This is a genomic window from Shimia haliotis (assembly GCF_900114415.1).
In the GTDB taxonomy this organism is placed as follows: domain Bacteria; phylum Pseudomonadota; class Alphaproteobacteria; order Rhodobacterales; family Rhodobacteraceae; genus Shimia; species Shimia haliotis.
In genome coordinates, this window is record NZ_FOSZ01000004.1 from 1 (window position 1) to 115343 (window position 115343).

The window sequence follows — 115343 nt, forward strand, 5'->3', positions numbered from 1 at the left end:
CCGCAAGCGCTTTTTCCAACTTTTTCCCACTTTTTTCGAAAAACACAAAAAATCAAACAATATCAAAGAACTACATCAGCACAATTCCCCCAAATACAAAACCAAACACTAGAAATTCCCGTTAACTTTTGGCGCAAACATCGAAAGGGGGCGTTTTCCACAGAGATACCCACATGCTGAGGCGATTCAGGACCGGAATCAGGGAGAATCCGGCGGATCCAGGGAATGATTACGGAAGAGGCACGAACAAAAAGGGGGGGCCTTGGCCACTGTCGGTATTGCGTCGGTATTTTGTCGGTATCGCGTCGGTACAATTAACCGACGCGCGACCCTGCCCGTCTGCGCGGAACGAACCGCCACGCCACCAATCCGAACACGACTACGACATAGAGGAGTGGCTCGTACTGGAAACCTCGGGATTGCATCAGATAGTGGATCACGCCGAGCAAGGCCGCCGGATACGTCAGTTTGTGCAGCTTGCGCCATCGCGGGCCCAGTTTGCGGACGGATCGATTGTTGGAGGTCGCGGCCAGAGGCAGGAGCATCAAGAGCCCCGCCATACCAACGGTCACATAGGGGCGCTTTAGAATGTCGGCCCAGATCTGCGCGAGGATTTGCACATCCAGCACCAGCCAGACCACGAAGTGCAGCAAGATGTAGAAGAATGCGACAACCCCGATCACCCGTCGTAGTGGCAGGAGCGAAACCCCGGTCAAAGACCGAAGCGGGGTGATGATCAGGCCAAGCACAATCAGTTGCAGACCGACCTTGCCCAGCGCGTGTTCCATCGCCTTGACCGGATCAATGCCGAGGCCTCCTGTTAGACCATTATATAGGAGCCACGCGGGATAGAGAGCCGCCACCATATAGAGCGCCCATTTCGGGATGCGGCGGATGACAGAATTGAAGTGTTCTTTCATAACGTCAGTGAGCCTGATCTTCGGGCCTGCCGCACTCCCTGCCGCGCTGTACGGGTGGGCAAGGCGCCGTTCCATAGGAACAGAAGACGCAACAGTCTCCTGCGAGGGGTTTCAGGAGTGCCTCACAGTTCGGACACTCCATAAAGTACTGACAGGCATTCTCGGGCATATTATGCGCCGACTCGTGACCACAGTCAGGGCAGGTCACATTTGATATGAGAACCACCTGCTCCATGGTCAGAAGTTCTTGGCGAGGTCCATGCCTTCGTACAGGCCCGCGACCTCGTCTTCATATCCGTTGAACATCAGGGTCGGGATGCGCTTGGTAAAAAGACCACCACCGATGGGCCGCTCGGAGGCCTGTGACCAGCGCGGGTGGCTGACCTCGGGGTTCACATTGGAATAAAACCCATACTCGGACGCGATCGCCTTGTTCCAGCTGGTGGGCGGTTCTTTGTCGGTCAACGTGATGCGCACGATGGATTTGATGGACTTGAAGCCATACTTCCACGGCACCACCAAACGCAGCGGCGCGCCGTTCTGTTTCGGGATGTCTTTGCCATAGATACCTGTGGCCATGATGGTCAGCGGGTGGTTGGCCTCATCCAGACGCAGGCCTTCGACATAGGGCCAATCAAGGAAGGGGCGTTGCTGCCCGATCATTTCCTCGGGGCGATATAGAGTTTCAAAGGCCACGTATTTGGCAGAGGACTGCACGCCGGCAAGATCAAGAAGGTCTTTGAGCTCAAATCCGTTCCACGGCACAACCATCGACCAAGCCTCAACACAGCGGAAGCGGTAGATGCGTTCTTCGATGGTCATTTTGGATATGATGTCGTCGAAGGCATAGTCGCCGGGGTTGTCGACCATACCGTCAATTGTGACCGTCCATGGCTTGGTGGTCAGGCGGTGGGCGTGTTTGGCGGGATCGCCCTTGTCTGTGCCGAACTCATAGAAGTTGTTGTACTGAGTGATGACGTCATATTCCGACGGCGTCAGATCTGCAGCGGCTTGGGCTTTGGGGGCGATGGCGGCAAGGCCAAGACCCGCCATGCCGGCCATGATCTGACGGCGGTTGAGGTATGCGCCGCGCGGGGTCACGTCGTCATGGGTAAGTGTGTTTGTCCAGCGGTATGCCATCGGTGTCTCCCTTGTCCTTGGATCAGACATATATCGAGAGGGTTTGATCGCGCCAGACACAGGGGGTCACGATGGTGTGGGTGGATTGTAACAGAGAGACCTAGGCGTAAAGGGCTGCGCCCGACCCAATGTGGGCGCTTTCCCAACCGGACGTCTTGGCAAGCGCCTTGCCAAGGTCGAAAACCTTGATTTGACTTGAGCCGCGGACTTGTCCGAGCCAGACGTGTTTACTTTGCGCTTGGCCTCGGGAAAACCTCGTTCATTGGCACCGAACGCCCGTTGGGTTGAACCAGCCGCACGTGGCGGCGGCGCAGTTTGCGCGGTTCGGATACGCCCACCGAATGGGCGATGGTTTCGACCTCTTTGACCAATGCTTTGGCATAGCGGGCAACGCGGGTGTATTTTCGCTCCACCACCAGACCTTTCTGAAAGCGCGGATCGTGAGTGGTGATGCCTGTGGGACAGGTGTTCTTGTTGCATTTGAGCGCCTGAATGCAGCCCAGGGCGAACATGAAGCCACGCGCGGAGGTCACAAAGTCCGCCCCTGCCGCCAGCGCCCAAGCGATGTCACCGGGGTTCACCAGTTTGCCCGATGCCACAAGACGAATGCGGTTGTTGAGACCAAATTCTTCCCGAAGATCCGCAACCAAGGGCAGCGCCTCACGCACAGGCATGCCGACAAGATCAATCAATGGCATGGGCGCGGCGCCAGTACCGCCCTCGCCGCCGTCGATGGTGATAAAATCCGGCGCATCATCTGGGCGCTTCGCAATGACGTCGAAGAACTCGCGGATTGATTCTTCTGAACCCACCACCGTTTTGATGCCGACGGGCTTACCGGTGACGTCACGAATGTGTGCGATCAAATCGAGCAGATGGTCGTAGGTGTCGATCTCGCGGTGACGGTTGGGGGAAATGCCGTCCTGCCCCACCTTGAGGCCGCGAATGGCAGCGATTTCTTCTGTGACCTTCTCGCCCGGAAGAATGCCGCCTTTGCCCGGTTTCGCGCCTTGGGCCATTTTGATTTCGAACATGCGCACAGTGTCATGCGCGGCGACGTCGCGGAGTTTGTCGTCCGACAGATTGCCGGCCTCGTCGCGCACCCCGAATTTCGCAGTCCCGATTTGATAGACGAGGTCGCAGCCCCCTTCGAGGTGGAAGGGCGAGAGGCCGCCTTCGCCGGTATTGAGCCAAACGCCGGCCTCTTTCGCCCCGCGCGACAGGGATTGTACTGCGGGTTTGGAGATTGCGCCGTAGCTCATGCCCGAGATGTTGAAGATTGACGGTGCAAGAAATGGGGTGCGGGCTGTGCTCCCGATCAGGAGCGGTTCGGTGCTGGCGTACTGGTCATCGAGCGGCGGGAACGGGTCGTTCACGAAAATCGGTGTTCCGGGCACGGCAAGATTTCGGGTGGAGCCAAAGGCCACGGTGTTGCCTTTGCCCTCGCCTGCGCGGCCAACCCATTCGCGTTGCGCGCGGTTGAACGGGAGTTCTTCGCGGTCCATGGCGAAGAAATACTGTCGGAAGAATTCCCCGAGTTCGGAAAACAGGTGACGGAAGCGGCCGATGACGGGGTAGTTTCGTCGAATGGCATCGCCGGTCTGACTGCGGTCAATGATAAACAGAACGACGGCGACGGCGATCAGCAAGCCAAAGACCAGCACGAACAAAAGCCCAAGGAAGTTCACAATATCAAAGGCTGTTTCCATTGTGGTTTCCATAACTTGGCTCCTTTGGTGGCTGCGATCCCAGAGTGCGGCGCAATGCCGGGTCGTGCAATGCAAAAAGGCCCGTCGGTGATAACGGGCCTTTCACGTTTTCTATAGCGATACGTTAGAGAGAGCCTTTGCGTTCGAATACCACTTTACCGTCCACGATGGTCTTGGTGACTTCGGTGTCATAAATATCCATCGGATCGATCTCGAACAGATTGCTTTCAAGCACGATCATGTCTGCTTTCTTGCCGACTTCCAGTGACCCGACCCAAGCATCATTGCCCTCGGCCACGGCGGCATTGATGGTGTAGAGCTTCAGCATATCCTCAAGCGCCACCAGCTTACCGGGCCAAGTCTCCTGGTCTTCCCAAAAGTAGCCGCCTTCGAAATAGGGCACCACTTCGCCCGTCACGGCCACTTTGATCGAGGACAGCGGGTTATACTGTCCCACCGGTGCATCCGAGCCACCGGCCGCACGAATGCCGGCGTCAATGACCTCGGCGAGAGGCATGAAGCTTTCATAGACCTCTTTGGTCACAGCCGGCTTATTGAGATACACCATCGAGTCGTTGTTCTGGCGCCAGAGCATGGTCATGTTGACAGTGGCGTCTGCAGCTTTGATCCGCGCATAATCCTCGGGTTTGATCGAGTAGTTGTGGATCAAGAAGGGCAGGTTGTTAACCTCAGCGCCCCGCACATCGCGGCTATGTTCCAGCATATCCAGCGCCTGGCCAACCGCACGCTCGCCGATTGTGTGCATATGCATCTGGTAACCCATCGCCTCCAGCGCCGGGAACCACTCCTTCAACTTGGCTTCTTCGTAAAACAGCTCGCCGTTGTGGTTGTGGCCAATGTAGTTCTCCTCGGTTGCCGCTGTCTGGGCTTCGAACACGCCGTCCATCCAAAGTTTGATCTGGTCCACCTGAATCCATTCATCTCCCGTGGAATACCAGTCCCGATACTCGGACAAATCACCGCTGTAGCCTGGGTCTAAATACATGGCGAAGTTAAAGCGTACTGTGGCATCGCCGGACGCGATGACTTCATTTACGTGATCAAGTTTGTCTTGCGTACCCCAAGCATCCACCACGGTGGTGATCCCTTTAGAATTCACCGCTTGCATAAAGGCACGGTAAGCCTTGCCGTAGTCCCCGGCATCATAGGTCGGGAGCACGTCATCAAACAGGAACATAGCGTATTCGCGGAAAGTGCCTTGAATCTCACCGTCCTCGGTATGAAGAATCCAGCCGTTTTCCGGATCAGGCGTGTCTTTAGTGATACCTGCCAGCTCCAGCGCTTTGGAGTTGACCCAAGCGTTGTGGCCATCTTCGGCCACACCATAGAAAGGGCGATCCGGCAGAATGCTGTCGATGAACTCGAGCGACGGTGACGCATTCTCGAACGCGCCCAGTGCCCAGCCAACACCGATCAGCCACTCGCCCTCCGGCAACTCCGCATCACAGGCTTTGATAACCGCCGCCACATCTTCAGGCGTGCCTTTGCCTGCAAGGTCACACTTCAGCGCAAGCGCTTCGCCTACCCAATCAGAATGGATATGCACATCGTGAAAGCCAGGCATCAGCATTTGCCCGTTCAGGTCAACAACCTTGGCCTCTGGCGCGGCGGCGCGTGCGTCGGCTTCGGCGCCGACAAAGGTGATGATGTCACCGTCAACAACAACTGCCTCGGCCGTCGGCGCGGCATCATTCGCTGTCCAGATGGAACCGTTAAAATAGAGGGTTTGTTCGGCCAGTGCCGCAGAGGAAGAAAGGGCCAGCACAGAGGCGGCGGTGAAGAGCTTGGCTTTGCTCAAAGACATATTTGGTCTCCGTTTCTTTGCGAGGGGCCGAGTATTTGACATGAGAATAGCGCAGGCGCTCAGGAACGGTGCCTCAAGGGCACAGTCAGACGCAGTTCTCAAAAGATCAAAAAACTCGGAGAGCGTTGAACTTCACTGAAAGCGAAGATTTCCAGCGCTCTGAAAAGAAGATATGGGCTCGCTTGTGCCGCAACAATCAACAAAAACGCATAGCGGAAAGACCTCAGGTTATTGAGACTGCGCCAAATACCGCGCAAGCTAACATTCAAGCGCGGCACTCAGCGCAACCGAGCCTGGTCCACTAAAATACTCATCACTATGACCTTGACGCACAGGGAAAGTTTCGGAAGGAGACGCGCGACGAGATCGTGCTTCACCTGAACAAACTGCCTGGGTTTACCAACAGGAAATGGGGCAGTCCGAGAACTGCCCCGAAGAGAAGATCAGTTGAGTTCCATCACGATGCGACCATCAATTTTGCCGCCGATCATCCGTTCAAAGATCGAGTTCACGTTGTCGAGCGGCTCGGAGGTGTAACGCGCAACGGCAATAGCGTTAATCCAGTCCGGTTCGCGTGGCCCACGTTTGCATCGCAGCGCTCTCAGGGGCGCAGGTTTCCAATGATAGCGCCTTGATCTGGTTTTGCTTGCTCCGCCCAAATCGGGTTGCGTCGCCCAACGTGAGACACAAGTTCGGGTCAGCGGCTGGAGAAATAGCCCCGGAATCGGAAAATACAAAGGTTTGCTCCGTGGACGCATTGCATTCGGCCAGCTCCATCGCAGCACCCTGCTCTATTGCAGAGGCTTCGGCACAGACATCGAACTTGGGCATATCGAGAGCGCCCGCTTCAAACCTTTCCGTCTCAAAAATCTGGTCAACCAGAAGCTCGCCCAGCGGGCTATAGCAGGTATGACCCTGAAGCCCATTTTCAGGGTTAGCAGACGCACCCTTGCCGCCTGAGATATCGATTATCCGCTCTGGATGTTGTCGAGCATGTCTACGAGGTAAATTTCCACTTCCTCTGCAGAAGCTGAAACTACGGGCAGAACGCATGCCATGACCGCGGCAGGGAAAAAATGCCTGTTCATAAAAGAACCTTTCCGTTGGAATTTGGGCTACAACTCAAACACCGAACCCGCACAACCTCAATGCTCCAAGCAAGAGCTCAGTAAGATTGGTTAGTAAAACGTTTCCCATTGTGGTTTCCGTCGTGCAAACCTCGAAATCTTTTTGTCCTACAAAAAAGGGCGGAGTCGCCTCCGCCCTCGCTTCTTACTTCGTCGAATTTATCAATGTACGACAGCATCATCCGGTTTTGGATTGTCGCTGCTGCCGACCCGATCGCCGATCAAGAGCCCTTCCGCGCCCGTTGTGACCGGAACGGTGTCGCCATCCTTGATGTCACCGGCAAGCAAGGCCTCGGCCAGCGGGTTTTGCAAGGCGCGCTGGATGACACGCTTCAGCGGGCGGGCACCAAAGACCGGATCGTAGCCTTCGTCCGCCAGCCATTTCTGTGCCCCCTCGTCCAGCTCCAGACCGATCTTGCGTCCCGCGAGGCGCTTCTTGAGGCGCCCCAACTGAATTTCGACGATGCCGTCCATATCGGCCCGAGCGAGGCGGTCAAAGATGATGGTTTCGTCCAGACGGTTCAGGAACTCGGGACGGAAATGAGCGCGTACGGCGTCCATAACATCGCGACGGGCATCGCTTGCGTCCGCGCCCTCGGGCAGTTGGCTGAGCGCCTGCGCGCCGAGGTTCGACGTCAGAATGATCAACGTTTGCTTGAAGTCCACGGTGCGGCCCTGACCGTCAGTCAGCACGCCATCATCAAGCACTTGCAAGAGCACGTTGAACACATCCGGATGTGCCTTTTCGACCTCGTCAAACAGCACCACCTGATAGGGACGGCGACGCACGGCCTCGGTCAAGACCCCGCCTTCGTCATAGCCCACATAACCGGGAGGCGCGCCAATCAGACGGGCAACCGCGTGTTTCTCCATGAACTCGGACATGTCGATGCGAACCATGGCGTTGTCATCGTCAAACAGGAACTCGGCGACGGCTTTCGTCAACTCGGTTTTACCTACACCTGTTGGCCCCAAGAAGAGGAACGACCCCAGAGGGCGGTTCTCGTCATTGAGCCCAGCGCGCGCACGGCGCACCGCGTTGCTGAGAGCGGTCACGGCGGAATGCTGACCAATCACGCGACGGTGCAGGTCGTCTTCCATGCGCAGGAGTTTCTCGCGCTCGCCTTCGAGCATTTTGGACGTCGGAATACCGGTCCAACGCTCGACCACTTGCGCGATCTGTTCTGGGCGCACCGCTTCTTCAATCGTCATCTCGCCTTCGGCATTCTCGGCCTCTTCAAGCTTTTTCTCCAGATCCGGGATCACGCCGTAAGAGAGTTCGCCCGCGCGGGCGAGGTTGCCTTCACGTTTGGCGATGTCGAGATCAGCGCGCGCCTGATCAAGCGCTTCCTTGATGTCGCGTGCAGAAGCCAGCTTGTCCCGACCGGCCTGCCATTTGGCCGTCATCTCGGCGGATTTGTCCTGAAGGTCGGCCAGATCCTTTTGCAGAGTTTCCAGACGGTCCTTTGAGGCCGCATCATCCTCAAGCTTCAACGCCTCTTCCTCGATCTGCAATTGCAGGATCTGGCGGTCAAGCGCGTCAAGCTCTTCGGGTTTGCTGTCCACCTCCATACGCAAACGCGAGGCTGCCTCATCCACAAGGTCGATGGCCTTATCCGGCAGGAATCGGTCGGTGATATAGCGGTGACTGAGCGTGGAAGCCGCGACCAGTGCGCTGTCAGAGATTCTCACGCCATGGTGCAGCTCGTATTTCTCTTTGATACCGCGCAGGATGGAGATCGTGTCCTCCACCGTCGGTTCCTCAACCACGACAGGCTGGAACCGGCGTGCAAGGGCCGCGTCTTTCTCAACGTATTTGCGGTATTCATCGAGCGTGGTCGCGCCGATACAGTGCAGCTCCCCGCGGGCAAGCGCCGGCTTGATCAGGTTGGCAGCGTCCATCGCGCCTTCGGATTTACCGGCACCAACCAGCGTGTGCATCTCGTCGATGAAAAGGATGATTTCGCCTGCCGCCTCGGTGACTTCGGTCAGAACGGCCTTGAGGCGCTCTTCGAACTCACCACGGTATTTCGCACCCGCAATCAGCGCGCCCATGTCGAGTGCCAGAAGCTTTTTGTTGCGCAGGGATTCTGGCACATCGCCATTCACGATGCGCAACGCCATGCCTTCGGCAATCGCGGTTTTACCGACGCCCGGCTCACCGATCAGAACAGGGTTGTTCTTGGTGCGGCGGCTGAGCACCTGCATCGCACGGCGGATTTCGTCGTCACGACCAATGATCGGATCGATTTTACCCTCGGCGGCGCGTTCGGTGAGATCCTGTGCGTACTTCTTGAGTGCGTCATATCCGTCCTCGGCAGAGGCACTGTCGGCGGTGCGGCCCTTGCGGATGTCGTTGATCGCGGAGTTCAACGTCTGGGCAGACACATCGCCTGCAATTAGCGCGTCTTTGGCTTTGGACTTCACCATCACCAGCGCCATCAAAATACGTTCAACAGGCACAAAGCTATCGCCAGCTTTCTTGGCAATCGCTTCGGCCTCGCCCAGCACTTTGCCTGTGGTGCCATCAAGATATGGCTGACCAGTGTCGCCGGACACTTTGGGCAGTTTGTCGATGGCGGCATCCACAGCTTCGCGGACACGCGTCGCGTTCCCGCCGGCGCGGTTGATCAGATTGGCGGCGAGCCCCTGCTCGTCATCCATCAGTGCTTTAAGAAGGTGTTCAGGGGTCAGCCGCTGGTGGCTTTCCCGCATTGCGATTGTCTGCGCCGCCTGAACGAAACCGCGCGACCGCTCCGTGAACTTGCTCAAGTCCATGGTGTTCTCCTTTTTCCAAGCGCCCCGTTGTAGGGAACGCCCGCTCTGCGGCACGTCCCGAATTTGGGCCTCACAAGAGATGTGGGGCACTTGTTGTTGGGTTTCAAGAAGTTGCCTAGATGTTTGCGCCCACAATAAGGCGGCGCCTGCGGAACAAGCGTCTTTGGGGGGAATGAATGGCGTAAAGAAACCTTAACTCATGTCCATTTTCGCCCCATTTCAAAGGCAAGTTAACCAGTGACGCAGTATAAAAAGGGGGCCACACTATGCATGTGACCGATATTCAGATCACCAATCCGACCTATCGCCAGACCCTTGGAGAGCTGACAGCCGTTGTGTCGCTTAGCAGCGATGCGCGTGATGTGCAGCTTTTGTGCAATGTTCCGGCGCGGGCCGAGCGCCGTGAAGGCGAAGGACGTCTGGCCTTGATCCACGAAGCCCTGCGCCAGATCAGCCGCATGCCGGAGATTCGCACTGGCCGCGAAGAACTGTCGTTCGCTCCGGGATTGGTTCCCGCGCAAGCCTGAGCCTTGCGAGGTTAGGGACTGGACAGTTGCAGCCAGCGGGTTGAGACTGTCCGTATGAGCAAACTGACAGATATCCGCGCACGCAGCACTTGGCGCGACATCCTTGAAGGCCAGCCGCAGCATATGGGGCTGGCTTTGTTGTTGGCGGCAGGCGCTTTTGCGTGGTTGTCCTCAGATGATACAGCGCCACGCGTTCTGTTCCTGACCGCGACCGAATGGGCAAAGCTGTCTATTCTTCTTGCCATTTTTCATCAGGTGGTCGTCGCGGTTGTTTTTCGCCTGCAACTGCACCGCGGACTTTTGACGCGCATGTTTGGCGCACGCGATCTGGAAATCTGGACCAAAATTTTTCTGCCATTTCTAGTGGCACGGCCAATCACGATCATTTTGACAGGGTGGGCAGATGACACGTCCCTGAACGAACCGAGAGGGTTGGAATGGGTGATTGGGCTCGCGCTTGTTGCTTTGGCCGGATGGGTGATGCACTCGGTGTCCAAACACTTCACCATTCGCCGCGCGGTGGGTGGAGACCATTTTCGCGACGAGATTGCCGAATTGCCAATGGTGCGCGAAGGGGCGTTTCGGTTCACCAGCAATGCCATGTATGGGCTGGCATTTTTCGGGATGTGGGGCATTGCCCTGCTGTTTGACAGCTGGAATGCACTGGTGGTCGCGTTTTTCCAACATTGCTACATCTGGGTGCATTGGTATTGCACTGAACAGCCGGACATGGAGTGGCTCTACGGAGATCGCTGAGGGTTGCAGGGGGGGCTGCGTGGCAGTATTGAACCGACACTTTGCCCCACAGCCCGTATCGGAGTTTCCCCATGACCGCAGATGACCGCCTGATCGTTGCCCTTGATGTGCCCAACGCGCTTGATGGGCTAAAACTGGCCGAAACCCTTGGCGATTCCGTTTCGTTTTACAAAATCGGTTTGGGCATGCTGACCGGCGGCGGCCTGGCGTTGGCAAATGAACTCAAGGATGAGCATGGCAAAAAAATCTTCCTTGATATGAAGCTTTTTGACATTGGCGCAACGGTCGAGGCAGCGGTGCGCGGGTTGGCCCAGTTTGATCTGGATTTCCTGACGGTTCATGGCGATCCCCATGTGGTGCGGGCCGCCAAAGAAGGTGCCGCGGGCAGCAATCTGAAAATTCTGGGCGTGACAATTCTGACCTCTTTGGATCGTAGCGATCTGGACGGGTGTTTGATCAAGGACGGTGACGTCAAGGATCTGGTGATTGAGCGCGCAGGCAATGCGTTTGAAGCAGGAGCAGACGGTGTCATCGCGTCGCCGCAGGAAGCGGCGTTGATCCGTGCGTTGCCTGAAAGCGAGGGACGGCTGATTGTGACGCCAGGTGTGCGCCCTGCGGGTGCGGAACTGGGTGATCAGAAGCGCGTCGCGACGCCGGCAAATGCCGTGGCCGACGGGGTGGACCATATTGTCGTCGGGCGCCCTGTCTGGCGGGCGCAAGACCCGCGAGCAGCGGCACAGGCAATTGTCGCGGAGATGTCTTCGGTTCAGGCGAACCGGTAATTTCGCCCACGCATACCCTGCCCCATGAAACGGCGTGGCTGCTTCTGTTTGGGATGCTATACTGACCAGAGAGCTGCCGACGGAACGCCCATGCCTGCCCTCTGCCGAGATTGCCTTACGACTTTGCAAGCCGGACCCCGCTGTGGGGTCTGTGGCAGCATGCGTGTGACCAGCCATTCCGAACTGTTCAGCCTGTCTATCGCCCACATGGACTGCGACGCGTTTTATGCCAGTGTCGAGAAGCGCGACAATCCGGCCTTGATCGACAAACCGGTGATTATTGGCGGAGGCAAACGGGGCGTGGTGTCCACGGCCTGTTATGTGGCGCGCATCCGTGGCGTTCGCTCTGCGATGCCGATGTTTCAGGCGTTGAAGCTCTGCCCCGATGCCGTGGTGATCAAGCCGCGCATGTCGGTCTATGTCGAGGTCAGTCGTGAAATTCGCAAGATGATGGACGAGATGACGCCGGTGATAGAGCCGTTGTCGCTCGATGAAGCTTTCATGGACCTGACAGGCACTGAGAAGCTTCACGGCGTCCCGCCCGCGGTGATGCTTGCGCGGTTGGTGAAGAGAATGAAAGACGAGTTGGGTATCACCGGCTCGATTGGCCTGTCCCACAACAAGTTTCTCGCCAAGGTGGCCAGCGATCTGGACAAGCCGCGCGGGTTTTCTGTGATTGGAGAGGCGGAGACTTCGGAGTTTCTGCGAGACAAGCCCGTGCGTCTGATCTGGGGGATTGGGCCTGTGGCACAGGAGAGTCTGGAACGTGCGGGTATACGGACCTTTACCGATTTGCTGCGATGGGAGCAGGACGACCTGATCGCGCGGTTTGGCAATATGGGATATCGGCTGTGGCATCTGGCGCGCGGGATGGACCGGCGAAGAGTGTCGGCACATGCTCCGATGAAAAGCATCAGCAACGAGACCACCTTTTACGAGGATACTGCGAGCGCGGAAGTGCTGGATGGCCATATTTGGCGCTTGGCAGAGAAAGTGGCAGATCGCGCAAAGGCAAAAGATTTGGCCGGACGCGTTGTGACGCTCAAGCTCAAGCGCGCCAATCATAGCACCATCAGTCGACGGGTGAGCCTGCGCGATGCAACGCAGATGGCGGACACATTGTACCGCACGGCGCGCGGATTGTTTGACCAAGTTGGCGACGAGGGACCATATCGGCTGATTGGTGTTGGTCTGGCGGATTTGGTATCTGCGGATCAGGCTGATTTGTCTGGCGACTTGTTGGACCCAAAAGCCGGACAGCGGGCCAAAGCGGAACGCGCAACAGATGAGATTCGCAAACGTTTTGGGTCTGACGCCATTCTCAAAGGGCGGGCGATGCGGTGAGACTTGCGCGACCATACCTTTAGCGGCAAACTCAACCTATACTCATAGCGTTTGTGTCACAGTAACATCTTAGGAGAAACCCTTGCGGAGCGATGCACGCCGATTGCTGTCTGAACTGAAGGCAACGCTCGACAACCTGGAAATCACCGATCCAAACTCTGTTCCGCCGCTGGAAGAGTTGGGAGTGAATGTCGATTTGCTGCCGATCATTGCGCAAAAAGGCGCGTTGCGACGAGAATTTGCAGATCTTCTAAGACGCGATAATCACCCGTTTTGAAGGATTTAGTCGCTGACGCACTTTTTGACGCCGTCGAAAACTAAGGCTGGAATCTGAGGCTCTAAAGTCACAGCACTCTGGCAAAATTACTTTCATGAAAGGTGGCGGAATAACATTTGCGGTCGCCGGCTTCGTGGGATTCGTCGCCACAACGCTTGCCGCGCCGATTGCGGTTCCGATGATTGCCATCGGGGCGGGTTCATTAGGGGCTGGCCTTCATTTGGGAGGGCAAATGGACAAACGCGCGAGCGAAGCAAACTCGCTTGCGAATTATTATGATGAACTTCGCAAGTTGATCACTTAACATTGTAATACGGGACCGAGTGACTAGGTTTAAACGGTGGAAAGCTTGATTGAAAACCTTATACAGACAGACGGGAGCTCCGGTGTGGCTATGCTGCACGGACTGAACTTGATCGGCGCGGTTGTCGGCGTGACAATTGGGGTCATTGTAAAGGCTGACCTTGCCAAACTCACGCGGCACATGTCTGCGAAGTCGCTGTTTTCCACACTGCCTTTGGCGATGATCAGCGCTCAACGCCGCCATTTGGCTGGATCAGAAAAAGTCGAATCTTCCGAATAAGGGCTACTCGGCCGCCAGCGGCTCTGCTTGCGGGCGCCCGATGTTGACGAGTTGCGCAACCACGGCAGTAAGGCGAGATTGGATTGCGTCAAATCCCGCGTGCGGTCTGATCGTTGTTTCATCCATATAGAGAGACCGGTCTATTTCCACCTGAATGGCGTGTTGCCCGCGGGCCGGACGGCCATAGGTCTGTGTCACATACGCACCGGCAAAGGGTGTATTACGCGCAACAACAAAGCCCTCTTTTTCAAAGACAGCCGCAACTGCATCCATGATTTCCGGGTGTGACGCCGCGCCAAAACGGTCGCCCAGCACGATCTCTGGACGCCTGGCACCAGGCCGCAATCCAGTTTCAACGGCCTCTCGCGGCATCGAATGACAGTCGACCAGAATCGCTTTGCCAAAAGTCGCACGCGACTCGTTCAACAGCCCTTGCAAGGCGGCGTGATATGGTCGCCAGTATGTATCGATGCGGTGGTGGGCCTGAGCGCGGGTCATTTTGCCGTAGTAAATCGGACGGCCGTTGGCGACGACGCGCGGAATCACGCCAAGCCCCGACGCCACGCGTGGATTGTGCCCGACCTTGCGCACCCCTTCGATCAGAGCGGGGTCCAATTCATCCTTGGAGCGGTTCAAATCCAGAAAAGCCCGCGGGGCATGAGCCACCAAAAGTGGGGCGCCTTGTTGCGGAACACTTTTAAACAGCTGATCTACAAAGGCATCTTCGGAAGACCGGATGCTTTGACTATCAAGCAAGGAGGCCTCAACGAACCAATCGGGATATTGGCTCCCGCTGTGAGGGGACGCAAACACCACCGCAGAATCACGCGTCTTGGGCGAATGAATTGTGAACGGTGGCCGAGTCATTGTGTCTCCTGTTACAAAAAATATAGGCCGAAAAATATATAGGCCGAAAGCCCTTGATCCCCCCGCCGACTCCTTTTATAGACCCGCTACCGGCGCGGGCTTTCCGCGCCCCCTTTTGTTCGGGGGCATGGAAATTGTGTCGGGTGGGGCGATTAGCTCAGCGGTAGAGCACTTCGTTGACATCGAAGGGGTCACTGGTTCGATCCCAGTATCGCCCACCATGAATTCACCGCTTTGACCTAGGTCGAAGCATCCGTAACCCAGAGGCGCACGCCGCGCCGCGACATGAGGAGAAGGACTATGAAAGTCAAGAACTCGCTTCGTTCGCTTAAGAACCGGCACCGCGACTGCCGCATTGTGCGCCGCAAGGGCCGTGTTTACGTGATCAACAAGACCCAGCGTCGCTTTAAAGCACGCCAGGGCTGATGTTGTGGGCCTGAGGGCCCACCATTGATCACTGCGCTGAAAGACCGCCCCTTTGGGCGGTTTTTTTGTGCCTGCGCCGCGGGCAAGGCATCACACCCGAAAGACTCGCGATTGCGATCAGGGTTGAACGGGCCAAGTCGCTTCTCCGTGAGGTGTTCGGGCAATCTAGGACCACGACGCCCAAATGGACCAAGCACGAAACCAAGAGAGTCCGAAACCCACAGGCCGAGTTTAGAAAGCCGTTGGGAAAAAAATTGCACAGATCACATTCTCATTGACTTGCCTCCTGGGGTGACGCACTTGTGCGAGCACGATGGTTCCCAAGCGCCGAGCGTAACGGGATGAAAAGGGAATACGGTGCCGCGATTTCGCGAATTCCGTGACTGCCCCCGCAACTGTAGGCGGTGAGCGACGCTGAAATACCACTGGTCCAATAGGGCTGGGAAGGTCAGCATAGCTGAGATCCGCAAGTCAGGAGACCTGCCTTCGTTTTGTTTTGACCAACCCAGGACGGGGCGTCTTGGAAGGAGGCTAGATGGCACACGACTTGTGTACCGACACACTGAATACATTCGATCTAGGCTTGCTCGCAAGCGCGGGGCACCATGTCCAGCGCGCCTGATCACTTCGTCCTTATCTGCAGCACCTGCGAAGGGCCTGAAGGTGCGGCGCGGTTGCGATCGGACCTTTTGCCAGAGCTGCCCGATTGTTTTGGCATTCGCGCGGTGGATTGCCTTGCCGGATGCGAGCAGCCAATTGCCGTCGGGTTTCAAGCGCAGGGCAAGGCGTCTTATGTGTTCGGCCCGATTGAAGGACGCGCCGACAGCGAAGCCTTGGTAAAATTTGCCCATCAGTTTTCAGCCAGCCAAAGTGGCTGGACCTCCGCTACAGACAGGCCATCGGCCCTCTTTCACAAGACTCTCGCCCGCCTGCCCGCATTGCCGGATCAACAGCCATGACCTCTGTTTTGTCAGTGCAAAATGTCGGGGTGCGCGCCAGCAATGGCAGCCCAATGGTGCAGGACGTGTCTTTCGATCTCCCGAAAGGCGCAACGCTGGCAATTGCCGGCCCGAATGGTGCCGGCAAAACCACTTTGCTCACGGTGTTGGCTGGCCTTCAGGAGTTTGCGCAGGGTGACGTTCTTTTTGACGGAAAGAGCTTGCGCGACATGTCCATGCAACAGCGCGCGCGTAAGATCGCTGTTGTCAGTCAACAATCAGCGCCAGATGCTCGTTTGACGCTGCGAGATTATGTTGCCATGGGCCAAATGCCGGTTTGGGCGGACGCCTCGGCAAAAGAGCATTCGGTGGCGCTCCAGAGTATTTTACAGCTGACGGCCCTGTCCGAACTTGCCGACCGCCCGCTTGGGCAGTTGTCGGGTGGAGAGCGTCAGAGAGCGCATATCGCCCGCGCTTTGGCACAGAAACCTGAAGTTCTGTTTCTGGACGAGCCGACAAACCACCTTGATCCGGATGCCAAAGGCCGCATGCTTTCACTGGTTGCCAGCTTGGGTGTCTCGGTGATCATGGTGGTTCATGATCTTGTTATGATTCCGGAATTTGCCAGCCATGTGGCCTTGATGAAGAACACACGGCTAACCGGTTTTGGCACCGTTAAAGACGTGCTGACACCCGAGACTGTGCGCACAACTTTTGGCGTCGACTATCTGCTGCTGTCCCACGAAGGGCGCGAGATACCTGCGCTTGATATCCGAAAAACTGAAGTCCCTCATACATGAAAGGCAAACCCACAATGAAACACCTGATGACTGTATCGCTTATGCTCGGTCTTGCCAGCGCGGCAACGGCCGAAGTCACTGTCGACAACTGCGGTACGACGCTCAGCTTTGAAGCAACGCCAGAACGAATTGTCGTGCACGACATGAACATGACCGAAATGGCGTTCGCGTTGGGTCTGCAAGACAAAATCGTCGGCCTGACCGGCATCACGGGTTGGTACAAAACCAGCCCGACATTTGATGCCGAGCGCGGTGACATTCCTGAGCTGGCGCCCAAATATCCCTCCATCGAAAATCTGGTTGCCGCATCGCCCGACCTGTTCTTCGCAGGCTGGTATTATGGCATGAAGCCCGGCGGCGACGTGACACCGGATACGTTGGCTCCATTCGGGATCAAAACGATGATCCTGACAGAAAGCTGCGTGCATCTGGACAAAAACCGCCCCACAGCAAGCATGGACCTTTTGTTTGATGATGTGCTGCGGCTTGGACAGGTGATGGATGTTGAAGCAAAGGCCGCGGGTCTGGTGGCTGACTGGCAAACCCAACTCGCCGACATCAAGGCCAGAACCACAGATCAAGCCCGCCCGCGTGTTTTCCTGTTGGATGGTCCGGCAGATGCCCCATTTACTGCGGGCAAATTTGCCATTCCTGACGCGATGATCGCAGCGGCTGGCGGTATGAACGTCACTCACGAGATGGACACCAGCTGGGGCCGAAGCGCGTGGGAAACCATCGCTGCCGCCAATCCCGAGTTTCTTGTGCTGCTGGACTATCAAACCGGAAACGGCGCGGCGGATACCTTCCAATTTCTGAAAGATCATCCGGTCATGGCCCACACCGACGCGGTTAAAAACGAGCGTTGGATCGGCCTTCGGTACGAGGAACTGACCCCCGGTCCGGCAAATATCGAAGCCATCGAAAAAATGGCGCGCGCTATGCACCCTGATCTCTTCTGAGATGAACGGTTTTGGCCTCAGGATCGTGGTGGGCGTGGTTGGATTAATCTCCCTCATCTTGCTGTCGGTGCTTCACGGCACCACCAGCATACCCGTGTCCGAGGCCATCTCAGCGATCCTGTCGGGAATTGGAATAGGCTCTACCGAGCCAACACCAATGGGAAGGATCATATTTGATCTACGCCTTCCGCGTGCTCTTTTCTCCGCAATTATCGGCGCGGGTCTCGGGGTTGTGGGCGTGGTGTTACAAACCACCACACGCAACGATCTGGCCGATCCTTTTTTGTTCGGACTGTCATCCGGAGCCGCGGCGGGCGCGGTTTTGGTGATCACTGTCACAGGTGATGTTTTGGGCATTTGGACTTTGCCTCTGGCCGCGTTCTGCGGGGGCATTGTGGCCTCAGGCATTGTGCTGGCACTTGTGCATAGACTGCGCACAAGCGCTCCGGAAAAGCTGGTTCTGGCCGGTCTGGCTGTGTCTTTCCTTTTTGCAGCAATCACAAACTATCTGATTTTCTCCGGCGACAGCCGCGCGGCGCATTCAGTGATTTTCTGGATGTTAGGCGGTCTTGGCCTTGCCCGCTGGGAAACCCTGCCACTGGTCCTGATCGGGCTTGCGATCATCCTTGCCTATGCTTTTCACAAGCGCCGCTGGCTGGATGCCCTGCTTGCGGGCGATGTGACCGCCCAAAGTCTTGGTGTGCCGGTGCAACGGTTGAGAATGACCATGTTTTTGGTGGCTGCTCTGGCGACGGCCACCTTTGTTTCTGTGGCAGGTGTAATTGGATTTGTCGGGCTGATGGTGCCGCATTTGGCACGAGGGGTGGCCGGCCCATTGCATTGGCGACTGGTGCCGACCGCTGCGTTGATCGGGGCCACCTTGCTTACGGCGTCCGACATCCTTTCACGGCGACTTCTTGCACCACAAGAGCTGCCTGTAGGCATAGTCACGACCTCATTGGGAGCTTTGTTCGTGTTTGTCCTACTTCTCGGGAAACGCGCGCATTAACGGCCGTAGACCTGACCGCCGACCTGTTTACTGATGGCGCGCTCAATCGAGACAAATCCACTTTCGGTGATGAAACCCGGTTTGACCTCAAAATCTGTTGGTACGCGCACATTGCCAAATCCTGCCCGCGTCGCGGTGCGGCGGTTGGCATTGTAGCGAAAGCAGCGGTTTGACGTTTCGGTCCAGCAAGTGCGCCCGTCGATCAGTGGGATAAGCCGTTCCTGTTGCGCCTCGATCGTTGCGGGCATCGCCAACAGAGCAATTAGAAAAATCAGAGGCCTGCGGAACATGCGGTAACTCCTTGAGTTGGAACACGTGCACACTAACGCAGCCGACCCCTCCCCGTCCAAACACAAAAAGACCCGCCCAAGGCTGGGCGGGTCAAGTCGCGGCCTAGTCATGCACCATGCCGCGCAACGGAGAGGTAACTCAGTCGTATTTGCGTTGGTCTTCAATCACGATGCCGTCCTTGGGCAAGCTTCCCGGAGCGACAATCTCAACGATGCCTTTAAGTTTCAGCGCATCTGCCACGGACGCGCCATAGGCGTCGGCGGTGTCGGCTGTGGACTCGATCTGCACGGTCATCACATCCATTTCGCCTGAGCGAGTGGCAATCACGCGGGCCTTGGTGACTTCGTCATGTTTGGCCACCAGCGCAGCAACCTGCTCGGGGCGGACAAACATGCCTTTGATCTTGGCGGTCTGATCGGCACGGCCCATCCAACCTTTGATGCGCATGTTGGTCCGCCCGCAAGGGCTTTGCCCGGGAAGGACGGCGGAGAGGTCGCCGGTGGCAAAACGGATGAGCGGATAATCGGGATTTAGTGTGGTCACAACCACTTCGCCCACCTCGCCCGGAGCCACGGGTGTGCCGGTGCCGGGGGTGACGATTTCCACGATCACGCCTTCGTCGATGATCATGCCTTCCATGGCATCTGATTCATAAGCGATGGAGCCAAGATCTGCAGTGCCATAGCCCTGCAGACACTTGATGCCGCGATCAGCGTATTCCTGACGCAGGGAAGGGAACAGAGCGCCGCCGCCAACGGTGGCTTTGGTAATGGCCAACTTCTCGCCCATCTCTTCGGCCTTATCGAGGATGATCTTGAGATAATCCGGCGTACCTGCGTAAGCGGTGGTGCCAATGTCAGCAGCAGCTCGGACCTGCATTTCAGTCTGGCCAACACCGGCTGGCAGCACTTTGGCGCCAACAGCGCGCGCGCCGCTTTCAAACATCATGCCCGCGGGGGTCAGGTGGTAGGAAAAGCAGTTCTGCACAATGTCGTCGGCGCCAATGCCAACAGCGTTCAGCACGCGGCCAAAGCGGAACCAGTCAGATGTGTGTCCACCAGGTTCATAGATCGGGCCGGGGGACTGGAAAACATGCACAAGGTTGGGGTTGCTGAGATCAGCAAAGCCACCCAATGGGCCATTGGCCTTTTGCGCAGCCCCCAGTTCGGATTTGCGCAACACCGGCAAAGCAGCAAGCGCATCCATTGAGTTTATCGACGCTGGGTCAACATCAGCAAGGGCAGCCCCATACCCCGACAGGGTCTTGGCGCGGGTGATCTGGCGCGGCAGGGCGTCTGCCAGATCGGCGGCGCGCTGATCGGCGCTGCGGGTTTCCAACTCGTCAAAAAAGCGGCTCATAATGCCATCCTTTGTGTGTCACAGACCGGTTTCACGCGGCAAATGGAGGACGTACCGCGCCTGTGAACACCGCGCGGAACAAAGAAATTCAATTGCCCAGAGAGGGCGAGGTGGGCGCAAAATACGCGCCCGTTAGGGTTAGCTCAGCCAACGCTTGCGGCGGCGATAGGACCGCACGTCGCGAAACGATTTACGGCCGTCATCGGACATGCCGAGATAGAATTCTTTCACGTCAGGGTTTTCGCGCAGTTCGGCAGCGGGGCCGTCCATCACAACGCGACCGGATTCCAGAATGTAGCCATAATGCGCAAAGCGCAGAGCAACATTGGTGTTCTGTTCAGCCAGAAGGAAGGTCGCGCCCTCTTTCTCGTTGAGGTCTTTGACGATGCCAAAGATTTCTTCCACAAGCTGCGGGGCAAGACCCATGGAGGGTTCATCAAGCAAAATGCACTCTGGCTTGCTCATCAAAGCGCGGCCAATGGCAACCATCTGCTGCTCACCACCCGAGGTATAACCCGCCTGCGATTTGCGACGTTCTTTCAAACGCGGGAAGTAGTTGTAGACCATTTCCAGATCCGCTGCGATGTCACCACCGCGCGTATAGGCACCGGTCAGAAGGTTTTCTTCCACGGTCAGGTGTTCAAAACAGTGACGGCCTTCCATCACCTGAATAACACCCTTTTTTACCAGCGATGCAGGATCCAACTCGGCGATGGGTTCGCCGCGATAGTTGATGGAGCCTTTGGTGACCTCGCCGCGCTCGGAGTGCAACAGGTTGGAAATCGCCTTGAGTGTCGTGGTTTTGCCCGCGCCGTTGCCACCCAACAATGCGGTGATACCGCCTTTGGGCACGCTCAGGCTCACGCCTTTGAGCACGAGGATCACGTGGTTGTAGATCACTTCGATGTTGTTGACCTCAAGAAGTGTCTCTTCGGTGCGACCAGCGTCAAGCATTTGCGTTGTCTTTCATCTCGTGTGGAAGTGTGCCCCGGCCGGCCAAACCGGCCGGGACGATCCTGTCAAAGCGCCTTAGTTGCAGCGCTCTGCGATGTTGTTTTCAGACGCGTAAGAACCGGAGTCTTCTGCGATCAGCGCGCCGATCACTTCCATGTCGGTTTCCGCGAACTCGGAGATCAGCGACCAAGTCTGGTTAGCTGCGTCCCACTGGGTCACACCAACGAGGCCGGGGCCGCCGTGGTTTTCACAGGACACGGAGAAGGACGGACCAAAGTTCGGCATGCCGAGGCCGGCCATTTTCTCTTCGGTGATTTCCAGAGCTTCCATACCGTCACGCATCTGAGCTGCGGTGATGTCTGCTGTGCCGTGGATTTCCTGAGCGGTTTTCGCCGCTTCGGCTGCGAGCATCGCTGCGTACATACCGCGGTTGTAGAGAACGTTACCGATCTGGTCGCCAGCGCCAGCAGCTTTGCCGGTGTCGACAACGTACTTCTGGATGTCAGCAAAGATCGGGAAGTCACGACCAACGTTGTGGAACGTCAGTGCTTTGTAGCCGTTTGCTTTGTCGCCTGCGGACAGAACGTCATGTTCCGCACCGGACCACCAGATGCCGATGAAGTTTTCCATCGGGAAACGGATGTTCGCGGCTTCCTGAATGGCAACCTGGTTCATCACGCCCCAGCCCCACATCAGAACGGTGTCAGGCTTTTCGCGACGGATCTGCAGCCACTGGGACTTCTGCTCCTGACCGGGGTGGTCAACAGGCAGCAGGCTCAGTTCAAAGCCGTGCTTTTTCTGCAGTTCTTCGAGCGTACGGATCGGCTCTTTGCCGTATGCGGAGTTGTGGTAAACCAGAGCGATTTTGTGGCCGTTCAGGTCGCCACCGTTTTCCGCCAGCAGGTAATTTACCGCGCCGGACGCACCGTTCCAGTAGGTACCCGGGTAGTTAAAGGTATGGCTGAAGACTTTGCCGTTTGCAGCAGAAGTCCGGCCGTAACCCATGGTGTGCATCGGGATGCCGTCCGCGGTGGTTTTGGGGATCAGCTGATAGGTGATGCCGGTGGAGAGCGGTTGATACACCAGAGCGCCTTCGCCCTTGGTGGATTCGTAGCACTCAACGCCTTTTTCGGTGTTGTAGCCGGTTTCACATTCCAGCAGGCGAGTCGGAACGCCGCCGATGCCGCCGTCACGCTCGTTCAGCAGCGTGAAGTAATCCGCATAGCCATCCGCGAAGGGGATGCCGCCAGCGGCGTAAGGGCCGGTACGGTAGCTCAGCGACGGGAACACGAGGTCCGCCATTGCCGGAGCGGCTGCCATTACGGCGGTCACGGCCATGGTTGCTAGTTTCATCTTCATCGGGTTTCCTCCCTTGGTTTTGTCCGATGTTGGTTGCCGAGGCCTCCCCGCCCCGGAATGGTTGGTTCTGGCCCCGCCTTAGTGCGGGAAGGGCCACAACCGCAGTTTCTGCTTCGTCACGCGCCACAGTTGCGCAAGGCCGTGTGGTTCCAGAATGAGGAACAACACGATCAGGCCACCCACGATCACCAACTGCAAGTGTGCAACGATGTCTGTGGGCCAGCCTAGCATGTCCACGCCGACAACCTTCAGCACCACTGGGAGCAGTACGAGGAAAGCGGCACCGGCGAAGGAGCCGAAAATCGAGCCCAGACCACCGATGATGATCATGAAGAGCACGAGGAACGATTTGTTGATGCCAAAGGCTTCGCCAACTTCAACAGCACCGAGGTAGAGCGCGAAGAACAGCGCGCCGGAGATGCCGATAAAGAAACCGGATGCGCCAAAGGCGGTCATTTTGGCCTTCATCGGGTTCACACCGATGATTTCAGCCGCGATGTCCATGTCGCGGATGGCCATCCACTTACGACCAGCCATACCACGGGTCATGTTGCGGGCGATCAGGGCGCTCAGCACCAGAAACACGAGGCAGAAGAGATAGGTTGCCCATGCTTCGGTGTTGGGGCCGGTCACAGGGATGCTGAACACGGTGCGCTCGGGTGCGTTGATCTGACCGGATGCGGAGTAGTTGTAGAACCACGGCACACGGTTGAAGAGCCACACGAGGAAGAACTGCGCCGCCAGCGTTGCTACCGCGAGGTAGAACCCTTTGATGCGCAGACTTGGTAGCCCAAAGAGCACGCAGACAAATGCTGTGATCCCGCCGGAAAGTATGACGTGGAAGAAGATGTTCACTTCGGGGAAGGCGGTCATCAGCTTGTAGCAAGCATATGCGCCCACAGCCATGAAACCACCGGTGCCGAGAGACACCTGCCCGCAGTAACCCACGAGAATGTTGAGGCCGATCGCAGCGATCGAGTAGATCAGGAACGGCAGGAAGATTGCGTTTGCCCAGTAATCGTTGATCACAAAAGGCACGACGCAGAAGGCAAATGCCAGAGCGACGTAGTAGCCGCGACGGTCGATTTTGATCGGGAACGTCTGGTTGTCAGAGGCGTAGGACGTTTTGAAATCGCCAGCTTCACGATAGAACATCAGGCGGTCTCCTCGTTGTATTCTTTTTCAAGGTGGGACCGGTCCGCCCGGTTCCGAGATTTTGCATAGCCGGTGCGCTCGCTTGTGCGCACCAGATGGAAGTAGGCCCAGATGCCCGCCGCTGCGCCAAGTGCCGCGAGAACTGCCGCTATGGTCATTTGACGACCATTGGCGGGGTCAGCAGTCAGAGCGAGAAACCCGAAGGCCCAGAACCCTGACCATGCGATCACATTAAGAATGGCAACCAGCTTGGGCATCCGCGTCAGACCCTCTCGATGATCTTTTCGCCGAACAGACCCTGAGGCCGGAAGACGAGGAAGAGGAGAGCGAGCACGTAGGCGAACCAGTTCTCAGTCGCGCCGCCCACAAGCGGGCCAACCCAGAATTCGAACAGTTTTTCACCCACACCGATGATCAGACCGCCAACAATGGCGCCCGGGATCGAGGTGAAGCCGCCCAGCATCAGAACCGGAAGGGCCTTCAGCGCGATGAGCGAGAGTGAGAACTGAACGCCGGATTTGGCGCCCCACATGATACCTGCGACCAAAGCGACGAACCCTGCAAGCGACCAGACCAGAACCCAGATGAAGTTGAGCGAGATACCCACCGACAGAGCGGCCTGGTGGTCGTCTGCCACGGCGCGCATGGCGCGGCCCTGTTTGGTATACTGGCTGAAGGCAATCAGCGCCGCCACAAGGATACCCGCCACGATGGTCGCGGTGATGTCGAGGTTGTCGATGAAGAAGCCATAGCCAAAGGCGTTGAAGGTGAATTCATCAATCGCGAGGTTGATCCCCTGCGGCAAGCAGGTGTTCGCAGTCATGCAGAAATCGAGTTTTTTGATTTCGGAGTTCCACATCAGGTCGGCAAAGCCTTCGAGGAAATATGCCAGGCCGATGGTCGCCATGAAGAGGATGATCGGCTCTTGCCCAACCAGATGGCGGAACACAAAGCGTTGCACCGCCCAGGCCAGCAGGATCATCACGATCACTGTAAAGATCAACGCAAACACCGAAGGAACATTCCACCCGAAAGTGTGCACATGTGTGCCAAAAATGGCATTGATCAGATGGGCAAAGGGCACCTGGCCGTTCTGGATGCCCACAAGGGTCATCGCTGCAAACAGCGCCATAACACCTTGCGCAAAGTTAAAGATGCCGGAGGCCTTGTAGATCAGGACGAAGCCCAGCGCGACAAGCGCATAGAGCACGCCCGCCATCAGGCCGTTGAGGAAGACCTCCATCGCAAATGCGAGTTGTTCAGGCATGGCGCACGCCTCCGGTTTTCAGTGTCATTTCAGTCAGTTGATTAGTCATGTGCCACCCCCAGATAGGCGTCGATGACGGCCTGGTTGTTGCGCACTTCGTCCGGCGTGCCGTCGCCGATCTTTTTGCCGTAGTCCATCACAACAACCCGATCGGAAAGGTCCATAACAACGCCCATGTCGTGTTCGATCAAGGCGATGGTGGTGCCGAATTCGTCGTTCATATCGAGGATAAAGCGGGACATGTCCTCCTTTTCCTCAACATTCATACCGGCCATTGGTTCGTCCAGCAGAAGAATCGACGGCTCCGCCGCCAGCGCGCGGGCGAGCTCGACACGCTTCTTCAGGCCATAGGGCAGACGGCCAACCGGCGTTTTGCGGATCGCCTGAATTTCGAGGAAGTCGATGATCTTCTCGACAAACTCGCGGTTTTCCACTTCTTCCTGCTGGGCCTTGCCCATCCAGATCGCCTGACTCAGCAAGCCAGCGTTCATCTGGCGCATGCGTCCGGTCATGACGTTGTCCAGAACGGTCATGCCTTCAAACAATGCGATGTTCTGGAAGGTCCGTGCGATACCCTGCTGTGCCACCTCGTAGGGTTTCATAGGCGGACGCTTGGCACCTTTATACCAAACTTCACCTTCCTGCGGCACATAGAAGCCGGAGATGACGTTCAGCATCGAAGACTTACCGGCACCGTTCGGGCCGATGATCGCGCGGATCTCACCTTCGCGGATGTCGAACGAAATATCCGTGATCGCCTTCACACCGCCAAAGCGCAGTGTGATGTTTTTCATTTCCATCACGGTCGGGCCAATTGTGCGACCGTCCTCGGTGACGTAGCTTTCCTGCGTGCTCATTCTGCGGCTACCTTTGCTGCGGTTGAGACGACTGCGGCGTCGCGCAGTTCAAGGGTGGCCTTGATCGAGCCTTTGCGGCCGTCTTCATAGGTCACTTCGGTTTCGGTCGAGACCGTGGTGGAGCCGTCATAAAGCGCATCCACGAGGTCCTTGAACTTGTCGGCCACAATCACACGGCGCACCTTGCGGGTCCGGGTCATTTCGCCGTCATCCGCGTCCAGTTCCTTGTGCAGCACAAGGAAGCGGTGGATTTGGCAACCGGCCAGCATCGGGTCAGCGGCAACCGATTTGTTCACGGTTTCCACATGGCTCTGAATGCTGTCGAGAACCTTCGGGTGACCCGCGAGTTCTTGATAGGACGCGTACGCGATGTTGTTGCGTTCCGCCCAGTTGCCCACCGCCGTCAAGTCGATGTTGATAAAGGCGACACAGTTCTCTTTTCCGTTGCCAAACAGCACGGCCTCAAGAATGTCAGGATAGAACTTGAGTTTGTTCTCGACATATTTCGGCGCGAACATAGAACCGTCCGCCATTTTGCCAACGTCTTTGGCGCGGTCGATGATGCGTAGATGGCCGGAACCCTCTTCAAAGAAGCCCGCGTCACCCGTTGCCACCCAGCCTTCAGCGTCTTTAGTCGAGGCGGTGGATTCAGGATTGTTGTAGTATTCCACAAAGGTGCCCGGCGAGCGGTAAAAGATTTCGCCATTGTCGGCAATTTTGATTTCCACGTCGGGGCTTGGCACGCCCACGGTGTCCGCGCGCACCTCACCGTCCGGCTGGGCGGTGATGAATACGGTGGCTTCGGTTTGACCATAAAGCTGTTTCAGGTTGATGCCGAGGGAGCGGTAGAATTCGAAAATCTCCGGCCCGATCGCTTCACCAGCGGTATAGCCAACACGCACGCGGCCAAAGCCAAGCGTGTCTTTCAGCGGGCCATAAACAAAGAATTCGCCCAGCTTGTACTTCAGCTTGTCCATCCCGCCGACAGGCTTGCCGTCCAGAATGTTGGGGCCAACCTTTTTGGCGAGATCCATGAAGTAGCGGAACATGCGGCGCTTGAGCGGGCCGGCGTCTTCCATGCGGATCATCACGTTGGTGAGCTGTGTTTCAAACACGCGCGGCGGGGCAAAGTAGTAGGTCGGCCCAATTTCGCGCAGGTCGGTCATCATTGTGTCCGGCGATTCCGGGCAGTTCACACAGAAACCGGTCCAGTAGGCCTGACCGATCGAGAAGATGAAGTCACCCACCCAAGCCATCGGCAGATAGGCGAGGATTTCTTCGCCTGCGCCGAGGTTGTCGAACTCGGACGAATTCTTGGCGCTTTCAATCACGTTGCGGTTGGAAAGAACCACGCCTTTCGGCTTGCCGGTGGTACCCGAGGTGTAGAGCATCACGCAGGTGCTGTCATAAGTCAGCTTGGCGCGGCGTTCCTGCAGATCGGTGATCCATTCGTCATAGGCGGCACGGCCCTGATTCTGGATGTGACTGAACTCATGCAGCGCGTGGTGGTCGTATTTACGCAGGCCACGCGGATCGATGTAGATCATGTGTTTGAACTGATGCAGGTGTTCCTGAATCTCAATGATCTTGTCGACCTGCTCCTGGTCTTCGACGATGGCGTATTTCGCGCCGCAGTGGCCAAGGATGTACTCCATCTCTTCGGCGGCACTGTCGTTGTAAACCGGTACGGGCACCGCGCCTACGGATTGCGCGGCCACCATCGACCAATAGAAATAAGGGCGATTGCGGCCAATGATGGCGACAAAGTCACCCTCTTCAACACCAAGGTTGATCAGGCCAAGCGCGAGCGCCTCGATTTCTTTTTCTGTTTCTGCCCAAGTCCAGCGCTGCCAAATGCCGAACTCTTTCTCCCGATATGCGTCCTTGTCCGCATAGAGAGTGGCGTTACGCTGCAAGAGCGCCGGAACGGATGCGAGTCCGCCGGTCGCCTGTGACGACTGTGCCAAAATGTATTCCTCCCATTCACCCGCGGCTGCGGGCTGAAACCGCCGAAACGATTCTTCACCTTCCAAGGTGCGAATTAGAACCTCGCGGTCAACTTTTTCCTGAACATTTCCCAATCCTTTCGAATTGTAACAGCATGCATTTCTGACTTTGCCCGCTTCTGCCCGAGTGGTAGCGGTGAGTAGAAGGAGATCACGATGCAGCCTTCGGCCCGCAAAATTCAGGACATGACCGCCGCAGGTCTGAACCTCATCAAGCAGGCGTTGTCGATTTATGACAGCGATCTGAAGCTAGTGGTGGCCAACGCACGATTCAGGGAGATGTTCTCAATTCCGCGCGCGCTGATTCAACCTGGCGCGGATTTTTCGGACACTATTCGGTTTTTGATCGAAAACGGTGAATACGGGCATGTGCCGGAAGATATTGTCGAAGAATTCATCGCCGAACGCGTGGAACGTGCTCGTGCATTTGAGCCTCATTACTTTGAGCGCGAGCGCGCGGATGGGCGCTGGATCAGCGTCGAGGGTTCGCCGCTTCCGCAGGGTGGCTGGGTTGCCGTTTACACGGACATTACGTCCACGAAGCGACAGGAGGCTCTGCTTCGGTCTCGATCTGAAGAGCTTTCGGATCAGGTGCTGAAACACGCTGAGGAATTGTCGGCCACCAACCGAGAATTGGAGGCGACTGTCCAAACTTTGGAAGAGGTCAAACGCCAATTGACCGAAAGTGAAGCACGGATGCGGTTGACGGCGGAGATGATGCCGGCCCACATCGCGCATCTTGGCCCCGATCGGCTATATACCTATTCCAACCGACGCCTAAGCGCGGTGATCCCGGGTCGGCCTTCTGATATCGTGGGTATGCACGCGCGTGACGCTTTGGGAGAGAGTGCGTTTACCGCCATCGAGCCCTACATGGAACGCGCCTTTCGTGGAAAGGCCTCGGTGTTTGAATTCAACGAACATCCCTCGACGCGCCGTATCCGAGTGGCTTTTACACCTGATGATGCCTCTGACGACATGCGCGGGGTCTATGTGCTGTCTATGGATGTAACAGAGGAAACCCAGGCCCGCGTGGCACTGCAACAAACTCGTCGCCGCGAAATTGCCGCTCAGATGACGAGCGGGCTGGCCCATGATTTTTCCAACCTTCTGACCATTATTCTCGGCACTCAGGGAAAGCTCAGCAAGATTGATTTGCCGGGCGATGCCCCCGAATTGGTGGAGGCCACTCTTGGCGCTGCTCGGCGTGGCGGTAAACTTTTGGATCAACTTGCCAATGTCACAGGCCCCCGTGTTCCTCATTTGGAACCGACGGACATGCGCAAATTCCTTGCCGATCTGGAAACGCTGGCTCGCCCAACGCTGGACGGAGCTGTCACGCTTATTATCGAAAACAATATTCCCGATGAAACCGTGATGCTCGACACCGCAATGCTGCAAGACAGTTTGGTCAACCTTTTGCTAAACGCGCGAGATGCATGTGGCGGGGACGGCACGATTTTGTTGATTGCCGAGCTCGTCCAAAACACGTGGGTTCAGTTCACGGTCCGTGACACCGGCACAGGGTTCAGCGACGAAGCCTTAATGCGCGCGCTTGATCCGTTTTTTACGACAAAAGGTTCCGACGGCAGCGGCCTGGGTCTCGCCATGGTTTATGACATGACCAAGCTCGTGGGCGGCGACATAAAAATCGGCAACACAGGCACCGGCGGACAGGTTCGCATGCGCTTGCCACTACGACGCGCAATGCAGGGCACGGCACCAGGACTGGCCCTTTTGGTGGAAGACAACCCCGATCTGCGGGGCCTGATCCGCGATATGCTTACGGATATGCAACACACCGTCATCGAAGCTGCCAGTGTCGAAGAGGCGCACATTTTGCTGGAACAGGTCCCTGACATCACACTTGTTCTGTCAGACATCTCACTGGAAGGCGAAGCAACGGGCGTGGACCTCGTGCGCTCCTTGCGCAACGACGCAATTCCCGCATATTTAATGACCTCCTTGCCGGTCAGTGATCCACTCTATATCGAAGGCGCATCCCGAGCGCCCGTTTTGTCCAAGCCGTTCACTGGCGACCAGCTTGACCAATTCCTGCACCCGAAGTGAGACCCCCATGACTGCCCCGCTTGTCACCATTCTGGACGATGAACCCGAGATCCGCCGCATCCTTGCGGACGCTTTGGAAGACGCGGGGTTTCGCACAATGGGATTTTCACGGGCCACCGAATTCGAGGCAATGCTGAAGTCAACCACGCCGGATGTGTGTCTTGTTGATCTTGGTCTGCCGGATAAGGACGGGTTGACGTTGGTGCATCGTCTGGCTCTGGAAGTGGGCGCCGCGGTGATCATCATATCTGGCCGTGCGCAAGTGCAAGATCGGATCACTGGGCTGGAACTCGGCGCAGACGACTACATCATCAAGCCGTTTGATCCGACCGAAGTTGTCGCGCGCGTCCGCGTCCGGTTGCGCAAAGACCGTGCCGCGACGCCGGCGTCTGGTCCTGCGAACACGGCTGAATTCAACGGCTGGACCGCCTATTTCGACCGCTATGTACTGATCGACGAAGAGGGCGAAGAAACCACTTTCAGCCACGCTGAAGGCGAAGTTCTGCGCCTATTTCTGGAGAGCCCGAAACGACTTGTCAGCCGCGCACAGATGCAAGAGATCCTTGGTGGCGCCGCCGGAGAGAGTTTTGATCGCGCCATGGATGTTCGTATCTCCCGTCTACGCACCAAATTGCGGGAAGACCCGAAAAACCCACGCCTGATCAAAACCATCTATGGTGCTGGTTACATTTTCTTGGGTGACGTCACCTGGCGCTAAGCTGACGACAAATTTCCCCACAATACCTAGGCGTTACCCCACGATATACGCAACTTGTAGATTTCACCCACAAGATGAGCTACACTTGTTTCATTGTTAAGTGGCGTTGCGGGTCGCAAAGGCCCGCCTTTTGAGAGGTTTGCGATATGACCGAGCTTGAGCATTACACCGCTCTGACCGCTCTTTGGGTCGGATTGGCTTGGGCGCCTTATATCGTTGATCGGGTTTTGGTGCGCGGCCTTTTAGGGGCCCTTGCCAACCCCAGTCCTGATGCAATCCCGCAATCGCACTGGGCGCAACGCGCCAAGCGCGCGCACAAAGTGGCTGTTGAAGCCTTTCTCCCCTTTGCTGTACTCGCGCTCATGGCGATGATGCGGGCACCGGATGATATTTATGCGGGTACTTTGGCAAAAACCTTCTTCTTTGCTCTTGTCGCGCATTATCTCATCTACCTCTTCGGCATCATTGTATTGCGCACGCTGGCCTTCGTGGTCGCGGTAAGCGCAATGGGTCTCATGGCGCTACATGTGCTGGGTGTCACCTAAAGAAATCTCACGGATCACTCCCGCCTTCCCCGCAGACCAGACCATCGGCTGCGGGGAATTTTTTTTCACGCGACAAACTCTGCACGACGTTTCCTGAATTCCGGCACCAAAATCTCACGAAAGGCTTTGACCTTTGCGCTTGGCCAGACGTCCGGATGACCCACCAACCATACATCTGCATAGGTTTGGGGCTCTATCGCGGGCACCTGTACAAGGCCTGGCGTCGCGCGACCGAGAAACACCGGCATCCGCACAACGCCCAACCCTGACACCGCGGCCCCGACCATTGCGGCCATGTCGTTGCAAACCAAAACCACACGACTATTGGGAAACCTTTCCAACGCCTGTTTGGGGACATGTGCGATCTGCTCATAAACCACCCAGTCGATGACCGCAGCTTTGCCTTCTGTCATACGCTCGGCCCAGATCGGTGCGGCGAAGCTTGCGCTGTCCTGTGCGGCCATGCGCAAACCGGTCAGGCTGTCTCCGGGTGACGCGCTGATCCGGATTGCCAAATCAGCCTCGCGTCGGGTCAGGTCGGCCAATTCATTACCGGCTTTCAGGTACACCTCGACGGCTGGATGCGCCTCAGCAAACTGTGCGATTGCAGGTGCAACATATGGGCCAATCATCAATTGTGGCGCCGTCAGTACAAGCCGCCCAGACAGGCGCTCGTCCTGTCCTTGCAACTGACGCAAGAGATCGTGCTCGCGCGCCTCCATTTCGGCGGCATGTTCAGCCACCCGCAAACCCGCGCGCGTGGGCTGATAGCCATCCGCCAAGCGTTCAAAAAGGATCATATCCAGAGCGCTCTCGGCCCGCGCAATACGCCGCGCGACGGTGGTGTAGTTCACGCCCAAAGCAGCGCCCGCCGCTGCCAATGAGCCTCCGCGCACCACGTGCAATACCGTTTTTAGGTCATCCCAATCAACATTCATGCATGCAGTATTGCATGTGTTACATGCAATACCACGCGTTTTTGCAAATTCAATCTGCCCCTACTCTGGAGACACCTCAGAAAAGACGGAGAATTTCATGATCTATGCGTATGCGAAACTGACCGTTTCAAACCCCGAAGCCCTGTCCGACTACCGTGATAAAGCCGGCCCTGCCCTTGCTCGCCACGGAGGAAAAGTGGTGCAAGGCAGCGGCAATGTGATGCCAATCGACGGTGCGCCGGACGTGCCGGATGTGGCGGCCATACTGTCTTTTCCCGACAAGAATAGCGCGCTGCAGTGGATCAACGATCCGGATTTGGCCGACATCCATGCCCTGCGCCGCAGTTCTGGTGGGTCCGAGATTTTGTTACTGACCTGACGGCGGCGTAGCGCGAAACACAGACCCTATTGCGCCGTGATTCGCAGCGCGATAGGATTCCTTATGGCGATCTGCATCTTATATAAGCCATCCCTTAAAACACGCCCGCGGTACTACCGCGTTGAAATCGCTATGAACCTCTTTGAGGAGGTTTCGGTGATGCGTGAATGGGGAGTGGCCGGCGGAAAAGGCGCAAGCCGCGTGAACATCTTCGGCAATCTGCGCGAAGCCTCTAACGCTGCTGATCGGTATCGTCGACGTGCGCAACGCCGCGGCTATGCTCGCGACTAATTCGTCAACCGCGACACAGCACGCGCCAAGACCTTGAGACCGGTCACAAGATCAGCTTCGTTTGTGTCCTCCGCAAACGCATGACTGATGCCATTGATAGACGGCACAAACAGCATTGCCACCGGCATCAAGGCCGACACGCAGGTGGCATCATGCAGAGCGCCTGACGGCATTTCGCGCCATTTTGCCGGAGCCTCAGCCTCTGCCGCCTCAGACAAAGCAGCCTTAAGTCTTGCGTCCATCGCCACAGGTTCCAAAGCCCAATAATCGCTGAGTTCGACTTGCAACCCCCGATCCTCGGCAACCGCTTTAGCTGTGACACGGATGACATCTTCCATCCGATTCAAACGGGCGAGATCACGGTCTCGCCACTGCATCGAAAATCGTGCCCTCCCCGGTACAATCGAACTTGCGTTAGGGTGGACGCTGACGTGGCCGTTCGTCCACACAGTGCTGTCACTCACAATAGGACCAAACGCTGTGTTTATCTGGCTGATCGCATCTAGCATTCCCTGCACCGCATCGCGCCGAAAATGCATAGGCGTCGTCCCGGCATGGTTCTGATCCCCGATAAAGGTGATGTTGATATCTCGAATGCCCACAATGTCCGTCACAACGCCGATGGCCTCCCCTGCCTGATCCAGCCACGGACCCTGCTCGATGTGCATCTCGATAAAACCGGTGAATCGCTTCGGATCGACAAAGTCACCCGCCAGGGACGCCATCGACGCGCGCGCCTCGGCAAAGGACACACCGTCGAAATCGGTAAATTTGTCCGCCTGTTCCAGTGACACGCCACCGGCCCAAATCGAACTTGCTGTGGTGCCGCCAAACCGGCCTTCTTCGTCCTGAAAAGACACCACTGACACCGCGGCCCCACCGGATTCTTTGGCGGCACGCGCAATCTCCAAAGCGGCAATCACACCCAATGCCCCATCAAGCCAGCCTCCCTCGGGCTGGCTATCGGAATGCGATCCCGTCAACAAGGACGGCCCTTCCGCCAATCCCCAGACCGAGCCCGCCGGATCCACATGCGCTTCAAGTCCCGCTGCCTCGAACTGCGCCAGAAGCCATTGCCGCGCATCAATATCGGCCTTTGAAAAAGCCGGGCGCACGACCCCTTTGCCAACGCCAGATGCGCCAAAAGAACGTAGCTTGTGCAGATCACGCAAAAAGCGGTCGGTGTTGATGTTCATCGCGGTCTCCAAAGTTTTTCGTTCTCAAAATACCTCTGCCGGAGGTGCCCGCAATCACAACCCTCAAATCCGGCGGAAATTGTCTGACAACCTCGCGTTATCCCCCCTTTTTCCAACAGCCAAGCTGGCTTACTCAGAGACTAACCAAAGGAACGATCTCATGCCGCACATCACTCTGGTCCGCCACGGACAGGCCAACACCGAAGCCCGCGACGAGGAAAGCTATGACCGCCTTTCAGAGCTAGGGCATCAACAGGCCGAATGGCTTGGCGCACATATGCGCGATACAGGCGATCGCTTTGCGCGGGTTTATACAGGAGCCATGCGACGTCATCGGGAAACCGCCGCGGGCATGCGGACACAGGATCACGCGGAAATTGTTGAAGACGCGCGCCTCAATGAATTCGCCTATTTCACGCTCAGCCAGCTTATGGAAGAACAGCACGGTCTCAAAGTGCCCACAGAGCGCGAGGGATTTGTGCGGCACCTACCCACTGTGTTGGGCGCGTGGGAGCGGGGCGAGATCGAAGGCGTGCCGGAAACCCACGCCGCTTTCTCGGCCCGCATCCGGGATGTGACGTCAGAAATCGCCGCAGGCCAAGGCCGTGCCTTGGTTGTCACCTCAGGCGGGCTGATTGGCACGGTTTTGCGTCAGACACTTGATCTTGATGTAGAGGGTTGGGCCAAGATGTGTCTGGCAATCCAGAACACCTCTGTTCACCGCTGGCAGATGGTTCTGGATAAACCCCTGCTGGTGCAGTTCAACATGATCTCCCATCTGGAAGCGCCCGAACGCCACCACGCCCAGACACATCTCTGAAACCTGTCACTCAGTGGTTTCAGCGAAATCTTTGTGAACGTATTTCGCGTCACAATAAGGGCATTCAACCCAGCCGTGCTCGTTCGGGATCTGCAACCACACGCGCGGATGGCCCAGCGCGCCTTCGCCGCCGTCACAGGAAATGCGATAGCTGTCCACGATCTTGGTTTCGGGTGCCTCGATGGTCATATCTGGGTCGTCCTTGGCAAAGTCTTTGAGCCGCGTGCCCCTAAGGTCTGGCGGCTTTGGTCAGGCAGCGATAATAGGGATTGCGCAGCGAGGAGCAAGAGCGGCCATGACCCACAACGCGATAGAAATCCGCGGCTTGAGAAAGACATACCGCGGCGGGCGCAATGAACCTGAGAAACACGCACTCAAAGGTGTTGATCTGGATATCCCTGCCGGCTCCATCTTTGGCCTGCTCGGCCCCAATGGTGCTGGCAAGTCCACGATGATCAACATCATGGCCGGACTGGTGATTAAAACCCAAGGCGCAGTCCGCATCTGGGGATTTGATCAGGACGAAAACCCACGCCAATCCCGCGCCGCCATTGGCGTGATGCCGCAAGAATTGAACCTCGACCCTTTTTTCACCCCACGCGCAGCACTTGAAGTACAGGCAGGTCTTTATGGCGTGCCAAAACCCCAACGCCGCAGCGATGAAATTCTTGAAATGGTTGGATTGTCGGACAAGGCCGAGGCCTACGCTCGCACTCTGTCGGGCGGTATGCGTCGCCGCCTTTTGCTGGGCAAGGCGTTGGTACACCACCCGCAAATTCTTGTGCTAGATGAACCAACTGCGGGTGTGGACATCGAATTGCGCCAGATGCTTTGGACCAACATTCGCAAGCTGAACGCAGAACGTGGCATGACCATCATCCTGACCACGCATTACCTCGAAGAAGCCGAGGAGATGTGCGACGAGATCGCCATCATCAATCACGGTGAACTGGTCACCCGCGACAGCACGGCTAACCTGCTTGGGCAGATCGACAGCAAATGTATGGTCATTGAGCCTGTCAGCAAACCGGACCGCTTACCCACTTTGGACGGGGTTGAAGTCACTCTGCGCAACAACGGCGCGCTTGCCCTGACCTATCAAGCCCGCGCCATCAGTGCCGAAGACGTACTCGGAGCGGTGCGCCAGGCCGGCATTGCCATCGCGGATGTGAAGACCGAGCAAGCAGACCTAGAAGATGTGTTCCTGAAACTTACCAAGTCAAAATAGGGGCCAAGCCCCTCACTCACAGCCAAGCTGTGAGCACACCCAGAGGTATTTTCGAGAACAAAAAGACGAGGTGAAAGCATCGTGCGCCCAGCCTGTGCACCGGTCGACATTGCGCGAAGCTACGCATCAGGCAGGGCGTCTTTTTCGTTCACGGCCAGCGGCTCCTCAGCCTGTACCGCAACCACAGATTGCGTGATTCGGGGTTAACAAATCGTTGCGTCTTTTTGTTCCCCAAATACCTCGGGGGAATCGTGAGCCTGCTCACGTTGGGGGCAGCGCCCCCTCTATGCGCAAAAGATAGCAGTTGTTCTTGGCGGACCTTGCATGAACATAGGCAACGCGATCCTGCACCAGAATACTCTTTGATGCCTCTTCTATCTCCGCTTTCTCGACTATCGCGCCGGTGCCATAGACGATTCTGTGATCCGCAGAGTAACCCTTGATCAGATAGGTAGATGAATACGACAAAATCTCCGGAGGCACCTGCTCGTTGTCGGGGTGGTCACACTCATCAGCACACAGGAAAATCGGGCCCGTCTCGGCGTAGGGCTGTTTTTCAGGAAAGGGGCAATGCGCCAGAACCAGCATCTCTGCCCCCTTTGGCACGTTCTTTAGACAATGGCGGCAAGGCGCGCCTGATCCGTCCGATATCTGACGCTCTGGCGCGCGGCCGTACGCATCGGGGGCGCCGGAGCGATAGGCGCGTGCCTCATCTGATGGCATGGGGATGTACTGCAACATTGGTCTCTCCTGATTGGGAACTGACCAAAGTTTGCCTTCACGACCACAGCTACACGACCCGTTTCCTGCGCAAAGCCTTAGCGCAGCGCGGCCACGGCCATATCTGAAAGCTGATTTGCCAGATCAGGGATGAAACTCGCAGGCTCATCCTCTCGCGGGCGATACCAGAACACCGGTGCGTTGATCAGCAACAGAATGGATTGCAGCGCAATCGACAGGTTTTGGTCCCGAAAAGACCCGTCCTGCATGCCCGCCTGCAAAATGCCGCGGAAGATGTCCTCATAGGCACGCCGTTCGGTCCGAATCTGCTTGAACAATTCTCGTTCAAGCGACGTTGTCGATTTCTGATTCATTCCAACGTAGGACTGAATAATCACCTTGTGATAAGGCAGCGTCCGCAGGATTTCAGGAATGTGCAACGTTATCATTTTGCGCAGGTTGGCCTCTGGTGTCTCTGCTGGATCCACCGCTGGTCCGACCTCTTCATGCACGAAATCTGCCGCGCGCAAACAAACTTCAGCCAGCAACACACCCTTGGACGGAAAATGGTGATAAATCCGTCCTTTGGTTGATCCAAGGTGCCGCGCGACATCGTCAATGGACGCTGTATCCGCGCCCAGCTTGGTAAAAACCTCCGCCGCTGCATCCAGGATCTCCGCCTTGGATTTGCTCATAGGTTTCTTGTCGGTTTGCGCGGCCGCAGCAGTCATTCACTTATTCCCTTCAACACTTTCCCTAGGGTGAGCCGCGTGGCTGACGCGACGTCGCGGGGGTGGCCTTCGTTGACAGCATACTGAGTAGTATGTTTGCATTTCAGTTGCAACGCCAGCGCCAACAAGACCGGCGCACCGGCAGGGAGGAATAAGACGATGACGGACCTGGAGACCTTCCGGGAGGAAACACGCAACTGGCTTAAGGCGAATTGCCCGCCCGAGATGCGTGAGCCGATGGGCGAAGATGATATCTGCTGGGGTGGGCGTAAGTTCGAGTTCAGCTCGCCTGCTCAGAAACAGTGGCTTGAGGTCAACGCTGAGCGCGGCTGGACCGTGCCAGCATGGCCCAAAGCCTATGGCGGTGGCGGCCTGTCGGGCCCAGAGCAGAAAGTACTCGCCGAAGAAATGAAGCGTATAAATGCGCGCCCACCGCTTCAAAGCTTTGGCATTTGGATGCTTGGGCCAGCCTTGTTGCACTTCGGCTCTGAGGAGCAGAAACGCCATTACCTGCCGCAGATCGCCCGCGGTGAAATTCGCTGGTGTCAGGGGTATTCCGAACCCGGCGCGGGATCGGACCTTGCCAGTTTGCAAACCAAAGGCGTCGATAAAGGCGACCACTTTGAGGTCACGGGCCAGAAAATCTGGACCTCTTATGCCGACAAGGCGGACTGGATTTTCTGCCTTGTGCGCACCGAGCCGGATGAAAAGAAACACACCGGCATTTCCTTCCTGCTTTTTGACATGGAAACCGAAGGCGTCAGCACCAAGCCGATCAAGCTGATCTCAGGCGCGTCGCCCTTCTGCGAAACCTTCTTTGATGCGGTCAAAGTGCCATCCGAGCAGATCGTCGGTGAGCGTGGCCAAGGCTGGACCATTGCGAAATACCTGCTGACGCATGAGCGTGAAATGATTGGCGGCTCTGATTCCGCGATCTTTGCCAAGTCCGACCTGATTTCCGACGCCGCGCAGGCGATTGGTCTAGATGACGCGGGTCGTCTGGACGATCCGATGATGCGCGCTGAACTGGGTGAATTCATCGTTGATGAGATGGCCTTTGACGCGCATGTCGCCATGACGCGTGCCTATATGCGAGCGGGCAACGAGTTGGGCGCGCGGTCAGCCGAGTTGAAATACCTCGGCACCGAGCTCAACAAACAGCGCCAGTCGTTGCGGGTTGCTGCCGGTGGTGCGGATGATCTGGTCTGGGAAGGCGGGTCCAATGATGCGGGCCAAGCCGCCAAAGACTGGCTGCGGTCCAAAGCCAACAGCATCGAAGGCGGCACATCCGAGGTCATGTTGTCGATCCTGTCCAAAGCCATTCTGAAGATGCCGGGTTGAGGGGCTGATCATGGAAATTCTGAACGAAGACTTGGGTATGGTGGCCGAAAGCGCCGCTGGCCTGCTGAGCCAATCCCACCCGATCACCGCCTTCCGCGCGTTGCGCGATAGCGGTGCCGCACTGGGCTATGACAAGGCCATTGTTGGTGAGATGGCCGAGATGGGATGGATGGGCATCGCGTTGCCCGAGGACGTTGACGGGGCCGATTTCGGCTTCCGCGCCGCGGGTCTGATTGCCGAGGAGATGGGCAAAAACCTAACCGCGGGGCCATTCCTTTCGACTGCGATTCTGGCTGCAACAGTTTTACGTACTGCTGGCGGAGACACATTGGCGCAATGGGGACCGCGAATTGCAGGCGGAGATGCCGTGATCGCGCTGGCGTTGGAAGAAGGCGTGAAACACCGCCCCAACCGTATCGCCACGACGGCGACCAAAGCCGCGGACGGTACAACGTTGAACGGGCGCAAGTCATTTGTTGTGGATGGCGTGGATGCCGACCGCCTCATTGTCGCTGCGAAGGATGGCGACGCGCTGGTTTTGGCGTTGGTCGACCCCCAGACAAAGGGCGTGTCGGTGACATCGCAGGTCATGTTGGATCACCGAAACACCGCGGTTGTGTCGCTGGATGATGCCTTAGTGCCTGCCGAAGCAATCATTGCCGAAGGCGACGCGGCCCAAGCGGCTCTGGACGCCACATTGCGGGCGGGTCGCGCTGTGGCCGCTGCTGAGCAGTTGGGCAACGCCAAGGCCGCAGCGGAGCAGACTTTTGAATACCTGCGCACCCGTAAACAGTTCGGCGTGCTGATCGGCATGTTCCAAGCCCTGCAACACCGCGCCGCGGATCTTTATTGCGAGCTGGAGCAGACCTCTTCGCTGGTGGCCGAAGCACTCAATGCACTGGATCAGGGACGAGATGACGCCGAAGCGTTGAGCCGTGCGGCCAAAGCAAAAGCCGCCCGTGTGGGGCGTCAGGCCACCGAGGAAGGTGTGCAGATGCACGGCGGAATTGGCATGACCGACGAGATGGATCTGGGCCTCTTTATGAAGCGCGACCGCGCACTTTCCGAGTTCCTCGGGGATGCAGGACACCACACGGAATGGCTGCTGAAACAGCGCGGCATCTAGGCAACTGCCCTTTACGGAAACGTAAAGGGCGCACCACATGACGTAACGGCGTCTAGGCCACGGGAGGGGTCACGGCGCTTGACGCAGGGGAGGCAGGTCGGAAGACTGACCGTCAAGAAATGCCGGAAAACCGGCAATGGGAGGAAAAATTGGAAGTTTTGCAACTGCTCGTCAGCGGGCTTGCGAACGGCTGTGTTTACGGTCTGATCGCGCTCGGGTTCGTGCTGATTTACAAAGCGACCGAGCAAGTGAATTTCGCGCAGGGCGATTTCATGATGCTAGGCGCGTTTATCACATTGGGTCTCACGAACGCACACTACATGGGGCTGCCCTTCTGGGTTGCCGCGCCGCTAGCCATCGCCATCATGGCGGTACTGGGCTACCTGCTCGATTTCTTCGTGCTGCGTCACCTCTTTGGCCAAAGCCAGACTGCGGTCGTGATCCTGACCATTGCCTTGGGCTTTGTGATCCGCTTCATCGCGGGCTTGATCTGGACCCACGAACCCCAGACCTTGGAAAGCCCGCTTGCGATCGGTGACATCAATGTTGGCGGTGTGGTGCTGGGTATGGCGGATGTGGCGGTGATCGTTGTCACGGTTCTCATGACCTTCTTCCTTTATCAGTTCTTCCAGCGCACCAAACTGGGTTTGGCGATGCAAGCTGCGTCGCAGAACCAGATGGCGGCCTACTTCATGGGTATTCCGGTGAAGCGCGTGCAGGGCATGATCTGGGGTCTGTCGGGCGCAGTTGCCGCCGTCGCAGGCATCCTTTTCGCCTCCAAAGGGGCGATTGATCCAAACGCCGGCCTTTTGGGTATCAAAGCCTTCGCTGCAGCCGTTATTGGTGGATTTGGATCGCTTCCGGGCGCGTTGATGGGCGGCCTTATTGTCGGTGTGATCGAACCCTTCGCATCCCGCTATTTCCCTGCCGGATACAGCCAGATCGCGCCATACACGCTTCTGCTGTTTGTTCTGGTTTTTCGTCCACACGGGCTCTTTAGCCAAGTCCGCACAAAGAAGGTCTGAACAATATGCGCATTCATTTTAAGACCTCTTATGAACACGACATCCGGCTGTTCCCTGACCGGTGGAGCTTCCTCGTCTATGCCTTGCTGATCGTCGTAGCAGTGCTTCTGCCTTGGCTGATCGACGACTTCTTTCTTGGCGAAGTCACAAACGTCCTGATCTGGGCGATTGCAGGCCTTGGCTTGATGATGCTGACCGGCCAAACCGGCCAAGCCTCCCTTGGTCACGCTGCTTTCCTCGCGCTTGGGTGTTACTCCTGCATCATCTTTATGGAACAGGGTTTGCCGTTCCTGATCGCCTTTCCTGCGGCGGGCATTCTGACGGGCATCATTGGCACAATCATTGCGATTCCCGCGATCCGCCTGCACGGCATCTATCTGGCGATTGCGACGATGGCACTGTCGATCCTCGCCGACGACATCATCGTCCTGATGGAGCCGATCACCAATGGCGTGTCCGGCAAGTTTGCTCCGGTGATCAACATCTTCGGCATCGAAATCGAACGTTGGGGCACACCTGACAGGTTTTATTGGCTGGTGTTGGTCGTTGCGATCATCTGCACGCTGATCTACCGCAATATCTTGCGATCCCCCTTGGGTCGCGCGTTTGCCGCGGTCCGTGACAGCGAAGTGTCCGCGACGGCGATGGGCATTCACATCTCCCGCACCAAAGCGATTTCCTTTGGTATCAGCTGCGCCATCACTGGTTTGGCGGGTGCTTTGATGGGGTTCTTCTCTGGCATCGTGACCAACGAGACCTTCTCTATTGTGATTTCCATCACCTTGTTGATGATGATCGTGATCGGCGGTCTGGGTTCTATTCACGGAGCTTTCTTCGGCGCGGTCGTAGTGGCCTTCCTGCCGCAGTTCCTTTCGCTGGCCAAGGAAACCGTGATCGGTGGCGGCGTCGCCATTCCTGGTCTGGAGACGGGCGTGTTCGGCATGATCTTGATCCTGTTCATCCTGTTTGAACCAATGGGCATCTACGGCCGCTGGATGAAAATCCGCATCTGGTTCGAACTGTTCCCGTTCGCGCGCAAAGACATGTTCAAGCGCCAGAAGAGCTACTTGAAGACGGAGCGCCTGAGATGAGCAACCTTCTGGAAATCAAAAACGCGACGCTTAAGTTTGGTGGCGTCACCGCTGTGAACGACCTCACGTTTTCGGTCGAGGAAGGCGAAGTTTACGCCATCGTCGGCCCAAACGGGGCGGGGAAATCCACGGTCTTCAACCTGATCTCGCGGTTCTATGATCCCTATGCCGGATCGATCAATTTCGACGGCAACAATCTTCTGGATCGCAATGCGGATGCGGTGGCCGACCTTGGCATCGCCCGCACATTTCAGAACATTGAACTGTTTGACCATGCAACCGTTCTTCAGAACCTACTGGTGGGGCGACATCGTCACCGGAGCACCAATCTGCTTCAGGAAGCGTTGTTCACCTCCAAAGTGCGGAGAGAAGAGAAAAGGCACCGCGAGGCGGTGGAGGAAGTCATCGATTTCCTCGATCTGCAGCCCTATCGCGACAAAATGATCGCGGGCCTGCCTTATGGCGTGCGCAAGGTCGTTGAACTGGGCCGCGCGCTGGCTTCGGGACCTCGGCTTTTGCTGCTTGATGAACCCGCCTCCGGTCTTTCGGTGGAAGAAACACAAGACATGCGGTGGTGGATTGACGACATCCGCAAACAGATGGGGATCACCGTTTTGATGGTGGAACATGACATGGGGCTGGTGAGCGGCGTATCCGACCGCGTGCTGGCTTTGGCTGATGGCGCAAAGCTGGCCGAAGGCACACCGGCGCAGGTGCAGTCTGATCCTGCGGTGATCGAAGCCTATCTTGGCGCGGGAGCAGCGTAATGACTGAGACCGTACTTGATATCAAAAACATCGAAAGCTTCTACGGCCCGATCATGGCGATCCGTGGCGTGTCGTTGAAAGTTGAAAAAGGTCAGGTCGTGACCGTGCTTGGCGCCAATGGCGCTGGTAAATCCACGCTTCTGAAAACCATCTCAGGCATCATGGATCCAGAAAAAGGTCAGGTGATCTTTGAGGGCCGTGAAATTCAGGGGATGGAACCGCACAAGGTTGTTGGCGAAGGCATCGTTCACGTGCCCGAAGGTCGTGAGGTTTTCCCGCTTCTGACGGTGGATGAAAACCTGTCATTGGGGGCCTACACCCGCTCCGACAAAGCCGAGATCGAGAAAGACCGCGAAATGGTCTTTGACTACTTCCCGATTTTGGCCGAGCGCCGCAATCAAGAGGCTGGCACGCTTTCGGGTGGTCAGCAGCAGATGCTTGCGATTGGTCGTGGGCTGATGCTGCGCCCCAAGATCATGCTGTTGGACGAACCATCGCTCGGTCTGTCGCCACTGCTGGTGCAGGAAATTTTCGCCATCCTAAAACGCCTGAACAAAGACGAAGGCGTGACCATGATGCTGGTGGAGCAGAACGCCAAGGTGGCGCTCGACCTCGCGGATGTGGGCTATGTGATGGAAGTCGGCCGGATCGTGATGGACGATACGGCGGATCGCCTGATGGAGAGCGAGGACATCAAGTCCTTCTATCTCGGACATCAGGAAGAAGGCGCCCGCGGCGAACGCCGTTGGAAGCGCAAGAAGACATGGCGTTGATCGGACGCAGGGAGGACATGCAATGAACGTGCACACAAATGCCGACCAGATCGAGATCAACGGCGTCGTCGTCACCGCAACACCGGGCCAACGCCCAGCGCTTGTGGACGGCTGCGACACAGTTGTCGGTCTGTTTCAGAAACGCTGTGAACAGCTTGGGGACCGGACCGCTCACCGCGAAAAAGACCTCGGCATCTGGCAGAGTTATTCGTGGAAAGACTATTGGAATCACGCCAAGTGGATCGGCCTTGGCCTTCGGGCATTGGGCATGGAGCGGGGCGAAGTTGTCTCGATCTTGTCAGAAGACCGCAAGGAATGGCTTTATGCCGACATGGGCATCCAATGCGTCGGCGGGATCGCGTCAGGTGTTTACACGACCGACTCAGCCAGCCAGCTGGAATACCTTTTGCGCGACAGCGGCAGCCGGTTCCTGTTTGTCGAAAACGACGAGCAGCTCGACAAGTTTCTCGAAATCGAGGATCAGGCCGAGCATGTGGTGAAAGTCATCATTCTGGATCAGGACGGCTTGCACGACCTGCGCCACGAAAAATGTGTGTTCATCGATGAGCTTTACGACACAGGCCGCGCCTTTGAGGCAGAAAACCACGGCTTTTTCGAAGAGGAAATCGCCAAGACACAACCGGGTGATACCGGTCTTTTGATCTATACCTCCGGCACGACCGGCATGCCCAAGGGCGCAATGCTAAGCCAGGAGAACGTAATCGCGGGCTGTGTGTCCGGTGCCCACGCCTTGCCCACACAGGATGACGATGAACAGCTCTGCTTCCTGCCGCTCTGTCACATTCTGGAACGCAACGTGTCCGCATATTTTCCGATTGCGGGCAAATCGACGGTGAACTTTGCCGAAAGCACAGAAACCGTCTTTGACAACCTGCAAGAGGTCTCGCCTGCGCATTTCACCGCCGTTCCGCGCGTCTGGGAGAAGGTATACTCCCGCGTGCTGGTTTTGGCACAAGAGGCGACCCCGCTAGGCCGACTTTGCTTCAAACTGGCCGTCAAGGCCGGTCTGAAGCGGGCGGATTACCTGCTGGAACGCAAGCCGGTACCGATGGGAACCAAGATCAACTATGCGGTCTGGGATTTCCTTGTTCTGCGCAACTTGCGCCGTATGTTGGGCATGGACAAAATGCGTCGCGGCGGCACTGGTGCGGCACCAATTTCGCCGGAGTTGATCCGCTGGTATTGGGCGATTGGCGTGCAACTTCTTGAAGGCTACGGCATGACAGAAAATTCCGGTATTGCCTCAATCAACCTACCCGATGACAACAAAATCGGAACGGTTGGCAAGGCGGTTCCCGGTTTTGACGTGCGCATTGCCGAAGATGGTGAAATTCAGACCTTCGGCCTGAACAACTTTCAAGGCTACTGGCGCAACAACGAAAAGACAGCAGAGACCTTCACCGACGACGGCTGGCTGCGCACGGGTGACGTGGGCAAGGTCGACGAGGACGGTTTCCTGTCGATCACCGGCCGCCTGAAAGACATTATCATTACTGCAGGTGGTAAGAACATCACACCGGCCGAAATCGAAAGCCGTTTGAAGTTCAGCCACTATATTTCGGACGCGGTGGTGATTGGCGACGCGCGCAAATACCTGACTTGCCTGATCATGATCGACCAGGAAAACGTTGAGAAGTTTGCGCAGGATCTCAAAGTACCCTTCTCTGATTTCGCCTCACTTTGTGCGGCTCAAGAAGTGGTCGATCTCATCAAAAAGGAGGTTGATGAGGTCAACAAGGACTTCGCCCGCGTGGAACAGATCAAGGATTTCCGCCTGATAAACGTTCTGCTGACGGCTGAGGACGAAGAGCTCACCGCGACGATGAAACTGAAACGCGGTTTTGTTGAGAAGAAACACGCGGGACTTATCGAGGAAATGTACTAAGCTGAATTTATTGTGGCTCAAGACCACTTAACCAACGGGAGGAAAACATGAAAAAACTGACGACCGCAGTCGCGGCAGGCGCAATGGCGCTTTCGTCTCAGGCCCTAGCGGACACGCAAGGCGTCACGGACACCGAAGTGGTGTTTGGCTCGGTAAACGATCTGTCCGGCATCTTTGCCGCGGTGGGCGTTCCGGCCGTGAATGGCGCCAACATGCGCTTTGACGAAGCCAACGCCGCCGGTGGCGTGCATGGCCGCATGATCAAGTTTGTTGTGGAGGACAACGGCTACCAGATCCCGCGCGCGATGCAGGGCTATAACAAGCTCCTGAACCGTGACAAAGTCTTTGGTATGCTCTTGTCTTTGGGCACGCCGATGAACATCGCGGGCTTCAAGCTTCTGGACCCCAAAGGCATTCCGAACATCGGCCCGCTCTCCGCGGCGCGTCAGATGCTGCAGGATCCGATCGACAACAAATACATCGGTTTCTCCAGCTATTGGGATCAGGTGCAGGTTGGTGTGAAATACCTCGCAGGCGAATTTGACGCCAAAGAGATCTGCACCATGTACATCCCGTCTGACTTCGGCAAAGAAATCGCAGAGTCGACCAAAGACGTCACCGCATCCCTTGGCCTTGCTCTGGGCGGCGAAACCACGCACAAGCCGGACGAATTGGACTTTGTTGGTTCTCTGACCAAGCTCAAGTCCGCTGGTTGTGACGTGATCACCATGGCACTGGGTGTGCGTCAGGGCATCACTGTTGTCGGCACCGCCAAGAAACTGGGCTGGACCGACGTCAAATTCCTGAACACCTCTGCTGGCTTCCTTGAGCCGGTAGCGATGGTACCAGGCGGTGTGACCGATGGCCTATACGCCTCCGCTGGCTGGGTAGATCTCTACTCTCGCGCGGGCGACGCAGTTCCGGGCAAGTTCATCGCAGACTACAAAGCCAAGTTTGACCAGCCGGCCTCCGGTTTTGCGATGCTGGGCTACTCTGCGGCAGACACCGTTGTGCGTGCGCTTGAAGCGGCTGGCAAAGACCTGACGCACGAAAGCTTCCAGACGGCGATGGAATCTCTGGATTTCTATGACGAACTGTCTGATGCGCAAATCAAATACGGCCCGGGCGACCATCAGGGTGTCGACGAAGTGACCATTTCCGTCGTGGAGAACGGCGGCTGGAAACTCGTTTCGCGCCAGTAAGCTTAGGCTGAGAAACAGCGAGAGGGCGGGCCAATTGGTCCGCCCTTTTTCGTTATGGCAAGCTCAGCTTAGACGTCCGACCGCCATCCACGGTCCAGACCTGTCCGGTCACAAAAGCCGCCTCGTCAGACAAAAGCCAGCGCGCCAAAGTGGCGACCTCTTCCGGTTTGCCGGTGCGGCCGACCGGATGAATGCCGCCAATCTGTGCGCGAAATGCCTCGGGGTCACCAAGGCTCGCAATGAAGGCAGTGTTCAACTCGGTATCAATCCAACCCGGTGCAATTGCGTTGCACCGCACTCCGTCCGGCCCGTGATCCACCGCGACGCCCCGCGTCATCGCATGTATCCCTGCCTTAGAGGCACAATACGCCGAATGTCGAGGGTTGGACCCCAGCCCTTCGATGGAGCCGATATTCACAATTCCACCCTTAGCAGCAATCAGATGCGGCAAGGCGTGTTTGATCAACATAAAGGGCGCGGTGAGATTGAGTTGAAGCGTGTCAGAGAAATCCTTCTCCGACATCTCGATCGCCGTGCCCTCGCGCATCAGACCAGCGTTATTCACCAGCATATCGAGCTGACCTGCCTTGGAAATCACCTGCTCAACCACCCGCTTGGGCGTGTCAGGTCGTAGGAAATCCGCCACGATGCTTTCATGCACGGAATCCTCGCCGCGTTGTGCGGTGATCACCCGAACGCCTTTCTCGGCCAAAGCATCGGCAATTGCCGCGCCGATGCCACTGCGCCCCCCTGTGACCAGCGCGACTTTGCTTGTCCAATCCGTCATTGCACCGACTTCCCGCCGTTTACCTCAAGCAAGGCGCCACACATGTAGCGGGCCTGATCGCTCGCCAGAAACGCCACCACATCGGCTATGTCCTGAGGTTCCGCAATCCTCCCCAGTGGTACCGACGCATTAAGTTCATCAATTGCTTTGTCCGGGTCGAGGCCACGTGTGGCAAATCCCGTGCGGATCATCGGAGTATTTACCTCGTTGGGGCACACCGCGTTCACCCGAATGCCTTGATCCGCGTGATCCATTCCAAGGCACTGCGTCAGAGAGGCCACCGCCGCTTTGGAACTGACATACACCGGATGGTTCGGTCCCGGATGCACACCCCAACACGACGAAACGTTTACGATCGCCCCGCCACCGGCTTCTGCCATGATCGGAACCGCCGCGCGGCACAGGCGGAACGGCGCTTCGACGTTGATTGCCATGGATCGCGCGAAGTCTTCATCGGTTGCTTCTGTTATTTTGCCACGTGTGATGATGCCCGCATTGTTGACCACAATATCGAGGCGCCCCATTTCCGCAACGGCCTGTGCCGGCAGGGCATCACAAAACGCCCCATCCATGAGATCACCCGTCACATTATGGTCGGCCTCGCCTGCCTTTAGGTCCGCGCCCATCACCATCACGCCTTGCGCCTGAAAGGTGGCGACGATTGCACGGCCGATGCCACCGGCGGCGCCAGTCACAAGCGCCGCCTTGCCACGTAAATCAGTCATCCTGTGTCCTCCCGTCAGGGAGAAGTTTAGTCACGTGTCAGAACACAACTGTGCCAAAGTCGACATCGTGTCGGGGGGAAAGCGACGGCTGCTATGAGATTGTGGCACGCAGCCTTCCTTGAAAATCAGCCGATGCCCAACAATTGCCGCGCTTCGTCCGGGTTGGCGATATCTCGTCCCGCGTTGCGGGCGCAGGCCGCAAGCGCCTCGATCAATTCGCCGTTCGAGCGGGTTTTTGAGCCATCTGGCAGATAGAACGTGTCTTCGACACCTGTCCGCAGCATCCCGCCCAGATCTGCGGCTTTTTGGTGTGTGGGCCAAATGTTCTCTCGACCGATCAAAGTGGCTTGCCATGCACTGCCATCAAGAATGTATGGCATCAGGAATTCCAACAACTCAGGGCTCACCGGCATTCCGGAGGCGACGCCCATCACGAGGTTGTATTGTGCCCGACTGGTCATGCCATTTTTTACGTACATTCCGACGGAGCGCACGATACCTGTGTCAAAACACTCAAACTCAGGAATGGTGCCGGCTTCCGCCATGACATCAAGGTGGTCCTGAATTTTTGCAGGCGTGTTTTCGAAGATCATGGGGGGCCAGGCCCAATCACCGTTGGAACGGAGTTTGAGGTAATTGAGTGAACCCGCGTTGCATGCTGCAATCTCAGGCTTTAGCGCGCGCACACACTCCAATGCGCCGGAATAATCTGGTCCCACAACGCCGGTTGTGGTGTTGATCAATATCCCGGGACAGGCTGCCCGAATGGCATCAACAATTTCCTTGGCCACAACCGGATCCCAACTTGGCAGGTGTCCTTTGCCAGCCTCTTGTTGTCGGAAATGGATATGAATGATCGCCGCTCCGGCATCCATCGCCTCTCGGGCAGAGGATGCACATTGTTCAGGAGTTACCGGCACGGGATGTTGTGTGGGATCGGTCAACACGCCGTTGAGCGCACAGGTCAATATGGCTTTGGTCATTTAGGTCTCTTGTCTGTGGCGGGTGCCCGCTGCGGGCGGAGTTTCAGGTGGACCAGCGAAACACTGAGCGTGGGTCATCCACGTCTGCGCGGTGTCGCCGGTTGCTATGAGGTCTGTGTCGGCAAAAGCACGGGTTTGCGTCACGACCGCGGCGAAATCGACGGCAGAGCCGGTTATTGAGTTGTCACCGACCTCGCCAAAAGTCCAAACCTCGCCAGATGGCGCTGTCAGGGTCAACCGCGGCATCGCTTCGGGAACGGGCAAAGATTGCACCTGATGTGACCAACCAAAGGTATTCACGCCGAGGACAACAATGTTTTTGATCCGATCTTGCTCCTCGCGGGCTTTGCCAAGAGTGTCAAAAATTTCAAACCCGTGCGCCCATGTTTCCATCTGGCGTGCGGTGATGGACGACCGAGCCGACATTGTAGGGCCAACCCAAGTGAGGCGCTGCTTTGGATCCATGTCACGCCAGCGGACTGCCATATTTCGGGCATTGGTAATCCATGCTTCGCGCAATGCCGTGCCGCGCTCGGTGACTGTGGCGTTTTCACCAGAGCGCATAGAGCCGGTTTCCTTCAGCGCGGCCATGACTGAGGCCACGCGTTTTTGCATCCCAGCTTCATCGGAGACAGAAAGGTCAGCCGCGATATTCCAGAAATGCAGATGCACAAGGACGTCTTCAATGGTCCAGCCTTTGAACTGCGTGGCCTGAAGTAGCGCGGTGTCATCAAGCCCGGCCAGCGCCGCATAAAGGGTTTCAGACTCAGTCAGGAAATCATCGGCTTGAGTAAGTGTCATGGGCTACATCCTTGCTACGCCAAAGGCATTTTCATTCACCAATCGACGGCGCGCTTCGGCACATGTGTCGAGACAAAACGCAATGATTTTGCGTGTATCTCGTGGATCAATGACGCCGTGATCCAGCACTTTTCCTGAAGTCACGAAGGGCGAAGATTGTGCATCAAAGAGGTTCTGAATGGCGGCTTCCTGTTGCGCCACTCGGTCTTCGTCAATTTCAACGCCTTTGCGCGCGGCTCCTGCACGCGCCACAAGGCTCATGGTCTTGGCCGCCTGTGCGCCCCCCATGACGCCAGAGCGGGAGTTGGGCCAAGCAAAAAGGAAATCGGGCTCATAGGCTACACCGCACATGCCATAGTTGCCGGCGCCAAAGGACGCGCCGCAGTAGAACGTCAGCTTTGGTACCCGTGTGTTGGCGACAGCCTGGATCATTTTGGAACCGTGTTTGATCATGCCGGCCTGCTCATAGGCCGTGCCTACCATGTAACCCGTTGTATTATTGAGGAAAACAAGAGGCGTGCCGGCCTGATCGCAGGCTTGGATGAAATGAGTGGCCTTATTTGCACCCGCCGGATCAATCGGGCCGTTGTTGGCGAGTATGCCAATGGTGTGGCCGTGAACCTGTGCCTGCAGACAGAGAGTGGCCGCGCCAAATCCAGGTTTGAATTCATCAAATTCGGACCCATCCACAAGCCGCGCGACCAATTCACGGGCGTCATATGGCGTAGACCAATCAGCGGGCACAATCCCCGCGACATCCTCTATTGGATACTCCGGCTCGGAAAACTCCCGTACTGGCAACGCCGCCAGATCACGGTTCCAATCCAGTCGCGCCATCACGCGGCGCGCGAGCGCAATGGCATGGATGTCATCATCCGCAAGGTATTCCACCAGCCCCGACTTGGTGGCATGCATCTCCGCACCTCCCAAATCCGAGTCCTTGGCCACTTCACCAGTCGCCGAATTTACCAGCGCAGCCCCCGCAAGCGCAGCCATGCCGTTTTTCTTCACCCCGATGACATAGTCTGACAGTCCCGGCATATAGGCACCACCGGCGGTCGAAGGGCCATGAAGCACAGCGATTGTCGGCAATCCGGCCGCTGAAAGTTTGGCAAGGTTGCGGAAAACCCCGCCACCAAGTGCCCAATCCTCAACCTGATAATTCATCAGATTGGCGCCTGCGCTTTCCACCAAATGCAAAAACGGCAACTTCTGACGAAGCGCAATTTCTTGTGCGGACAACATTGCTTGCAACGATTTCGGGCTGAGCGCGCCGGCGTTGATTCCGCTATCATCAATCACGATCATGCAGCGTACGCCGGAAACCACGCCGATACCCATGATAAACGTGGAGCCAGGCAAGGACTCCTCCGGCCCTTTCTTGTCGGCCAGGAAACCTGCAAGGCTGTGCAGACGTAAGAACGGCGCACCCGGATCGAGTAGCCGCGCCAGTCGATCCCGCGGTGTGATCTGGCCACGTGCCTCAAACCGCGCGCGCCGCTCCTCCGATTTTTGCGCTGTGCGATTTTCCAAGGCACGCAATTCACCGATTGCAGCCAACATTGCTGCGCGATTGTCGGCAAACGCAGGATCTGCCGCTGTGACCTTCGGTCCGTTCCACATGGATGGGCCCTCCTCCTGACACCGTCCCAGTATTTGGCGTTAGTTTGGGGTGGACCTTTGGGGGCCGCAAGCCCGCGGAGTTGTGACGTCGCGTGTCATTCAGTGACTGTCATCCTTGAGCCCAGCGTGCCGCTCGCCTAGTGTGAGAGGGCAAAGCCCAATGGAGACAGGCACTTGGAAGCCTCTGACCTAAAAGAAAATATTACCAAAATCGCCGGACTGGGACCGATCAAAGTCTGGTCAGTGGTCGTGACTGTCATGGGCGATCTATTGCGCGATAAAAGCGACAGCCTGAGCGCTCAACAACTTGATGCATTGGTGGCACCCATGGGTATCAACAATCAAGCACTTCGGGTCGCAGTACATAGGTTGCGCAATGATGGATGGGTCGAGACAACCAAGGACGGACGCCGCTCACGCCACCAACTGACACGAAAGGGGCGTGCGCAAACCGAAAGCGTTTGGCCCCATATCTACGGATCAGAAACAGATCAAAGTCCGCCGGTTTGGATGGTTGTCGCCTCCCCGCAAACCGCCGCACCGGAATTTTCCGGCCGCCTCCCAAAAGACAGCGCACTTTTGACGCCCCGCTCGGCGTTGGTTACCGGACTAAGCGACATCCCCGAAGAATGGTTGGCAGTGCCGGCTCCGATCCATATGCCTGAATGGGCCCAAATGGCCGTGGCCCCCGAAGGCCTTTGCACCGAATACAAGGCTCTGGCACACGCAGTGGCCCCGCTCTTACAACAGCCTACTCCAACGGAAACAAAGGCCTCCACCTCTCTGAGGTTGGTAATTTTGCACCAATGGCGACGCCTGCGCCTGCGCCATGGTGCGCTGCCTGACTTGGTCTTAGGCGACAACTGGGACGGAGCTCAGTGCCGGAGTGTTGTGTTGGAAGCGTTGAAACGGTTCCCGCGCCCTGTCCCGAGCTCTTTGGAGTAACGCAGTGGCACGGATCAACCTGAAACAACTTGAAACCTTTGTTAGGGTTGCCGAACTTGGCGGGTTTCGACGCGCGGCGGAGCGCCTCAACACCACTCAATCCAACATTTCTGCTCGCATTGCTGCGCTGGAAACCCAGTTGAACCGCAAGCTTATGGATCGGGACGCGGGGTTGGTGCGGCTGACACCATTTGGTGAGAACATGTTGTCCAAAGCCCGTCAGGTTTTGGCTGCAATGGATGAATTTGTCGCCGGCGCAGACAATGATTTACTTTTTGACGGAGTGCTTCGGTTGGGCGTGACGGAGATGATCGCGCACAGTTGGTTGGTGCCCTACCTATCGGCACTCAAAAAGCAGTTCCCGAACATCGATGTCGATTTAATGGTAGATTTGTCCGCAAACCTCAGCGACGCCTTGTTTGATCGGTCGATTGATCTGGCATTACAAAGCGGCCCTTTTGGCAGAACTACCTCACAGGAACGCCCCCTCGGCAGCTTTCCTTATATTTGGGTGGGCGCTCCGATGTTGGGATTTGGGGATAAAGAACTGACATGGGGCGACTTGGCGGAGCGACCGATTCTGACTCATGCGCGGGGCACGCTTCCGTTCACCCAAATCAGCGCCCATACAGCGAAAAATCCGAATCAAACGACACGATTGGTTCCATCTACCAACATGTCAGCCTGCATTCAGATGACAGTCGAAGGGCTTGGAGTTGCGTGTTTGCCCGAAAGCATGGTCCGGCAGGAACTGTCGAACGGAAAGCTTGTGGCATTGAACTATCCTTGGTGTCCCGATGCGCTTCAGTTCTTTGCCCGCTTCGAAGACACGTCACCTCACTTCGTGCGGCAAGCAGCGGATTTGGCCGCAAAGGTGAGTTGGGCCAACTTGGACGCCGGCAGCGTGTGATCTATTTTTTCGATCACTTTGATCTGAAAGAATAATTGGAAGAGATTGCCTCACTTGCCGTAGATTAATACGGCAAAGCGAGGGAGCGCAGGCATGGTTCAAAGCGGGACACGATTGGGCGTCGACATCGGAGGGACGTTTACAGACGTAGTGTTGGAGCATGGGGGCGAATGGTATTCGACCAAAATTCTGACCACATATGGTGCGCCGGAAGACGCCATCATCCAAGGTATGCATCAAGTTTGCGACAAAGCTTCAGTTGCGCCCGATGTGATTGGCCAGATCATCCACGGCACGACCTTGGCCACCAATGCACTGATCGAACGACGCGGAGCCAAAACAGCATTGATCACCACTGAGGGATTTCGGGACGTTATCGAAATGCGCACCGAAAGCCGGTTTGAGCAATATGACTTGAACCTGACGCTGCCTGCCCCCCTGCTGCCAAGAAACCGTCGGTATGTGGTGCGCGAGCGGACGGATGCATTGGGCAATGTCCTCCTTCCTTTGGACCGTGACGAGGTAGAAGCTCTGGCGGTTGAGCTGAAAGAGGCAGAATACGAAAGCATCGCCGTCGGCTTCTTGCACTCCTATGTTAACCACACGCATGAGCGCCTTGTGGCCGAGGTTTTGGAAGAGCTACTGCCCGAGGTTCATGTGTCTCTAAGCTGTGAAGTGTCGCCTCAAATGCGCGAATACGAACGGTTCAACACAACAATTGCCAATGCCTATATCAAGCCGTTGATGGCATCCTACTTGGGGCGCCTAAAGAACCGTCTTGCGGACCAAGGTTCGGATTGTCCGGTGTTTCTGATGCATTCAGGCGGTGGAATCATGTCGCTGGAAAGCGCTGCGGAATTTCCCGTGCGCCTTGTGGAAAGCGGTCCGGCGGGGGGCGCGATTTTTGCCGCAGACATTGCAAAGCGGCACGGAATTCAGAGAGCGCTGAGCTTTGACATGGGGGGCACCACCGCCAAAATTTGCCTGATCAAAAACCAAACCCCGAAGACAGCAAGAGTGTTCGAGGTTGCGCGAACCTATCGGTTCAAAAAAGGGTCCGGTATGCTGATCTCTATCCCAGTGATCGACATGGTTGAAATCGGGGCGGGCGGAGGATCGCTGGCACATGTTGACGGGATGAACCAAATTCGTGTCGGGCCGGAAAGTGCGGGCTCCGAACCCGGGCCAGCTTGCTACGGGCGTGGCGGAGACAAGCCCGCAGTGACTGACGCCGATTTGGTGATGGGTAAGCTGGATCCCGATAACTTTGCTGGCGGCTCCATCCAACTTCACAGAGACCAAGCTGCGAAAGCGCTGCAATCTGAGGTCGGCGCGCGGCTGGAAATGGACGCCACAGAAGCCGCGTGGGGCGTGGCTGAAGTGGTGGACGAGAACATGGCCAATGCCGCTCGGGTACATGCAGTTGAGAACGGAGAGGATCTTTCCGAATATACAATGATTGCCTTTGGCGGCGCGGCACCGCTTCATGCGGCACGGCTGTGTGAGAAATTAAACGTTTCCAGATTGTTGGTCCCAAAAGGAGCAGGCGTCGGATCCGCCATCGGGTTCCTGAAATCCCCCTTCAGTTTTGAGGCAAATCGGTCTGTATTCATGCGCCTCAAGGCGTTTGACAAATTGGCCGTCAAGACGCTGTTTTCAGAAATGGCGACCGAAGCGATCGGCTTTGTCAGAGGGTGTGACGCAGACGCAGAGATTGCAACGGAACATCGGGTCTATATGCGTTATGCGGGTCAGGGTTGGGAAATTCCGGTACCACTGACTCCCAAGCAAGTTGTCGAACCGGGTGCAGAGACATTCCTGCGCCTGTTTGAAACGGAATATACCCTGCTGTTTGGGCGTGTGGTCGAAGGCATGGAAGTGGAAATAACCGTCTGGTCTGTGAACGCCTTTACCAAAAATGCTATCTCTGAGCAGATCACCACATCGCCGACGTTGTCTGCCCCGAAAGCAAGCGGGGTTCGTGATCTGTTTGATCCTGCCGAAGGTGGATTTGTGAGTGCGGACGTGGTTTTGCGCGACGACTTCGAAGTGGGGGCATCCAAGGCGGGACCGATGGTGGTCACGGAGTCCGAAACCACAATCGTCGTTCCCAAAAGTCGATCAGCCAGAGTGCATTCCGATGGCACAATCGAGGTGTTTGCAAAGGAGCAGCGCGATGACTGAACTGTCCAAGGTTGTTTTTCAAGTGATGTGGAACCGTTTGATTTCCGTGGTCGAGGAACAGGCGCAAGCTCTTGTTCGCACCGCGTTTTCCACATCCGTTAGAGAAGCAGGTGATCTGTCGGCTGGTGTCTATAACGAGGCTGGCGAAATGCTGGCTCAGGCCGTCACCGGCACACCGGGCCACGTAAATGCGATGGCTGATGCAGTGGGTCATTTCATCCGAAGAATCGGACGTGACACTATGGCCGAAGGCGACGTCTACATCACCAATGATCCTTGGGAAGGCACTGGACACAAACATGACATCACCGTGGTCACACCGTCCTTTCACCACGGCCAATTGATCGGCTTTTTTGCCTGTACAGCACATGTCACAGACATCGGCGGTCGTGGGTTCGGTGCCGATGCAAATGATGTTCACGAAGAAGGCCTATATATTCCCATCATGCGGTTCGCCGATCGGGGAATCGTGGACCAAACGCTCGTATCTATCATTCGCGGCAACGTCCGAGAGCCGGATCAGCTTGTCGGAGATATTCACGCGCTGGCGACTTGCAACGAGATCGGGCACCGGCGGTTGATTGAAATGATTGAAGAGTTTGATCTGCCGGATCTGACTCAGATTTCCGACTTTATCCTGACCCATTCACAGACCGCGACACTCGAGGCGATCAACGCCCTGCCAAGTGGTGTCGCGACCGGCCACATGAGGATCGACGGCTATGACCGCCCAATTGATTTGCATGTGACGGTCAGCATTGAAAAAGATCGCATCATAACCGATTGGGAGGGCACGAGCGGGCTCGACAAAAAAGGCATCAACGTACCGCTGGTCTATACCAAAGCCTATGCCTGCTACGCTTTGAAATGCGCAATTGCGCCCGAGATCCCCAACAACGCCGCATCTCTTGCACCTTTCGAAATCACCGCGCCCGATGGCAGTATCGTAAATGCATTGCACCCTGCCCCAGTCGCCTTACGGCACGTGATAGGGCACATGGTGCCAGACACAGTCTATGATGCTTTGGACAAGATGTTGCCAAACCTGGTGCCCGCCGAAGGCGCAGGGTGCCTGTGCAATTTTCAATTGTCTCTGAGGCCTCGTACTGATGCTCCGGCACCGGAAGATGCAGTGCGAGCTGAAGTGTTGACGTTTAACTCTGGCGGCTCAGGGGCGCGACCTACATTGGATGGCATGAATGCCACCGCCTTTCCTTCGGGTGTGATGACGATGCCCGTAGAGGCAACAGAGCACGTCGGGCCAGTGGTGATCTGGCGCAAAGAACTGAGACCCGACAGTGGTGGTGCAGGGAAACAGCGCGGCGGGCTAGGGCAATATATGGAGGTCGGCGCTCGCGAGGGACATGAATTCGACATTCAGGCGATGTTTGACCGGCTGGACCATCCCGCGAGGGGACGGAGAGGCGGCAAGCATGGTGGCTCCACAAAAATCGCCCGCGACGACGGCACCGCTATGAAGGGCAAAGGCAAACAATTTGTGCCACACGGAGCCAATGTGAAGATGGCATTTCCCGGCGGTGCGGGCTATGGCGATCCACAAATGAGAGCGGTCACTGCCGTTCGGAGAGACCTTGCTCTGGGATATATTTCAGCGGGGGTTGCGGCCACGGAATACGGAATGGCCCAAAGGGACATAGAAGATGTGCTGGCACGCGCCAGACGCGGGGAGGAGTTTTGATGGCAACAAGGTTTGCGAGCACGCCAGAGAAGGCGTCTTATGACGTTGTGATTATAGGTGGCGCCATAATGGGGGCGTCTACTGCGTGGTTTCTTAGCAATAACAAAGACTTCAACGGATCGGTTTTGGTCGTCGAACGTGACCCAAGCTATGAAACCTCATCGACTGCTCACACCAACTCCTGCATGCGTCAGCAGTTTTCGTCGGAGCTAAACGTACGAATTTCGCAATTCGCCGCAGACTTTGTAAAGAACTTGCGCTCCTACATGGGCGGTGATGAACGCGTGCCCGAGATGGATATTCAGAACTATGGGTATCTCTATCTTGCCGATAATCAAGGCTTTGCCGATGTGCTGCGCACCAATCAGAAAGTGCAACTGGCAACCGGAGCGGAAACCCGACTTTTGACCGCGGAAGAGATCGCAGAGGAATATCCGTTTTATAACGTCGAAGACGTGGTCTTGGGGTCGATCAACACCAAAGACGAAGGGTACTGGGACGGAGGCGGCGTCTTTGATTGGTTCCGCCGGTCCTCACGGGAAAACGGTGTGGAATATGTCGCCAACGAAGTTATCGCCATGACCAAGTGCGCAGCCGGCACTCGCGTAGAAAGCGTGACACTCAAATCTGGCGAGGTCATTGCCTGCGGACAGGTCGTCAACGCCTCTGGCCCCCGTGCGGCACGCACCGCACAAATGGCGGGTATCGATGTTCCTGTAGAACCACGCAAGCGTTTCACGTGGATTTTCACAGCCGAAAATCCCTTGGACTGCGACTTGCCTCTGACCATTGACCCTACGGGCGTGCATTTTCGTCAGGATGGTCCGCAATCTTATCTGGCCGGATGTGCGGCTGATCCGGATCCAGCGGTGGATTTTGACGACTTCCACATGGACCACAATCGATGGCAGGATCATGTCTGGCCAATCATCGCAACCCGCATACCGCAATTTGAAGCCATTAAAGTGGTGACAGAATGGGCGGGTCACTATGCCTACAACACACTGGATCAAAATGCGATTTTGGGCCCACATCCGGAAGTAGAGAACTTCGTGTTTCTGAACGGGTTCTCCGGACACGGATTGCAACAATCGCCCGCGATGGGGCGTGGCACAGCGGAGTGGCTGATCTACGGAAGCTATCGAACCTTGGATCTGTCGCCATTTGGCTACGAGCGGATCGCGCAAGGGCGCCCGTTTGTCGAGAAAGCTGTGATTTAGACCGGAATCGTGGGAACCGAAATGATGAAAAAACTTGTTTTAACCGGCGCCGGAGGACGATTGGGATCGTACCTACGGGAACCCCTGTCCAAACTGGCAGAAGAACTTGTGTCGTCAGACATACTTGAAGACATCGGAACACTTTATCCTGGTGAACGCTATGTGAAGGCCGATCTGGCAGATGCCTCAGCCATTCATGCTCTCTTGGAGGGTGCTGATATGGTTGTGCATTTTGGTGCCATCGGAGATGAGGCGCCATTCGAGGACATTCTGGGGCCAAACATTATCGGGGCCTACAATGTGTGGGAGGCGGCCTATCAAAAAGGCGTGCGGCGCGTGGTCTACGCGAGTTCAATCCATGCCGTTGGGATGCATGCTAAACAGGATTTCATTGATACCGAGGTCGCCCATCGTCCGGATACGTTTTACGGTCTGGCAAAGTGTTTCGCAGAAGATCTTGGCAAAATGTATTGGGACAAACGGGGGCTGGAATCAGTTCACCTTCGCATTCTGAGTTGCGCCCAAGTCACAAGCGCCCGGGCCCTTGGAACATGGCTCAGCTACGATGACCTGATACAACTTGTGACCCGAGCGATCGACACACCGACGGTAGGTTTCAGCGTGATTTATGGCGTGTCAGACAATGACCGAGCGCCCGTGGACAACTCAAGGGCGTCACACCTTGGGTATCGGCCACGCGACAACGCCGAACAGTTTGCTCTCGATATTCTGGCCGCTGAACCGCTGGCGGATTCCACCGACTCTGCCCAAATGTGTCACGGCGGCGCATTCGCCGCCGTTGATCTGGGCCAAAGTGGACAGGCTCAGATGAGCATCGTGGACGACAAGAAAAAGGTTTAATCCTCAATCATGTCAACGCGGGTGGCGTGGCGGCCACCCTCGAATTCCGCATCCAAATAGGCATCAACAATCGCCAAAGCCAGCCCTTCGCCAACAACACGGGCCCCGATAGACAGCATGTTGGCATTGTTGTGCTGCCGGATCATCGCAGCTGAGAACGTGTCCGAGCAAACGCCACAGCGGATGCCGTCAACTTTGTTGGCAGCCATCATGATACCTTGGCCGGTGCCGCACAGGATGATCCCAAGGTCACAGTCCCCTTTGGCCACCAAGTCTGCTGCAGCTTTACCATGCAGAGGGTAGTGCGTGCTTTCTGCGCTTGTCGGCCCGATGTCGACCGCCTCAAAGCCTTTGGCCTCGACGTGTTTTGCGACTGTCTGGCGCAGTTCAATAGCTGCATGGTCGCTCGAAAGCGCGATACGTTTGGTCATGGTTTTCTCCGGTGTTCGCCTAGTGGACGCTAATCAGGTGTTTGGCGACATGATCGTGATCGAGCCAGATTGCAGGCCCTTCCGGCTGGCTAAGCGTGCCAAAAATCAGCGCCCCTGTGGCCCCGACCACGTGTTGGCTCAAGACATCGCTCACCAAAGCTTTGCGGTCCTTGTGCAAGCCAACAATGTCCTGTGACGTACCAACCGTCTTTTCGACCTGTTCCGCGCTGTTGGCCATCGGCCACTCAGCGAAATTGTAGAATGGCTGCATGGCCGGATCGAGTTGATAGTCCTGCACAGTCTTCAACACAGCCTCAAGTGCCACGTCATCTTTAAGCAACGACTGGCACTCCTGCCAAAGCGCATCAGTCCACGTTCCACCACCCTCGTGGCGTAGTGCCTCCAGCAGCGGCAACAGAGACAGCTCAATGCCTGCAAAAACGTCTGACGAGTTGGTGCGGATTTCCGGACAGTTGAACACGGTGGCCTTAATGCCCTGATCCCATGCAGACTTTGCAAATCCTTCAAGGCGCATTTTCGCATAGCCTTGAGTATAACTGGTGTAGGTTTGCCAACGGTATTCACCATCAATCAAAACGCGCGTGCCGTGATACCCGTAGGCAGAATACCGCACCTCACCGCCTTCGCCTTCGATGCGCGTCCGAAGCGATGCGCTTTGCTCAATCAAATGACCAAAGCTGTTGGCGGTTACTTCGTCAAAGTTTTGCAAGATCAGCTTGCCAAGATCGCTGTCTAGAAGAGCCTGTGACGACAAGTGCCGTGCACCCCTGCCTTTGTAGATCCGGTTCGCGATTGCCATGAACGCTTTCGCGCGAGGAATACCGCCCGCCATAGTGTGTGCAAAAAGTACATTACGACCTGCCGGAATCAAGCTGTCCAGCTGTGACAAGACTTCGGTCAGAGCCGACTTGAATCGGGCTGTCCCAAGGTCGCGACAGACATCAACCTGCGCCCAATCCAACGTGTACTCTTGCCAGTTCTCCAACGTCATGCCAGCCAGCATATCAGTGGGCGTCTCACCGCCTTCTGGTGCATCCATGTCAAACCCGGCCATGAGCGGAACGTTGATGATTTTTCCGCCAAGATTGGCCTCGGCTTCCGCCAATTCTTCGGCGGTCAGGGCACGCAAGGATTTGTCCTCGTCGCGGCGCCCGACCGTGATGCCAACCACAGTCATACCAGCAGCCTTGGCGGCCTCTATCAATCCGGTGGCGTAGCCGCGTCCGAAGAGTTCGCCAAACAAGACGAAGATATCACCCTCTTTATAGAGTGTGTTGGAGCGAAGCTCTGTCAGTGGAAGCGATTGTTTCATGAGGATTTTCCGTTGTTTTCCGCCGCGTGTCTATGTTTCACGGTCGGTTTTTCTCGGTCAGCATCTGTTTCACAGATAAACGCCAGAGCCTGCAAGTGCCGAAAATGACACTCCGCCTCCAGTCAGGTGGGGATACTGCTTGATGCTACAAACACAGGGTCACTGGCAACCGCCGCCGAGGCGGTAAATCGCCAAAAACGAGGAAATTTTGCCCAAAAGCCACCTTGATACGTCTTTTTCACGTCAAACAGCGGTTTTTGGGATCGAAGGCGAGAATGAGGGAAGCGCGCGCATTGAAGCGCGCGTCCGCCATTTCCATCAAAAATCGAGGTTCTCAACGCTGAGCGCGTTTTTCTGAATGAACTCTCGGCGGGGTTCCACAACGTCGCCCATCAACTTGGTGAAAAGGTCGTCAGCCTCAGCCATGTCTTCGACTTTCACCTGCAACAGAACGCGGGCGTCGGGGTCCAGTGTGGTCTCCCAAAGCTGATCGGGGTTCATTTCGCCCAGACCTTTGTAGCGTTGCAGCGTCAGGCCTTTTTCGCCCTCGGCCAAAATGGCGTTCAGAAGGTCCAGCGGGCCATTGATGATCTGGTTGCGGTCTTTGCGCACCAGCGTTGCCGGCGTGTCATAGACCTCCTGCAGGCTTTCCGTGAAACTGCCAGACTTACGCGCCTCACCGGAGCGCAACATCGGACCGTCCAGTGTGCGGACTTCTTCGACGCCGCGCAGGATGCGAGCGAGTTTGATGCCGTGATCCTGCGTGATACGGCCGGCCCAGCCACGCTCATATTCCAGCGCGATCAGGTTGAGGCGGGCGGCAACCTTGTCGGCCACGCCTTGCAGGTCGGCCTCAACTGCGCCCGGAACAAACGCACCGGCGATGGCGGCCTGTTCGAGGATGTGACGCGGGTAATGCGTTGGGAAGGCGTCGAGCACCTGTTTCAGCTGACGAGCCTCGGTGACCACGCGGGCGAGATCTTGGCCGACCATTTCGGCGCCGGAGCCGAGTTTGAGAACCGCGCCATCGATGCCTTGGTTCACCAGATAATCGTCGAGCTCGGACTGGTCCTTGAGGTAAACCTCGGACTTGCCACGCGCCACTTTGAAGAGCGGCGGCTGCGCGATGTAGAGGTGACCTTTTTCGATCAGCTCAGGCATCTGGCGGTAGAAGAAGGTCAACAGCAGCGTGCGGATGTGCGCGCCGTCGACGTCGGCGTCGGTCATGATGACGACCTTGTGGTAGCGTAGCTTGTCGATGTTGAATTCATCGCGGCCAATGCCAGTGCCAAGCGCCATGACGAGGTTGCCGATCTCCTGGGAGCCGAGCATCCGGTCAAACCGCGCACGTTCCACATTCAGGATTTTACCACGTAGCGGCAGGATGGCTTGTGTCATGCGGTCACGGCCCGTTTGGGCGGAGCCGCCGGCGGAGTCACCCTCCACGAGGAAGACTTCGGTCTTGGACGGATCTTTCTCGGAGCAGTCCTTGAGTTTGCCGGCGAGGAAGTTCACGTCCATCGCGGTTTTGCGGCGGGTGAGTTCGCGGGCCTTGCGAGCGGCTTCACGGGCGTGGGCTGCCTCCAAGATTTTGGACACGATCATTTTGGCGGTCTGGGGGTTTTCCTCAAACCACTCGGACAGCTTTTCACCCAATAGGCCTTCAACCGCGGGGCGCACTTCGGAACTGACCAGCTTGTCTTTGGTCTGGCTGGAGAATTTCGGATCGGGCACTTTGACAGACAGCACGCAGGTAAGGCCTTCACGGGCATCGTCGCCGGTAAAGGTGATCTTTTCCTTCTTCGCGATGCCGCTTTCCTGCGCGTATTTCTGCAGCGTGCGGGTCAGCGCGCCGCGGAAACCGGCGATGTGGGTGCCGCCGTCACGCTGCGGGATGTTGTTCGTAAAAGGCAGCACATTTTCGTGGTAGCTGTCGTTCCACCACATCGCGACCTCAACCCCGATGTCGTCACGCTCACCTTTCACATAGATCGGCGCTTCCATCAGAGGGGTTTTGTGGCGGTCGATGTACTTCACAAACTCGTTCACACCACCGTCGTAATAAAGCTCGGTCTTGAGCGGCTCGGCGGGACGTTCGTCTTCGAGAATAATGCGCACACCGGAGTTCAGGAACGCAAGCTCACGCAGACGCTTCTCCAAGGTGTCAAAAGAGTATTCCAGGTTGGAGAACGTGTCGGTGGAGGCCATGAACCGAACCTCGGTCCCGGTTTCGTCGCCGCAATCCGCCACTTCGCGCAGGTGTTCGGTGCAATCGCCGTGCTCGAACTTGGCCCAGTGTTCTTTCCCGTTGCGCCAGATGCGCAGTTCCAGCCAGACCGACAGAGCGTTCACAACCGACACACCCACACCGTGCAGACCGCCGGAAACTTTGTAGGAGTTGCTGTCAAACTTACCACCGGCGTGCAACTGGGTCATGATGACCTCGGCCGCAGAGACGCCTTCTTCGGGGTGGATGTCGACCGGAATGCCGCGGCCGTTGTCAAAGACGGACACGGAACTGTCGGCGTGAATTTTGACCTTTACATGGTCGGCGTGGTTGGCCAGAGCCTCGTCAATGCCGTTGTCCACGACCTCATACACCATGTGGTGCAAACCGGAGCCGTCGTCGGTGTCACCAATGTACATACCGGGGCGTTTGCGAACCGCCTCCAAGCCTTTGAGAACCTTGATGGAATCCGCGCCATATTGCTCGGAATTTTGCGCGCTATCAGACATTCAATCCGCCTTTATTGATTTTGGAAATTTATAGCGGTTTTGTGGGGGGTTGTCACGCGATTGAGGCCAGAAATCCGGCCCATACCGGCAGGGATCAGCTTGCGAGTGTGAACGTGGAAATGCCATCTTCGTCAGTGACTTCAAAATACTGTGCACGCCCGCCCAGAGCGTCAAAAAGTTCGGTCTCAGTGCCGGTCATCCAAGCCTGTGCGCCAAGGGCACAGATTTCGTCATAAAGGGCGGCGCGGCGCTTGGGGTCGAGGTGGGCTGCGACCTCATCCAACAATAGGATCGGCGGGGCGCCGATGTCCTCGGTCAAGGCGCGGGCGTTGGCGAGGATGAGGCTGACAAGTAGGGCTTTTTGTTCGCCGGTGGAGCAATCCTTGGCAGGCACGCCTTTGGTGGCGTAGGTGCCGATCAAGTCTGAGCGGTGCGGGCCGACAAGAGTGCGGCCTGCGGCGATGTCTCGGAAGCGGCTTTCGGCGAAGGCCTCGCGAAGGTCGTCTGCCTCTTCGGGCAGGGTGCCTTCGGACTGTAGGAGCGCTAGCTCTGCCACCGGAAAGGCGGTTTGTGCCTGTTGTTGGGCCTTTGAAAGGCGGGCCAGCGCCTTGGTGCGGGCGGCGTGGATTTGCGCGCCGCTTTCGGCCATTTGCTTTTCCAATGCAGCATACCAGTGTGCGTCGCTCACTTGGTCTTTTAGCAGACGATTGCGCTCGCGCATGGCCTTTTCATAGGCCAGCGACACCTCGGCATGATCGGGGAAAAAGCTGAGCGTGGTGCGGTCAAGGAAACGGCGGCGGCCTTCGGCACCTTCGATCCAGAGCCGGTCCATTGAGGGGATCAGCCAGAGCACACGCCCGATGCGGGCGAGTTGCGTTTGTGGCGCGGCTTTGCCGTCGATCTGAATTTGGCGGGCGGCGCCGTTCTCGGATCGAATGTCGATTTCGGAGATCTGGTTGTTGGCGGACAGGTGGCCTGCGAGTTTCCAGCCAATTGCCTCTGGGCGGCGGGTCATGTCTTCGGCGCTCGCGCGGCGCAGACCACGACCGGGGGAAAAGAGCGAGACCGCCTCAAGAATGTTGGTTTTGCCCGCCCCGTTGGGGCCGAAGATGGCGACGGGGCGGCCATCGGTTTCCAACGTGCCCTTTTTGTGGGAGCGGAAATGGCTGAGGGAGAGGCGGGTCAGAGCGAGGGTCATGCCTCAACAACCTCCCAAGAGGATCGGGCAGTACCCGGTCTGTGACCGGGCTTTTGTTTGGCAATTGGTTGGTTCGCTCACACGCGCATCGGCATGACGACATAGACGGCGGAGGTGTCGTTGCCTTCGCGCATCAGAGTCGGATCGCCTGCGGAGTTGAACATGAACACGGCGTTCTCGCGGTCCACCTGCGAAGCAATCTCGAGCAGATATTTCGCGTTAAACCCAATTTCGAGCCGCTCATCATTGTACGCAACGGCAAGTTCTTCTTCGGCGGCACCGCTATCTGGCGAGTTCACCGAAAGTACCAGACGGTCCTCGTCAAGTTGCAGTTTCACAGCACGGGAGCGCTCCGACGAAACGGTAGCAACGCGGTCAACGGCCTTGGCGAACTCGGCCGCATCCACTTCTAGTTTGCGTGTGTTGCCCTGCGGAATAACGCGGGTGTAGTCGGGGAACGTTCCGTCGATCACCTTGGATGTCAGGGTGATATTCGGGGTCGCGAAACGGACTTTGGTTTCGGAGACAGACACAGCGATCTGCATTTCGTCATCGTCCAGAAGCTTGCGCAGCTCACCCACGGTTTTACGAGGCACGATCACGCCAGGCATATCCATGGCACCGTCTGGAAGATCCGCGTCGATACGGGCCAGCCGGTGTCCATCAGTCGCCACACAACGAAGGGCTTTGCCACCGTCGCTATCGGCAATATGCATGTAAACGCCGTTTAGGTAGTAGCGGGTTTCCTCGGTGGAAATCGCAAACTTGGATTTGTCGAACAGACGGCGAAGCACAGGCGCGGGAGCCGAGAAGTTCGAGGAATACTCAGAGGTCGCCATGACCGGAAAATCTTCGCGCGGCAAAGTGGCGAGCGAGAAGTTCGACCGACCTGCTTCAACCGTCAGGCGCCCGGATGCGCCATCGTCGGTCAGAGTGACAAGCGCACCATCAGGTAGCTTACGCACGATTTCATGCAAGGTGGTTGCAGCAACGGTAGTGGCACCGGCACGCTCGACCATAGCGGCAGCTTTATCGACAACTTCGATATCAAGGTCGGTGGCGCGGAACTGCGCAGTGTCGCCCTCGGCTTCGATCAGGACGTTGGCCAGAATCGGAATGGTGTTGCGGCGTTCCACCACCGACTGCGCTTGGCTCACTGCCTTAAGCAGTACGCTGCGTTCGATACTGATTTTCATCCCATCGTCCTCTCGATTGCCGGGAGGGGCACCCTAGCGGTTTCCCCTTTTGGCGCAAGTATTTTTGCTTTTGTCGGCCACTTCGCCACAAGGGTCAAGGCTATGGACCAAATTGAGAACGCCGCGCCCTTTGGGACGCGGCGTTTTGATCACGAAATTGGTGATTTTGTGCCGATCAGGCTTCGAGCGCGCGGCGCAGCAGTTCCAGATCATCGCTGATTTGGGCATCTGCGGTGCGCAGTTCCTCGACGCGCTTTACTCCGTGCATCACGGTTGTGTGGTCGCGCCCGCCAAAGCGGCGGCCGATCTCGGGCAGCGAGCGTGAGGTCAGCTGCTTGCAGAGATACATGGCGATCTGGCGCGGGCGGGCAAAAGTGCGTACGCGTTTCGGGCCGATCATGTCGCTGAGGCGGATGTTATAGTGTTCCGCCACCTTGCGCTGGATTTCCTCGACCGAGATCTTACGCTCGGACGCGCGCAGAACATCGGACAGGCAATCCTGCGTCAGCTCCATAGTGATCTCGCGGCCCACAAGAGAGGCAAAGGCAAAGAGACGAGTCAGCGCGCCCTCAAGCACACGTACGTTGGTCGAAATGCGATGGGCAAGGAATTCCAGAACGCCGTCAGCCAATTGCAGGTCGGGATACTGAGCACGATAGCTGTCGACTTTGGTTTGCAGAATACCAAGGCGCAGTTCGTAGTCAGTCGGGTGCAGATCAACAACCAGTCCACACTGGAGGCGGCTCTTGATACGGTCTTCCAGATCCTTGATTTCACCAGGTGCTCGATCGGCAGAAATGATGATTTGTTTATTCTGATCCACCAACGCATTGAACGTGTGAAAGAATTCTTCCTGCGTGCTGTCTTTGCCGGCAATAAACTGGACGTCATCGACCATGAGTACATCCACGGAGCGGAAAAGCTCTTTGAAATCCATCATTTTGCGATCACGAAGGGCCTGCACAAATCGATACATGAATTGCTCAGCCGAAAGATAAAGGACGTTCAAATCCGGACGGCGAGACTGAAGCTCCCATGCGATAGCGTGCATCAGGTGGGTTTTGCCGAGGCCGACGCCCCCATAGAGGAACAGGGGATTAAAGGTCACGGGGCCGCCCTCAGCCACGCGACGCGCAGCCGCGTTGGCCAGCTCGTTGGGCTTACCAACAACAAAGCTTTCAAAGGTGAATCGGCCGTCCAACGGGGCCCCTGTCATTGCCAGTTCGCGAGTCTCGGTCGGGGTCGAATTGGCGACGGCAACAGGAGCGCCTGTTGAAGGCAAAGTTGGGCGGGAGGCCGTGTTGGCCGCGACTTCAAATGAGATGCGCTGCACGTCGTGACCCGACCGGGTCATTTGGTGCAGGATCAGATCACCATAGTTCTGCGACACATAATTGCCGACAAAGTTTGTGGGGACGTGGAAGGTCGCAACACCGCTATCGAGTTCTGAAAACTCAATCGGATCGATCCAGGTCTTAAAGTTGTTCTGGCCAACCGTCTTGAGCAGTTCTTGCCGCAGTGCGCCCCATTGTTCCTGTGTCATGTGTCCCCGTGTTCCTTCAACGTATGTGCCGGTTGCCCAGCGTATCTTTTCGTCACGACGCAACAATCACCCCGGCCCGACGCAGTGTCGGGAGGACAGACCAAAACACACATGTCTCGAGGGTCCCATCCCCGAGCCACATTTGATCACAAAGCGCAGAAGCGCTACTCCACAGAGAACGGGCTAAACGCCAAATAACCGCTATGCCGACCCAATGTGTGAGTTGGCTGGCAAGCACGGCTTGGTAGTGCGACAGCAGTTGGCGTCCGTTCCCCCCAAGGCGATGTGAATCGCTGGATCAAAACTAGCAAGCTGTCTGCGGACGCGGCAACGAAACTTCGATCTTGACTCATTCATTTGCAAAAAAGAATCTGAGACCCTGTGGATAAACCTCTGAAATTGCAATGTTTGTAAGAGAAATTCAGATGCTGAGACCTTGAGCAAAATCGGTCGTATCTTGCTCATATCCCCTGTGGAAAAGATTCGTTTCGGGAATCTGGTCTACGCCTTGGATTCGGAAATGTGGTCAACTGAATAAAGTTGATTTCGGCATCCAATTGCCAGTTTCAAATGTTGAAACTGACTAACCCGAACCAAAGAAAAAGCGCCGCCCGAAGGCGACGCTTTTGTGATTTTGCAAAGACAGGAAAGTCTTACGCGATCGCTTTGACCCGCGCTGCGAGGCGCGACATTTTCCGCGATGCGGTGTTCTTGTGGTAAACGCCTTTGGTCACACCACGCATCAGTTCGGGCTGAGCGGCGCGCAGAGCTGCAGTTGCTGCTTCTTTGTCGCCGGAAGCGATGGCTTCTTCAACTTTGCGCAGGGATGTGCGGATGCGCGAACGGCGGGCTTTGTTGACTTCAAGACGGCGCTCGTTCTGACGGGCGCGTTTCTTTGCCTGGGGCGAATTTGCCATGATCTGTAACCTTTTGCTTGGTTCGGTCGATTGTGAATGCGTGCCACGTCCCGAACAGGGCCTCTCGTTCTTCAGAGAGAATCAGATCAAGCCAGAGCGGGCTGCACGCGCATGTATGACGGGCGCTTATAGAGATATTGGCAGAGATTGCAAACCGATTTTGAGGCACCTTCCGCCCCCCAATAACCCGTGTCGGTATCGCGTCGGTGCAACGTCGGTATTTCGTCGGTGCGAATTGGCCGGCATAGGATCACCGCCGACGCAGATGCCGGTCCAAGATAACGATCACATAAAGAGCCCCCATCACCCCCGAAAAAGCCAGCGTGTTGCCGACAAACGGACCCAACAGTTCAAACAAGGGCTCCCGCATCCCGATGACCCAATAGGTGAGAACGACGCTGGCTGAAAAGGTCAGCAGCGAGTTGGACCCGATGGTGGTAAACAGGCGATTGTCGATGAAGGCGGCCAGCCCTTTGTGTAGGCCTCGCACGGTTCGGTTTGGATCATCAGCGTTTGCCGCGAGCAGGCAAGCCAGCACAAGCGCGAAAGCAAAGAAGTTGATCAAAGTCAGAGGATCCAAACGCAGGTAGTCGGCGAAAAAAACATGCCCCAGAGAAATCACGCCAATAGCATCCAATAGACCGAAGAACGCAAACGCCAAGCAAATCGTAACAGCAAAGGGAAAAGCGTTTTTGCGCAAATCGGCAAGGCGTTGTGGGGTCTTTTGATCTTGGAGAGCCAGCGTGATGCCCAGCAACAAACCGATCACAAAGGGCAACTGCCAGCTGAAGATGCTGAAAGAGCCAAACATCTCGGCCGGATCAAAGGCAAAAACGGCCCCAAGCTTCTCGACGACCTTAGTGACAAACCCGTATTGAAACGCCAACCAGCTGGTCATCGACAAACCGAGCAGAGCCGGTGAGCCATACCTAAGCGCGATGCCGATCAGCACCGGCGCGATGCCGATCAGCACGATATACAAAAACAGAATGTCAAACATCAAAGGCCGGTAGAGGCCAGTAACAAACAACAGCGCCGCCTCAGGTGTCAGCGGATTACGACCGCGAAACAGCGAGGCTAGGAGGTCGTCAGTTGCCGGGGCGAACACCCAAAAGGCCAAGGCGCAGAGAGCAAAAACAACAATGTAGTGCCGGAAGATTTTGAAACTGCGACGCAGTGAGTTGCCCAGTGTGACCAGAGTTCCGTCGGTCTGAGTCGGGCGCGCAAGGATATAGCCCATCATCAGGCCCGAGATGGTCATGAACCCTTCGCCGGTAAAAAACGCCGACACCGTTTTGTGGGACAGGTCCGCAAAAAGATTGGGGCCAATGATCCCCAAATGGGACAGCGTCATGGAAAAGATCAAATAGCCCCGCAAGCCGTCGATATAGGGGATGCGCCCAGGCCGGTCATGTGTGGACAAGGGAGCTCCTTCCTCTGCGCGGTCCTCGTTGAGGCGATTAATGCCCATCCGGAGGAAAAAATCAAAGCGAGATACGATAAAGCACTGACCGGATCGCAACAAAAAACCCGCAGCTTGGGCTGCGGGTTCAAAGATCGGTGCAAAGCGGGAGCGTTACTTGTCGCGGAATTGCGGTTCGCGCTTCTCAATAAAGGCTGCCATGCCTTCTTTCTGATCTTCGGTCGCAAACAACGCGTGGAAGGAGCGGCGTTCAAACAGAAGACCTTCGGTCAGGGTTGTCTCAAAAGAGCGGTTCACGGCCTCTTTGGCGGTGCGTGCAGCAATCAGCGACTTCTCGGCGATCTTCTGAGCCGCAGCCATGGATTCTTCCATCAGCTTTTTGGCAGGCACGACGCGACTGACCAGCCCCGCGCGTTCTGCTTCTTCGGCGTCCATGAAACGGCCCGTGAGGTTCATGTCCATCGACTTGGCCTTGCCCACGGCGCGAGTGAGGCGCTGGCTGCCACCGATGCCGGCGATGACGCCGAGGTTGATTTCGGGTTGGCCAAATTTCGCGGTGTCCGACGCGATGATGAAATCGCAGGCCATCGCCACTTCGCAGCCGCCGCCAAGGGCATAGCCGGACACGGCGGCAATGATCGGTTTGCGGATCCGCTGGATGCCATCACCAAGATTGCCGAAGAGATCAGAGAGGTTCACATCCGCAAAGCTCATCTCGGACATCTCTTTGATGTCAGCGCCTGCGGCGAAAGCTTTCTCGGAGCCGGTGAGCACGATGCAACGCACCTTGTCGTTGGCGTCTGCCTCGGTAAGGGCGGTCATAACCTCGCCGATGAGCTGTTGGTTCAGCGCGTTCAAAGCATCGGGGCGGTTAAGTTTGATGAGGGCCACGTGGTCCTCGATTTCGACGATGATCGTCTCAAAAGCCATGAGTGGTGCTTTCGGTTGTTCCAGTCAGGGCTGATTCCTTATCACTTGGGTGGAACGGATCAAGTTATCTTTGGCATTGCGGGCAGTAGAAGGATGAGCGCCCCGACTGGGTGATTCGGGTGATTGTGGCGTCGCAATCCAGGGTTTTGCAGGACTCACTCTCGCGACCGTACACATCAAAGCTGTGTTGAAAATATCCAAGTTCTCCATCGGCTTGGCGGAAATCCTTGAGAGAAGATCCACCCGCGTCGATGGCCTCGGACAGTACGTTTCGGATGATCGGAACGAGCGCGTGAATGCGCTTGGCAGAGATCGCATTGGCCTTGCGACGCGGCGACAGCTTTGCGCGATAAAGCGCCTCGCAGACGTAAATATTGCCAAGACCGGCAACAATCGACTGATCCAACAAGGCGGATTTGATCGGTGTGTTGCGAGATTTGAGTCGCTCTGCGAGATAAGATTCGTTGAAATCATTGCCCAGCGGCTCCGGACCGATTTTTGCCAGCAGCGGGTGCTCGGCGGCGGTGGCGGTGTCCAGCAGATCCATCGCGCCAAACCGGCGGGGATCGTTGAAGGTCACCCGAGCGCCGTTGTCCATGTCAAAGACAACGTGGTCGTGTTTCTGATGCTGAGGGTGGTCATGGGCAAATTGGCCCAGCGGATCGCCAGATACGGTCATGCGGCCGGACATGCCCAGATGCACCAGAAGCGACTCGCCGGTGTCGAGGTCGGCAAGGATGTATTTGGAGCGGCGGCGCAGCTGGTTGACTTTGGCCCCCGTAAGCCGTTCCGCCATGCGCTCCGGAAACGGCCAGCGCAGGTCAGGGCGGTTGACCTGAGCCTTGGCAATGACCGCGCCTTCCATAGCAGGTGTAAGGCCACGGCGGACGGTTTCGACTTCGGGCAGTTCGGGCATGGGGCGGCTCGCGAGTTTAGGTGCGCGGACTGTGGCGGGGATTGTGGAGGTGTTCAAGTGGGAGAAGGGCTTTCCCAAACGCCGCATTGTGCCTGTTTCGCCGGAGGGATATGTAGGGGACCGAAGCAGATAGGGACGCCCTTATGACCCAGGACAGCAACACCACGCATTTTGGCTTTGAAACCGTGCCGGAGTCTGAAAAGGCTGGCAAAGTTCAGGGCGTGTTCGGCTCTGTGGCGTCGAAATACGATGTGATGAACGACGTCATGTCGATGGGCATCCACCGCATCTGGAAAGATGCGATGATGGATTGGCTGGCGCCACGCCCCGGTCAGCGGTTGCTGGATGTGGCAGGCGGCACCGGTGATGTGTCGTTCAAGTTCCTTGGCCGCGCAGGGCATGGCCATGCCACGGTCTGTGATCTGACCGAGCCGATGCTGGTTGAGGGGCGCAAGCGGGCCGAGGCGGCGCAGATGGCGGACAGCCTGGATTGGGTGACGGGCGATGCGATGGCCTTGCCGTTCAAAGACAACACCTTTGACGTTTACACCATCAGTTTTGGCATCCGGAACGTGACCCGCCCGCAGGAAGCGCTCAACGAAGCTTATCGTGTGCTGAAACCCGGTGGGCGTTTGATGGTGCTGGAGTTCAGCCAGATCCCGAACGACATGATGCAGAAGGTCTATGACCTCTACTCGTTCAACATTATTCCCAAGATGGGTCAGGTGATCGCGAACGACCGCGACAGCTATCAGTATCTGGTGGAAAGCATCCGCAAGTTTCCGGATCAGGAAACCTTCCTTGGTATGGTACGTCAGGCGGGGTTTGAGAACGCAAAGTACCGCAACCTGACCATGGGCATTGCGGCTCTACATTCGGGGTGGAAGCTGTGATGACACAGAGCAACGGGCGTGGCCCTGCGTGTCGTCTGGCAAAAGGATAAAACATGCGCGGACCTCACAACATCATCCGACTGATCCGCACTGGTGCGACGCTGGAGCGGTCCGGCGCCATGAAGGTGGTTCTGGAAGCTTTCGAAGCCCCGCCCCTGATGCGTTTTGTGTTGCGCGGGCTGGCATGGCCGTTTCAATGGCTTGGCATCAAGGGCGATCCCGATGCGCCCCCCCTGCCCCGCGCCTTGACCGCGCTGGGACCGGCCTACATCAAATTCGGACAGGTTTTGTCCACCCGTCCGGATGTTGTGGGCGGCGATCTGGCCACCGAGCTGCGGGTGTTGCAGGACAAACTGCCGCCGTTTGACATTGCCACAGCGAAGGCCGAGGTCGAACGAGAGCTGGGACGCCCAGTGGACGAGATTTTCTCGGAGTTTTCGGAACCTGTGGCCGCTGCCTCTATTGCGCAGGTGCATCGCGCACGGCTGGCGGAAACCGGCGAGGAAGTGGCGGTTAAGATCCTGCGACCCGGTGTGGAAAAGGCGTTTCGTAAAGACATCGACGCCTTTTATTTTGCCGCAAATACCATCGAGTTCCTATCACCCGGATCCCGTCGGCTTCGGCCCCGCGATGTGATTGAACATTTCGACCATGGCGTTTCCTCCGAACTGGATCTGCGTTTGGAAAGCGCCTCCGCCAGCGAGTTTGCCGCAAATACTGTGGATGACGAAGGTTATCAGGTGCCTGCGGTGGTTTGGGAACATTCCGCCAAGCGCGTCATGACGCTGGGTTGGGCCGAAGGCGTCCCTCTGGGAGACAATGACGCGCTGGACGCGGCCGGACACGACCGCCATGCGCTTGGCAGTCGGGTGTTGTCGCTGTTTCTGAACCATGCGCTGCGTGACGGATTTTTCCATGCAGATATGCATCAGGGCAATATGAAGGTTGCCGCAAATGGTGACATCATCGCCTATGATTTCGGGATTATGGGACAGATCGACGAATACACCCGTCGGGTTTATGCCGAGATCCTCTACGGCTTCATCCAGCGCGACTACAAACGCGTGGCCGAGGTGCATTTCGAGGCCGGTTATGTGCCTGCCGATCAGGACGTGGACGAGTTTGCCCGCGCCCTGCGTGCCGTGGGCGAGCCGATTTTCGGCATGGATGCGGACCGGATATCGATGGGTCGGCTGCTCAACTATCTGTTTGAAGTGACTGAACGTTTCGGCATGGCCACACGTACGGAGCTGATCCTTTTGCAACGCACAATGGTGGTCGTCGAAGGCGTGTCCCGCTCGCTTGATCCACGAGTGAATATTTGGGATGTGGCGCAACCTGTTGTGGCCACATACATCGAACAAAGCATTGGCCCGCGCGCAGTTCTCAAGGATCTAACCAAGACCGCACGGGTTCTGGGTCGGTTCGGACCGCGCCTGCCGGGCTTGGTTGAAGCGGCGTTGATGAAGCAAAACGAAACCCCAGTGCGGGATCAAAGCAAGGCCTGGCTTTGGGTATCGTTGGCGGGCGGAGGCGGTGCCTTGATCGGCGCGGCGGCCGTGTTTTGCGCGGTGTGGCTAATGTAGCCATTGAAGCGCGTCAGGGCTCACGGCGAGAAACCTGACTTGACGGTCAACTTCCAAAATCGTGAGATCGTGACTTGCGTCCAATGCATTTTAAGGACGCGGTCACATTTTGCGGGGCTTTCATGCTGAGCGTTTCTCCCGTTGGCGAGATCCAAACACCGACAGCGTTGATCCAGACCATCTACGAGGTTGCGGTTGATCCCGACGCCTTTGACAGGTTGGTGGCACTGTGGGGCGACTACCTGCAGGAGACGATCGCCCCTGCTCCTATGCTGGATCATTCAAGCCCCGCTCAGATTTCGCTGGAGGTGTCCTCACATCTGATGCGGTCGTTCGAAATATTAGACCGATTGGGGCGCACCGATATCGAAAAGACCGACGCCCCCGGACCACAAATCTCGCCTCCGGAAATTGTGGTGACGCGGGAAGGAAAAATTCTATCCTGCTCTCATCGGGCAAAGATCACCCTTTTGGCGCAAATTGATGACAGCCTTTTTGGGTTGGACATGACACCGGAAAGCCGTCAGCGGTTGCAGATCGATCTGGCGGCCAGAGGAGAGCCGGAGAGCAGCGCGGTTTATGTGTTTTTTGACCGGACAGACGGGCATCCGCTGCCGATGGCCTTGGAAGCGCACCAAGAAGGCCAGTTCCTGCTGCGCGGTCTGCATGGGGCATGGAGCGAAGTGCATGATCGAATGCTGCGCCAAATGTTCGGATTGACCGATGCCGAAACACGGCTTGCCCGTGAATTGCTGACTGGAGTTGGACTAAAAGACATTGCCGAGGCCACGGGGCGATCAATCGACACCCTGCGCACACAACTGAAAGCGATCCGGCGGAAAACCTATACCGCGAACCAACAACAGCTGGTTCGGATCATGACCGGACTGGAGGCTTTGGTACGGGACCGGCCGGAGATGGCGCAGACCTGCCCGAGTGAGCATGGCGTCTTGCACCTTAGGGACGGGCGCAGGCTGGCGTATCGCTGCTTTGGGCCGGAGGATGGCAAACCCTGTCTGTTTATCCACAACATGCTGTCCGGTCCCGCGACCCTTGTGCCGATTGTTCCATTTCTGCAAACACTAGGATTGCGTCTGATATGTCCGTTGCGTCCGGGGTTTGGAGACAGCGATTTAGATCAGGTTTGCCTCGCCGATCCAGCGCAGGCCCCGACGCGGTTTGCTGAGGATGCGGTCCACCTTCTGGATCACCTTGGTCTCGGCCGTGTCGTTTGTGTGGGGTACATGTCAGGTGCAGTTTATGCGTTTCGGTTGGCCCAATGTTCGCCCGGCCGCATTGCGGCGGTGTTCACGGTGTCAGGTGCCGTGCCGATGTCACAGTTCGCGCAAATCCTGTCGATGAACACACGGCAAAAGATTGTCGCGATGACCGCGCGGTTTGCCCCAGGAATGCTGCCTCCGATCCTGCGCGCCGGCATCGCCCAAATTGATGCCGGTGGCATTGACGCGTTTATTGACGCCTTGCATCCGGAGGAATCCGCCGACCGAGCCCAGGCCCGCAGTCCGCAACATAGAGAGTTCCTGCACGAAGGGTATCGACAGGCCGTCACGCAGGGGCACTTTGGCTTTGTCATAGACAGCCACCATGTCGTGCGCGACTGGTCAGATGTTTGTGTTCTTGGAGGGCAACCGGTCAGGATGATGCACGGATCAGACGACCCCGCCGTCAGCGCCACAAGCGCCGCCCGATTTGCCAAGGATCACGGGTTTGGCTACCGCGAGTTTCCAAAGTGCGGGCAGCTTGTTCTTTTCGCCCGAACCGAAGAGATTCTGACTGAACTCGCTGCTTTGGCGGATGCGGTCCTGCCTGCCAATCAAGGCTGATCCAAGGTCTGCAAAAACTACGGTTTTCCAGAACTTTCGAACCCCAAGTAAGGCTTTCCCTACCGAATTTCGCCTTAAAAACAAGGGAGATTACCACCCTCATACCCTGTTGGGGGTATGACGATATCAGCATCTCGAACGTAAGCTGCACTGGCAAACAGGGAGTGGTTTTGTGTACGAGTTTATAGATATGATCAGGCAATATCCCGACATCCTGCAGAAGGTCGGTGTATTTGGGTTTTCCCTGTATATTTTGGCATTCACATGTTTGCAGACAGGCAAGGTTTGCGGCAACAGCGCACTCTATACCGGATTGGTTGTTTGCGCGGCATCCTGTGTCCTGATCAGTTTGGCATCCGCCTTCAACCTCGCCGCGTTTCTGATCCAGTCAAGCTATGTCTTGATTGGAGTGTTCGGACTGGCGAGGCGGTTTGCGAAATGGCGATCGGACCGCGCTGCGGCCCGCGCCAGCCCTTTCCCCAGACGGGTGGTCAATTCAGGGCTTTGAAGAGTAACGAGTGACCTCTCCTGGTCGGCACGGTGTTGGCTCCCCTTCACGTACCGGCAGGAAAAGCCCCGGCTTCGGTCGGGGTTTTTTATGTGTGATCTATTCGCTTGACGGACATCAATGCCTCTGCGCGTGCTGACGGTTAGAGGTCATGCAACAAAATCGCCGGAGGTCATCGAAAGCAGTATGAAACGCGTATTTGGCGAAGGGTTTCGCATCTTCTTTCTGGCAGCTGGAGTCATTGGTGCGGTGGCCGGGCTTTTATGGACCTATTGGGTTGCTTCCGGCGCGGGCTTGCTTCCGGTCATGCAGGACATACCGACACAGTGGCACGCCCATGAAATGATCTTTGGCTATGGGGTAGCTGCTGTCGGCGGGTTTTTCCTCACGGCTGTGCCGAACTGGACGAATACGGACGGCGCCAAGACCGCATTTGTTGTGACGGTCTTCGGGCTTTGGCTGGTGGGGCGGTTGACGGTCTGGTCCATGCCTTTGCTGCCACCGATGACTGTGATGGTTCTTGATCTGCTGTTTGTGCCGGTTCTGGCGGTGAAGATACTTTCGCAACTTCTCAAGCGCCCCAAACCCCAAAACATGGTTTTCCTGACAATGCTCTGTGCCCTATGGGTTGCCAATGGGTTGGTGCATCTGGAATGGATTGGCGCCACAGACGACACCGCAGCCACAGGTCTGAGGGCGGGTCTTTTGGCATTGGCAGGTTTGATCGCGGTTCTGGGAGGGCGGGTCACACCAGCGTTTACCCGCAATGCGATGAAACGGGACGGTGTGCCCGAAGCGCAGTGGCCGCAAACGCCGGATTGGACACAGAAAGTTTCAATGACGCTGGCGCTGGGCATGCCTTGGGTGGTGATGATCGCACCGCCGGTAATAGCGGGATGTTGGATCGGCCTTCTGGGTCTTGTTCAAATTCCAAGACAAGCTCGGTGGCGCGGATTGGCAACGGGGAAGGAGCCCTTGATTTGGTCACTGCATCTCAGCATGGCCCTGCTGGCGCTGGGGCTTATCTTATGGGGTCTGGCGACCTTTGATATCGGTACAGAAACCGCTGCGATCCATGTGCTCGGCATCGGTGCCGTTGGTGGAATGACGGTGGCCGTGATGAGCCGCGCCGCGCTTGGGCATACCGGACGGCCATTGACCACATCACCCGCATTTTCGGCGGTTTACGCCCTGATGGCCGGTGCTGTTGTGCTGCGTTGGATTGGTCAATCCGAACCCTTGGCCCTGGTGGCCGCTGGGGTGTCTTGGACAACCGCGCTTGTGATTTTTTGCGTCGCACTTTGGCCCATAATCTCGCGCCCACGCGTGGATCGCGGATAGGCTCATGCCAAAGGCATGAGCCCCGCCCAACGATTTGGCGTCAACGGCGGAGCTGTTGGTGTCAAAGGGGCGGGAGCCCCCTTGAGCAAAGTTCAGTTAGTTCAAAAGACCTGCGTGACGCATGGCGTCATCCATCAACGCCTTGGTCTCGTCTGTCAGGCCGGTCAGCGGCAGCCGAACTTCATCAGAGCAAAGTCCCAAACGGGACATGCCGTATTTTGCCCCCACAAGACCGGGCTCGGCAAACACAGCCTGATGCAGCGGCATCAGCTTGTCCTGTAGTTCCAGCGCTTTGGCATAGTCACCTTCCAGCGTGGCCGCTTGGAATTCGGCACACAGGCGCGGAGCGACGTTGGCGGTGACGGAAATACAGCCAACACCGCCATGCGCGTTGAAGCCCAGCGCGGTGGCGTCTTCACCGGACAACTGAATGAAGTCCTTGCCGCAGGTGATGCGCTGTTGCGGCACGCGCGACAGATCACCGGTGGCGTCTTTCACGCCTACGATGCGCTCCAACTTGGACAGCTCACCCATGGTTTCAGGCGACATGTCGACCACAGAGCGGCCCGGAATGTTGTAGATGATGATCGGCAAAGAGCAGCAATCATGAATCGCGGTAAAATGCGCCACCAGACCGCGCTGGGTCGGTTTGTTGTAATAAGGCGTCACCACAAGAATCGCATCGGCACCCACCTTCTCGGCATGCTGCGCAAGGCCGATGGCCTCAAGTGTGTTGTTGCTGCCGGCGCCGGCAATCACCGGAACCCGACCGGCAGAGGCGCGCACAACTTCTTCGACCACCGCTTCGTGTTCGGCATGTGTCAGGGTGGGGCTTTCACCGGTGGTGCCAACAGGCACAAAACCGTTGCTGCCTTCGCCAATATGCCACTCGACCAGTTTCTTAAGCGCTTCCAAATCCAGCTCGCCGTTCGTGAACGGCGTGACGAGTGCGGGGAATGACCCTTTGAACATGACACGCTCCTTTTTCTGCGTAGCTGGGCGGAATTGCCCGTATGAAATCGCGCGGACCCTAGCGGGAAGCCGCCGTCTTGCCAAGATTGTGAGTTGTGGCAAACGGGGCCGCGTTTTACCGTGCGAGCTCTATCCTGTCTGACATTGGAAATTGCAAGCATGTTGCGTTCTTTTCCGGCCCTTTGTCTTGCCGTTGGGGTCACTTTGAGCGGCGTTGGCGGCGCACGTGCCGATTTGGGCGCCGCGATGGATGCAGTGCGCGCGCGCGATTGGGCAGCTGCGACTGCAGAGGTGCGCGGCGAAAGCCAGATTGCAAAGGACATTGTCGAGTGGCATCGCCTGCGCGCCGGACAAGGGCAGCCGGACGAGGTGTTGGCATTTCTGAACCGGCGCGGGGATTGGCCCGGCCTGCCTTATTTGCGCAAGCAATCAGAGGAAGCCTTCTTTGGTGTGAGTCACGAAATGGCCATGTCATTTTATGTGCATGGCAGCCCGCAAACCGCTCAGGGCGCGCTCACTCAGGCAGAGGTTTTGGCGCATGCGGGCGAAGAGGGCACTGCTCAAGCCGGCATCGTTCTGGCATGGCGCACCATGCCAATGGATAGCCAAACGCAGGGGGTCTATCTGGACCGCTATGGGAAACTGTTGGCTGATCATCACACTGCACGGCTGGATAGCATGCTGTGGAAGGGGTGGAAGGAAAATGCCCGTCGCATGTATCGCTTTGTGCCCGAAAGTTGGGTGGCCCTTGCGCAAGCGCGGATTGCCTTGCGGGATCGGGCAGCGGGTGTGGACGGGTTGATCGAAGCCGTACCGGCCGCCCTGCAAGACAATCCCGGACTGGCCTATGAACGGTTTGTCTGGCGGCACCGCAAGGGTTTGGACGACCGCGCAATCGAGCTTCTTCTGGCGCGATCCAAGGCTGGAACATTGGGCGAGCCCGAGCAATGGGCGCAACGGCGTCGATCCCTGATCCGGTCGCAGATGCGGGCGGGCAACTATCAAACGGCCTATGATCTGGCTTCTGTTCACGGCATGGCGCCGGATGCGGGCTATGGGTTTTCCGATTGCGAATGGCTTGCGGGCTATATGGCGCTGCGGTTTTTGAACCAGCCCGATATCGCCGCGGCGCATTTCGTGCGATTTGCGCAATCCGTGGAAACACCGATTTCTCTTGGGCGCGCGGGATACTGGCTTGGCCGTGCCTATGAGGCGATGGGCGACACGGCCACAGCCAAGCAAGCTTTTGTGGCCGGCGCGGCGCATCAGACAAGTTTCTATGGATTGTTGGCGGCAGAAAAAGGTGGTGTAGCGCCGGATCAGGCGTTGCGAGGGGACGAAGCGTTCCCTGATTGGCGCGAAGCGGCGTGGACAACGTCGAGCGTGCATCAGGCCGCAAAGATGTTGCTTGATGCCGGTGAGTTGTCGCTGGCGGAACGGTTCTGGATTCACCTGAGTGAACGGTTGGACCGTCCCGGTCTGGGACAGATGGGTGAAATGGCGCAGGATCTCGGCCAGCCGCATATCGCGGTGATGCTGGGAAAGGCAATCGTCAAGCGCGGCATCACCTTGCCGGGGCCTTATTACCCGTTGCACCCGCTGGTTTCACAGGATTTGCCCGTGGCGGATGAATTGTCACTGGCCATCGCGCGGCGTGAGAGCGAATTCGATCCGGTTGTGGTCAGTCACGCGGGCGCCCGTGGGTTGATGCAATTGATGCCAGGCACCGCGCGGGATGTGTCGCGAGAGATTGGCGAGGCCTACGTGTTGGGCAATCTGACCGCGGACCCCAAATACAACGCCCGCTTGGGGAGTGCCTATCTGGCGGGGTTGGCCGAGCAGTTTGACGGCAACATCATCATGATTTCGGCGGGCTACAATGCAGGACCACATCGTCCGACACGCTGGATGGTCAAAAATGGCGACCCGCGCGGGGGATCGGTGGAGGCTATGGTAGACTGGATCGAAATGATCCCGTTTAACGAAACGCGAAACTACGTAATGCGGGTGTCCGAAAGCCTGCCCGTCTATCGCGCGCGGCTGGGGAAATCCGCCTTGCCGGTGCCGTTCGGACAGGAGATCACCGGCGGGACAATTCGTGTGATCCGCTAGCAGCCTTGACTGCCCTACTCTTCCGGCACCGAATGAACGGCAAATTGGTCAAGCTCTGCTTCGGCGGGTTTGATTGACCTGAACTGTTCGCGGACCCCTGTTTCCGTCAACTCGCGACTGACTGTCAAAAGCGTGTTGGGGTCATGTTCGTCGCACATCTCGATCATATGGCGCAGTTCGTCTTTGGCGACGGGCAGTGCGGCCTCCAGAGATGGTGCGCCGTAGAGATCCACAAAATGTTGGGCGAGGGCCTGCTCCAAGGCGGCCAACTCGCTTTGTTCAATCGCAGTCACAGCAACGAAGGTCACGCGCCCGAAGGTTTCAATGCCGAGCCAGCCGTTGGCAAAAGCCTGACGCGCCTTGCCTGTCAGGTCGCCTTCGCCCCAGTTGGAGAACTCAAACCCGCCGCTGATGGCCCATTCGCCGGTGCGGGCGGGATTGAAGAAGATGCGTTGATCGCTTTCGTCAAAATGGATCGCGCGGGCGAGATGCATCAGGTGTCTCCTTGCAACAGGGTCGAGAGAGGGATCAGGCGGGTATCGTCACCGTCGCGCAGCAACATGCCGAAATGTTCATCCACGCCGACGAAGAGGCCGCTATGGGTGTTGCCAGCGAGAGAGAAGGACACCTCTTCGCCAAGATTTTTCGCCAATCCGCGCCACTCTTCGTTCAGGGGTTTCATGCCCGCGTCTTCCATACGGTTGATCCAGACAAGCGTGTGGCGCACCCAAGCTGACAAGAGGTCTTCGGGCGGGATGTCTACGCAGCCTTCCTCAAACAGGCAGGTCTGATTTGGGGTGTTTCCCGGTGTGTTAGGGTCGATTGGCAGAAGCGGGAGTTCCAACCCGACAACCAGCCAATCGGGCTCTGCGGAAGGGTCGTCCGTGGAGGCGGCGACCTGCATCCGGCCACAGCTAGCGCCATTCACATAGATGCCACCGGTCCAGTCCAGATGCACACCGACCTCTGGTGGGGCAAGCGCGCCAAGAGCATTTTGAAACCCGATGGCGCAGCAGATCATGACCGGCATCGCGGCCTCAAGAGGCACCTCTGGCGCAAAGACAATCGCCGCGCGCATTTGATCGGCGGCGATGTTGTAGACCACAAGCCCTGCATCGCAGCCCATCGTGGCCTGCAACTGTGCCTTGGCAAAAGGATCCGCTGCGCCTGTTAGGCCAAGGCCCTCAAAGAGCGGAGGAAAATGCGGAGCGGAGGTCATGCGTTGCCGCTGTCAATCAGTGAGCGGGCAAGGGTGCGGAAGGCTTGGGATTGTGGCGCATTTGGTTTGCTGACCACCAAAGGTGCGCCGCCATCGGCCGCCACGCGGATGTCCATCGCCAGCGGGATTTCCGCCAGCAGAGGCACGCCTAGTTTTTTGGCTTCTGCCGCGACGCCGCCGTGTCCAAAGACGTGTTCCTCGTGGCCGCACTGCGAACAGATATGCGTGCTCATGTTCTCGACCATACCGACGATGGGCGTGCCGAGTTTTTCAAACATGTTGATGCCTTTGCGGGCATCCAGGAGGGCGATGTCCTGTGGTGTAGACACGATGACCGCGCCGGTCAGCTCGGCCTTTTGCGCCAAGGTCATCTGCACGTCACCGGTGCCAGGTGGCAAGTCGACGATCAGCACGTCGAGCGCGCCCCACTGCACCTGATTGAGCATCTGTTGCAGCGCGCCCATTAGCATTGGACCCCGCCACACAACGGCCTCTTCTTCGCGCGTCATCAGACCGATCGACATCATCGTAACGCCATGATTGCGCATCGGCAGGATAGTTTTGCCGTCAGGGCTGGAGGGTCGGCCGGACACGCCAAGCATACGCGGCTGGCTGGGACCATAAACATCGGCATCCAACAGGCCCACACGGCGGCCTTCGGCGGCGAAAGCGGCAGCGAGGTTGGCGGATACGGTGGACTTGCCGACGCCGCCCTTGCCGGACGCCACCGCCAGAATGCGGTCGATTCCCGGGATTTTCTGCGGGCCTTGCGGCTGAGCGGGGCGGTTGGCCTTCAGATCCGGCGGGGCCGAGGGCTTGGCGTGCGCAGTCATTACGATGGAAACTTTGGTGACACCCTCAAGAGCGGCAATTTTTTCTTCTGCTTCGGTTTTCACCGGCGTCAGCGCGGTGGCGTTGGCAGGGTCGATCTCCATCACAAAGCGGACTTCGCCACCATCCACGTTGAGCGCACGGACCATGCCGGAGGAGGCCAGATCGGCGCCCGAAACGGGGTCCTTCAACCCTTTGAGAACATTTAGAACTTCGTCACGGGTTGCCATTCAGTCGCGTCCTTTGATTGTGCCGGTGACGATGTGCTCGACCTCGAGCCCGTCGATGGTGAGGACCATTTTGGCGGAGAAGTCCTTGCCTGCGGTGGCGTCTGATCCGGCGGTGCGCATCGCGTCCTCGATCGCCTGCTGCGAGGTCACGCCCACTTGTTTCAGAAACTTGCGCATAGTCATGTTGAAATCTTCGCTCATCGTCATGTTCCTTTGGTCTCGGTTGCCCCATGTTGACGCAAGCAGAGCGTCGCATCTAGGCTGATGGCATGGGTTTTGTTCGGTTTCTTTGCTGTGTTGTGATCTCTTTTGCCTGTTTGGCCAATATGGCGCGGGCGCAAGGAAAGACGTTGACCTTGTCCGCACCTCAGGAGATCGCGGAGAGCGGGCTCTTGAAGTTCATCCTGCCGCGCTTTGCCTTGAAACATGGTGTGCGGGTTACTGTGGTCGACAGCGGTGCCGAGGCGGTTTTGAGCGCCGAGGGCGCGCCGGTTTTTGCCAAGGATGGTGTGGCCTATGGCCTGATCCTGACGCGGGACTCGTCGCATGGAGAAACTTTCGCGAACTGGCTTGCCAGCGATATTGGTCTGCGCACGGTTCTGGGTTTCAAAGTGGATGGTGAGGCGGTGTTCTCCGAGCCTGTGGTGGCGAAGGACGAGGTTGTTGCGGCGGCGCTTTCGGGCGATGCTTTGCGAGGGCAGGACGCCAGTTTGCGGGCCTGTGGGCGGTGTCATGTTGTCGGTGATATCAATCGCATGGCGGGGATCGGGTCGACGCCGAGTTTTGCCGTATTGCGCACTATGGAAAACTGGCAGGAGAAGTTTGAAATCTTCTATGTTCTCAAACCGCACGGGGCCTTCACCATCATACCTGAAGTCATTGAAGAGTTTGACGAAACCCTGCCCAGCCCGATTGCGCCGGTGACTGTCACTCTGGATGAAATCGAGGACATCGTGGCCTATGTGGCGGGGATCGACCCCGCCGACCTTGGGGCACCCATCGCGCATCAGTGATCCCGGCGTTTGGAAAAGTAATCTTCGGTGGTGCGCACTTGTGGGCGATCTGCGGCGGCAAACGGGTTATTCGTTTGGTGGAACTGCGCGTTCACGCGGCAATCATCACACATGCGGATCATGCGGGCGGCGTCAGACGTGGCAAACATGGCGTGTTTGCCCTCAAGCTTGTCGATGATGCGCTCAATAGTGGATTTCACGCCAAACGGCTTGCCACATTCCACACAAGGGTAAGGTTCTTCCTCGTGCACAACCTGTTGGCTGAGAGCGGCATCGGACGTGTCAAATTGCGGTAGCAGAGAGATCGCGTTTTCCGGGCAAACGTGGGTGCAGAGCCCACATTGCAGACAGGCGTCTTCCTGAAAGCGCAGTTGCGGCTTGTCGGGATTGTCGCCAAGTGCGCCCGCAGGGCAGAGCGATGCGCACGAAAGGCAGAGCGTGCAGGCATCTTTGTCGACGACAACTGCGCCATAAGGTGCCTTTTCCGGCAATGGCAACGGCGCGTCAAGGCCAGATTGCAGAGTTTTGACCGCAAGGCGTGTGACCTGCCGTCGGGTGCCGAGCGGCAAAATAGGCTCTATTTCAGCGCAACTCGGCGCTCTGCCATAAAGTGCGTCGCACAGATGGGCTGGCTCGGACGGCTCCAGAAGGCGCAGGGCATCCGGTTGGCCGGAGAGTGCTTGCGCGAGCGGAAGTTCGGTGTCGAGCGCGCTGCGGTCCGTTTTGGGGGCGACGAGAATGTCCACTCCAGCGAAGCCGCAAGCCATAGCAGCGAGCATTTCGGCATGGCCGAAGCCCGAGACCCGTTCAAGATCCATAGGGATCACATCGGCGGGTAGACCACGGTCAAACCGGGCGGCCAAGGAAATCAAATCCGCACCAAAATCGCGGTCGTGCACCAGAAGACGCGGAGCGCTGCCGCCTGCGGTGCGGTAGGCATCAGCGAGACCGGCAATACGGGCAAAAAGGAAGCTGGTCGGTGGGTCGTCATAGGTGATCGCACCTGACGGGCAAAGCGCGGCGCAAGAGCCGCAGCCGGCGCAGATGTTGGGGTCAATGTCGACATGGTCGCCCTCGGGTCGGATGGCGGACGTCGGACAAGTGTCCAGACACTTGGAGCAACCGACCTGTTCGGCGCGCGAGTGGGCGCAGATTGCGGGATCCAGCGCGAGAAAGAAGGGTTTTTCGAACGTGCCGACGAGGTGAGAGGCCTCAAGGATGGCTGCACGCAGCGCCGGCGCGCTGTTTGGGTCAGCCCGCAAATAGCCTTCGCGTTTTTCGTGGGCCGGAAAAAGCGGCGGATCACGGCGCAGATCGAGGATCACATCACATTCGGTGCGTGCGCCGTTTTGGGGCGCGCCAAAGGAAAGCGGCCCGCGACCGGATGGCAGAATCTGTTGTAGCGCGTCAATTTGCACGGTGAAGCCGCCTAGTGCTCCGTTTGCGGATTTCAAGCGGCCTGCGACCACGTCAAAACCGCGATCCAGCGGGGTGTCGTCTGTGTTCTCCAGAAGAACGGTGACGTTTAGGTGGTCTTTGAGTTCAGCGGCGGCGGCGAGCGCGGCCTCACTCGGACCGAGGATCAGACAGAGCCCTTCGGAGACAATATCGAATGTTTTGACAGGGGGCGGTGTACGCAGAGCGTCGGCCAGAAGAGCGGCTTGTTTCGGGCCGGATTTGGCGGATTCATCAGACCATCCAGCCCGATCGCGCAAGTCGACAAATTGGGGCTCACCCACATCAAGATCCGCCGCAAGTTCTGTAAAAAATGCGCGTTCCTGCTGGCAGGCGATGATGGCGTCCCCTGTCGATAGCGCCTTGGCGGCAACGTCGCCCTGATGGGTGCAGAGACCAGTGTGCACCTTGGAGCAGGCCACGCCCTCCACCCCGTTCAACGCATCGGGATTCACGTTAGACGTGTCGGAACAATCACATAGAATCAAGGATTTGGGCATGGGGTCGTCTGGCTCCTCCGGCTGCAATCTCCCGTTTGCGCATCCTAAAAAGGCATGTTTCCCAAGCCACGTAAACCCCCGCGGCGCGTCGGCATTAACCAAGTGATTCTATGGGTTATTCAGCGCGAGGGACAATCTGTCCCTAGGTTCCCCCTAGGTCACTCCGAAAGGCGCAAAATGTCCACCTTTTGCCCCTTGTTGCGGAGTTTTTGCCAAAATCCTTTGGAAATCCGCGTCCCACGGGGGAACATGTTCTCGATCAAATATTTTTTGATGGTCGGCCTGACGGTCGATTTGGGAGGAAGACGAAAATCATGCGCCAAGCGCCAGTCTCTTTGCCTTTGGGCATCGTGGTGCGTCGAACGCCTTCGGTCAGCCGTTGGGCGCCGTGGGCTTATAAGGCCGTGAGCGTCATTCCCGGAGCGGGCGCTGCTGACTGGCAGGTGCTGCGCGAAGACGGTGATGTGATCGAGTATCACGCAGCAACTGTACCGCTAGAGTTGTGGCACACGGACACGGAGGCCTACTTGGCCGGATTGTCCGCACGGGTGCCATCGATTGGCGTGGTGATGCGCGATGATGACGAAAGCGCCCATCCCTACGAAATTCTGCTCGCCACAGCCTCGCCGTATGAATGTCAGGACTATGCCGACAGCGGAGAAGAGTTGCTGGAACTGGTGCCGATGCCCGAGGGGCTTGTGGCCTTGATCCGTGATTTTGTGGAAGAGCATCACGAAGAAGAGGTTTTCGTGAAACGGCGCCGCGACAAAAAGCGGATTGATGAAGTCGAAGATGGTCGTGGTGATCCGCGGATCACGCAGCTGACGGATGTTTACCGCGCGCCGCGCGCCGGGAGGCCGAATTGAGTCGGGGCGGCGATTTCTGGGCGCGCCGCAAGGCCGCTGTGGCTGCGGAAGCGGAGTCTGATCTACGCGCTGACGCCCGTGCTGAAATGGCAGACGCGCAGGCAGTGCTGGAAGAGAAAACCGACGCCGAAATTCTGGCTGAGCTGGAATTGCCCGATCCCGACGGCATGCAGCCTGGCGACGATTTCTCTGCTTTTCTCACCAAAGCCGTGCCCGAGCGGTTGCGCCGTCGGGCCCTGCGCAAGCTGTGGCTGACCAATCCGACGCTGGCAAATGTCGACGGGCTGGTCGACTACGGTGAAGACTTCACCGACAGCGCCATGGTCGTTGAGGGCATGCAAACCGCCTATCAGATCGGCAAAGGCATGTTGAAGCACGTCGAGGAAATGGCGCGTCAGGCCGAAGCGGCAGAGGCCGTGGTCGAAGATGTGTCGGAAGAGATTGACGAGGTGTCGGAGGAGCCCGCGCTGGTGGAGGCCGAAAAGGTCGAACCGGTGGAACTGGCGTTTGCCGAGCCAGCCCCTGAACTGGAGGAGGCACCGTTGGTGCCACGCCGCCGGATGAGATTTGAATTCGAGCAACCCCCGATGGAGCACCAATGACCGAGACTGCCACCCAGACAGCAATTGCCGAAGAAGACCTGCTGCGTGCCGACCTGTATGATTTCCTATCGGCGCTTTTGGCGGGTCCTGCGGATCAGGATTTGCTGTCTCGCACCGCGGCGCTGAACGGCGACGATAGCGATTTGGGACAAGCTGTCGGCACGCTGGCGCGCGTGGCTAAAGCCACCAACGGCAAGGCGGTGGAGAGCGAATTCAACGCGTTGTTCATCGGGCTTGGACGTGGCGAGTTGATGCCGTTTGCCAGCTACTATCTGACCGGATTTCTGAATGAAAAACCGCTGGCGTCCTTGCGGGCGGATATGGCGGGGTTGCGCATCACCCGCGCGCCAAATGTCTATGAGCCCGAAGACAACATTGCGAGCCTGCTGGAAATGATGGCCGGCATGATCCGCGGCCGCTTTGGCGAACCAGCGCCGGTGAGCAAGCAGAAAGATTTCTTTTTCCGCCACATCGCACCTTGGGCCGAACATTTCTTCTCTGACCTCGAGGCCGCGCAGAATTCGGTGTTCTACGCACCGGTCGGCACGGTCGGCAAAGCCTTTATGGCAATTGAAACACAAGCATTCCGCATGGGAGCGGAGTGATCAGATCGAACGAAACCGCCGGCCCCCGACCGGTAAGACCAAGGAGGAAGCAATGAGCAAAACTGCGGACGACAAAGCCACCTCGCGGCGCGATTTTCTGAAACTCGCGACTGCGGCGGCACCGGCTGCGGCAGTTGTGGCGACGATGGCGCCTGACAGCGCCGAGGCACAGCCCGCCGATCTGTCCAAAACAGAAATTCAGGACACAGCGCACACCCGCGCCTACCTCGACAGCGCCCGTTTCTAACGGACGTCGTTATTCACCCCCGACCACCGGTTGCGTGACGCCCACCGGTCGGGATCAAGAGACTAACCGAGCCAGTCCCGAAACAGGGATAGCAAGGGAGGAAAACAATGCTTAGGAAAAAGACCAACGGGGTTGCGCGACGCCCCCAGAGGACAAGTATCCTGTCTGCCGCTGCTGAAAAATCAGTGGACCGCCGCACATTCCTGCGCGGCTCCGGCCTCGCCATTGGCGGGCTGGCAGCAATAGGTGCCACCGGTGGCACCGTGACACAGGCGCAGGCGCAAGATGCCGCCAACACCGCCGTTCAAACCGTAAAATCCGTATGCACCCACTGTTCGGTGGGCTGTACTGTGGTTGCCGAAGTGCAAAGCGGCGTCTGGATCGGGCAAGAGCCCGGCTGGGACAGCCCCTTCAACCTTGGCGCCCACTGTGCCAAAGGCGCATCGGTCCGCGAGCACGCCCACGGCGAGCGCCGCCTGAAGTACCCGATGAAAAAAGAGGGTGGTGAGTGGAAGCGCATTAGCTGGGAACAGGCGATCGACGAGATCGGCGACGGCATGATGAACATCCGCGAAGAAAGCGGCCCTGATAGTGTTTATTGGCTGGGTTCGGCCAAGCACAACAACGAACAGGCGTATCTGTTCCGCAAGTTTGCTGCCTATTGGGGCACAAACAACGTGGACCACCAGGCGCGCATCTGTCACTCCACCACCGTTGCGGGTGTTGCGAACACATGGGGCTACGGCGCCATGACCAACTCCTACAACGACATCCACAACTCCAAGGCTATCTTCATCATCGGCGGCAACCCGGCCGAGGCACACCCTGTCTCGCTGTTGCACGTGCTGCGCGCGAAAGAGCGCAATAACGCGCCGCTGATCGTCTGTGACCCGCGCTTTACCCGCACGGCAGCCCATGCGGATGAATATGTCCGTTTCCGTCCCGGCACCGACGTGGCGCTGGTTTGGGGTATCCTGTGGCACATCTTCGAAAACGGTTGGGAGGACAAAGAGTTCATCCGCACCCGTGTGTGGGGCATGGACCAGATCCGTGACGAAGTCCGGAAGTGGAACCCCGAAGAAGTTGAACGTGTGACCGGCACCCCCGGTGAACAGCTGCGCCGTGTGGCGCGCACGATGGTGAACAACCGCCCTGGCACCGTGATCTGGTGTATGGGTGGCACGCAGCACACCAACGGCAACAACAACACCCGCGCGTACTGCATCCTGCAGCTGGCCCTTGGCAACATGGGCACAGAGGGTGGCGGCACCAACATCTTCCGTGGCCACGACAACGTGCAGGGCGCAACCGACCTTGGCGTTCTGTCCCACACTTTGCCAGGGTACTATGGCCTGTCCAAAGGTGCATGGGCACACTGGGCACGTGTCTGGGAAGAGGATCCGGAATGGCTGGCGGGGCAATTCGCCAAAACCACCGGTGCCGACGGCAAGGAAAAGTCGCTTCAGAACCTCACCGGTATTCCGGTGTCGCGCTGGATTGACGGTGTCTTGGAAGACCCTGACAACATGGACAACCCGGACAAAGTCCGTGCCATGGTGCTTTGGGGACATGCGCCGAACTCGCAGACCCGCGGCAAGGAAATGAAAACCGCGATGGAGAAGCTGGATATGCTGGTCGTGATCGACCCCTATCCGACTGTCTCCGCCGTGCTTCATGACCGCACCGATGGTGTTTACCTGTTGCCGGCATGTACCCAGTTCGAAACCCGAGGCTCTGTGACAGCGTCCAACCGCTCGTTCCAGTGGCGCGATCAGATCGTGGACCCGCTTTTTGAAAGCAAAACCGACCACGAAATCATCGGGCTGTTTGCCAACAAATTCGGGTTTGGCGATCGTCTTTTCCGCAACATCGAAATGGAAGACGAGAGCACACCCAACGTTGAAAGCATCACGCGTGAATTCAACAAAGGTCTGTGGACGATCGGTTACACCGGACAATCGCCGGAACGCATCAAGATGCACATGGCGAACCAGCACACCTTTGACCGCACGACGCTCAGGGCTGTGGGCGGTCCGGCGGATGGCGATTACTATGGTCTGCCGTGGCCATGCTGGGGCACTGCAGAGATGAACCATCCGGGCACGCCGAACCTTTATGACATGTCCAAGCGTGTCTCTGAGGGTGGTCTGACTTTCCGCGCCCGATTTGGTGTGGAACGTGACGGTGACAACCTTCTGGCCGAAGGTGTCGCGAGCCTCGATTCCGAGATTCAGGATGGCTATCCCGAGTTCACCATGCAGATGCTGATGGACCTTGGCTGGGACGGTGATCTGACGGATGAGGAACGCGCCTCGATCGAGGCGGTAGCTGGTCCCAAGACCAACTGGAAAACCGACCTTTCGGGCGGCATCCAGCGGGTTGCGATCAAGCATGAGTGTGCGCCCTTTGGCAACGCCAAGGCCCGTGCGGTTGTGTGGACCTTCCCGGATCCGATCCCGCTGCATCGCGAGCCGCTTTATACGCCGCGGCGTGATCTGGTGGAGGATTATCCGACCTATGAGGACCGGAAGTTCTATCGTCTACCGACCATGTATGCCTCGATCCAGAAACAGGATTTCAGCAAGGATTATCCAATCGTGCTGACCTCCGGTCGTCTGGTCGAATACGAGGGTGGTGGCGAAGAGACGCGCTCCAACCCGTGGCTGGCGGAACTGCAACAGGACATGTTTGTCGAGATCAACCCGCGTGATGCGAACAATCTCGGCGTACGTGACCGCGCGCAGGTCTGGGTCGAAGGTGCGGAAGGCGCCAAGGTCAAGGTTATGGCCCTGGTCACTAACCGTGTCGGCGAAGGGGTGGCATTCATGCCGTTCCACTTTGGCGGCCACTTCGAAGGAGAGGACTTGCGGAGCAAATATCCCGCAGGGGCCGACCCGTATGTGTTGGGTGAAAGCACCAACACGGCACAGACCTATGGCTATGACAGCGTGACCCAGATGCAGGAGACCAAAGCGACTCTCTGCAAAATCTGGGCAGCATAAGGAGGAAGAGAAATGGCAAGAGCGAAGTTTCTCTGCGACGCGGAACGCTGCATCGAATGCAACGCCTGCGTTACGGCCTGTAAGAACGAGCACGAGGTGCCTTGGGGCATCAACCGGCGCCGCGTTGTGACGATCAACGACGGCAATCCGGGTGAGCGTTCTATCTCGGTGGCCTGCATGCACTGCTCGGACGCGCCCTGTATGGCCGTCTGTCCGGTGGATTGCTTCTACCAGAACGAAGAAGGTGTCGTGCTGCACTCCAAAGACCTGTGCATCGGTTGTGGTTACTGCTTCTATGCGTGTCCGTTTGGCGCGCCGCAGTATCCGCAGGCGGGCAACTTTGGCAGCCGTGGCAAGATGGACAAATGTACCTTCTGTGCCGGTGGCCCTGAAGAGAACCACTCCAATGCGGAGTTCTCCAAATACGGCCGCAACAGGATCGCAGAAGGCAAATTGCCGATCTGTGCCGAGATGTGCTCTACCAAGGCGCTTCTGGCGGGTGACGGGGACGTTGTGTCCGGCATCTACCGCGAGCGTGTTGTGGCGCGGGGCTTTGGCTCCGGTGCGTGGGGCTGGGGTACGGCCTATGAACAGAAGGGTGGCTAAGCCGCTCTGATCTGTGGCGGCCGGTGTCTTATCGGCCGCCACTTACCAATGAAATTTCAGCCGGAAGGCGGGGCGTTTTCGACATGAAGACCGGCCCCGATTTTGGCATAGGACAGGATGAGGTTCCTGATGCGCGCGCTATTGTGGATTGTTTTGAGTGTGATTCTGGCGTTTCCCGCCATGGCAGATGATGCGGTTTCCGGTGAGCCGCGCGCAGCGACAGGTGGCGCGCAAACGCTGGAAGACATCATGGCGCGACAGCGCGGAGAGAAACTGGACGACAGTTTCCGACGCGATGCGACAGGGCAAGGCAATGTCGAGGCCTTGATGGGACAGCTCGGCACCCGCGGCACGGCGTCAGACGCCGATGTGTTCCGCGCATTGCGCTATGGCAGCGCCGACACCACCACCTCAAACCGCGGCCCGACCGCGGGCCTGCTTATTCAGGACGGCGGCATGCGCTGGCTGAGTTTCCGCGAAGGGCCGATGCTGACATATGGGCTGTATTTCCTTGGCGCGATGGTTGTGATTATCGGGGCGTTTTATGCCTTCCGCGGCAAGATCATGATCGAAGGTCCGAAAACAGGCCGCAATATCATCCGCTTTGATGCCTTCGAGCGCTTTGTTCATTGGGTGATGGGCGTCAGTTTCATCATCCTTGGTCTGAGCGGACTGTTTCTGATTGCAGGGCGTAAGTTCCTGATCCCGTGGATGGGGCATGACGCCTATGCCACGATTGCGCAGGCCGGGAAGTGGGCGCACAACAACATGAGCTGGGCTTTCATGCTCAGCGTGATTTTTGTGTTCATTCTCTGGATCAAGCACAACATTCCGGATCGCGGCGACATCAAGTGGATGGCGCAAGCGGGTGGGCTGTTTTCCGAAGGCGTGCATCCGCCGGCCAAGAAGTTCAACGCCGGTCAGAAGATCATTTTCTGGTCTGTTATCATCCTTGGTGTGTCGATTTCCATTTCCGGTCTGGCACTGCTCTTCCCGTTCTCGTTCTCGATGTTCGGCAAAACGTTTGAGATCATGAATATGACTGGCCTGCCGGCGTTAATCACCGGCGCTTCATTACCAGAGGTTTTGTCTCCCTATGCGGAGATGCAACTGGCGCAGCTGTGGCACGGAATTATCGCGTTTATCTTCATCGGCATCATCATCGCGCACATCTATCTTGGTAGCGTCGGCATGGAAGGCGCGATCGAAACGATGGGCACCGGCGAAGTCGACGAGCAATGGGCCAAAGAGCACCATTCCATTTGGTACGAAGAAGAAATGGCCAAGGCCAAAACACCGCCAGATGGGGCGGAAGATCAGGCAACTCCGGCAGAATGAATGCGGCGTCTTGCGCTGATCCTTGTCGCCTGTCTTTGGCCTCTGACGGCAACGGCCGGCGACTTTTTTAAACTTGAAGGGCATGGTGGACCGATCAAGGGCATCGCCGTGTCACCTGATGGCCAGCGCATCCTGACCGCGAGTTTTGACTATGCCCTAGGATATTGGGGTGACACGCCGACATGGCTTGAGGGGCATGAGGCGGCGGTGAACGCGGTAGTGTTTGTGGACGACCGCCGTGCCGTGTCGTCGGGCGATGATTTTGCCGTGCGACTCTGGGATTTGGAAACCGGTCAAAGCGACGTCCTCGGCCGACACAAAGGCAAGGTGGTGTCATTGAAACTGTCCCCCGACAAGCAAGCTGTCGCGTCGGCAAGTTGGGACGGAACCATCGGCATCTGGCCGATAAATGGCGGCGCAGCGCGGTTTATTCAGGTCAATTCCAATGTGAATGATGTGTCCTTTGTGCGGAGTGGCGAAGCGATCTTGTCTGCCGGATCAGATGGCCACATTCGCGAATGGGACGTGACCACAGGCGCGCAAATCCGGCTTGTTCTGAGCAACGGGTTTGGCGTGAATACGATGGTGCATGACGCGGCGCGGGGCTGGCTTGCCTTTGGAGCGGTGGACGGGGTGACGCGGATCGTCGACACGCAAACGGCCGCGACGATCAAAGACGTGACGCTCGAGCGGCGACCCATTCTGGCAATGTCTCACAGCCGTGACGGACGGTATCTGGCGATCGGAGATGGTGAAGGCTACATCATGCTTTTGGATACATCTGATTGGTCGATCCATGCAGATTTTCGCGCCACTCATCGCGGGCCGATCTGGGCGCTGGCATTTTCAGCAGATGGCGAGAATATCCATGCTGGCGGGCTGGATGATGCGATGTTCAGCTGGCCTCTAACCGACCCGCGTGACGCGCCAAAAATGGTCGAAGGCGAGCGCGCCTTTCTGAATGGTAACGACAGCGCATCCAACGGCGAGCGGCAGTTTCAGCGGAAATGCTCAATCTGTCACACGCTGACCGGTGACAGCGCCCGCCGCGCGGGGCCGACACTCAAAGACCTGTTTGGCCGGCGCGCGGGAACCGTCGCCGACTACTCCTATTCCGACACACTTTTACACAGCAACATCGTATGGAACGCGCAAACCATTGATGCGCTTTTTGATTTGGGACCGGATGTGTATATTCGGGGGACCAAGATGCCGGTTCAAAGGATCAAAGCCCCTGAAGACCGCGCCGACCTGATCAAGTTTCTTCGTAACTTCAGCGAAACCAGGGAAAACTGAAAATGAGAGCATTTCTTGTGGCCTGCGTCGCCGTCATCGGCATCGCCATCGCCGCCTATTATGGCCTAAACGCAATCGGCTTCTCCGCGGCCGATTCAGCCAGCGCCGGGTCTGTGCGGCTGGATTGACCCAATGACGCAAACAGTACGCGCCCGCCCGCAAGACAAGGCGGCGTCGGAATTTGGCAACGGGCTGGCGACAGCCTCGGTTCTTGTTGTGGATGACGAACCGGGCATTCGCAATTTCATCGTCAAAATCCTGCAACCCGTAGTCGGCCGGATCGAACAGGCCGCCAACACCGAAGTTGCCTCACGGCTTTTGGATGCCAACCACTATGACATCGTGATTCTGGACAACGTAATGCCAGGCACAACGGGGCTGGAGTGGTTGAGCGAGCAGCGCAAGCTGGGGTTTTTTGCCGACACGATCCTAATCACGGCCTTCGCCGACATGGACACCGCCATCGAAGCGATGCGCGCCGGTGCGGTGGATTTTGTGCTGAAACCATTCCGGTCCAACCAGATTCTGAACGCGGTTGCACGTTGTGTGGATCGGGTGAGCCTGCGTCGCGAGAACTATCTTCTGAAATACGAGCTTGCCAGCGGCAATGCACAGGTCCGGTCGCGACTGCTGGGAAGTTCTCCGGAGATTGCGCACATACGCGATACTCTGGAACGCGCGGCGCCGTTGCCAACCCCTGTGCTGCTGACAGGGGACACCGGCACAGGCAAGGAAGTGGGCGCGCGCGCCCTGCATGTCTTGTCCGATCGGGCCGAAAAACCGTTTGTGCCGATCAACTGCGCCACGATTTCGGGCGACACGATAGAGGCAGAACTGTTTGGCCGAATCCTGCAAGATCCGGCGGGGCGTACGGTGCGTCAGGATGGGCTGTTTATGAACGCCAATGGCGGCACACTTTATATGGACGAGATCATAGAGATGCCCCTGCCCGTTCAGGCCTCGTTGCTGCGGGTCATTGAGCATCAGCGGGTGCGGCCGGTCGGATCATCGCGTGAAGTACCTTTGGATCTGAGGTTCATCTTCGCCACCAACGGCAACCTTGAGACCGCTGTTTCCGAGGGACGTTTCCGCGCCGATCTGTATCACCGCATCAACGTGTTACAGGTACAGATGCCAAAGCTGAAAGACCGGATCGGCGACCTGAAGGAGCTGGCAATGATGTTCATCCAACAGGTTTCACAAAGCCTCGGCGTACCGCCGTTGACGCTTTCTGAGGACGTTCTACTGAACATGTCGCGCTATGACTGGCCAGGAAATGTGCGAGAGCTGCGCAACCTCATTGAGCGGTCGCTGATTGTCGGAGAGTGGCCTTCGGAATTTGCCGCAAACGGGAGCGACGAGGAGGTCGAAGCCATTGACAGCCTCGCGGCGGTTGAACGGAGGCATATCCTGACGGTGCTGGATGCCTGTGACGGCAACCGCGCAGAGGCCGCGCGACGGCTAGGTGTGTCCCGCAAGACCATCGACCGCAAATGCGCAATGTGGAATGTCTAGTCAGTCCGGCAAGACGATGACCCGCGCGCGGTCTGTGCGCATTCGCCTGTTGGCGATTGCACTGTTGCCAACCTTGGTGATCATGCCAGTGTTTTTCATGTCCACGGCCGTCAACTGGGGCGGTCGGTTCGACAACCTGCTGATCGCCAAAGTGAATGGCGAACTGACCATCGCCGATCAATTCCTGACGCAGCAACTGGAGAAAAGCGATCTGCAAATACGTGCTGTCGCAGAGTCTGCGGAGTTTGTGCACTGGGCCGGGAACGGGCAAGGGCATGCCCTAAAAACCCTGCTGGATGCCGAACGCGCGGCGTTGGGGCTGGATTTTCTCTACTACATGAACGGGGATGGTGATGTGCTGTCTTCGCCCGCATTTGCCAAGACGGACGCCCTCGCCCGATGGCCGGTGGTCAGTCAGGCCTTGTCCGGCGTGGCCGCGAGTCACATCGATGTCTTTGGACTGTCAGACCTTGCCGGTATCAGCGACGACTTGGCGGAACGGGCGCGGATCAGGCTGGTGCCAACAGAGGCCGCCGTACCCACCGACCGTAACGAAGAAACACGTGGTATGGTCGTTCACACCGCGACTCCGGTGAATGTGGGACGCGGGGGCGCTCTTGTTGGAGGGGTGCTGCTGAACCGCAATCTGGAGTTCATCGACACGATCAATGACCTTGTTTACCCCAGTGCCAGCCTGACCGAAGGCTCCGTCGGCACGGCCACGCTTTTTCTGGATGATGTGCGCGTATCAACCAACGTTCGGCTCTTTGAAAACGAGCGGGCACTGGGCACGCGGGTTTCGGCAATTGTGCGCGAAACCGTGTTGGAAAAGGGCGAGATCTGGCTCGACCGCGCATTCGTGGTGAATGACTGGTATATCTCGGCTTATGAGCCGTTGACGGACAGTTTCGGTAACCGCGTCGGGATGTTGTATGTCGGTTTTCTGGACCAACCTTTTCGGGACGCCAAATTTTCCACCATTCTGACGTTTGCGGTGGCCTTTGCCGTCATCGTTTTATTGTCGGTACCGATTTTTCTGCGCTGGGCGCGGCAAATTTTTGAACCATTGGAACGTATGCTGCGCACAATCACGCGGGTTGAAGGCGGCGATCTTGGCGCGCGGACTGGTGTGGACAACACCGGCGACGAGATCGGAAGGGTTGCAGCGCAAATGGACGAATTGCTGGAGCAAATTCAGGAACGTGACCGCGAATTGACCCGACGCGTGGCCGCACGCACCAAAGATCTTGAGATCGCCAATCAACAGCTGGAAGCCACTTCACGACAGTTGGTCGTGTCCGAAAAGCTTGCCGCCATTGGCGAGATTGCTGCCGGCATCGCGCATGAAATCAACAACCCCATTCAGGTCATCCAAGGCAATCTGGACGTGATGCGCGTTGAACTGGACGCAGACGCAGAACGCGTCGAAACCGAGTTGCGGTTGATTGATGAACAGGTGCATTCGATCTTTCTGATCGTGAATAAGCTGTTGCAATTCACGCGGCCCGACGAATACGCGGAAAGCATGGAACATCACCGCCCGGCAGATGTGATGACGGACACAATCCCTCTGGTCCAGCATTTGCTGAACAAGGCGGAGATTGCTCTGAAACTTGAAACTCCAAGCCTGCGCGCGGTGGCGATCAACCGCACCGAAATGCAACAGGTGTTCATCAACCTGATCGTGAATGCGATTCACGCCATGCCAGATGGCGGCGCCTTGTCCCTCATGGTGGAAGACCGCGGACAAGGTGTTTCAATTGTTGTGGCGGACACCGGCGTTGGGATGTCGCCCGAGGTGCTGGCGCGGATTTTCGACCCGTTTTTCACCACCAAACAAGGCGAAGGCACCGGCTTGGGTTTGTCGATTACGCGCAAGTTGGTTGAGCTTTATGACGGCACAATTGAAGCTGAGAGTACCGCTGGGTCGGGTACAACATTCAGAGTTTGGTTCCCCGAGGCTAAAGACATGTGACGCAGGAGAGTACCATGATGAAACTCAATCGTCGTAAGGTGTTGATGGGTGGTCTGGCAATGGCAGGCATGCCGCGCTTTGCCAAAGCAAAAGACGACGGTTTCCTCGAACTCGCTGCGTTTGAAACACAGATGCAATTAGTCGAAGGAGAGTATCCAAAAACCGCGGTATGGGGGTTCAATGGCTCTGTTCCAGGTCCGCTTTTGGGGGGCGTTCAGGGTGAAAGAATGCGCGTTCGACTTCGCAATGAGCTCACCGAGAACACAGCCGTGCATTGGCACGGAATGCGGGTCAAAAACGCAATGGATGGCGTGCCAGGAATGACGATGCAAGCCGTTCCGCCACAGGGATCATTTGACTACGAAATCTCCCTTAGGGATGCCGGAACCTATTGGTATCACAGCCACAATCGATCTCTAAAGCAGGTCTCCAAAGGGCTGTACGGCATTGTAGTTGCGAGAGAATCCTCTCCGTTGGATGTCGATCACGATTTGGTAGTGGTGCTAGATGACTGGCGGTTGTCACCCGATGCGCAGATCACCGATGATTTTGGCAACATGCATGATCTGAGCCACGCAGGGCGATTGGGAAATTATATCCACGCGGTTGTTGATCCGCTGCCTACCCACTTTGCAGCTAATCAGCGGGTGCGCTTGAGATTTGTGAACACGGCAACGGATAGGATCATGCCGCTTGCGTTGCAAGGGGTCGAGGGATGGATCGTTGCACGCGATGGCATGCCTTTGGCCAGACCCGAAGCGATGGATCAGATCACGCTTGGCCCCGCAGAGCGCGTGGACGCAATCGTTGATGTGACCGCCGAAGCGGGCGGTGAAGTTCTTTTGGCCTTCCGCGAGGGTGATCAGGGATATGTCCTAGCCGAAACTCCGGTGTTGGCTGGAGCTCGGGCACGGCGTGCGCCGGTTGAGGCATTGCCCCCCAACCCGATCACGAACATCACCTCGGTTGCCGACGCACGAGCCGTACCAATGGTGATGGAGGGCGGCGCGATGGGCGGTCTTCGCGGTGCCACTTTCAAGGGCGAAAACATGGACATGCGTGCTCTCGTCCAAGAGGGTCAGGTCTGGGCGGTCAATGGCGTTGCCGGTCTGCCCGACGCGCCACTGTTTGAGGCCAGCCTCGAAGAAACTGTCGTTCTGAACATGCAAAACGACACGGCGTTTCCCCACGCCATGCATATGCACGGCACACATTTTCAAGAAGTGCTGCCAGACGGGTCATTTGGTCCCCACAAGGACACTGTTCTGATGATGCGAGGAGAACAGCGCGCTTTTGCCTTTGTTGCCGACAATCCAGGCAAATGGCTGATTCACTGTCATATGCTGTCACATCAAACCGCTGGCATGAAAACCTGGTTCAAGGTCAGTTGAGTTTGCTTTGTTGTGCGGTAGGCGTGATACCGAATTTTCCGCGATAGACCCGCGCGAAATGGCCCGGGCTTTCAAATCCGCAGGCCAGTGCAATTTCCGTGACGGATTGATCCGTTTGCACCAACAGATTGCGCGCGCGATTCAGACGCAAATCCATCAGGTACTTCTTGGGTGAACAATTGAGGTAGCGCCCGAAGATACGTTCCAGCTGACGGGTCGAGATGCCGATTTCATCAGCAATCAGACTCGGTGAGCGCGGCCGCTCAATGCAGTCATTCATGATTTGGATCGCCTTCACCAAATGCGGATTGCGCATTCCGTGGCGGCTTTGCAGGCTGACACGCTGTTCCGCTGTGCCTTCGCGTACGGCGTTGTAAACCATTTGATCCGCAACGGCCGTGGCCAGCTCGGCACCATGGGTTTGGCCGATCAGATGCAACATCAAGTCGGCTGTGGCCGTACCGCCTGAAGCCGTGATGATGGGCTCGTCGGCAACAAAAACACTGCTGACGAGATTCACGTCAGGGAACTCTTCAAGAAAGCCGTCGTGGAAATCCCAGTGAATTGCCGCCCGCATGCCATCCAGCATGCCACCTTTGGCAAGAATGTACGCAGCAGAACAAAGGGCCCCTATCCCAACCCCCTTGGCCCGTTCGCGGCGCAACGTATTGAGCAGGTCAGCATCGACATGATTGTGCACATTGATGCCTGACAACGCGAAAACACGGTCACATTTGGGCAAGTTTCGAAAATCGCAATCGACCAACGATACCGTGCCATTGGAACAGGTTTCACGATCTCCATTACGGCTTGCCAAAGTCCATTCATAGAGCGTTTTTCCGGCAATCAGGTTGGCAATGCGCAACGGTTCAATCGCGCAGGAGAATGCGATGTGCGTGAACTCCGGCACCAGAAGAATGGCAAAACGTTCAGACTTGGTCATTGTGAAAGGCTAGCACAGGGTTTGGAATGTCCGGCAGCTCTTTTTGTATACACATTGTATTTTTGAGTCTAGCTTTGTGGCAACTCGCCTGATTCCCGACCGGAGACCCTTATGTCCGCAGACCCGAAATCCCGCAAAGAGGCGCTCTATGTTGCTTTGAAGGCGTCTGTTTTGACGTTGGAATTGCCGCCTGGATCGGATCTGGATGAGACCGCACTAAGCGAGGAGTTTTCTCTGTCCCGCACACCCTTACGGGAGGTGTTTCGCAATCTCGCGGGCGAAGGATACCTTGATCTTCGGGAAAACCGGGGAGCCCGCATCAGCGAAATGAGCCACAAAACCCTACGCGACTTTTTTCTCGCAGCGCCGATGATCTACGGCGCGGTGATGCGGCTCGCAGCGATTAATCACAAGACCGAGCAAATCGGAGAATTGATGGCGGCCCAAGAGAGATTTCGCGCGGCCTTGCGCAAGGGGTCGGGCGCAGAACGCGCGCTTGCAAATACCCGATTTCACGAAGTCACTGGCGAGATGGCAGGCAATATCTATCTGACGCCAAGCTTTCAGCGGCTGCTGATTGACCATGCCCGTATCTCGATGACGTTTTATCAGCCCCAGAATGGCGACATGGCCCGCAACGTCGGCGAAGCCGCGGACCAACACGACGCCATCATTGCCGCCATCCAAGCCCGCGACGATGAAAGATGCGCCCAGCTGGCGATTGACCACTGGAACCTTTCGCGAGGCCGGATTGAACTTTTTGTAATGCCCGCGGGGCTGGACATGCCGCTGGGTGAGCTGCCCGCGACGCAAACGGCTTAGAGGATCACCATGACGCCAATCTTCAAATTCGAAGGCATTTATACGCCGGTAGTGACACCGTATCATACGGACGGCCGAGTCAATTTTGACACCCTCGCCAACGTGATCGATCACCTGATTGATCGTGGCGTGCATGGCCTGATTTCAGGTGGCTCAACCGGTGAGAATTATGCGCAAACCGTGGCGGAACGTGTGGAAATCGCGCGGTTTACCAACGATCGGATCAAGGGGCGCGTTCCGTTGGTGATGGGCACAGGGGCTATGCTGACAGATGACTCCATCGCACTCGCAGTTGCGGGGCGCGAAATGGGAGCCGATGCCATTCTGCTGGCCAGCCCACCCTATGCCGTGCCGACAGATCGGGAAAACGCCTTGAACGCGCTGGCCATCGATAAGGCCGCGAACCTACCGGTGATGCTCTATAACTACCCACACCGGACAGGCACGATGATGGGGGAGGAATTCCTCGATCGTGTCGGGCGATCCCGCAATTTCTGCGGCATTAAGGAAAGCTCCGGCGATATCAACCGCGTGCACCTTTTGGCGCGGGATTACCCACACATTCAATTGGGATGCGGCATGGACGATCAGGCGTTGGAATTCTTCGCCTGGGGAGCACCGTTCTGGGTTTGTGGTGGGTCAAACTTCCTGCCGGACGAACATGTCGCGCTTTATCAAGCCTGTGTTGTCGAAGGAAATTTCGACAAAGGCCGCCGGATCATGAGCGCGCTGATGCCCTTAATGCGGGTGCTCGAGCAGGGCGGAAAGTTCATTCAAACCATCAAATATGGTGTCACCCTCAATGGAATGGACACGGGTCCGGTCCGCGCCCCGCTCAAGGGATTGAACAAGGACGACAAACGCGCGCTGGAGCAAGTTGTGCGCGTGCTAAAAACCACAATTTCCAACATTCAGGCGGAGGGCTGAGACATGGGTCTGCTGACAAAATACGAATACGCGGCACTTGCGGCTTCTATGGATTTTCCCAACGCGGCTTACATTGACGGAGCCTATCGGCCAGCCGTGTCCGGCGCGACGTTCCCCACCACCAATCCGGCAACAGGCGAGCGTTTTATGGATGTGGCTGCTTGTGGGGCCGCAGACGTGGATTTCGCCGTGGAAAAAGCGCGGGAAGCGTTTGACGACGGACGCTGGTCGCGCGCGCACCCTTCTGATCGCAAGGACGTATTGATCCGGTTTGCCAAGCTGTTGACCCGCAACGCGCGCGAGTTGGCAGTTATGGAAAGCCTTGATAGCGGCAAGCCGATTTATGACTGCGAAACCGTGGACATTCCGGAGACCATCCACTGCATCAAATGGCACGCCGAGGCCGTCGATAAGATCTACGATCAGGTCGCACCGAGTTCGGACGATCACATCGCGATGGTGGTGCGCGAACCGATTGGCGTTGTGGGGTTGGTGCTTCCTTGGAATTTCCCTTTGCTCATGTTGGCATGGAAAATTGGACCGGCTCTGGCTGCAGGGTGTTCGGTGGTTGTGAAACCGGCAGAGGAAACGTCGTTAACAGCGCTGCGTGTCGCAGAACTGGCACGCGAAGCCGGCCTGCCGCGCGGGGTTTTGAATGTGGTTCCAGGAAGTGGCGCCGACGTAGGCGAACCTATTGGGAGGCATATGGATATCGACATGGTGTCTTTTACCGGCTCCACTGTGACCGGCAAAAAATTCCTGACCTATGCGGCAGAAAGCAACGCCAAGGAGGTGGTGCTTGAGATGGGCGGGAAGAACCCCGCCATTGTCATGGATGACGCGGAAAATCTTGATCGCGTGGCACAGCATCTGGTGAATGGCGCCTATTGGAATATGGGCGAAAACTGCTCTGCGACCTCGCGCCTGATCGTGCACCACGCGGTGAAAGACGAGTTGCTGCAACGGATCGAGCACCACGCCCAGCAGTGGAATGTCGGTGATCCGCTGGATCCGGAAACCCGAATTGGCGCGCTGGTGAGCCCTGCGCATTTCGAGAAAGTCAGCGGATATCTTAAGAAGGCCGAGAAGGTTGTTTTTGGTGGATCCGCAGGAGGCGGATTTGTTGCGCCGTCTCTGGTCGAGCTGCCTGATAACATGCATCTTCTGGCACGAGATGAGATATTTGGCCCTGTTCTGGGTGTGATCGAAATCGACAACTTTGACCAAGCCATTCAAGTAGCGAACGACACCGACTATGGCCTCTGCGCCAGCCTGTTCACAGCCAACGCCAAGCGCGCTATTCGCGGCGCGCGGATGCTGCGGGCGGGGACTGTGACAGTGAACTCATATGGCGAAGGGGACATCTCGACACCGTTTGGGGGCTACAAACAATCCGGCTTTGGCGGGCGCGACAATTCCCTGCACGCCCATGATCAATACACACAGCTCAAGACGATCTGGATAGACCTGTCTGACGACGCGGACGAGGCCGTGTCGTGACCACATATTTTGCGCGCCGTACTCCGGTTCATCGGGGTGTGGCTGCATGGAATGCGATACTTGGGCCACAAGGTAAGGCCTCCCCTTTGGATCGGGACATCACCGCGGATTTTTGCGTAGTTGGAGCCGGATTTGCAGGTTTGTCAGCGGCGCGGCGATTGCGGCAGTTGCTACCAGAGGCGCGGATTGCAGTTCTTGAAGCCGGACGGGTGGCCGAAGGGGCCGCTGGGCGAAATTCCGGCTTCATGATTGATTTGCCGCATGATCTGGCCTCAGAGGACTATGCCGGTGACGGGGATGACGCGCTTTTGACCCGTCTGAATCGCAAGGCAATTGCCTTTGGCGCAGAGGCGGTCGCGGACTATCGGATCAACGACGACTATTTCGATTCCGCAGGCAAAGTGAACGGCGCGGCGGGATCTACGGGGCATCGCCACAATATCAGCTATGCCGCGCATTTGGCGTCACTTGGGGAACCACACGAATTGCTGGATGCGCCGCAAATGACCGAGCTGACCGGATCGCAGCACTATGTTTCGGGGCTGTACACGCCTGGAACGGTGATGTTGCAGCCCGCCGGATATATTCGTGGATTGACCAGCGGACTTCGCAAGCAAGGCGTTGAAATTTATGAAAACTCCGCTGTGGTTTCTTTTGAACAACAGGGCACAGATTGGCAGGTTTCTACCGCGAAAGGGCGGGTTTTTGCGAGCAAGATCATACTTGCGGTAAACGGGCATCTAGAGAGTTTCGGTGTTGCCAAAGGGCGGCTGATGCATCTGTTTCTTTTTGCCATGATGAGCAAGGAACTGGACTGCGAGGCACGGGCAAAGCTTGGAGGTGCGGAGCGCTGGGGCGTCACGCCGTCAGACCCGATGGGCACCACCATGCGGCGCATTGATGCGGGGCAAGGCGGGCACCGGATTGTGACGCGCTCATGCGCTGTTTTGCGGTCGGGAATGCAGTCAAGCTCAAGCGATATCAAACAGGCAAACTGCGTGATGAGTAGAAAGTTTGACCAACGATTTCCTCAACTTAGAGGTCTGGAAATGGACCACGTCTGGGCAGGACACCTGTGCCTTTCGCGCAATGGTGTGGCTGTGGCCAAGGAAATCGAAACCGGTGTTTTCTCTGCATGTGTACAAAACGGATTGGGGACGGCTCGGGGCACTTTGACAGGCATTGCTGCCGCCGAAACAGCCGCTGGATACACATCGGAGATCACAGAATTTTTTCTCAGTGAATCGTGGCCCAAACGCCTCCCCCCTCGGCCGATCCGCGATATCGGGGCCAACGCAATTCTGCGTTGGCGCGGGTTTTCGGCGCGGAACGAATAGGACAAAACAACCCCTCGGCAAAACGTCGGTATCACGTCGGTTTTGCGTCGGTATCCGCACCGCCACGCGCTGGTGCCGATTTCACTCAACCCACCACGCGCGTCTGGCGTCAGAATCCGAAACCCGCTAGCGTGACGACGACGGCGAGGGGCGTAGATGACCATCCAATTCAAAGACATACCTGACCCAAGCGACGGAAGTTTTCCGGCAATGGCAGAGCGGCGTTGGACCGTTTTGAATTTTCTGGCAACTGCCAGCGGTCTTTTGCGGGGGCCGGTTATCTTTCTGACGCTGCTGGCGGGCCTGTCCCGCGCCGGAATGATTTACGCGATCAACGAAACTGCCCGCGCTGGCGGAGCGGTTCTGACATGGTCGTCCCTGTTGATGGTGGTTTGCGCGGTCACGATGCTTCTGGTGGGATATGTCCTGCGGATGAAGGCTTTTCTTCTAGTGACGTCGGTCACACGTTTGTTGTGGCGCCGCTTGGCAAGATTGCTGCTGCGGGCGAACATCGATTTTCTGCTCTCGCAAAAGCATGGCCAAGTCTATTCGGCACTCACAACCGAAGTGAATGGCCTGTCAGCGGCGGTGGTGTCGATCGTCGAAGTCGCCGGCGCGCTGATCGTTCTCGCATTCGCCCTGCCCTATCTGTTTTTTGTGTCTCCCGCGTCCGGCTTTGTGGCTTTGATCGCAGTCGGGATCGGTTTTGCCGGATTTGCCATTCTGGATCGTCCGGGTCGCAAATGGCGGTATCGAGCCGGAGTGCTTTTCGCGGACTATTGCGATCGGGTTGGCGACATGCTTGGGGGATGGAAAGAGTTGCGGCTGCGAAAAACGCGGCGCGATGCTCTGGAGGAGGAAACGCTCGCCATCATTGACGCGCATGTAGAAGCCCGAAAGCAGGCGCAACAGCTTTTCGCCGGTAGCGCGGGCGTCGGTCAGGGTGCGATCATTTTTCTTCTGTGTTTTGTTGTGACGATCCTACCGGTGATCAACCACGCGGATTCAACGGTGATGTTTCAAGTATTGACCGTCATTTTTCTGGTGAATGGCCCGATTGAAACCATGTTCAACGCCCTGCCGAACCTAAGTCGGTCTGAGACCGCATATTATCGGATCAAAGCCGTTGAGTTTGCGCTGTCCAACGCACAAAGCCTCGCCAATGTCTCGGATCAATCTGCGGCGACAGAGTTTCGTGAAATCACCCTGAAGGGCGCGGAAGCGCTTGTGGGGGAAGTCGATGCACCCGAGGCGACGCCGTTTCATCTTGGCCCCGTTGATCTGACATTTACACCAGGAGAAACTGTTTTCATTTGCGGTGGCAACGGTTCAGGAAAGACGACCCTCTTGTCGCTCATCACCGGATTGCGACACCCCACAAAGGGGGAAATCCTGCTGGACGGAAAAAGCCTTGATGAAGGCAGCACGGCCGCCTATCGCGAATTGTTTTCCAGTGTGTTTTCCGGCTTTCATTTGTTTGAACGGGCCTATGGGAGCACGCCTCATGAGCGCGAGGAATTGGAGCGCCGCATCATACAGTTGGGTTTGAGCAGCCGTGTCAGCATGCTGGATGACAAGTTCTCCACCACCTCGCTTTCGGCGGGACAGAGCCGTCGAATGGCGCTTGCCGTAGCCTTGGCAGAACGTCGGCCCATCATTGTGCTGGACGAATTTGCTGCGGATCAGGATCCGGTCAATCGTGCGTTCTTTTATGACGTTCTCGTGCCGGAACTCAGCGCCTCAGGTCAATTGGTTCTCGCCGTGACGCACGACGACCATCAGTTCCACAAATGCGATCGTCTGATAAAAATGGAAGGTGGGCGGGTGGTGTCTGACCAGAAGATGCAAAAGGCAAATGCGGTATGAGTGATGTGACACGTCCGGATCGCGCGGTGGCCTTGGGCCTTGGCATTTCGGTCATCCTGACAACTTTTGTCGTCTGGGTGGTGAACGCGCTGATTTATACTGCGCGATGGGATTTCATTGCTTTTCACCCTGAACGTGCCGCACGCCAATCCCCGACAATCAGCCGCGCCATATCGGACCCGCGCATCGGCGAACCTTTTGCCGATTGGATGGCAATTTGCGCACCTGCGTTGTTAGTCGGGGTTACATTGCTTGTATTGGGCATATTGGCAGACCTGCGCAGCAGGATAGGTCACGACACCAAAACCTTCGGGTGGTTCGCCCGCATGGGCGGTTTTTTGGTGATCTTGCAGGCGATGGCGTCTGTTGGAATGGTGGTGCTCAGCCACTTCCGGTTTCCGGACCATCATTTCGGGCACATGATGGGCAGCTACCTGTTTTTCTTTAGCCAGGCGCTTGTTGTGTTTGGCGGACAAGTGATTTCCAACGCGTTCAGCCGCCTGCCGGAAAAAGACCAAGTTCTGCTACCTGTTATGGTGGCCATACGGCGAAAATACATCTGGGTGCCCGTGATTTTGGCGGTGGTCTATTTGAGCTGTTTTGTTCTCAAGGACGTGGATCTAGGAGCAATCAACAAGCCGCTGTTTGTTGTCTATGTCTCGACCGAGCCGCTCTTGATCAGCTCGTTTTTGTTCTATGTGCTGAGTTTTGTTCCGGATTGTTTGGCGATTGTGCTGCGCTATGTGCGCGGATCATCTGTGACGGCGGCCTGACCGTCGGCCTCGCGCAACATCGAGAAAGCGCGCCGAGCGCGTTGTAGTGCTGTGACATGCGACAACACCGCAAATCCGGCAAGGCCGGCAGTGATCATCCACGCGCCAAACAGCCCCGTTAGCAATAGCATGGCGCATAGGTAAATCACGCGCTCCATGCGTTCAAAAAAATCGGGCCAGTCGGTATTTGAAACCGGCATTTCGATCGCAGTGCGGGCCTTGGCATAAGAGGTGATGACGCTGCCGGAAAAACAGGCAAGTGCAAGTGCCCAGTGATCGTGAGCATAGGCCAAAACAGAAAGCACGACGAGTTCCTGATAGCGATCAACCATGGCATCAAAATAGCCGCCGGACTTGGACGACAGGCCCGTGCGACGGGCCACTGCGCCGTCAAGCGCGTCAAAGGCAAAGGCCACAACGAGGGTCAGGCCAAAAATCACCTCGGATCCGTGCCAAAGGTAGGCAAGCGAGGCGAGCACAATGAGGACAAGCCCAGCGAAGGTCACTTGATTGGGTGTCAGCCCCGCTTTGACCAAAGGTGTGGACATCGCCTCCCACATCGGGTCGATTTTGTTCTTGAGCAGGCCGTCGATCATCGGGCGGTTCCTTTTCAGCTATAGCTGCGCAGGGCGTGCTTGCGGAGCTTTCCCAGACGCACGGAGCGGTCTTCCAGCGCTTGCACGCGGGCGGGGTCAGGCGTGAAATGCGCTGTGGTGCGGCTGCGCAAGCGGGCCGCGGCAACCGCAGGGCTGGTGGCCCACCCCATGACAGACGCAGCCAAAGTTGCGGTGCCCAGCATCCCCGCATGGCGGGCCTCGCCCACCCGAATATCTCGGTTGAGTGCATCGGCCAGAGTCTGCGCGACCCGCGGGTTGGCGGCCATGCCGCCAATCAACGTGATGGCACCATTGGTGCGCAGCCCTTTTTCGCGGCTCACTTTGGACATCGCCCATTTGAGATTGAGCGCAACACCTTCTACCGCTGCGCGGCGCAGAGCATCTGCGTCATGGTGCAAAGACAGATCAAAAAATGTCCCACGCAGCGCGTCATTGTCGGTGGGCACCTTTTCCCCGGCCAACCAAGGAAGGAAAAACGGATCATCCGGCTGCGGCGATCCGATGGCGTCAAGGGCGTGTCCGTCTGTGGTGCCCGTGATGCGGGCCGCCCAATCCAACGCTGATCCGGCGTTTTCCTGACTTGCGATCAATAGAGGGCGCATATCGAGGCCGGACGTCACCGTGGCATAGGACGCGGGAACATTCAGGCGGCGGTCTGGAAAGAATCCCGCAATCCAAGCAGAGGTAGCAAGCGAGATGTGCAACGCGCCATCTTCGACTTCACCCGACCCCAGCGCACCGGCAGTCACATCCGACGTACCGGCAAGCACGCGCACCGCGGGATCAAGGCCGAGTTCTGCTGCTGCCTGCGGGGTGAGCGTTTCGACAACCGTGTCCGCCGTTGTGATCGGGGCGAGCTTCTCGAGCGACACGTTCAGCATCCCCGCCAAGTGCTGCGACCAGCCTTCGCGGCCACGGCGGCTGTCCATCATCCACGTCAGATTGGCACTTTCGGGGCTGGTGGTCATCACGCCGGTCGCGCGATGGACCAACCAATCTTTGGCGTCAATCAACCAACGGGTACGGGTCATGATTTCCGGCTCGTGGCGCTGCATCCAGAGGATTTTCGCGGTGGCGTCCATGCCGTTTTTGGCGGGCGCCCCGTTGGCATAGCGCAGCCAGCGGGCAAGCTTAGTGAGTTGATAGCCGTGGACCTGAGGAAAGCCGCCAATGAAGGCTTGCGCAAGGCTGCCTGCGCGTTTGTCGAGCCACGTCATACAGGGTCTTAGCGCGGTGCCATTTTCATCCGCGCAGATCAGGCCGCAAATCTGGGCGGAAAACACCAAAACAGCAGCGCGATCGCGAAGATCCGGCACCTGCGTTCGCAAGTCGGACAGTGCCCGCGTCAGCCCGCCCCACCAATCGTCAGGCGTCTGTTCGGCAATACCACCCGGCGCAAGATTGAGTGGATATTGCGCGGTTGCGCGCGCGACGACATTCAAGTCCCCGTCGACCACACCGACCTTAACGCCGGAAGTGCCGAAATCGGCGGAAATGACCAGATCGCCCTGCATCAATACCTTGTCCCAAAAAGTCTTTTTCTACCCCATCGGGTTCTGAAGGGTCTGACATGTCTGGACCCCGTTTGGCAACTCTCAGCGCAGGGCGCCGTGCAAAAACGCCTCATAGGCGGGGCCTTGGTGGCGGACGTCAAATGTATCCGCATGGGCGCGTGCCCAGCGTTCAAGGCGGGTTTGCAGCGTGGGCTGGCTTGCAATAGCAAGCAATTTTCCGGCCAAGGCTTTGACATCGGCAGGCGGCACGAGCAACTCCGCTCCGGGACCCGTCAGAACCGTGCCATAGCCGAGATTGTCAGCTGCCACGGGTATTGTGCCAGCGGCCATTGCTTCGATGAGGACCAGCCCGAAGCTTTCGCCGTGGTGCGCTGGCGCAGCAAAGACATCGGCTTGCGCAATCAGGCTCCGCGCCTTGGCATCGGACGGAGGGGGCACAAACGTCACATTGGTCAACCCGAGATCCCGCGTTTGTTGCAGCAGAGCCGGTTTGCAAGGGCCGTCGCCTGCAATGGTCAAACAGGCGTCAGGACGCTGGGTTTCCACCTCCCGCCATGCTGCCAAAAGGGTTGCTGTGCCTTTGCGTTCTTCCAAGCGCCCCATACAGACGATCGTAAACACCTCGGAGGGTATGGCAACATCGCGGGCGGCACGCCAACCGGACAAATCCACGGTCGGCGGTAGGATTTTGGGCAAAGGCGTGACGCCGTTGGCGCGCCATTGATCCTGCGGCGCTTTGGAGGGCACGACGATGCCGGAAAGGCGGCGGTTGAACCAATGGGCAGAACGGCGCAGCGCCCAAGCCAGCGGATCGAAGCCCGCGCTGTCGGGCAAGGTCGCGTGGAACGTTGCCACACCGGGCACGCCCAACGCGCGCCAGACCTGAAACGGCAACATCGGCGTCCATGGGGTGTGCAGATGGCACACTTCGGCCCCCCAGGACCGCAAGTCTTCGACACAGGCCTTCAGGTCGGCGCGACTGGCGCGGGTCAGTTCGAATTTGGTGCCGTGAACCGCGATATCGCGAACCGATCCGAGTTCTGTGACACCATCAACACTCGGAACCGTGCTCTGTCCGGGAGGGGCGACAATGCGCACATCATGTCCTTGCTTGCGCAGCCAATGAGACAGGTCACGGATATGGGTTTGCACGCCGCCGTGGCGGCTCATCGCATAGGGAGTGACTTGGACAATTTTCACGCGTTCCGCCCCTGCAAACCAACTTTGCGGCGGAACAAATACCCCGCGTGATGCAGTTGTAAAAGACAGGCCACACCGAAGGCAATCGCCAAGGGAAGCGCGGCTGCGAGGTGCGGTGGAACACGGCCGTTTATTCCCAAAATCCAGAAAGATTTCACACCGACAACAGTGAGATACCCAACCGCCGCCAAGGCCATAAGGCGAGGAGGGTGAAGGCGGCGCCCGCTGAGACCGGATTGCGCCAAAGACGCCCCGAGAAAGATCAGGACACCTGGCAGAAAAAACGCCAGTTGGCGAAAGGCCAAAGTGGTTTGCGCGTCGCTGGCGGCCTCAGTGCCGGTAAGCGTGGCAATTTCGCGAGCGGCCGAATTGGGCAGATAAAATCCGTGGACCCCATACCATTGCAGGCTGGCAGCGTTGATAGGCAACGCGAGCCGAAGATCATCCAACCGCTTTGGGGCAAATCCGCTCTCCGCGGTCCACAAGGTGACATTTTCCAGCACCCAAAGCGTAGCATCGGGGTCTGGCAAAGCCCGATCGGCACGGATCACACGCGTCAAAGTTGGTGCAGATAGCCCTTCGAAAATTTTGACGTTTTCCAGACGGGCCCCCTCGCCCCGATTGACAGAGGCCGTGATCGCCGTGTCATTGCCGACAATCCAGTGCTCGCCAACCTCGGTGGACCCGAACCACTGGCCATAACGGCCCAACTGTGTCTCGACTTGAGCCTTGACGGCGACAGGCCGCACCCAGTTCTGAAAACTGAATTGCAGAGCTCCGAAAACCAGCGCGACCATAAGGATCGCGGTAAAATGATAGCTCGGTGACAGACCGGCAGTGGCGAGCACCACATCTTCTCTGCGTTGGTGGCGCCACAGAACCGCAAGAAAACCACCGATCACGCAGGCGGTGCCCAACAATCGGGTGAGCACATCAACCGCCCGATAAGAGGCATAGGGCATCAAAATGTGCCAGAGCGGGGTATTTGCCGCCTCCGCCTTTGCGCGCAGCTCGTCCAGTGTCTTGGTCAGGTCGATGGACAGGGCAATCACCACAAGCGCAAAGAGCACAAAGCCCACCGTCATCAGGTAGCTGCGTGCGATCAGGCGCACGGCGGAGCCGGTATATGCGCGAAACGTCATGCGGCGCTGCGGTCCGGTGTCATCAAATCTTCGGCGCGCCAAGACAGAAAAATCAGGGGCGGCCCGAGATAGAGTGACAGAGCAAGAGTTGTCGTCAGCATGGGTGACAGCGCCCCAACCCAGCCATTGACTGTGGCGCTGCTGGTCACATCCACAGCCATCATCACCACAGCCGCCAACGGAAGCGAGACCACGCGGGCCAGCCCCTTGCGGCCTGCCACCAAGGCAGCCAATGCCAATAGCCCCGCCAAAGGCACCATCAGGGCCCGCGTGGCGATATCGGCGATGCGCTTGCTTCCGTCCTGACGCACCAGCAAGAGCTTTTCCGCGTCCCCTCTGGTGCGATCAACATCAGGCGCCACGTCGGACATATTGAATGCGAATTCGGCGGCGTTCACGGCGTATCGGTTCATAAAAGGCGGCGTCGGGGTGTCGGCGCGCCGCACCTCATGGGTCACAAGGTCTTCTAGTTTCACGATGTGGCGGTCCTCGCCATCGTCCACCACACGCCAGTTTCGGGACGTGGCCGCCCGCCAAAAGCCGCCGATATCCGGTTGATAGACAAAAAGGTTGCCGTTGCGATCCGGGTCAGTGCCATCCGGCGGCGTCGCAATAAAGGTGGTGTCTTTGATGGTTTGATGCGCGGTACGGGTGCCCGCGGATTGAATGCGACGCAAGACATAGTCCTTGCGCAGCTCAGCAATTGTCACCCGTTCCGCGTAGTCCGAGAGCGGCAGGACATAGCCTGCGTTGCCAAGGCTCAACACGCCACCCAAGAAGCCGATGCCCAGAACCAGAGTGACCACGCGCCACCATGGAATGCCCGCGGTGGCAAGCACCACAAGTTCTCCGTTATCGCGGGCCTCTCCCACCGCAAAGTACACAGCAATCAGCAAGCCAAAGGCCAACGCGAGATCGAATATCTCTGGCATTCGGAACATCAACATCTTGGCCACCACACCTGCGCTGCCGTCAAAGCGCAGAGCGGTTTGCAAGAGACCGGTGAATTCCTCCGCCAGAAAAATGGCCTGAACCCCGACAATAATGAGCAAAAGCCGCCAAAGGATCGGCCAGCCAATAATGCGCCGGACCGGTTGGCGGAGGAAGGGGCGGAACACGCTCATACGGGGATATTCCCAGCGTGGCCTGCGGCTGGCAAGAGACTCAGCACAGACTTGCCAGCAAGGAGAGCGCGATGAGGCCGGCTCCGGCTGCGATCCAGCTATCGAGGCTATCCAGAAGCCCGCCCTGACGGGAGAAGACAATGGGGAAATCCTTCACCCCGCCGATCCGCTTGAGGCGTGACGCCGCAAGATCGCCAGCCACCGCAAGACAACCCACGAACACCGCCAGCAAAGCAGCGAGACCCAAAGGCTGGTCAAGCAAATATGCCCCGAAAGCTGTCAGAACGATCAGGCTGAGTGCGCCGCCGACAAGCCCGCCGATTGTTTTGTTCGGACTGAGTGTGGGGAACGCCTTTGTGCGGCCAAAAAGTTTGCCGCAAAGAAGGGCAAGACTGTCAAAGATTTCGACGAGCAAATAGGCCGCAAACATCAGTCCCGCGAGGTTGGGCTGAATCGCCCCATATGCCAGCAAGGCAAGCGGCAGAACCGGAAAGACCATTAGATCCAGTATCGATTTGGACGTCCGCGGATTGGAGGCGTTTGGCAGCACAATCAAGCGCACAAGCAGTAACGCCCACACCCCAAGCACCGCCATTGCGATCCGGTCATCAAGGGTTGCGACAACTGTGAGGCCAGCGGTCAAAATACCGATCAACAGCGGTGCGGGGCCATCCTTCATCCGCACGCTTGCGCTTTCGAATCCGATGCGCAGTGCCGCCAGCGCAAAGGCAGGCACAAGGGCCAATGGGCCTAGCAAGAAGAGACCCGTGAGCACACAAACGATTAAGGTCGCGCTGAAAAAAGTGCGCAAAAGATCCAAACCCAGTGCGCGTGTTTTGGGCAACAAGGCAACCGTAGAAAGCAGCGCATAGCCCGCAATCAAGAGAGCGCCTGCGATCAGGGCCATATCTTTGACCAACAGCGGCGTCATTTTGACCGATGCTTTCGGATAATGCGACGTTGATGCCGCCGCAGCGCTGGTGCCAGAAAACCCGACACCACGCCCAGCGCAGTCATAGCGGGGCCCGTGGCCACGGACGGGCGACCGGATTCCATCGCCTTGATCAGTTTTGCAGCAACATCCTCGGGCTGCCACAATCCGCCCCCGTCGCCGATTTCGGCAGTTGCCGCGGGTTTGGTCGCTTTCTCGGCTTCAAGCTGAGGGGTGTCGGTGTCAGACGGGTGAATGGTGGTGACGGAAATACCCAAATCGGCCAACTCGAGATGTAGAACCTGCCCGAGCCCCGAGAGAGCAAATTTGGTCGGAGCATAGGCAGAGTAGCCATAGATACCAAAGAAGGCCGCAACCGATGAAACAAGGCCAACTTTGCCGCCGCCATTGGCGGCCATGGCGTCCTTGAGGGAATGCACGAAGTAAAGCGCGCCGA

The 115343-nt window shown here is 57.4% G+C and carries 109 protein-coding genes, 1 tRNA gene and 1 riboswitch (1 of these 111 running past the window's edge); of the genes, 59 read left to right on the forward strand and 51 right to left on the reverse strand.

Annotation, left to right across the window (positions count from 1 at the left end; translation table 11 throughout):
* Positions 1 to 180: hypothetical protein (locus tag BM069_RS19925; RefSeq protein WP_212611537.1), on the forward strand; the 180-nt coding region annotated here is incomplete at its 5' end.
* Positions 181 to 314: 134 nt separating this feature from the next.
* Here BM069_RS19925 and msrQ read toward each other — a convergent pair.
* The 7 genes from msrQ to clpB form a co-directional block, all read right to left on the reverse strand.
* Positions 315 to 920 (reverse strand): protein-methionine-sulfoxide reductase heme-binding subunit MsrQ, encoded by a 606-nt coding sequence (gene msrQ, locus BM069_RS10640; RefSeq protein WP_093323600.1) that lies wholly within the window; start codon positions 918 to 920, stop codon positions 315 to 317.
* A 4-nt stretch (positions 921 to 924) separates the two neighbouring features.
* Positions 925 to 1155 (reverse strand): GDCCVxC domain-containing (seleno)protein, encoded by a 231-nt coding sequence (locus BM069_RS20040; RefSeq protein WP_093323602.1) that lies wholly within the window; start codon positions 1153 to 1155, stop codon positions 925 to 927.
* A 2-nt stretch (positions 1156 to 1157) separates the two neighbouring features.
* Positions 1158 to 2060: a protein-methionine-sulfoxide reductase catalytic subunit MsrP gene (gene msrP / locus BM069_RS10650; RefSeq protein ID WP_093323603.1), complete on the reverse strand. Its 903-nt coding sequence runs from the start codon at positions 2058 to 2060 to the stop codon at positions 1158 to 1160.
* Between the two features lie 227 nt (positions 2061 to 2287).
* Positions 2288 to 3769 (reverse strand): FMN-binding glutamate synthase family protein, encoded by a 1482-nt coding sequence (locus BM069_RS10655; RefSeq protein WP_093324120.1) that lies wholly within the window; start codon positions 3767 to 3769, stop codon positions 2288 to 2290.
* A 124-nt stretch (positions 3770 to 3893) separates the two neighbouring features.
* On the reverse strand, positions 3894 to 5594 hold the full coding sequence (locus tag BM069_RS10660; protein ID WP_170846732.1) for an amidohydrolase: 1701 nt from the start codon (positions 5592 to 5594) through the stop codon (positions 3894 to 3896).
* A 555-nt stretch (positions 5595 to 6149) separates the two neighbouring features.
* Positions 6150 to 6425 carry a ricin-type beta-trefoil lectin domain protein gene (locus BM069_RS19930; protein WP_212611538.1) on the reverse strand — a complete coding sequence of 92 codons (276 nt, stop codon included), beginning with the start codon at positions 6423 to 6425 and terminating at the stop codon, positions 6150 to 6152.
* Between the two features lie 458 nt (positions 6426 to 6883).
* Complete coding sequence (gene clpB / locus BM069_RS10675) at positions 6884 to 9499, reverse strand: ATP-dependent chaperone ClpB (RefSeq protein WP_093323609.1); 2616 nt, start codon at positions 9497 to 9499, stop codon at positions 6884 to 6886.
* Between the two features lie 266 nt (positions 9500 to 9765).
* On the opposite strand from clpB, the gene BM069_RS10680 reads away from it, so the two are divergent.
* The 6 genes from BM069_RS10680 (at position 9766) to BM069_RS10710 (ending at position 13768) form a co-directional block, all read left to right on the forward strand.
* Entirely contained in the window at positions 9766 to 10026 is a 261-nt protein-coding gene (locus BM069_RS10680; protein ID WP_093323611.1) for a hypothetical protein, read from the forward strand.
* A gap of 54 nt (positions 10027 to 10080) precedes the next feature.
* Complete coding sequence (locus tag BM069_RS10685) at positions 10081 to 10782, forward strand: methyltransferase (RefSeq protein WP_093323612.1); 702 nt, start codon at positions 10081 to 10083, stop codon at positions 10780 to 10782.
* A 71-nt stretch (positions 10783 to 10853) separates the two neighbouring features.
* Positions 10854 to 11564: an orotidine-5'-phosphate decarboxylase gene (gene pyrF, locus BM069_RS10690; RefSeq protein WP_093323614.1), complete on the forward strand. Its 711-nt coding sequence runs from the start codon at positions 10854 to 10856 to the stop codon at positions 11562 to 11564.
* A gap of 90 nt (positions 11565 to 11654) precedes the next feature.
* A complete protein-coding gene (locus BM069_RS10695) occupies positions 11655 to 12908 on the forward strand; it encodes a DNA polymerase IV (RefSeq protein WP_093323616.1) in 1254 nt (417 codons plus the stop codon).
* A gap of 82 nt (positions 12909 to 12990) precedes the next feature.
* A complete protein-coding gene (locus BM069_RS10700; protein WP_093323617.1) occupies positions 12991 to 13185 on the forward strand; it encodes a hypothetical protein in 195 nt (64 codons plus the stop codon).
* 388 nt (positions 13186 to 13573) lie between these two features.
* Positions 13574 to 13768, forward strand: coding sequence for a hypothetical protein (locus BM069_RS10710; RefSeq protein ID WP_139216185.1), 195 nt, complete (start codon positions 13574 to 13576; stop codon positions 13766 to 13768).
* A gap of 3 nt (positions 13769 to 13771) precedes the next feature.
* On the opposite strand, the gene BM069_RS10715 is transcribed toward BM069_RS10710, so the two are convergent.
* Positions 13772 to 14635, reverse strand: coding sequence for an N-formylglutamate amidohydrolase (locus tag BM069_RS10715; RefSeq protein ID WP_093323623.1), 864 nt, complete (start codon positions 14633 to 14635; stop codon positions 13772 to 13774).
* 146 nt (positions 14636 to 14781) lie between these two features.
* Here BM069_RS10715 and BM069_RS10720 point away from each other — a divergent pair.
* The 6 genes from BM069_RS10720 (at position 14782) to BM069_RS10745 (ending at position 18767) form a co-directional block, all read left to right on the forward strand.
* A tRNA-Val gene (locus BM069_RS10720) sits at positions 14782 to 14856 on the forward strand.
* 79 nt (positions 14857 to 14935) lie between these two features.
* A complete protein-coding gene (gene ykgO, locus BM069_RS10725; protein ID WP_054004448.1) occupies positions 14936 to 15061 on the forward strand; it encodes a type B 50S ribosomal protein L36 in 126 nt (41 codons plus the stop codon).
* Positions 15062 to 15358: 297 nt separating this feature from the next.
* Positions 15359 to 15563, forward strand: a riboswitch (cobalamin riboswitch).
* A gap of 103 nt (positions 15564 to 15666) precedes the next feature.
* Positions 15667 to 16020: a DUF1636 family protein gene (locus tag BM069_RS10730; RefSeq protein WP_093323625.1), complete on the forward strand. Its 354-nt coding sequence runs from the start codon at positions 15667 to 15669 to the stop codon at positions 16018 to 16020.
* Positions 16017 to 16799 (forward strand): ABC transporter ATP-binding protein, encoded by a 783-nt coding sequence (locus tag BM069_RS10735; protein ID WP_093323626.1) that lies wholly within the window; start codon positions 16017 to 16019, stop codon positions 16797 to 16799. The genes BM069_RS10730 and BM069_RS10735 overlap by 4 nt, the downstream gene beginning before the upstream one ends.
* A gap of 26 nt (positions 16800 to 16825) precedes the next feature.
* Entirely contained in the window at positions 16826 to 17758 is a 933-nt protein-coding gene (locus BM069_RS10740; RefSeq protein ID WP_244503600.1) for an ABC transporter substrate-binding protein, read from the forward strand.
* A 1-nt stretch (position 17759) separates the two neighbouring features.
* A complete protein-coding gene (locus BM069_RS10745) occupies positions 17760 to 18767 on the forward strand; it encodes a FecCD family ABC transporter permease (protein WP_093323628.1) in 1008 nt (335 codons plus the stop codon).
* Here BM069_RS10745 and BM069_RS10750 read toward each other — a convergent pair.
* The 9 genes from BM069_RS10750 to BM069_RS10790 form a co-directional block, all read right to left on the reverse strand.
* Complete coding sequence (locus tag BM069_RS10750; RefSeq protein ID WP_093323630.1) at positions 18764 to 19057, reverse strand: hypothetical protein; 294 nt, start codon at positions 19055 to 19057, stop codon at positions 18764 to 18766. The two genes, BM069_RS10745 and BM069_RS10750, sit on opposite strands and share 4 nt — an antisense overlap.
* A gap of 139 nt (positions 19058 to 19196) precedes the next feature.
* Positions 19197 to 20417 (reverse strand): phenylacetate--CoA ligase family protein, encoded by a 1221-nt coding sequence (locus tag BM069_RS10755; protein WP_093323632.1) that lies wholly within the window; start codon positions 20415 to 20417, stop codon positions 19197 to 19199.
* A 138-nt stretch (positions 20418 to 20555) separates the two neighbouring features.
* On the reverse strand, positions 20556 to 21371 hold the full coding sequence (locus BM069_RS10760) for an ABC transporter ATP-binding protein (RefSeq protein ID WP_093323633.1): 816 nt from the start codon (positions 21369 to 21371) through the stop codon (positions 20556 to 20558).
* A gap of 75 nt (positions 21372 to 21446) precedes the next feature.
* Positions 21447 to 22730, reverse strand: coding sequence for an ABC transporter substrate-binding protein (locus BM069_RS10765; RefSeq protein WP_093323635.1), 1284 nt, complete (start codon positions 22728 to 22730; stop codon positions 21447 to 21449).
* A gap of 78 nt (positions 22731 to 22808) precedes the next feature.
* Positions 22809 to 23885, reverse strand: a complete 1077-nt coding sequence (locus BM069_RS10770; protein WP_093323637.1) for a branched-chain amino acid ABC transporter permease — start codon at positions 23883 to 23885, stop codon at positions 22809 to 22811.
* Positions 23885 to 24142, reverse strand: coding sequence for a hypothetical protein (locus tag BM069_RS10775; RefSeq protein ID WP_093323639.1), 258 nt, complete (start codon positions 24140 to 24142; stop codon positions 23885 to 23887). Before BM069_RS10775 ends, BM069_RS10770 begins: the two co-directional genes overlap by 1 nt.
* A 5-nt stretch (positions 24143 to 24147) precedes the next feature.
* A complete protein-coding gene (locus BM069_RS10780; RefSeq protein ID WP_093323640.1) occupies positions 24148 to 25152 on the reverse strand; it encodes a branched-chain amino acid ABC transporter permease in 1005 nt (334 codons plus the stop codon).
* A 41-nt stretch (positions 25153 to 25193) separates the two neighbouring features.
* The gene (locus BM069_RS10785; RefSeq protein WP_093323642.1) at positions 25194 to 26009 is read right to left on the reverse strand and encodes an ABC transporter ATP-binding protein; all 816 of its coding nucleotides are present in this window, start codon (positions 26007 to 26009) and stop codon (positions 25194 to 25196) included.
* Entirely contained in the window at positions 26006 to 27976 is a 1971-nt protein-coding gene (locus tag BM069_RS10790; RefSeq protein ID WP_093324123.1) for an AMP-binding protein, read from the reverse strand. The genes BM069_RS10785 and BM069_RS10790 overlap by 4 nt, the downstream gene beginning before the upstream one ends.
* 195 nt (positions 27977 to 28171) lie before the next feature.
* On the opposite strand from BM069_RS10790, the gene BM069_RS10795 reads away from it, so the two are divergent.
* From BM069_RS10795 to BM069_RS10805, 3 genes are all read left to right on the forward strand, one after another.
* Entirely contained in the window at positions 28172 to 30085 is a 1914-nt protein-coding gene (locus BM069_RS10795; protein WP_093323643.1) for a hybrid sensor histidine kinase/response regulator, read from the forward strand.
* A gap of 7 nt (positions 30086 to 30092) precedes the next feature.
* Positions 30093 to 30803 (forward strand): response regulator transcription factor, encoded by a 711-nt coding sequence (locus tag BM069_RS10800; protein WP_093323645.1) that lies wholly within the window; start codon positions 30093 to 30095, stop codon positions 30801 to 30803.
* Between the two features lie 146 nt (positions 30804 to 30949).
* A complete protein-coding gene (locus BM069_RS10805; protein WP_093323647.1) occupies positions 30950 to 31348 on the forward strand; it encodes an MAPEG family protein in 399 nt (132 codons plus the stop codon).
* A gap of 65 nt (positions 31349 to 31413) precedes the next feature.
* Here the strand turns inward: BM069_RS10805 and BM069_RS10810 are convergent, their stop codons facing one another.
* Positions 31414 to 32286, reverse strand: coding sequence for a LysR family transcriptional regulator (locus BM069_RS10810; RefSeq protein WP_093323648.1), 873 nt, complete (start codon positions 32284 to 32286; stop codon positions 31414 to 31416).
* 97 nt (positions 32287 to 32383) lie between these two features.
* Between BM069_RS10810 and BM069_RS10815 the strand changes: the two genes are divergently transcribed.
* Positions 32384 to 32665, forward strand: a complete 282-nt coding sequence (locus BM069_RS10815) for a DUF1330 domain-containing protein (RefSeq protein WP_093323650.1) — start codon at positions 32384 to 32386, stop codon at positions 32663 to 32665.
* 63 nt (positions 32666 to 32728) lie between these two features.
* On the forward strand, positions 32729 to 32956 hold the full coding sequence (locus BM069_RS10820) for a WGR domain-containing protein (RefSeq protein WP_093323651.1): 228 nt from the start codon (positions 32729 to 32731) through the stop codon (positions 32954 to 32956).
* Here BM069_RS10820 and BM069_RS10825 read toward each other — a convergent pair.
* The gene (locus tag BM069_RS10825) at positions 32953 to 34152 is read right to left on the reverse strand and encodes a hydantoinase/carbamoylase family amidase (RefSeq protein WP_093323653.1); all 1200 of its coding nucleotides are present in this window, start codon (positions 34150 to 34152) and stop codon (positions 32953 to 32955) included. The two genes, BM069_RS10820 and BM069_RS10825, sit on opposite strands and share 4 nt — an antisense overlap.
* 160 nt (positions 34153 to 34312) lie before the next feature.
* On the opposite strand from BM069_RS10825, the gene BM069_RS10830 reads away from it, so the two are divergent.
* A complete protein-coding gene (locus BM069_RS10830; RefSeq protein WP_093323654.1) occupies positions 34313 to 34972 on the forward strand; it encodes a histidine phosphatase family protein in 660 nt (219 codons plus the stop codon).
* A gap of 6 nt (positions 34973 to 34978) precedes the next feature.
* Here the strand turns inward: BM069_RS10830 and BM069_RS10835 are convergent, their stop codons facing one another.
* Entirely contained in the window at positions 34979 to 35161 is a 183-nt protein-coding gene (locus BM069_RS10835) for a zinc-finger domain-containing protein (protein WP_093323656.1), read from the reverse strand.
* Positions 35162 to 35267: 106 nt separating this feature from the next.
* Between BM069_RS10835 and BM069_RS10840 the strand changes: the two genes are divergently transcribed.
* Positions 35268 to 36200 (forward strand): ABC transporter ATP-binding protein, encoded by a 933-nt coding sequence (locus BM069_RS10840; RefSeq protein WP_093323657.1) that lies wholly within the window; start codon positions 35268 to 35270, stop codon positions 36198 to 36200.
* 261 nt (positions 36201 to 36461) lie between these two features.
* Here the strand turns inward: BM069_RS10840 and BM069_RS10845 are convergent, their stop codons facing one another.
* Together BM069_RS10845 and BM069_RS10850 are read right to left on the reverse strand one after the other, a co-directional pair.
* A complete protein-coding gene (locus BM069_RS10845; RefSeq protein ID WP_093323658.1) occupies positions 36462 to 36941 on the reverse strand; it encodes a DUF1203 domain-containing protein in 480 nt (159 codons plus the stop codon).
* A 77-nt stretch (positions 36942 to 37018) separates the two neighbouring features.
* Positions 37019 to 37651 carry a TetR/AcrR family transcriptional regulator gene (locus BM069_RS10850; protein WP_093323660.1) on the reverse strand — a complete coding sequence of 211 codons (633 nt, stop codon included), beginning with the start codon at positions 37649 to 37651 and terminating at the stop codon, positions 37019 to 37021.
* A gap of 159 nt (positions 37652 to 37810) precedes the next feature.
* On the opposite strand from BM069_RS10850, the gene BM069_RS10855 reads away from it, so the two are divergent.
* The 8 genes from BM069_RS10855 (at position 37811) to BM069_RS10890 (ending at position 46882) form a co-directional block, all read left to right on the forward strand.
* Positions 37811 to 38992 carry an acyl-CoA dehydrogenase family protein gene (locus tag BM069_RS10855; RefSeq protein ID WP_093323661.1) on the forward strand — a complete coding sequence of 394 codons (1182 nt, stop codon included), beginning with the start codon at positions 37811 to 37813 and terminating at the stop codon, positions 38990 to 38992.
* Positions 38993 to 39002: 10 nt separating this feature from the next.
* Positions 39003 to 40118 carry an acyl-CoA dehydrogenase family protein gene (locus BM069_RS10860; protein WP_093323663.1) on the forward strand — a complete coding sequence of 372 codons (1116 nt, stop codon included), beginning with the start codon at positions 39003 to 39005 and terminating at the stop codon, positions 40116 to 40118.
* Positions 40119 to 40267: 149 nt separating this feature from the next.
* Entirely contained in the window at positions 40268 to 41143 is an 876-nt protein-coding gene (locus BM069_RS10865; protein ID WP_093324124.1) for a branched-chain amino acid ABC transporter permease, read from the forward strand.
* 5 nt (positions 41144 to 41148) lie between these two features.
* Entirely contained in the window at positions 41149 to 42234 is a 1086-nt protein-coding gene (locus BM069_RS10870) for a branched-chain amino acid ABC transporter permease (protein ID WP_093323664.1), read from the forward strand.
* Positions 42231 to 43001, forward strand: coding sequence for an ABC transporter ATP-binding protein (locus tag BM069_RS10875; RefSeq protein ID WP_093323666.1), 771 nt, complete (start codon positions 42231 to 42233; stop codon positions 42999 to 43001). The genes BM069_RS10870 and BM069_RS10875 overlap by 4 nt, the downstream gene beginning before the upstream one ends.
* Positions 43001 to 43774 carry an ABC transporter ATP-binding protein gene (locus tag BM069_RS10880; RefSeq protein WP_093323668.1) on the forward strand — a complete coding sequence of 258 codons (774 nt, stop codon included), beginning with the start codon at positions 43001 to 43003 and terminating at the stop codon, positions 43772 to 43774. The genes BM069_RS10875 and BM069_RS10880 overlap by 1 nt, the downstream gene beginning before the upstream one ends.
* A gap of 22 nt (positions 43775 to 43796) precedes the next feature.
* Positions 43797 to 45680 carry an AMP-dependent synthetase/ligase gene (locus BM069_RS10885; RefSeq protein ID WP_093323669.1) on the forward strand — a complete coding sequence of 628 codons (1884 nt, stop codon included), beginning with the start codon at positions 43797 to 43799 and terminating at the stop codon, positions 45678 to 45680.
* 47 nt (positions 45681 to 45727) lie between these two features.
* Positions 45728 to 46882: an ABC transporter substrate-binding protein gene (locus BM069_RS10890; RefSeq protein ID WP_093323671.1), complete on the forward strand. Its 1155-nt coding sequence runs from the start codon at positions 45728 to 45730 to the stop codon at positions 46880 to 46882.
* Between the two features lie 52 nt (positions 46883 to 46934).
* On the opposite strand, the gene BM069_RS10895 is transcribed toward BM069_RS10890, so the two are convergent.
* The 5 genes from BM069_RS10895 to BM069_RS10915 all read right to left on the reverse strand — a co-directional run bounded on the left by BM069_RS10895 (position 46935) and on the right by BM069_RS10915 (position 51801).
* Positions 46935 to 47669 carry an SDR family NAD(P)-dependent oxidoreductase gene (locus BM069_RS10895; RefSeq protein WP_093323673.1) on the reverse strand — a complete coding sequence of 245 codons (735 nt, stop codon included), beginning with the start codon at positions 47667 to 47669 and terminating at the stop codon, positions 46935 to 46937.
* Entirely contained in the window at positions 47666 to 48394 is a 729-nt protein-coding gene (locus tag BM069_RS10900; RefSeq protein ID WP_093323674.1) for an SDR family NAD(P)-dependent oxidoreductase, read from the reverse strand. The genes BM069_RS10895 and BM069_RS10900 overlap by 4 nt, the downstream gene beginning before the upstream one ends.
* A gap of 125 nt (positions 48395 to 48519) precedes the next feature.
* Positions 48520 to 49377, reverse strand: coding sequence for a beta-keto acid cleavage family enzyme (locus tag BM069_RS10905; RefSeq protein ID WP_093323676.1), 858 nt, complete (start codon positions 49375 to 49377; stop codon positions 48520 to 48522).
* On the reverse strand, positions 49378 to 50178 hold the full coding sequence (locus BM069_RS10910) for a TIGR03084 family metal-binding protein (RefSeq protein WP_093323678.1): 801 nt from the start codon (positions 50176 to 50178) through the stop codon (positions 49378 to 49380). It lies immediately after the preceding gene.
* Positions 50179 to 50181: 3 nt separating this feature from the next.
* Complete coding sequence (locus BM069_RS10915) at positions 50182 to 51801, reverse strand: acyl-CoA carboxylase subunit beta (RefSeq protein ID WP_093323679.1); 1620 nt, start codon at positions 51799 to 51801, stop codon at positions 50182 to 50184.
* A 174-nt stretch (positions 51802 to 51975) separates the two neighbouring features.
* Here BM069_RS10915 and BM069_RS10920 point away from each other — a divergent pair, with 174 nt between their 5' ends.
* The 6 genes from BM069_RS10920 (at position 51976) to BM069_RS10945 (ending at position 59620) form a co-directional block, all read left to right on the forward strand.
* Complete coding sequence (locus tag BM069_RS10920) at positions 51976 to 52746, forward strand: PaaX family transcriptional regulator C-terminal domain-containing protein (protein WP_093323681.1); 771 nt, start codon at positions 51976 to 51978, stop codon at positions 52744 to 52746.
* Positions 52747 to 52750: 4 nt separating this feature from the next.
* Complete coding sequence (locus BM069_RS10925) at positions 52751 to 53656, forward strand: LysR family transcriptional regulator (RefSeq protein WP_093323683.1); 906 nt, start codon at positions 52751 to 52753, stop codon at positions 53654 to 53656.
* Between the two features lie 93 nt (positions 53657 to 53749).
* Complete coding sequence (locus BM069_RS10930; protein ID WP_093323685.1) at positions 53750 to 55840, forward strand: hydantoinase/oxoprolinase family protein; 2091 nt, start codon at positions 53750 to 53752, stop codon at positions 55838 to 55840.
* Entirely contained in the window at positions 55833 to 57539 is a 1707-nt protein-coding gene (locus tag BM069_RS10935; RefSeq protein WP_093323686.1) for a hydantoinase B/oxoprolinase family protein, read from the forward strand. The genes BM069_RS10930 and BM069_RS10935 overlap by 8 nt, the downstream gene beginning before the upstream one ends.
* On the forward strand, positions 57539 to 58759 hold the full coding sequence (locus BM069_RS10940) for an NAD(P)/FAD-dependent oxidoreductase (RefSeq protein WP_093323688.1): 1221 nt from the start codon (positions 57539 to 57541) through the stop codon (positions 58757 to 58759). The genes BM069_RS10935 and BM069_RS10940 overlap by 1 nt, the downstream gene beginning before the upstream one ends.
* Before the next feature lie 24 nt (positions 58760 to 58783).
* Positions 58784 to 59620, forward strand: a complete 837-nt coding sequence (locus BM069_RS10945) for an NAD-dependent epimerase/dehydratase family protein (protein ID WP_170846733.1) — start codon at positions 58784 to 58786, stop codon at positions 59618 to 59620.
* Here the strand turns inward: BM069_RS10945 and rpiB are convergent.
* The 10 genes from rpiB to mutM form a co-directional block, all read right to left on the reverse strand.
* Complete coding sequence (gene rpiB, locus BM069_RS10950; RefSeq protein ID WP_093323691.1) at positions 59617 to 60051, reverse strand: ribose 5-phosphate isomerase B; 435 nt, start codon at positions 60049 to 60051, stop codon at positions 59617 to 59619. The two genes, BM069_RS10945 and rpiB, sit on opposite strands and share 4 nt — an antisense overlap.
* A gap of 19 nt (positions 60052 to 60070) precedes the next feature.
* Positions 60071 to 61384 (reverse strand): enoyl ACP reductase FabMG family protein, encoded by a 1314-nt coding sequence (locus BM069_RS10955; RefSeq protein ID WP_093323692.1) that lies wholly within the window; start codon positions 61382 to 61384, stop codon positions 60071 to 60073.
* A 318-nt stretch (positions 61385 to 61702) separates the two neighbouring features.
* Positions 61703 to 64120: a DNA topoisomerase (ATP-hydrolyzing) subunit B gene (gene gyrB / locus BM069_RS10960; protein WP_093323693.1), complete on the reverse strand. Its 2418-nt coding sequence runs from the start codon at positions 64118 to 64120 to the stop codon at positions 61703 to 61705.
* Between the two features lie 94 nt (positions 64121 to 64214).
* Positions 64215 to 65318 (reverse strand): DNA replication/repair protein RecF, encoded by a 1104-nt coding sequence (gene recF, locus BM069_RS10965; protein ID WP_093323694.1) that lies wholly within the window; start codon positions 65316 to 65318, stop codon positions 64215 to 64217.
* 77 nt (positions 65319 to 65395) lie between these two features.
* Positions 65396 to 66514, reverse strand: coding sequence for a DNA polymerase III subunit beta (dnaN, locus tag BM069_RS10970; protein WP_093323696.1), 1119 nt, complete (start codon positions 66512 to 66514; stop codon positions 65396 to 65398).
* A gap of 175 nt (positions 66515 to 66689) precedes the next feature.
* Entirely contained in the window at positions 66690 to 68057 is a 1368-nt protein-coding gene (dnaA, locus tag BM069_RS10980) for a chromosomal replication initiator protein DnaA (RefSeq protein ID WP_093323699.1), read from the reverse strand.
* 653 nt (positions 68058 to 68710) lie between these two features.
* Positions 68711 to 68974, reverse strand: coding sequence for a 30S ribosomal protein S20 (rpsT, locus tag BM069_RS10985; protein WP_093323700.1), 264 nt, complete (start codon positions 68972 to 68974; stop codon positions 68711 to 68713).
* A 250-nt stretch (positions 68975 to 69224) separates the two neighbouring features.
* The gene (gene opgC, locus BM069_RS10990; RefSeq protein ID WP_170846734.1) at positions 69225 to 70397 is read right to left on the reverse strand and encodes an OpgC domain-containing protein; all 1173 of its coding nucleotides are present in this window, start codon (positions 70395 to 70397) and stop codon (positions 69225 to 69227) included.
* Between the two features lie 153 nt (positions 70398 to 70550).
* Entirely contained in the window at positions 70551 to 71327 is a 777-nt protein-coding gene (locus BM069_RS10995; RefSeq protein ID WP_093323704.1) for an enoyl-CoA hydratase, read from the reverse strand.
* 64 nt (positions 71328 to 71391) lie between these two features.
* On the reverse strand, positions 71392 to 72243 hold the full coding sequence (gene mutM / locus BM069_RS11000) for a bifunctional DNA-formamidopyrimidine glycosylase/DNA-(apurinic or apyrimidinic site) lyase (RefSeq protein WP_093323705.1): 852 nt from the start codon (positions 72241 to 72243) through the stop codon (positions 71392 to 71394).
* 143 nt (positions 72244 to 72386) lie between these two features.
* Here mutM and ubiE point away from each other — a divergent pair, with 143 nt between their 5' ends.
* The 5 genes from ubiE to BM069_RS11025 all read left to right on the forward strand — a co-directional run bounded on the left by ubiE (position 72387) and on the right by BM069_RS11025 (position 78415).
* Positions 72387 to 73136, forward strand: a complete 750-nt coding sequence (gene ubiE / locus BM069_RS11005) for a bifunctional demethylmenaquinone methyltransferase/2-methoxy-6-polyprenyl-1,4-benzoquinol methylase UbiE (protein WP_093323707.1) — start codon at positions 72387 to 72389, stop codon at positions 73134 to 73136.
* A gap of 53 nt (positions 73137 to 73189) precedes the next feature.
* Positions 73190 to 74722, forward strand: coding sequence for a 2-polyprenylphenol 6-hydroxylase (gene ubiB / locus BM069_RS11010; RefSeq protein ID WP_093323708.1), 1533 nt, complete (start codon positions 73190 to 73192; stop codon positions 74720 to 74722).
* Positions 74723 to 74844: 122 nt separating this feature from the next.
* Positions 74845 to 76566 (forward strand): bifunctional helix-turn-helix transcriptional regulator/alpha/beta hydrolase, encoded by a 1722-nt coding sequence (locus BM069_RS11015; RefSeq protein ID WP_170846735.1) that lies wholly within the window; start codon positions 74845 to 74847, stop codon positions 76564 to 76566.
* 190 nt (positions 76567 to 76756) lie between these two features.
* The gene (locus tag BM069_RS20210; RefSeq protein ID WP_093323712.1) at positions 76757 to 77074 is read left to right on the forward strand and encodes a CBU_0592 family membrane protein; all 318 of its coding nucleotides are present in this window, start codon (positions 76757 to 76759) and stop codon (positions 77072 to 77074) included.
* Between the two features lie 186 nt (positions 77075 to 77260).
* On the forward strand, positions 77261 to 78415 hold the full coding sequence (locus tag BM069_RS11025; protein ID WP_244503601.1) for an NnrS family protein: 1155 nt from the start codon (positions 77261 to 77263) through the stop codon (positions 78413 to 78415).
* 96 nt (positions 78416 to 78511) lie between these two features.
* Here the strand turns inward: BM069_RS11025 and dapA are convergent, their stop codons facing one another.
* Complete coding sequence (gene dapA / locus BM069_RS11030; RefSeq protein ID WP_093323713.1) at positions 78512 to 79387, reverse strand: 4-hydroxy-tetrahydrodipicolinate synthase; 876 nt, start codon at positions 79385 to 79387, stop codon at positions 78512 to 78514.
* Between the two features lie 159 nt (positions 79388 to 79546).
* On the opposite strand from dapA, the gene BM069_RS11035 reads away from it, so the two are divergent.
* Complete coding sequence (locus BM069_RS11035) at positions 79547 to 81499, forward strand: lytic transglycosylase domain-containing protein (protein ID WP_093323715.1); 1953 nt, start codon at positions 79547 to 79549, stop codon at positions 81497 to 81499.
* 14 nt (positions 81500 to 81513) lie between these two features.
* On the opposite strand, the gene BM069_RS11040 is transcribed toward BM069_RS11035, so the two are convergent.
* Genes BM069_RS11040 through BM069_RS11055 form a run of 4 tightly spaced genes read right to left on the reverse strand, consistent with a single transcriptional unit; the run spans position 81514 to position 83980 of the window.
* A complete protein-coding gene (locus BM069_RS11040) occupies positions 81514 to 81993 on the reverse strand; it encodes a DUF6505 family protein (RefSeq protein ID WP_093323717.1) in 480 nt (159 codons plus the stop codon).
* Complete coding sequence (locus BM069_RS11045; protein ID WP_093323718.1) at positions 81993 to 82718, reverse strand: biotin/lipoate--protein ligase family protein; 726 nt, start codon at positions 82716 to 82718, stop codon at positions 81993 to 81995. The genes BM069_RS11040 and BM069_RS11045 overlap by 1 nt, the downstream gene beginning before the upstream one ends.
* Positions 82715 to 83779 (reverse strand): Mrp/NBP35 family ATP-binding protein, encoded by a 1065-nt coding sequence (locus tag BM069_RS11050; RefSeq protein WP_093323720.1) that lies wholly within the window; start codon positions 83777 to 83779, stop codon positions 82715 to 82717. The genes BM069_RS11045 and BM069_RS11050 overlap by 4 nt, the downstream gene beginning before the upstream one ends.
* Positions 83780 to 83980, reverse strand: a complete 201-nt coding sequence (locus tag BM069_RS11055) for a DUF6494 family protein (protein WP_093323721.1) — start codon at positions 83978 to 83980, stop codon at positions 83780 to 83782.
* Positions 83981 to 84048: 68 nt separating this feature from the next.
* Here BM069_RS11055 and BM069_RS11060 point away from each other — a divergent pair, with 68 nt between their 5' ends.
* On the forward strand, positions 84049 to 84792 hold the full coding sequence (locus BM069_RS11060; RefSeq protein WP_244503602.1) for a cytochrome c: 744 nt from the start codon (positions 84049 to 84051) through the stop codon (positions 84790 to 84792).
* Here the strand turns inward: BM069_RS11060 and BM069_RS11065 are convergent.
* A complete protein-coding gene (locus tag BM069_RS11065; protein ID WP_093323723.1) occupies positions 84786 to 86747 on the reverse strand; it encodes a 4Fe-4S binding protein in 1962 nt (653 codons plus the stop codon). The two genes, BM069_RS11060 and BM069_RS11065, sit on opposite strands and share 7 nt — an antisense overlap.
* Positions 86748 to 87061: 314 nt before the next feature.
* Between BM069_RS11065 and BM069_RS11070 the strand changes: the two genes are divergently transcribed.
* From BM069_RS11070 to BM069_RS11120, 12 genes are all read left to right on the forward strand, one after another.
* Entirely contained in the window at positions 87062 to 87613 is a 552-nt protein-coding gene (locus BM069_RS11070) for a DUF3305 domain-containing protein (protein ID WP_093323724.1), read from the forward strand.
* Entirely contained in the window at positions 87610 to 88215 is a 606-nt protein-coding gene (locus tag BM069_RS11075; RefSeq protein ID WP_093323725.1) for a DUF3306 domain-containing protein, read from the forward strand. Before BM069_RS11070 ends, BM069_RS11075 begins: the two co-directional genes overlap by 4 nt.
* The gene (locus BM069_RS11080; protein WP_093323727.1) at positions 88212 to 88820 is read left to right on the forward strand and encodes a TorD/DmsD family molecular chaperone; all 609 of its coding nucleotides are present in this window, start codon (positions 88212 to 88214) and stop codon (positions 88818 to 88820) included. The genes BM069_RS11075 and BM069_RS11080 overlap by 4 nt, the downstream gene beginning before the upstream one ends.
* Positions 88821 to 88872: 52 nt before the next feature.
* Positions 88873 to 89067 (forward strand): twin-arginine translocation signal domain-containing protein, encoded by a 195-nt coding sequence (locus BM069_RS11085; protein WP_093323728.1) that lies wholly within the window; start codon positions 88873 to 88875, stop codon positions 89065 to 89067.
* A 107-nt stretch (positions 89068 to 89174) separates the two neighbouring features.
* Complete coding sequence (locus BM069_RS11090; RefSeq protein WP_093323729.1) at positions 89175 to 92069, forward strand: formate dehydrogenase subunit alpha; 2895 nt, start codon at positions 89175 to 89177, stop codon at positions 92067 to 92069.
* 12 nt (positions 92070 to 92081) lie between these two features.
* Positions 92082 to 92675 carry a formate dehydrogenase FDH3 subunit beta gene (fdh3B, locus tag BM069_RS11095; RefSeq protein ID WP_093323731.1) on the forward strand — a complete coding sequence of 198 codons (594 nt, stop codon included), beginning with the start codon at positions 92082 to 92084 and terminating at the stop codon, positions 92673 to 92675.
* 129 nt (positions 92676 to 92804) lie between these two features.
* The gene (locus BM069_RS11100) at positions 92805 to 94013 is read left to right on the forward strand and encodes a formate dehydrogenase subunit gamma (protein ID WP_093324129.1); all 1209 of its coding nucleotides are present in this window, start codon (positions 92805 to 92807) and stop codon (positions 94011 to 94013) included.
* Positions 94014 to 95309 carry a c-type cytochrome gene (locus BM069_RS11105; RefSeq protein WP_093323733.1) on the forward strand — a complete coding sequence of 432 codons (1296 nt, stop codon included), beginning with the start codon at positions 94014 to 94016 and terminating at the stop codon, positions 95307 to 95309.
* A 2-nt stretch (positions 95310 to 95311) separates the two neighbouring features.
* Positions 95312 to 95437 carry a hypothetical protein gene (locus BM069_RS20120; RefSeq protein WP_280137034.1) on the forward strand — a complete coding sequence of 42 codons (126 nt, stop codon included), beginning with the start codon at positions 95312 to 95314 and terminating at the stop codon, positions 95435 to 95437.
* Between the two features lie 4 nt (positions 95438 to 95441).
* The gene (locus tag BM069_RS11110) at positions 95442 to 96824 is read left to right on the forward strand and encodes a sigma-54-dependent transcriptional regulator (protein ID WP_093323734.1); all 1383 of its coding nucleotides are present in this window, start codon (positions 95442 to 95444) and stop codon (positions 96822 to 96824) included.
* Positions 96817 to 98799: a sensor histidine kinase gene (locus BM069_RS11115; protein WP_093323736.1), complete on the forward strand. Its 1983-nt coding sequence runs from the start codon at positions 96817 to 96819 to the stop codon at positions 98797 to 98799. The genes BM069_RS11110 and BM069_RS11115 overlap by 8 nt, the downstream gene beginning before the upstream one ends.
* 14 nt (positions 98800 to 98813) lie before the next feature.
* The gene (locus BM069_RS11120) at positions 98814 to 100190 is read left to right on the forward strand and encodes a multicopper oxidase family protein (RefSeq protein WP_244503603.1); all 1377 of its coding nucleotides are present in this window, start codon (positions 98814 to 98816) and stop codon (positions 100188 to 100190) included.
* Here BM069_RS11120 and BM069_RS11125 read toward each other — a convergent pair.
* On the reverse strand, positions 100183 to 101133 hold the full coding sequence (locus BM069_RS11125; protein ID WP_093323737.1) for a GlxA family transcriptional regulator: 951 nt from the start codon (positions 101131 to 101133) through the stop codon (positions 100183 to 100185). The two genes, BM069_RS11120 and BM069_RS11125, sit on opposite strands and share 8 nt — an antisense overlap.
* Positions 101134 to 101244: 111 nt before the next feature.
* On the opposite strand from BM069_RS11125, the gene BM069_RS11130 reads away from it, so the two are divergent.
* The 6 genes from BM069_RS11130 to BM069_RS11155 all read left to right on the forward strand — a co-directional run bounded on the left by BM069_RS11130 (position 101245) and on the right by BM069_RS11155 (position 108358).
* The gene (locus BM069_RS11130; RefSeq protein WP_093323739.1) at positions 101245 to 101955 is read left to right on the forward strand and encodes a GntR family transcriptional regulator; all 711 of its coding nucleotides are present in this window, start codon (positions 101245 to 101247) and stop codon (positions 101953 to 101955) included.
* A gap of 9 nt (positions 101956 to 101964) precedes the next feature.
* The gene (locus BM069_RS11135) at positions 101965 to 102882 is read left to right on the forward strand and encodes a dihydrodipicolinate synthase family protein (protein ID WP_093323740.1); all 918 of its coding nucleotides are present in this window, start codon (positions 101965 to 101967) and stop codon (positions 102880 to 102882) included.
* Between the two features lie 3 nt (positions 102883 to 102885).
* Complete coding sequence (locus BM069_RS11140) at positions 102886 to 104382, forward strand: aldehyde dehydrogenase (protein WP_093323742.1); 1497 nt, start codon at positions 102886 to 102888, stop codon at positions 104380 to 104382.
* Positions 104379 to 105719 carry an NAD(P)/FAD-dependent oxidoreductase gene (locus BM069_RS11145; protein ID WP_093323743.1) on the forward strand — a complete coding sequence of 447 codons (1341 nt, stop codon included), beginning with the start codon at positions 104379 to 104381 and terminating at the stop codon, positions 105717 to 105719. Before BM069_RS11140 ends, BM069_RS11145 begins: the two co-directional genes overlap by 4 nt.
* A gap of 156 nt (positions 105720 to 105875) precedes the next feature.
* A complete protein-coding gene (locus BM069_RS11150) occupies positions 105876 to 107585 on the forward strand; it encodes a cyclic peptide export ABC transporter (protein ID WP_093323745.1) in 1710 nt (569 codons plus the stop codon).
* Entirely contained in the window at positions 107582 to 108358 is a 777-nt protein-coding gene (locus tag BM069_RS11155; protein WP_093323747.1) for a hypothetical protein, read from the forward strand. The genes BM069_RS11150 and BM069_RS11155 overlap by 4 nt, the downstream gene beginning before the upstream one ends.
* Here the strand turns inward: BM069_RS11155 and BM069_RS11160 are convergent.
* The 7 genes from BM069_RS11160 to BM069_RS11190 form a co-directional block, all read right to left on the reverse strand.
* Positions 108325 to 108954, reverse strand: coding sequence for a CDP-alcohol phosphatidyltransferase family protein (locus BM069_RS11160; protein WP_093323748.1), 630 nt, complete (start codon positions 108952 to 108954; stop codon positions 108325 to 108327). The genes BM069_RS11155 and BM069_RS11160 overlap by 34 nt on opposite strands.
* A 14-nt stretch (positions 108955 to 108968) precedes the next feature.
* Positions 108969 to 110489: a xylulokinase gene (locus BM069_RS11165; protein WP_093323750.1), complete on the reverse strand. Its 1521-nt coding sequence runs from the start codon at positions 110487 to 110489 to the stop codon at positions 108969 to 108971.
* A gap of 81 nt (positions 110490 to 110570) precedes the next feature.
* Positions 110571 to 111689 (reverse strand): glycosyltransferase family 4 protein, encoded by a 1119-nt coding sequence (locus tag BM069_RS11170; RefSeq protein ID WP_139216187.1) that lies wholly within the window; start codon positions 111687 to 111689, stop codon positions 110571 to 110573.
* Positions 111686 to 112831 (reverse strand): LptF/LptG family permease, encoded by a 1146-nt coding sequence (locus BM069_RS11175; RefSeq protein ID WP_093323753.1) that lies wholly within the window; start codon positions 112829 to 112831, stop codon positions 111686 to 111688. Before BM069_RS11175 ends, BM069_RS11170 begins: the two co-directional genes overlap by 4 nt.
* Entirely contained in the window at positions 112828 to 113955 is a 1128-nt protein-coding gene (locus tag BM069_RS11180; RefSeq protein ID WP_093323754.1) for an LptF/LptG family permease, read from the reverse strand. The genes BM069_RS11175 and BM069_RS11180 overlap by 4 nt, the downstream gene beginning before the upstream one ends.
* A 40-nt stretch (positions 113956 to 113995) precedes the next feature.
* Entirely contained in the window at positions 113996 to 114886 is an 891-nt protein-coding gene (locus tag BM069_RS11185) for a phosphatidate cytidylyltransferase (protein ID WP_093323756.1), read from the reverse strand.
* On the reverse strand, positions 114883 to 115343 hold the 3' portion of the coding sequence (locus BM069_RS11190; protein ID WP_093323757.1) for an SDR family oxidoreductase. 340 nt of this gene lie beyond the right edge of the window; 461 of the gene's 801 nt are visible here — the last part of the coding sequence; its start codon lies beyond the right edge, outside the window; its stop codon occupies positions 114883 to 114885. The genes BM069_RS11185 and BM069_RS11190 overlap by 4 nt, the downstream gene beginning before the upstream one ends.

Bases quoted from the DNA above. Each gene is read 5' to 3' on its own strand.
- msrQ (WP_093323600.1), bottom strand. From the start codon at position 920: ATGAAAGAACACTTCAATTCTGTCATCCGCCGCATCCCGAAATGGGCG.
- BM069_RS20040 (WP_093323602.1), bottom strand. From the start codon at position 1,155: ATGGAGCAGGTGGTTCTCATATCAAATGTGACCTGCCCTGACTGTGGT.
- msrP (WP_093323603.1), bottom strand. From the start codon at position 2,060: ATGGCATACCGCTGGACAAACACACTTACCCATGACGACGTGACCCCG.
- BM069_RS10655 (WP_093324120.1), bottom strand. From the start codon at position 3,769: ATGGAAACAGCCTTTGATATTGTGAACTTCCTTGGGCTTTTGTTCGTG.
- BM069_RS10660 (WP_170846732.1), bottom strand. From the start codon at position 5,594: ATGTCTTTGAGCAAAGCCAAGCTCTTCACCGCCGCCTCTGTGCTGGCC.
- BM069_RS19930 (WP_212611538.1), bottom strand. From the start codon at position 6,425: ATGCCCAAGTTCGATGTCTGTGCCGAAGCCTCTGCAATAGAGCAGGGT.
- clpB (WP_093323609.1), bottom strand. From the start codon at position 9,499: ATGGACTTGAGCAAGTTCACGGAGCGGTCGCGCGGTTTCGTTCAGGCG.
- BM069_RS10680 (WP_093323611.1), top strand. From the start codon at position 9,766: ATGCATGTGACCGATATTCAGATCACCAATCCGACCTATCGCCAGACC.
- BM069_RS10685 (WP_093323612.1), top strand. From the start codon at position 10,081: ATGAGCAAACTGACAGATATCCGCGCACGCAGCACTTGGCGCGACATC.
- pyrF (WP_093323614.1), top strand. From the start codon at position 10,854: ATGACCGCAGATGACCGCCTGATCGTTGCCCTTGATGTGCCCAACGCG.
- BM069_RS10695 (WP_093323616.1), top strand. From the start codon at position 11,655: ATGCCTGCCCTCTGCCGAGATTGCCTTACGACTTTGCAAGCCGGACCC.
- BM069_RS10715 (WP_093323623.1), bottom strand. From the start codon at position 14,635: ATGACTCGGCCACCGTTCACAATTCATTCGCCCAAGACGCGTGATTCT.
- ykgO (WP_054004448.1), top strand. From the start codon at position 14,936: ATGAAAGTCAAGAACTCGCTTCGTTCGCTTAAGAACCGGCACCGCGAC.
- BM069_RS10730 (WP_093323625.1), top strand. From the start codon at position 15,667: ATGTCCAGCGCGCCTGATCACTTCGTCCTTATCTGCAGCACCTGCGAA.
- BM069_RS10735 (WP_093323626.1), top strand. From the start codon at position 16,017: ATGACCTCTGTTTTGTCAGTGCAAAATGTCGGGGTGCGCGCCAGCAAT.
- BM069_RS10740 (WP_244503600.1), top strand. From the start codon at position 16,826: ATGACTGTATCGCTTATGCTCGGTCTTGCCAGCGCGGCAACGGCCGAA.
- BM069_RS10745 (WP_093323628.1), top strand. From the start codon at position 17,760: ATGAACGGTTTTGGCCTCAGGATCGTGGTGGGCGTGGTTGGATTAATC.
- BM069_RS10750 (WP_093323630.1), bottom strand. From the start codon at position 19,057: ATGTTCCGCAGGCCTCTGATTTTTCTAATTGCTCTGTTGGCGATGCCC.
- BM069_RS10755 (WP_093323632.1), bottom strand. From the start codon at position 20,417: ATGAGCCGCTTTTTTGACGAGTTGGAAACCCGCAGCGCCGATCAGCGC.
- BM069_RS10760 (WP_093323633.1), bottom strand. From the start codon at position 21,371: ATGCTTGACGCTGGTCGCACCGAAGAGACACTTCTTGAGGTCAACAAC.
- BM069_RS10765 (WP_093323635.1), bottom strand. From the start codon at position 22,730: ATGAAGATGAAACTAGCAACCATGGCCGTGACCGCCGTAATGGCAGCC.
- BM069_RS10770 (WP_093323637.1), bottom strand. From the start codon at position 23,885: ATGTTCTATCGTGAAGCTGGCGATTTCAAAACGTCCTACGCCTCTGAC.
- BM069_RS10775 (WP_093323639.1), bottom strand. From the start codon at position 24,142: ATGCCCAAGCTGGTTGCCATTCTTAATGTGATCGCATGGTCAGGGTTC.
- BM069_RS10780 (WP_093323640.1), bottom strand. From the start codon at position 25,152: ATGCCTGAACAACTCGCATTTGCGATGGAGGTCTTCCTCAACGGCCTG.
- BM069_RS10785 (WP_093323642.1), bottom strand. From the start codon at position 26,009: ATGAGCACGCAGGAAAGCTACGTCACCGAGGACGGTCGCACAATTGGC.
- BM069_RS10795 (WP_093323643.1), top strand. From the start codon at position 28,172: ATGCAGCCTTCGGCCCGCAAAATTCAGGACATGACCGCCGCAGGTCTG.
- BM069_RS10800 (WP_093323645.1), top strand. From the start codon at position 30,093: ATGACTGCCCCGCTTGTCACCATTCTGGACGATGAACCCGAGATCCGC.
- BM069_RS10805 (WP_093323647.1), top strand. From the start codon at position 30,950: ATGACCGAGCTTGAGCATTACACCGCTCTGACCGCTCTTTGGGTCGGA.
- BM069_RS10810 (WP_093323648.1), bottom strand. From the start codon at position 32,286: ATGAATGTTGATTGGGATGACCTAAAAACGGTATTGCACGTGGTGCGC.
- BM069_RS10815 (WP_093323650.1), top strand. From the start codon at position 32,384: ATGATCTATGCGTATGCGAAACTGACCGTTTCAAACCCCGAAGCCCTG.
- BM069_RS10820 (WP_093323651.1), top strand. From the start codon at position 32,729: ATGGCGATCTGCATCTTATATAAGCCATCCCTTAAAACACGCCCGCGG.
- BM069_RS10825 (WP_093323653.1), bottom strand. From the start codon at position 34,152: ATGAACATCAACACCGACCGCTTTTTGCGTGATCTGCACAAGCTACGT.
- BM069_RS10830 (WP_093323654.1), top strand. From the start codon at position 34,313: ATGCCGCACATCACTCTGGTCCGCCACGGACAGGCCAACACCGAAGCC.
- BM069_RS10835 (WP_093323656.1), bottom strand. From the start codon at position 35,161: ATGACCATCGAGGCACCCGAAACCAAGATCGTGGACAGCTATCGCATT.
- BM069_RS10840 (WP_093323657.1), top strand. From the start codon at position 35,268: ATGACCCACAACGCGATAGAAATCCGCGGCTTGAGAAAGACATACCGC.
- BM069_RS10845 (WP_093323658.1), bottom strand. From the start codon at position 36,941: ATGTTGCAGTACATCCCCATGCCATCAGATGAGGCACGCGCCTATCGC.
- BM069_RS10850 (WP_093323660.1), bottom strand. From the start codon at position 37,651: ATGACTGCTGCGGCCGCGCAAACCGACAAGAAACCTATGAGCAAATCC.
- BM069_RS10855 (WP_093323661.1), top strand. From the start codon at position 37,811: ATGACGGACCTGGAGACCTTCCGGGAGGAAACACGCAACTGGCTTAAG.
- BM069_RS10860 (WP_093323663.1), top strand. From the start codon at position 39,003: ATGGAAATTCTGAACGAAGACTTGGGTATGGTGGCCGAAAGCGCCGCT.
- BM069_RS10870 (WP_093323664.1), top strand. From the start codon at position 41,149: ATGCGCATTCATTTTAAGACCTCTTATGAACACGACATCCGGCTGTTC.
- BM069_RS10875 (WP_093323666.1), top strand. From the start codon at position 42,231: ATGAGCAACCTTCTGGAAATCAAAAACGCGACGCTTAAGTTTGGTGGC.
- BM069_RS10880 (WP_093323668.1), top strand. From the start codon at position 43,001: ATGACTGAGACCGTACTTGATATCAAAAACATCGAAAGCTTCTACGGC.
- BM069_RS10885 (WP_093323669.1), top strand. From the start codon at position 43,797: ATGAACGTGCACACAAATGCCGACCAGATCGAGATCAACGGCGTCGTC.
- BM069_RS10890 (WP_093323671.1), top strand. From the start codon at position 45,728: ATGAAAAAACTGACGACCGCAGTCGCGGCAGGCGCAATGGCGCTTTCG.
- BM069_RS10895 (WP_093323673.1), bottom strand. From the start codon at position 47,669: ATGACGGATTGGACAAGCAAAGTCGCGCTGGTCACAGGGGGGCGCAGT.
- BM069_RS10900 (WP_093323674.1), bottom strand. From the start codon at position 48,394: ATGACTGATTTACGTGGCAAGGCGGCGCTTGTGACTGGCGCCGCCGGT.
- BM069_RS10905 (WP_093323676.1), bottom strand. From the start codon at position 49,377: ATGACCAAAGCCATATTGACCTGTGCGCTCAACGGCGTGTTGACCGAT.
- BM069_RS10910 (WP_093323678.1), bottom strand. From the start codon at position 50,178: ATGACACTTACTCAAGCCGATGATTTCCTGACTGAGTCTGAAACCCTT.
- BM069_RS10915 (WP_093323679.1), bottom strand. From the start codon at position 51,801: ATGTGGAACGGACCGAAGGTCACAGCGGCAGATCCTGCGTTTGCCGAC.
- BM069_RS10930 (WP_093323685.1), top strand. From the start codon at position 53,750: ATGGTTCAAAGCGGGACACGATTGGGCGTCGACATCGGAGGGACGTTT.
- BM069_RS10935 (WP_093323686.1), top strand. From the start codon at position 55,833: ATGACTGAACTGTCCAAGGTTGTTTTTCAAGTGATGTGGAACCGTTTG.
- BM069_RS10940 (WP_093323688.1), top strand. From the start codon at position 57,539: ATGGCAACAAGGTTTGCGAGCACGCCAGAGAAGGCGTCTTATGACGTT.
- BM069_RS10945 (WP_170846733.1), top strand. From the start codon at position 58,784: ATGAAAAAACTTGTTTTAACCGGCGCCGGAGGACGATTGGGATCGTAC.
- rpiB (WP_093323691.1), bottom strand. From the start codon at position 60,051: ATGACCAAACGTATCGCGCTTTCGAGCGACCATGCAGCTATTGAACTG.
- BM069_RS10955 (WP_093323692.1), bottom strand. From the start codon at position 61,384: ATGAAACAATCGCTTCCACTGACAGAGCTTCGCTCCAACACACTCTAT.
- gyrB (WP_093323693.1), bottom strand. From the start codon at position 64,120: ATGTCTGATAGCGCGCAAAATTCCGAGCAATATGGCGCGGATTCCATC.
- recF (WP_093323694.1), bottom strand. From the start codon at position 65,318: ATGACCCTCGCTCTGACCCGCCTCTCCCTCAGCCATTTCCGCTCCCAC.
- dnaN (WP_093323696.1), bottom strand. From the start codon at position 66,514: ATGAAAATCAGTATCGAACGCAGCGTACTGCTTAAGGCAGTGAGCCAA.
- dnaA (WP_093323699.1), bottom strand. From the start codon at position 68,057: ATGACACAGGAACAATGGGGCGCACTGCGGCAAGAACTGCTCAAGACG.
- rpsT (WP_093323700.1), bottom strand. From the start codon at position 68,974: ATGGCAAATTCGCCCCAGGCAAAGAAACGCGCCCGTCAGAACGAGCGC.
- BM069_RS10995 (WP_093323704.1), bottom strand. From the start codon at position 71,327: ATGGCTTTTGAGACGATCATCGTCGAAATCGAGGACCACGTGGCCCTC.
- mutM (WP_093323705.1), bottom strand. From the start codon at position 72,243: ATGCCCGAACTGCCCGAAGTCGAAACCGTCCGCCGTGGCCTTACACCT.
- ubiE (WP_093323707.1), top strand. From the start codon at position 72,387: ATGACCCAGGACAGCAACACCACGCATTTTGGCTTTGAAACCGTGCCG.
- ubiB (WP_093323708.1), top strand. From the start codon at position 73,190: ATGCGCGGACCTCACAACATCATCCGACTGATCCGCACTGGTGCGACG.
- BM069_RS11015 (WP_170846735.1), top strand. From the start codon at position 74,845: ATGCTGAGCGTTTCTCCCGTTGGCGAGATCCAAACACCGACAGCGTTG.
- BM069_RS20210 (WP_093323712.1), top strand. From the start codon at position 76,757: ATGATCAGGCAATATCCCGACATCCTGCAGAAGGTCGGTGTATTTGGG.
- BM069_RS11025 (WP_244503601.1), top strand. From the start codon at position 77,261: ATGAAACGCGTATTTGGCGAAGGGTTTCGCATCTTCTTTCTGGCAGCT.
- dapA (WP_093323713.1), bottom strand. From the start codon at position 79,387: ATGTTCAAAGGGTCATTCCCCGCACTCGTCACGCCGTTCACGAACGGC.
- BM069_RS11035 (WP_093323715.1), top strand. From the start codon at position 79,547: ATGTTGCGTTCTTTTCCGGCCCTTTGTCTTGCCGTTGGGGTCACTTTG.
- BM069_RS11040 (WP_093323717.1), bottom strand. From the start codon at position 81,993: ATGCATCTCGCCCGCGCGATCCATTTTGACGAAAGCGATCAACGCATC.
- BM069_RS11045 (WP_093323718.1), bottom strand. From the start codon at position 82,718: ATGACCTCCGCTCCGCATTTTCCTCCGCTCTTTGAGGGCCTTGGCCTA.
- BM069_RS11050 (WP_093323720.1), bottom strand. From the start codon at position 83,779: ATGGCAACCCGTGACGAAGTTCTAAATGTTCTCAAAGGGTTGAAGGAC.
- BM069_RS11055 (WP_093323721.1), bottom strand. From the start codon at position 83,980: ATGAGCGAAGATTTCAACATGACTATGCGCAAGTTTCTGAAACAAGTG.
- BM069_RS11060 (WP_244503602.1), top strand. From the start codon at position 84,049: ATGGGTTTTGTTCGGTTTCTTTGCTGTGTTGTGATCTCTTTTGCCTGT.
- BM069_RS11065 (WP_093323723.1), bottom strand. From the start codon at position 86,747: ATGCCCAAATCCTTGATTCTATGTGATTGTTCCGACACGTCTAACGTG.
- BM069_RS11070 (WP_093323724.1), top strand. From the start codon at position 87,062: ATGCGCCAAGCGCCAGTCTCTTTGCCTTTGGGCATCGTGGTGCGTCGA.
- BM069_RS11080 (WP_093323727.1), top strand. From the start codon at position 88,212: ATGACCGAGACTGCCACCCAGACAGCAATTGCCGAAGAAGACCTGCTG.
- BM069_RS11085 (WP_093323728.1), top strand. From the start codon at position 88,873: ATGAGCAAAACTGCGGACGACAAAGCCACCTCGCGGCGCGATTTTCTG.
- BM069_RS11090 (WP_093323729.1), top strand. From the start codon at position 89,175: ATGCTTAGGAAAAAGACCAACGGGGTTGCGCGACGCCCCCAGAGGACA.
- fdh3B (WP_093323731.1), top strand. From the start codon at position 92,082: ATGGCAAGAGCGAAGTTTCTCTGCGACGCGGAACGCTGCATCGAATGC.
- BM069_RS11100 (WP_093324129.1), top strand. From the start codon at position 92,805: ATGCGCGCGCTATTGTGGATTGTTTTGAGTGTGATTCTGGCGTTTCCC.
- BM069_RS11105 (WP_093323733.1), top strand. From the start codon at position 94,014: ATGCGGCGTCTTGCGCTGATCCTTGTCGCCTGTCTTTGGCCTCTGACG.
- BM069_RS20120 (WP_280137034.1), top strand. From the start codon at position 95,312: ATGAGAGCATTTCTTGTGGCCTGCGTCGCCGTCATCGGCATCGCCATC.
- BM069_RS11110 (WP_093323734.1), top strand. From the start codon at position 95,442: ATGACGCAAACAGTACGCGCCCGCCCGCAAGACAAGGCGGCGTCGGAA.
- BM069_RS11115 (WP_093323736.1), top strand. From the start codon at position 96,817: ATGTCTAGTCAGTCCGGCAAGACGATGACCCGCGCGCGGTCTGTGCGC.
- BM069_RS11120 (WP_244503603.1), top strand. From the start codon at position 98,814: ATGATGAAACTCAATCGTCGTAAGGTGTTGATGGGTGGTCTGGCAATG.
- BM069_RS11125 (WP_093323737.1), bottom strand. From the start codon at position 101,133: ATGACCAAGTCTGAACGTTTTGCCATTCTTCTGGTGCCGGAGTTCACG.
- BM069_RS11130 (WP_093323739.1), top strand. From the start codon at position 101,245: ATGTCCGCAGACCCGAAATCCCGCAAAGAGGCGCTCTATGTTGCTTTG.
- BM069_RS11135 (WP_093323740.1), top strand. From the start codon at position 101,965: ATGACGCCAATCTTCAAATTCGAAGGCATTTATACGCCGGTAGTGACA.
- BM069_RS11140 (WP_093323742.1), top strand. From the start codon at position 102,886: ATGGGTCTGCTGACAAAATACGAATACGCGGCACTTGCGGCTTCTATG.
- BM069_RS11150 (WP_093323745.1), top strand. From the start codon at position 105,876: ATGACCATCCAATTCAAAGACATACCTGACCCAAGCGACGGAAGTTTT.
- BM069_RS11155 (WP_093323747.1), top strand. From the start codon at position 107,582: ATGAGTGATGTGACACGTCCGGATCGCGCGGTGGCCTTGGGCCTTGGC.
- BM069_RS11160 (WP_093323748.1), bottom strand. From the start codon at position 108,954: ATGATCGACGGCCTGCTCAAGAACAAAATCGACCCGATGTGGGAGGCG.
- BM069_RS11165 (WP_093323750.1), bottom strand. From the start codon at position 110,489: ATGCAGGGCGATCTGGTCATTTCCGCCGATTTCGGCACTTCCGGCGTT.
- BM069_RS11175 (WP_093323753.1), bottom strand. From the start codon at position 112,831: ATGACGTTTCGCGCATATACCGGCTCCGCCGTGCGCCTGATCGCACGC.
- BM069_RS11180 (WP_093323754.1), bottom strand. From the start codon at position 113,955: ATGAGCGTGTTCCGCCCCTTCCTCCGCCAACCGGTCCGGCGCATTATT.
- BM069_RS11185 (WP_093323756.1), bottom strand. From the start codon at position 114,886: ATGACGCCGCTGTTGGTCAAAGATATGGCCCTGATCGCAGGCGCTCTC.